The following is a 115,343-nucleotide window of genomic DNA, read 5'->3' on the forward strand; positions in this document are numbered from 1 at the left end:
TCGCTGGAGGCCGCACTCGCCACCGGCTGCCGTCGCGTCAACCTCGGCACCGCCGCCCTGGAGACCCCCGAGTGGGTCGCCAAGGTCATCGCCGAGCACGGCGACAAGATCGCCGTCGGCCTCGACGTCCGCGGCACCACCCTGCGCGGCCGCGGCTGGACCCGCGACGGCGGCGACCTCTACGAGACGCTGGCCCGCCTCGACGCCGAGGGCTGCGCACGGTACGTCGTCACCGACATCGCCAAGGACGGCACCCTGGAAGGCCCCAACCTGGGCCTTCTGCGGGACGTCTGCGCCGTCACCGACCGCCCGGTCGTCGCCTCCGGCGGAGTCTCGTCCCTGGACGACCTCCGCGCGATCTCCCTCCTCGTCCCCGAAGGCGTCGAGGGCGCGATCGTCGGCAAGGCGCTGTACGCCAAGGCGTTCACGCTGGAAGAAGCGCTCAAGGCGGTCGCCGCGTGACCGAATCCGCTTCCGCTGTACGCCGGATCTCCACCGGCGCCCCCTGGGAGGAGAAGTTCGGCTACTCGCGCGCCGTCGAGCTGCCGAACGGGCTCGTCCTGGTGGCCGGCTGCACCTCGGTCGTCAACGGCCAGATCTCCGCGGGCTCGCCGTACGAGCAGACCGTCACCGCCTTCGACGTCGCGTTCGCGGCGCTGGAGCAGGTGGGCCTGGGACGCGAGGACGTCGTCCGCACCCGGATGTACATCACGCACGCCCGGGACGTCGACGAGGTCGGCCGCGCCCACAAGGAGCTGTTCGACGCCGTGCGCCCCGCCGCCTCGATGATCATCGTGTCCGGATTCGTGGACCCGAGCCTGGTCGTCGAGGTCGAGGTCGAGGCCTACCGGGGAGGTGCGAAGTGACGCTCGCCGTACGGGTCATCCCCTGCCTCGACGTCGACAACGGCCGCGTCGTCAAGGGCGTCAACTTCCAGAACCTGCGCGACGCGGGCGACCCCGTCGAGATGGCCAAGCTGTACGACGCCGAGGGCGCCGACGAGCTGACCTTCCTCGACATCACCGCCTCCAGCGGCGACCGCGAGACGACGTACGACGTGGTCCGCCGCACCGCCGAGCAGGTCTTCATCCCGCTCACCGTCGGCGGCGGTGTCCGCACCCCGGAGGACGTCGACAAGCTGCTGCGCGCCGGGGCGGACAAGGTCGGCGTCAACACCGCCGCCATCGCCCGACCCGACCTCATCCGCGAGATCGCCGAACGCTTCGGACGCCAGGTCCTGGTGCTCTCGGTCGACGCCCGCCGCACCCCGGAGGGCACGTTCGAGGTCACCACGCACGGCGGCCGCAAGGGCACCGGCATCGACGCCGTCGAGTGGGCCCACCGGGCCGCCGAGCTGGGCGCGGGTGAGATCCTGCTCAACTCGATGGACGCCGACGGCACCAAGGACGGCTACGACACCGAGATGATCGAGGCGGTACGCAAGCACGTCACCGTGCCGGTCATCGCCTCCGGCGGCGCGGGCCGGCTCGCCGACTTCGCCCCGGCGATCGAGGCGGGCGCCGACGCGGTGCTCGCCGCGTCCGTCTTCCACTTCGGCGACCTGCGGATCTCCGAGGTCAAGGGCGCTCTGAGGGACGCGGGACACCCGGTCCGCTGAACCCGTTCGTGGTGCGAGGCGGTGTCACCGGTCAGCCGAGACCGGTGATACCGCCGATGCGTATCCACGGGGCGCGCCGTGAGAGTGGCGGACACCGGCGAACGACGCCGGCGGCCACGCGGTGTACCCGGAGAGCTCCCGGACGACGGGCTCATGGGTCTCGCGTGGTGTGGTTCCCCGCCACCACCGAGAGGATCCCCCCGTGCAGCAGCACCTCCCCTCCGGCACCATCCCCCCGCGCCCTTCCCGCCCGAGCCGCTCCGGTACGTTCACGGGTCGTTCCCGTACGCTGACGGGCCTGGTGACCGCAGCCGCGGCGACCGCCGGCCTCCTGCTGACGGGCCTGGCGCCCGGCGCCCAGGCCGCCGACAACCCCTACGAGCGCGGCCCGGCCCCCACCAACACCTCCATCGAGGCGAGCCGGGGTTCGTACGCCGTCTCCCAGACCTCCGTCTCCTCGCTCGTCGTGAGCGGATTCGGCGGCGGCACCATCTACTACCCGACCTCCACCGCGGACGGCACCTTCGGCGCGGTCGTCATCTCGCCCGGCTTCACCGCGTACGAGTCGTCGATCGCGTGGCTGGGACCGCGCCTGGCCTCCCAGGGCTTCGTCGTCTTCACCATCGACACCAACACCACGCTCGACCAGCCCGACAGCCGGGGCCGCCAACTCCTCGCCGCCCTGGACTACCTGACCCAGCGCAGCTCGGTACGGACCCGGGTCGACGCGACCCGGCTCGGCGTGATGGGCCACTCGATGGGCGGAGGGGGCTCCCTGGAAGCCGCCAAGAGCCGCCCGTCGTTGAAGGCGGCGATCCCGCTGACCGGCTGGAACACGGACAAGACCTGGCCCGAACTGCGCACGCCCACCCTCGTGGTGGGGGCGGACGGCGACACCATCGCCCCGGTCGCCACGCACTCCGAGCCGTTCTACGAGTCGCTGCCCGGCTCCCTGGACAAGGCGTACCTGGAGCTGCGCGGAGCCTCGCACTTCACGCCGAACACCTCCGACACGACGATCGCCAAGTACAGCATCTCCTGGCTGAAGCGATTCATCGACAACGACAGCCGCTACGAGCAGTTCCTCTGCCCGCTCCCGCGGCCGAGCCTGACCATCGCGGAGTACCGGGGCAACTGCCCGCACACGGCGTAGACCCGGCGTTCCGGACCCTGCCGCGCTGTGCTCCGGCACAGCGCGGCAGGGCTTCGGATGGGAGCCGGCACCGCACCGGACCGTTCCCCGGTGGCAGCCGGACGCGGCGCTTCCGCCCTCGCCGACGTCTACGTACCGTGCCGGTGTGACCCCATCGACGACCGTGCGCAGTCCGCTCCGGCTGTACGGCCGGCATGACGAACTCGCCACCCTCGAGAACCTGCTGACGCTGTTACGACGAGGCGACGGGGGTGCGCTGGTCCTGGCGGCGCCGCCCGGTCTGGGCCGTACGGCACTGCTGCGCGCGGCAGCCGAGACGCACCGGGACCGCGGCCCCGTGCTGTGGGCCACCGCCGCCTCCTCCGAGCGCGCTGTGCCCTACAGCGGACTGAGGGCCCTGCTCGGCTCGGACGTGGTCGGTTCCGGGGCTGCTGCCTCGGACGCGGGAGTCGCGACCGGTGCCCTGGCTCCCGGCATCGCGCGCGACGCCCTGGCCGGCCGGCTGCGGGAGTTCGCCGACGGCGGGCCGCTGCTGGTCTGCGTCGACGACGCGCACGCCTGGGACGCGGCGTCGCGGGCCGCCCTCACCTTCGAGGCCCGCAGGCCGGGTGCGGGCAGCCGGACCACCTTCCTGCTCTCGGCCGCCGACGGCACCGCCTTCGCCGGACTGCCCACTCTGCGTCTCGCGCCCCTGGACGACGCGGCGGCCTCGGCGCTCCTGGACCGGCTGACCACCGGCGCGGAAGGGCTCGACCCGGTCGTGCGCGCCGAAATCCTCCACGACGCGGGCGGAAACCCCCGCCTGCTGGCCGCGCTCGCCGGCCGGCTCACCCCGGACCAGCTCGCCGGACGCACCCCACTGCCCTGGCCCCTGCCCGGCGGCGAAGCGGTGCTGGCCGCCCACGCCGAACGCCTTGACGACCTCCCGGACCGGACCCGCACCCTGCTCCTGCTCGCAGCGGCGGCCCAGGAGCACGAGCCGGAGGGCGCCGGGGCCGACGCGCTGCTCCTGCTGCGCGCGGGCACCCGGGACGGACTGCCCCGGGGCTTCCTCGACCGGGCTCTGTTCGACGGGACCGGGGCCGGCGACCTCCTCCAACGGGCCGGCAGCCGCGTCCACTTCGCCCACCGCCTCACCGCCCGTGCGGTGCTCCACCACGCTCCCTGGGCCCGCCGCAGAGCCGCCCACGAACTGCTCGCCACCCTGTTGACGGAGACCGGCGACCGGGGCGGGGCGGACGATTCGCGGGTCCGGGACGTGCCGGGGCTTCCGGGCGACCCGGAGTCCCGCACCGCGCGCACCACCACCGCGCCGCCGGCCCTTCCGCTCGCCGCCCTCGTCCAGCGGGCCTGCGCCGCTCCCGGGCCGGACGCCGCGCTGGCGGCCGGGCTCGAAGCGGCCGCCGTCGCCCCCATCCCACACGCCGCGCGCTCCGCCGCCCTGGTCCGCGCCGCCCTGCTCTCCACCGGGCCGGCCCTCCGCGCGGCCCGGTTCGCCGCTGCGGCCGAGCAGGCGCGGCTGGCGGGCGACCCGGCCCTGGCCCGCGCTCTGCTGGCCAGAACCGGGCCCCGCCCGGCCGAGGGGTACCCGGCCGCCGGGCCCGGCACGGCCGGCGGGTCCGTCCGGTCCGGCGGGGCGGATCCGACCGCGGGCCCCGCCCCCGCGGATCCGGTGACCGCCTCCGTCCACGCGAGCGCGGTCACCGACCTCGCGCCGGGGCTCGCCCCCTACGTGCACGGCATGCTGGCCCTCCGCTCCGGGCCCGTGGCCGACGCCCACGAAGCCCTGCTCGCCGCAGCAGCCCTTCTCGCGCCGCACGATCACCGCCGGTCGCTCGACGCCCTGCTCGGCGCGGCCGAGGCCGCCTGGGCGGCGGGGGACGCCCTCGGCTACCTCGACGCCATGGGCCGCCTCGCCCGCATCCCGGCCGGCGAGGACCTGGAGGACTACCCGGCCGGCATGAGTGCCGTGCTCGAAGGCCGCACCGCCGAAGGGCACACCCGCCTCCGCCGTTGCCTCGCCCCCGGCGGGGACCCCGGTGACCCGGCCGCGCTGCTCCGGGCAGGTGTCGCGGCCCTGGTCCTCGGTGACATCGCCGCAGCCTGTCGCGCGGGCGCCCGCGCGCTCGCCGCCGTACGGACGGCAGGGCCCGACACGCTCCTGCCGCAGGCGCTCGAACACCTCGCCTACGCCGAGCTGCGGGCCGGGCGGCACGCCGGTGCGCGGGCTCACGCCCTGGAGGGCCTGCACGCCGCCCGGCGTACGGGGCAGCCGAACAGTTCCGCCCATCTGCACGCCGTGCTCGCCCTCGCCGCCTCCGTGGAAGGGCCGGCCGAGGTGTGCGCCGCGCACGGGGAGGCCGCGCTGGCCGGGGCGGCCCCGCACGGGCTGGCCCAGGCCGCTACCCTCGCCACCTGGGCCCGGGCCCGGGCGGACCTGGCCGCCGGGCGGCCGGGCGAGGCGGCCGCCCGGCTGGCCCCCCTGGTCAAGGCCGGGCCCGGCCGGGGCCACTTCGCCACCCGGACGCTCGCCGTGCCCTGCTGGGTCGAGGCCGCCGTGCTGGACGGACGGCTCTCGGAGGAGTCCCGCGCACTCCACGCCGCTGTCGACGAGTTCGCGTTCTGGGCCGCCCGGGCGGCCGACCCCGGCGCCCCCGCCCAACTGGCCCGCTGCCGTGCCCTCCTGGCCCCCGCCGACGAAGCCGATGCCCGCTACGCCGAGGCCCTGGCCCACCACGAAGAAGCCGGGGGCGACTTCGAACAGGCCCGTACCCACCTGCTGTACGGGCAGTGGCTGCGTCGCCGTCGGCGCACCCGCGAGGCCCGCGGTCCGCTGCGCGACGCCCTGGTCGGCTTCCAGCGCTGCTCGGCCCGCGCCTGGGCGGAGAGGGCGGCCGGAGAACTGCGGGCGGCGGGGGAGCCGGTCCCGGCTCCACGACGGGACACGGCCGGTGGACCGCTGGCGCGGCTCACGCCCCAGCAGCAGCGCATCGCCCGCTGCGTCGCCGAAGGGGCGACCAACCGCGAAGTGGCGTCGCGGCTCTCGCTCAGCCCGCGCACGGTCGACCACCACCTCCGCAACGTCTTCGCCGCCCTCGCCATCCGCTCCCGCACCGAACTGGCCCGGCTGTTGAACCCCTGACCTCCGTCATGGCCGTTCCACGGCCGGGAGGTTGCGAGACCGTGATGACGAGTTCCGCGCAGACCTCTAGGTACCGACTGGGCGGTATGTCATTCTGCGGGCGTCAGGATCGTCTCGCCGCGCTCGCGCCCCGCTCGGGGCCGGAGCGCCGGGCCCGCCGCTCGCGCGGCCGGCCGATTCCCGGTGGAGGCCGCCATGCCACAGGTCGTACGTTCGCGGATCGGGGCGCTGCACGGCCCCTCCCCGATACCGCCGTTGCCGCACCGCTTCCGGTCCCTGGCCGACCGCGAGTCCGTCGAGGTGCTGCACCGGGCCGCCCAGGTCCTCGTCGCCTCGCTGCCCGCCCTCACCGACCGGCTCGTCGAGGCCCTGTACGCCCAGGAGCCCGCATACCGGGCGGCGATCGACTCCGACCGGGCCGGGGTCTGGCAGGAGGTCCACCACTCCCTGCGGCACAACGTCGGCTCCCTGATCCAGCCCCGCGAGTTCCGGGAGCCGGCCCACCGCACCTCCCGCTGGATCGGCGAGGTCCGCGCGGAGCAGGGCGTGCCGCTCGACGCCGTCCTGCACGCCTTCCGGATGGGCGGCGCGATGGTCTGGCAGGACCTCGTGGACGAGACCGCCCGGCGCGACCCCGACGACATCCGGCTGCTCGTCCATGTCGCCGCCGACGTGTGGAACTTCGTCGACGAGCACTGCGGGGTCGTCGCGGACGCCTACCGGCAGGCCGAGCGGCGGCAGTCCTGGCGGCGCGAGAACCGCCAGCGGCTGATGGTCGCCGCCCTGCTCGACGGGACCGCCCGGATCGCCGACCTGGCCGAGGCGGCGGAGATGCTGGGGCTGCCGGAGCACGGGCGGTACGCGGTGCTGGCGGTGGCGGGGGGCATCGGCGCGGGCGGGGCAGGGCCCGGTGCCGGGGCGGGGTCCGCCGCCGCGAGCCGCGCAGGGGCCGCCCAGTACGGGCCGGGGGCCGCTGCCCGCCCGCCGGTGGCGCTGCCCGCAGGCGCGCCGGGAGCCACGGTGCTCTGGCACCCGGGCCCGGACGCCGAGTTCGCGATCCTGCCGCTGGCGGGCTCGTCCGGCGAGCTGAGCGCACTGGCCGCCGCGCTCGACGTACCGGCCGGGACCCGGGCCGGGATCGGCTCCGCCGTCGAGGGCCTGGCCGCCCTCGGTGACGCCCGGCGCCTGGCGGAGACCGCGCTGCGCACCTGCCCGGCCTCCGGGGGGACCGTCCTGCTCGACGAGCACCTCCCGGACGCCCTGGTCGTGTCGTCCCCGGCGCTCGCCGACGCGCTCGCCCACCGGGTGCTCGGCCCGCTGGACCGCCTGGACCCCGCCGACCGCGACGTCATCGTGGAGACCCTCACCGCCTGGCTGGACGCGGACGGCTCGGCGCAACGGGCGGGCGCGCGGCTCTACTGCCACCGCAACACCGTCCTCAACCGCCTCCGCCGCTTCGAACAGCTCACCGGCCGTTGTCTGACCCGCCCCCGGGACGCCGTGGAGGTCTCGCTCGCGCTGGCTGCCCGACGGCTGCTCGGCGGTACCTGAAAACTCCGCAACAAATATTGCGCAATTCTTCTTGCGCAACTTTTCCTGTGCATCTACGGTCGTGTCATGCCCAGTGAAGAACGACGCCGCATCGCCGACCTCGACACCCTCAAGGCGATCGGCCACCCCCTGCGCCTGAGGCTCTACCGCGCCCTGCACATCAAGCGCACCGCCACCGCCTCCCAGCTCGCCGAACAGGTCGACGAGGCGGTCTCCCTCGTCAGTTACCACCTGCGCAAGCTCGCCGACCACGGACTGATCGAACCGGCCGAGGGCCAGGGCACCGACGGCCGGGAACGCTGGTGGCAGCCTTCCTCCCGAGGGCTGACCTTCAGCGACGCGGACTTCGACGACGCGCCGGACAGGGCGGCCGTCTACGCCGCCGCCAACCGCATGTCCTTCGACCAGCACGTCGAGCTCTACCGCGCCCACCAGGAAGCACGGCACACCTGGGACGCGGAATGGCGCAGCGCCTCCTGGAGCTCGGAGAACCTCCTGAGGCTCACCGCCGCGGAACTGGCCGCCCTCAGTCAGGAGATGGGTGCGCTGATCGACCGATACGAGGAAGCGGGCCGCGCCCGCGACGACGCGGGCGACACGGAGGGCCGGGAGAGCGTCGCCCTGCACACGTACGGATTCCCCTTCCGCCCGTGAGCCCGCAGCCCCTTCCGGACCGCCTCGCCTTCTTGTTCTCAGGGACGAACCCATGACCGCCTCCGCAGTGGAAGCCACCGAACGCCCCGCGCACCGCGATCCGAACGTCCTGCGCTGGCTCGGCGCGTACACCGCGTCGATGATCGGCGACAGCATCTACTTCATGGCCCTCGCCTGGGCCGCCGCCCGCACCGGCAGCGCCTCCGGCACCGGCCTCGTCCTCGCCGCCGGCTCCCTACCCCGGGCGCTCCTGATGCTCGGCGGGGGAGTGCTCGCCGACCGTCTCGGCCCCCGCCGCGTCGTCATCAGCAGCGACGCCGTCCGCGCCGTCCTGGTCCTCGTCCTCGCCGCGACCCTGGTCCTCACCGCACCCACCGTGGGCGTCCTGGTGGTCGTCGCCCTGCTCTTCGGCGCGGTCGACGCCCTGTTCCTGCCCGCCGTCGGAGCGCTGCCGCCCCGGATCAGCACCCCGGGCCAGCTCGCCCGGATCCAGGGCCTGCGCGCACTGGCCGCGCGCGGCTCCTCGATCATCGGCGCGCCGATGGGCGGGGTCGCCGTGGCGACCGGCGGCCCCTCGCTCGCCTTCGCGGCCGCCGGAGTGCTCTTCGCCCTGTCCCTGCCGCTGCTCCTGAGCCTGCGGATCAGACCGCTCCCCGAGCCGGAGGCCTCCGGTGAGGCCTCGGACGCCGAGAAGACCCCCAACGCCTGGAACGACCTCGTCGGCGGGCTCCGGTACATCCGCCGCCACTCCCTGCTCGGCCCTCTGATGCTCGTCATAGCCCTCAGCGAGCTCGGCTTCGTCGGACCGCTCAACCTCGGCCTGATCCTGCTCTCCGAGCAGCGCGGCTGGGGCGCGGCCGGCATGGGCTGGATCGTCGCCGGATTCGCCGGCGGAGCGGCCGGGTCCGCCCTCCTGCTCGCCGTCCGGGGCCGGGTGCCACGTGCCGGACTGGTGATGTGCCTGATGGCGCTCGTCGGTGCCGTCGGCATCGCCTCCCTGCCCCAGGTCCCCACAGTGGCTCACGCCGCCGCGATCGCCGCGTTCGTCGGTCTCACCGCCGGTCTGGCCGGGGCGCTGTGCGGAGCCCTCGTCCAGACAGCCGCCGACCCGGCGTACCTGGGCCGGGTCACCTCCGTATCGACGTTCTTCACCTACGCCATCGCCCCGCTGAGCTACCCCGCCACCGGGGCCGCCGTCGCCCTCTGGGGAACCGGGCCGGTCTTCGTGGTCAGCGCGGCCGTGTGCGCCGCCGGCGCCGCGATGGGCCTCGCCCTCACCGCACTCCGCCGCGCCGAACTGCCCCGCTGACCCGGCGACCGCCCGACCGGGGGTGGCGGGCCCGGCAGAACCTCCGCCGGACCACCGGCCCCGCCACGCGGTCTACATCCCCAGTTCGGCCTTCCGTACCCGCTCCACCGCTGCCTGGTCGCCCTCCACCTGCACGTCCGCCGCGCTCTGCCGCCCGTACGCGAACAGCAGCAGTTCGGCCGGGTCGCCGGTCACCGTCACCACCGGGGTGCCCTTGTGGGCCACCGCCGTCCGGCCGTCGGGGCGGCGCAGCACCAGGCCGACGGGGGAGCGGCGGCCCACCAGCCGGGCGGTCTTCTCCACGTTCGACCAGAGCACATCGGCGAAGACCGGGTTCAGCTCGCGGCGCGACCAGTCGGGCTGGGCCCGCCGCACGTCCTCCGCGTGGACGAAGAACTCGACCGTGTTGGCCGCCTCGTCGACCTGCTTGAGGGCCATCGGGGAGAACCGGGGCGGGCCGGTACGGATCAGCTGGATCAGTTCCTCGTACGGCTTCGCCGCGAACTCCGCCTGCACCCGCTCCAGCCGGGCCTTCAGCGCACTCACCAGCAGCCCGCCCGCCGCGTCCGCGCGGCGTTCGCGGACCACCACGTGGGCGGCCAGGTCGCGGGTCTTCCAGCCGTCGCACAGGGTCAGGGCCTCGGGACCGGCCGCCTCCAACAGATCGGCGAGCAGAAGACGTTCACGCTTCGCATGGGTCGACATGCCCGCCAGCGTACGACCGTCACCCCGGGTCCGCCCAGTGGACATCCGGCCGGAAAGCACCCTGCGCCACGGCACAATGGCCCCATGACCAGCACGCCCGACCCCGCGCCGCCCGCCGGCAACCTCGACCCCGCCATCGCCGCCCGCCTCAAGCGCGGCGCCGACGGCCTGGTCCCGGCCATCGCCCAGCAGTACGACACCGGTGAGGTGCTGATGCTCGGCTGGATGGACGACGAGGCGCTGCACCGCACCCTCACCACGGGCCGCTGCACCTACTGGTCGCGCAGCCGCCAGGAGTACTGGGTCAAGGGCGACACCTCGGGCCACGTCCAGCACGTGAAGTCCGTCGCCCTCGACTGCGACGCCGACACCGTCCTCGTCAAGGTCGACCAGACCGGCGCCGCCTGCCACACCGGCGACCGCACCTGCTTCGACGCCGACGTCCTCCTCCTCGAACAGTAAGGTCAGCGGCCATGGATCTCGACACATTCCGCAAGCTGGCCGTCGACCGCCGCGTCGTCCCCGTGAGCCGCCGCCTCCTCGCGGACGGCGACACCCCGGTCGGCCTCTACCGCAAGCTCGCCGCCGAGCGCCCCGGCACCTTCCTGCTGGAGTCCGCCGAGAACGGCCGGACCTGGTCGCGCTACTCCTTCATCGGCGTACGCAGCGACGCCACCCTCACCGCCCGCGACGGCGAGGCCCACTGGCTCGGCACCCCGCCCGTCGGCGTCCCCGTGGCCGGGGACCCGCTGGACGCGCTGCGGGCCACCGTAGAGACCCTCCACACCCCGCGCGACCTGGTCGTGGACGAGGGCCTCCCGCCGTTCACCGGCGGCATGGTCGGCTACCTCGGCTACGACATCGTGCGCCGTCTGGAGAAGATCGGCGAGCACGGCGGCGACGACCTGAAGCTGCCCGAGCTGACCATGCTCCTCACCTCGGACCTCGCCGTCCTCGACCACCAGAACGGCACCGTCCTGCTGATCGCCAACGCGATCAACCACAACGATCTCGCCACCGGCGTCGACGAGGCCCACGCGGACGCCGTCGCCCGCCTCGACGCGATGGAGCGCGACCTGCGCCGCCCGGTCGAGAACGCTCCCGCGGTCCTGCCCCCGTCCGAGCTGCCCCCGTACACCGCCCTGTGGGGCGGCGAGGCCTACCAGGACGCCGTGGTCGACATCAAGGAGCGCATCCGGGCGGGCGAGGCCTTCCAGGTCGTCCCCTCCCAGCGCTTCGAGACCCCCTGCACCGCGAGCGCCCTGGACGTCTACCGGGTCCTGCGGGCCACCAACCCGTCCCCGTACATGTATCTCTTCCGCTTCGACGGGTTCGACGTCGTCGGCTCCAGCCCCGAGGCCCTCGTCAAGGTCGAGGGCGGCCGGGCCATGGTCCACCCGATCGCCGGAACCCGGCACCGCGGCACCACCCCGCAGGAGGACCAGGCGCTCGCCGAGGAACTGCTCGCCGACCCCAAGGAGCGCGCCGAGCACCTGATGCTCGTCGACCTCGGCCGCAACGACCTGGGCCGGGTCTGCGAACCGGGCAGCGTCGAGGTCGTCGACTTCATGTCGATCGAGCGCTACTCCCACGTGATGCACATCGTCTCCACCGTCACCGGCCGCGTCACTGAGGACCGCACCGCCTTCGACGTCCTCACCGCCTGCTTCCCCGCGGGCACCCTCTCCGGCGCGCCCAAGCCCCGCGCCATGCAGATCATCGAGGAGCTGGAGCCGAGCCGCCGCGGACTGTACGGGGGCTGCGTCGGCTACCTCGACTTCGCCGGGGACTCCGACACCGCCATCGCCATCCGCACCGCCCTGCTCCGCGACGGCACCGCTTACGTGCAGGCCGGGGCGGGTGTCGTCGCCGACTCCGACCCGGTCGCCGAGGACACCGAATGCCGCAACAAGGCGGCGGCCGTGCTCCGCGCCGTCCATACGGCCAACCGGCTCCACGACCGCTGAGGCCGTAAGGGATAGTGGAGGGCGTGAGTGCTGTCCCCGTACCCCAGCCCCGTGCCCGAACCGCCGACTCCGCGTCCGGCGCCGCGCCCGACTCCGCGGGGAGCCGGCGCTCCCTCGCGGCCGGTCTGCTCCTGGGCGCGGTGGGCGCGACCGTCGTTCTCCTCGCCTCCGGCCAGACCTGGGCCGAGGGCCGGGCGGCCACCGGCGGCGGCGCGCTGCCGCTGACCGCCGACGGCCGGGACGTCACGGGCGTCCCCGCCGCCCTCGCCATCGTCGGGCTCGCCGCCCTCGTCGCCGTCTTCGCCGTACGCGGCGCGGGCCGCCGGATCGTCGCCGCGCTGCTGGCCCTCAGCGGCCTCGGCGCCACCCTCGGCGCCTGGGCCGGCGCCTCCGACAGCACGGCCCTCGACGAGGAGGCGGCCAGGACCACCGGTGACGCGGCGGCCACCATCCACGCCCTCAGCCACACCGCCTGGCCCTACGTCACCGCCGCCGGCGGCCTGCTGATCCTGCTGGCCGGGCTCCTCGCCCTGCGCTACGGCAGCCGCTGGCCCGCCATGTCCGGAAAGTACGAGCGCGACGGCACCCCCCGCCCCGGCAAGGCGCCCCGCACGGCCCCCGACCCGGACCGGCCCGAGGACCTGTGGAAGGCCCTGGACCGCGGCGAGGACCCGACGCGCGAGGCGTGACCCCACGCTCACCCCCGGCGGCCCCGTACGGGACAATGGACCCGAGCCGTCCCCCGGGCGGTGGCCCCACCAACAGCGTCACCCACAGCGCAACACCAACGAGGAGCAACTCATGGCGGGCACGAGCCACGGACACACCCCGGCCGCCTGGACCGGTGCCATCATCACGTTGATCGGTTTCTGCGTCGCAGGCGTCTTCATGGTCGCGGCCAACCCGCTCGGTTTCTGGGTCGGCGTCGCCGTGATCTTCGGCGGCGGACTCGTGGGCCTCGCCATGCGGGCCGCCGGTCTCGGCGCGCAGAAGGAGTCGGCCGAGATGGCCGAGGCCAGGGCGCGCGCCGGGCAGGCGCAGATCTCCCACTGATCCGGCCGCCGGAGCGTCCCGGCGACCGACACGCAGACTGGCGCAGCCCCGGTGGGGCTGCGCCTTTTCGCGTCGTCGGGGGACAATCACCGGGTGGACGCCTCGCCTACCCCCCAGCCCCCGGACTCCGACCCCCAGGGCGTCGGCCCCTGGAACATGCCCCTGACGGTTTGCCCGACCCCGGACATGGCAGTGCCCGCCACCCAAGACCGTCCGGCGGACACCCCAGCCCGTCCGGCGATTGAGGACGGAACCCTCGGCGGGGAGAGCCCGGAGCCCAATGGCCCCTCGGGCGAAGGAACCTCGCAGGTGCACGGACCCCACGGCCACGGTTCCGTCCTCAAACGCCGGACGGGCTGGTTGGGCAGCCCGAGCGGCCCGGCCGGCCGCCGGACGGGCTGGAAAGGGCTCGGCACCCCCCTGGGCATTCTCGCCGCCGTCACCGGCGCCTTCGCCTACGTCGGCACGGTCGACCCCAACGAGCCCGGCCACTACCCCGTCTGCCCCCTGCTCAAGCTCACCGACGTGTTCTGCCCCGGCTGCGGCGGCCTCCGCAGCGCCCACGCCTTCATCACCGGCGACCTCGGCGCAGCGCTCGGAGCCAACGCGATCGCCACCGCCGGCTACTTCCTCTTCGCCGCCGTCTGGGTCCTCTGGCTGGTCCGGGCCTGGCGCGGAAAGCCCCTGCGGATCGGGCTGGCACCCGCCTGGTGGTGGGGTGTGGGCGCCGTCCTGCTGATCTTCACCGTCGTCCGGAATCTGCCATTCGGCTCGGCACTGGCGCCCTGAGAATGCCCAGGTAGTGGGACGCGGCGTGGCCGGATGCGGACCCCGGGCCCTCGTGCGGATACCATCGGTACGGCTGATCCTGTTCCCTCATCACCGTTCCGGAAGGGGGCCGCTCGCGTGAGTGTGCTCGACGAGATCATCGACGGCGTTCGCGCCGACCTCGCGGAGCGGCAGGCGCGCGTCAGCCTCGACGAGCTGAAGGAGCGCGCCGCCCGCGCCCCCCAGGCCAAGGACGGAGTCGCCGCCCTGCGCGGCGAGGGCGTCACCGTCATCTGCGAGGTCAAGCGCTCGTCCCCCTCCAAGGGGGCCCTGGCCGCCATCGCCGACCCGGCCGCGCTCGCCGCGGACTACGAGGCCGGCGGCGCGTCCGTCATCTCGGTCCTCACCGAGGAGCGCCGCTTCGGCGGCTCGCTCGCCGATCTGGAGGCCGTCCGCGCCAAGGTCGAAACGCCTATTCTGCGCAAGGACTTCATCGTCACCTCGTATCAGCTGTGGGAGGCCCGCGCCTACGGCGCCGACCTCGCCCTGCTGATCGTCGCCGCCCTCGACCAGGAGGCCCTGGTCTCCCTCATCGAGCGCGCCGAGTCGATCGGGCTCACCCCGCTCGTCGAGGTGCACGACGAGGAGGAGGTGGAGCGCGCGGTGGACGCCGGGGCCAAGATCATCGGGGTCAACGCGCGCAACCTGAAGGACCTCAAGGTCGACCGCTCCACCTTCGAGCGGGTCGCCCCCGAGATCCCCGACCACATCGTCAAGGTCGCCGAGTCCGGTGTCCGCGGCCCGCACGACCTGATCGCGTACGCCAACGCCGGAGCCGACGCCGTCCTGGTCGGCGAATCCCTGGTCACCGGCCGCGACCCGCGCGCCGCCGTCGCCGACCTGGTCGCCGCGGGCGCCCACCCGGCGCTCCGCCACGGCCGCGGCTGACCCGGGGACGACAGCGACCATGACCGGACGTCCCGTGCCCCACACCCGACCGGGCCGCGCCCCGGCCGGGGCCCCGGCCCGGGAACCGCACGCCCCGCCGGCGCGCGGCTGCCTCCCGCCCGTCTCCCACCACCACCCTCAACCGAGGCGCTGCGCGCCGCCCTTCTGGCACCGAGGCTGCCGCGCCCCCGCCCGGCGCGTGCACGGACGGCGTGTGCGGTACGTCATCGGGGACGAGCCCGGTCAGGTCAACGGCATGCGATGGCGCACGGGGTCCGCGCAGTAGCGAGCCCCGGCCGACGTACCGCAGCACTCCCGTACGTACGACCGCACCGCCCCGACCGCATGCCGGTCGCGGCGGCGCTCGCTCCTCCGCGCATACGGTGCATCCATCCGTTGCCATGCCAAGGAGCACGTCGCATGACGTCCGAATTCTTCATTCCGGACCCCGAGGGTCTGATCCCCAGCGCCGAGGGCTATTTCGGCGCGTACGGCGGCAAGTTCATCCCGGAGGCGCTCGTCGCCGCCGTGGACGAGGTCGCCGTCGAGTACGACAAGGCCAAGGCCGACCCGGCGTTCGCCGCCGAGCTCAACGAGCTGATGGTGAACTACACCGGCCGCCCCAGCGCCCTGACCGAGGTCCCGCGCTTCGCCGAGCACGCCGGCGGGGCCCGGATCTTCCTCAAGCGCGAGGACCTGAACCACACCGGCTCGCACAAGATCAACAACGTGCTGGGCCAGGCGCTCCTCACCAAGCGCATGGGCAAGACCCGCGTCATCGCCGAGACCGGGGCCGGTCAGCACGGCGTCGCCACCGCGACCGCCTGTGCCCTCTTCGGTCTCGACTGCACCATCTACATGGGCGAGATCGACACCCAGCGCCAGGCGCTGAACGTGGCCCGGATGCGGATGCTCGGCGCCGAGGTCGTCGCCGTGAAGTCCGGCTCGCGGACCCTGAAGGACGCCATCAACGAGGCGTTCCGCGACTGGGTCGCCAACGTGGACCGCACGCACTACCTCTTCGGTACGGTCGCGGGCCCGCACCCCTTCCCCGCGATGGTCCGCGACTTTCACCGGGTCATCGGCGTCGAGGCCCGCCGCCAGCTCCTGGAGCGCGCCGGGCGCCTCCCCGACGCGGCGGTCGCCTGTGTCGGCGGCGGCTCCAACGCCATCGGCCTCTTCCACGCCTTCATCCCCGACGAGGGCGTCCGCCTGGTCGGCTGCGAGCCCGCCGGGCACGGGGTGGAGACCGGCGAGCACGCGGCGACCCTGACGGCAGGGGAGCCGGGCATCCTGCACGGTTCGCGCTCCTACGTCCTCCAGGACGACGAGGGCCAGATCACCGAGCCGTACTCCATCTCGGCGGGGCTGGACTACCCGGGCATCGGCCCGGAGCACTCCTACCTCAAGGACGTCGGGCGCGGCGAGTACCGCGCGGTCACCGACGACGCGGCCATGCAGGCCCTGCGTCTGCTCTCCCGCACCGAGGGCATCATCCCGGCCATCGAGAGCGCCCACGCGCTCGCCGGGGCCCTGGAGCTGGGCAAGGAGCTGGGCAAGGACGGGCTGATCCTCGTCAACCTGTCCGGCCGCGGTGACAAGGACATGGACACCGCCGCCCGCTACTTCGGGCTCTACGACACCGACGCCGTCGTCGAGGCGGACGCCGACAGCGACCGCGCCGAGATCGAGGGGGACGCCAAGTGAGCGGCAACATCGAGCTGTTGAACACCACCCTGGCCGCCGCGAAGGCCGCGGACCGGGCGGCGCTCATCGCCTACCTCCCGGCGGGCTTCCCGACCGTCGACGGCGGCATCGAAGCGGTCAAGGCCGTCGTCGCGGGCGGCGCGGACGTCGTCGAGGTCGGGCTCCCGCACAGCGACCCGGTCCTCGACGGGCCGGTCATCCAGACCGCCGACGACATCGCCCTGCGCGGCGGCGTCCGGATCGCCGACGTGATGCGCACGGTCCGCGAGGCGTACGAGGCCACCGGCGTCCCGATCCTCGTCATGACGTACTGGAACCCCATCGACCGCTACGGTGTCGAGCGCTTCACCGCCGAGCTGGCCGAGGCGGGCGGCGCCGGGTGCATCCTGCCCGACCTGCCGGTCCAGGAGTCCGCGCTGTGGCGCGAGCACGCCGACAAGCACGGTCTCGCCACCGTGTTCGTCGTCGCCCCCAGCAGCCAGGACGCCCGTCTCGCCACCATCACGGCGGCCGGCAGCGGCTTCGTCTACGCCGCCTCGCTGATGGGCGTCACCGGCACCCGCGCCTCCGTCGGCGCCCAGGCCCAGGAGCTGGTGGGACGCACCCGCGCCACCACCGACCTGCCGGTCTGCGTCGGCCTCGGCGTCTCCAACGCGGCGCAGGCCGCCGAGGTCGCCGGGTTCGCCGACGGCGTGATCGTCGGCTCGGCCTTCGTCAAGGCCATGCTGGACGCCCCCGACGAGGCCGCCGGCCTCGCCGCCGTGCGCTCCCTGGCGGGCGAACTGGCCGAGGGTGTTCGAAAGCGCTGAGCATGTGAACCACCCGAATGGGTGGATTGTGGACCGGGGAGGCGCGCAGGTGCCTCCCCGGTTCGTTCCCCGGGTGTGAGCGACAAGATCCCTGAGGGAAACAGAAGCGCGCGTGAGCGCCTGGCCCAGCAGCGCGAGCGGGAGAAGGGGCGCGAGAAGCGCCGCCGGACGCTGATCGTCGCCTCGGCGGTGGTCGGGGTGCTCGGCCTGGCCGCCGTGGTCGGCCTGATCGCGGCCAACGCGGGCAAGGACGACGGCGGGGACTCCGCCGGGGGACCGGCCGTCGCCCCCTCGGGCGCGATCGGCGAGGCCGCCCTGACCCTGCCGGTCGGCGCGGCCGACGCCCCGTCCACCCTCACGATCTGGGAGGACTTCCGCTGCCCGGTCTGCGCCCAGTTCGAGACGGCTTTCCGGGACACGATCACCGAGCTCGCCGACGACGGCCAGATCCGGGTGGAGTACCACCTGGCCACGATCATCGACGGCAATCTCGGCGGTTCCGGGTCGCTGCGTGCCGCCAACGCCGCCGCCTGCGCCCAGGACGTCGGCAAGTTCGCCCCGTATCACGACGTCCTCTTCAGCAACCAGCCTCCCGAGCCGGACGACGCCTTCGCCAAGAACAGCCGGCTGATCGAGCTGGCCGGCGAGGTCGAGGGGCTCGACACGCCGGGCTTCCGCAGCTGTGTGGAGGACGGCGAGCACGACAGCTGGGTGAAGAAGTCCGACACGGCGTTCCGTGAGGGCGGTTTCCAGGGCACGCCGACGGTGCTGCTCAACGGGGAGTCCGTCTTCCCGGGCAAGGGCGACGAGCAGATCTCCCCGGAGAACCTGAAGAAGTGGGTCGCCGAGGCCAACAAGGGCAAGAAGCCGGGCACCGCCACCCCCGCCGAAGGGTCCGACGCCCCGTCCGCGACGGACGGCGGGTCCGCCCCGGCCGACGGATCCACCGGCCCGGCCGAAGGCGCCTCCACCCCGGCCGCCCCCTCGTCCGCCGCCGGTTCCTGACCGTGTTCCCCGGCAGCCCGTGACGCGGTCCCCGTTACCCAGACGTTGCCGGGTGGCTTGCCGTACCCACCGCCCGGCAAGGTAGCGTCGACCTCGCCATGAATCTTGCCTCCATTCCCAGTCCGTCGACCGGCGTGATCGAGCTCGGCCCGATCCCGCTCCGCGGCTACGCGTTCTGCATCATCATCGGTGTCTTCGTCGCCGTCTGGTTCGGCAACAAGCGCTGGATCGCCCGGGGCGGCAAAGCCGGCACGGTGGCCGACATCGCCGTCTGGGCGGTGCCCTTCGGCCTCGTCGGCGGACGGCTCTACCACGTGATCACCGACTACCAGCTGTACTTCAGCGAGGGTGAGAACTGGGTCGACGCCTTCAAGATCTGGGAGGGCGGCCTCGGCATCTGGGGCGCCATCGCGTTCGGCGCCGTCGGTGCGTGGATCGGCTGCCGCCGCCGGGGCATCCCGCTGCCCGCCTGGGCGGACGCGCTGGCCCCGGGCATCGCCTTCGCGCAGGCCATCGGCCGCTGGGGCAACTGGTTCAACCAGGAGCTGTACGGCAAGCCCACCGACCTCCCCTGGGCGGTGGAGATCAGCGAGGGCGCGAACCGGGTCGCCGGGACGTACCACCCGACCTTCCTGTACGAGTCGCTGTGGTGCATCGGTGTGGGGCTGCTGGTCATCTGGGCCGACCGTCGCTTCACGCTCGGCCACGGACGGGCGTTCGCGCTGTACGTCGCCGCCTACTGCGCCGGCCGTGCCTGGATCGAGTACATGCGCGTCGACGAGGCGCACCACATCCTGGGTCTCCGCCTGAACGTGTGGACCGCGATCATCGTCTTCGTCCTCGCCGTCGTCTACATCGTGGTCTCCGCGAAGCTGCGTCCGGGCCGCGAGGAGATCGTCGAGCCCGACCGGGACACCACCCCCGGGAAGGACGCCGACGCGAAGGACGCCGAGCAGGACGCCGACGCGGAGAAGGACCCGCTCAGCAAGGACGAGCCGGGCGAATCCGGCAAGGACCTCACCGCCGAGAGCACCGAAGCGGCGGCCGAGAAGGGCTGACCCCCCGCGCCCTCCCCGGGCGCACCCCGCACCACCTCCCGCTCGCCGGGCGGGCAGCCTCAGGCCCGCCCGGCGAGCGCGATCGTACGGCGGGCGGACGCCACCACCGCCGCGTCCACGAACCGCCCGTCCGGCAGCGCCAGCGCCCCCGCCTCCACCGCCGAGGCCGCGACGATCTGCTCGGCCGCCTCGACCTCCTCCGCCGTCGGCCGGAACGCCCGCTCGATCACCTCCAGCTGACGCGGATGGATCGCCGCCCGCCCCAGCATCCCGAGCGCCCGCCCCCGCCCGCACGAGGCCCACAGCCCGTCCAGGTCCCGTACGTCCGGGAACACCGACTGGACCGGTGGCGGCAGGGCCGCCGCCCGGGCAGCCACCACGACCCGGCTGCGCGGCCAGTCGAGACCGGTGTCCTCCCGTACGCCCAGATCGGCCCGGAGATCCGCCTCACCCAGGGCGATGCCCCGGACCGCGTGATGCGCCGAGGCGATCGAGTACGCGTGCTCGATGGCGAGTGCCGACTCCAGCAGCGGATACAGCGGTACGCCCGGGGCCACCGCCGCCACATGGTGCACCGAGACCGCATGGGTGATCTTCGGCAGCCGGAACGCGGCCAGCCCCGGCAGCCCCGCCAGCGCTCGGATGTCGTCCTCGCCGTGCACCCGGACATGGACCGGTACGGCGTCGGGGGCGGCGGTGACCTGGTCGCCGAGGAGTTCGGCGGTGGCGGAGCGGGCGTACTCCTTGCGGTCCGGGGCGACGGCGTCCTCCAGGTCGACGATCACCACGTCCGCCCCCGAGCCCAGGGCCTTGGCCACCACCTCCGGCCGGTCCCCGGGCACGTACAGCCAGGTCAGCGGCGGCCGGCAGGGATCGTCCCGCGGGTCCTCCGGCAGGGGAGGGAAGGGCGTTTCGCAGCCGGTCACAGCGCCCCCTGGTCCCGCAGCGCCGCGATCCGGGTCTCCGAGAGGCCGAGCCCGGCCAGGATCTCCTCGGTGTCCGCACCGTGCGGGCGGCCCGCCCACCGGATCCCGCCGGGGGTCTCCGACAGCCTGAAGAGGACGTTCTGCATCCGCAGCGGCCCCAGCTCCGGGTCGTCGACCTCGGCGATCGTGCCCAGCGCCCGGTACTGCGGGTCCTCCATCACCTCCCGTACGTCATGGATCGGCGCGACGGCCGCCTCCGCCTTCTCGAAACCGTTCAGCACCTCCTCGCGGCTGTGCCGGGAGATCCAGTGGCCGACCGCCCCGTCCAGCTCCTCGGTGTGCTCGGCCCGGGTGGTGCCCGCGCCGAACCAGGGCTCGTCGATCAGGTCCGGGCGGCCCACCAGGCGCATCACCCGCTCCGCGACGGACTGGGCGGAGGTGGAGACCGCGACCCAGTGGCCGTCGGCGGTGCGGTAGGTGTTGCGCGGGGCGTTGTTGCGGGAGCGGTTGCCGGTGCGCGGCTGGACGTAGCCGAGCTGGTCGTACCAGAGGGGCTGCGGGCCCAGCACGGTCAGGATCGGCTCGATGATCGCCAGGTCCACCACCTGCCCCTCGCCGGTCTTCTCGCGCCCGGCGAGCGCCGCCATCACCGCGTACGCCGTCGCCAGCGCCGCGATGGAGTCCGCAAGACCGAACGGCGGCAGCGTCGGCGGCCCGTCCGGCTCCCCGGTGATCGCCGCGAACCCGCTCATCGCCTCGGCGAGCGTCCCGAAGCCGGGACGGTGCGCGTACGGGCCGAACTGGCCGAAGCCGGTGACCCGGGCCAGGACGAGCCGCGGGTTGACGGCGTGCAGCTCCTCGGGGCCGAGCCCCCACCGCTCCAGTGTCCCGGGCCGGAAGTTCTCGACGATGACGTCGGTCTCGGCCGCCAGTCGCAGGAGCACGTCCCGGCCGCCGGGCGCCGACAGATCCAGCGTCAGGGTGCGCTTGTTGCGGCCGAGCAGCTTCCACCACAGGCCGACCCCGTCCTTGGCGGGCCCGTGCCCGCGCGAGGGGTCCGGCCTGCGGGGGTGCTCCACCTTGATCACATCGGCGCCGAAGTCCCCGAGCATCGTGGCGGCGAGGGGGCCGGCGAAGAGGGTGGCCAGGTCGATGACCTTCAGCCCGGTCAGGGGTCCCGCTGTCGTGCTGCTCATACGGCCTCGGCCTCGATCTCGCTGCGGTAGGGCATGGAAGTGGACGCGCCCGGCTTCTGGACGCAGAGCGCGGCGGCGGAGGACGCGAACGCCACGGCCTCGGCCACCGGCCGCCCCTCGCCGAGCGCCACGGCCAGCGTCCCGACGAACGTGTCCCCGGCACCGGTGGTGTCGACGGCGGTCACCGAAGGGGCCTCGAAGAGCACCGGCTCGCCGCCCCGGGCCGCGTACAGGCAGCCCTTCGCGCCGAGCGTGACGATGACCTCGGGCACCCGGCGCAGCAGGATCTGGGCGGCGGCGTGCGGTTCGTCCTGCCCGGACAGCTCGGCGGCCTCGTGCTCGTTGGGGACCAACAGGTCGATGTGGTCGAGGAGTTCGTCGGGCAGCGGCTGTACGGGAGCCGGGGTGAGGATGGTCCGCACGCCCTGCGCCCGGGCCGCGCGGGCGCCCTCGACGACGGCGGAGAGGGGGAGTTCGAGCTGCATGAGGAGGATCTCGGACGCGGCGATCGCCGCGATCTCCCCGGGGCCGAGCGTGGTGACGACGCCGTTCGCCCCCGGGACCACGACGATCGCGTTGGAGCCGGTGTCGTCGACGACGATGTGCGCGGTGCCGCTGGGGCCCTCGGCGGTGTGCAGGAGGTCGGTGTCGACTCCGGCGTGTTCGAGGCCCTCGCGCAGCCGTGTCCCGTACACGTCGTCGCCGACCGCGCCGATCATCATCACCTCGCCGCCCGCGCGGGCGGCGGCGACGGCCTGGTTGGCGCCCTTGCCGCCGGGGATCGTCCGGAACTCCCGTCCGGTGACCGTCTCGCCGCGTCCGGGGGCGCGTGCCGTGTAGGCGACGAGGTCCATATTGGTGCTGCCGAGCACCGCGATGCGGGTCATGGGCGCAGAGCCTCCTGGTGGGTCAGTGCGGCGAGGGCGTCGAAGCCGATCCCGTCGAATCCGGGTACGGAGGTGGCGAGCCGGTTCTTCAGCGGCGCGGTCCAGTGGTGGGGCAGGGCGTCCGGCGCGCCCGCGAGGAGTCCGGCGAGGGAGCCCGCGGTGGCCCCGTTGGAGTCGGTGTCCCAGCCGCCGGAGACCGCGTTGCCGATCGACCGGGTGAAGTCGCCGTCGGCGTGGGTGAGGGCGGCGGCCAGCAGCGCGGCGTTGGGCAGCACATGCACCCAGTGGTGCGTGTCGGCGTACGCGGCGTGCAGCCGGTCCACCACCGCGTCGAACTCCCCTTCCGTGCGGGCGGTTTCGATGCCGAGGCGGACCGCACGGGCGTACCGCGAGTGCGGCGGCACCACCCGCAGGCCGGCCGCCAGGCAGCCGTGCACATCGCTCTCGCCGCCCGCCGCCACGGCCAGCGCGGCGGCGGTGAACATCGCGCCGTACACCCCGTTGCCGGTGTGGGTGAGGACCGCGTCCCGGTGTGCCTGGGCGGCGGCCCCGGCCGGGTCTCCGGGGTGGGTCCAGCCGTGCACGTCGGCCCGGATCTGCGCGCCGATCCACTCCCGGAACGGGTTGCGGAAGCGGGCCGTCTCCGGGGGTTCGACGCCCGCCAGGAGATGGCCGTACGCGATGCGCTCGGCGGTGAAGGTACGCCCGGCCGGAAGCTCGTCCAGCCAGAGCCGGGCCAGGTCGGCGGTGGTGAAGGAGCGCCCGTGCCGCTGGAGCAACAGCAGGGTGAGCAGCGGGTAGTTGAGGTCGTCGTCCTCCGGCATGCCGTCGATGTTCTCGGCGAGCGAGGTGGGGGCCGAGCGGCGGTTCCAGGGGTGGGCGGCGAGCAGCTCGGCGGGTACGCCGCGCGCGGTGAACCAGGTGGTGAGGGGCCAGTTGCCGGCCGCGCGGGCCAGGGCGCGGATGCCGGCCAGCGGCAGCTTCTCGACCGGTTTGCCGAGGAGGCAGCCCGCCGCCCGGCCCAGCCAGGCGGCGTGCAGTCGGGAGGGGGTGGCGGAGGGCGTCCGGCCCCGGCCGGCGGTGGGCGGCCCGTCCCGGTCGGCGACGGCGGGCGCGGACTCGGGCGGCCCCGGCCAGTGCGGGCAGGCGGCCACGATCGCGTCCAGGTCGGTCGGCTCGTCGGCGGCCAACGGCGAATCCAGCGCGGCGAGTTCATCCAGCAGCTCACCGGCCAGCGCCCGTAGCCGGGGCGGGGCCGGCGGTTCGGAGGCGCCCGCGCGGTCGGGGGCGGGGGAGCCCCCGGCCGCGTACCACCGCTCCCCGATCTCCCGGGCGTCCCGGCCGTCCTGCGCGGCCTGCCTCAGCTCGTGCCCGACCAGGTCCTCGGGCTGCACCCAGGTGAGGCGGACGCGCGGATCCCGGGGCGGGACGGCGCTCACCGCTCACCGGCCAGCGCGGTGAACGCCTCCTCGTGGGCCGCGCGCCGCTCCAGGTCGCGGGCGAAGACCTCCCGGGCCACCTGCGCCAGCGCCCGGGCCGGGGTGTGCAGATCCAGGCGGCTCGCCTCCGCGACCGTCTCCGCCCAGTCGGCCGGGATCTCGCCGCCCAGCGCGCCCGCCAGCGCCCCGCTCATCGTCGCGATGGAGTCGCAGTCGCGGCCGTAGTTCACCGAACCCAGCACCGTACGCCGGTAGTCGCCGCCCCCGACCAGCAACATCCCCAGGGCGACGGGCAGTTCCTCGATGGCGTGCAGCCGGGAGGGGCGGCGGGCGCCGAGTGCGGGGGAGCGGTAGTCGGGGCCGACCGTGTCGAAGGGCTCCACGGCCGCCCGCATCGGAGCGAGTGCGGACTCGAAGTCGTCGTGGTGCGAAGCGACTTCGCAGACCTCCTCGATCGCGGAGCGGGTGCCGTCCTTCGCCAGCGCGAGCGCGGCGTCGACCACCGCGTCGGGGGTCGCGCCAGGGTGGCAGGCGGCGGCGACGGAGGCCGCGAAGACCCCGGCGGCCTCGCGCCCGTACGACGACTGGTGCGGGGCCGCGACCTCCAGCGCCTCGGCGTACGCGGCCTCCGGGTGACCGGCGTTGACCAGGCCGACCGGGGCCATGTACATCGCCGCCCCGCAGTTGACGATGTTGCCCGCCCCGGCCTCGCGCGGGTCCATGTGCCCGTAGTGCAGCCGGGCCACGATCCACTTCTCCGCCAGGAAGATCCGCTGGAGGGGGAGCGCCTCGGCCTCCAGCTCCGGGATCCAGCGGGGCGAGAGCAGATCCGGGACCAGATGGTCGGCGACGGCGTACGCGTCGAGGTGGTCGCGGACCTTCTCGTAGACCCGGATCAGGGCGTGGGTCATCAAGGTGTCGTCGGTGACGTGCCCGTCGCCCTTGTGGTACGGCGCGATGGGGCGGGCGGTGCGCCAGTCCTCGCCGTACCAGGGGCCGACGATCCCGGTCACCCGGCCGCCGTGGCGTTCGGCGATCTGCTCGGGGGTCCAGCCTTCGACCGGGCCGCCGAGCGCGTCCCCGACGGCCGCGCCGACGAGGGCCCGGGTGAAGCGGTCATCGAGTCCGGGGGTGGAGGGAGAGGTCTGCGGGGTCGAGGCGGCCGGAGCTGTGGCCGTTGTGGGCGTCATGCCGGAATTGTCCACCCAGGAGGGCCGGTTCCGTGGCTGCCAGGAGCCCGGCGAGTTCGATCAGATCCGTGCCCGCGAGCCGGGGCAGCGCGCAGCCCGCGAGCGTCCGGCAGGCCTCGCGCCAGCCCGCCGGTACGGCGGTGATCGAGCCGATCGCCCCGGTGAGCGCCCCGGCCAGGGCGGGCGCGGAGTCGGCGACCCGGGAGAGGCAGGCAGCGGCCGGGATCGCCTGGGCGATCTCGCCCCGGGCGGCGGTGGTCAGGGCGAGCGCGACGGGGACGGTCTCGGCCGCCGCGATCCCGTAGCTGTAGACGTGGTCCACGATCTGGTGCTCCAGGACCGGGACCAGGGCGAACGCCCCGGCCGGCTCGTCCGCGAACTCCCGGGCCAGGCGGACCGCGTGCACGGCGTTGCGGGCGATTTCGGTGCCGTCGGGGAGCCGGTCGAGGGCGGCGTTGACCACGGTGTCGACGTCCGCCCCGGCCAGCGCCACGGCGATCGCGGCGGCCACCGCCCGGGCGCCGTGCACCCCGTCGCCGTCCTGGGTGTAGCGGGCGTCGAACTCCGCGAGCGCCGCCGCCTCCGCCGGATCGCCCGGGTGGACCACGGCGAGCACGGCCGCCCGGACGCAGGCGGCGTCGTCGAAGTAGTGCGGGTTGTCGTGCCCGGTGGCGGGCGGCCTCAGCCCGGCGGCCAGGTTGCCGAGCCCGGCCCGTACCGAGATCCGGGCCCGCAGCGGAAGGACGGCCGCCTCGACCTCGGGGGCCCGGGCGCTGGCCGCGGCGACGGTGGCGGCCAGCGCGTTCCAGGCCCGGTCGACGGCGTCCCGCATCCGGCGCCCGGGGGCCAGCCCCACCGCGTCGTCGGCCGCCGCCAGCACCGTACGGGCGGCGAACGCGGCCCACTCGGCGTCGTCGGACGGTCCGAGCCGCAGTGGCTCGGGCGGCTGGTTGAGGGCGATGGGCACGGGCAGCGTGGTGGTGGCGTTCTGCTCGGCGAAGGTGTCCAGCTCCCGGGTGAGCCGCCGGGTCCACTCGGGCATCCGGGCCGCCCGGTGCCGCGCGGCGGGCCACCCGGCGGCGTCCCCGGCGGCCAGCCCGAGGAGCAGCCCCTCGATCCGGGCGCGGCGGGAGGGGGTGGGGAGCACCCCCTCCGGGCCGCCCGTCGTCGTCTCGCCCGTCGTCTCGCCTGTCGTCGTCTCGCCCGTCGTCGTCATCGTCCCTCCTCCCGTCCCGGCTCGAAAGACGCGGCCACCGACGCCATGTCCCGTACGGCCGAAGGTTCACGGCCGCCACCGCGCTCCGGCGTCGCCCCCGCGTCCGGGTCGTCCGGGGTCAGCAGTTCCGCGATGTCCAGCACGTGGTAGCCGCGCATCGAGGGCAGGCAGCTGCCCCGGACCGGGCCGATCGCGCTCGCCCAGTCCGGGGGGATGGCGCTCGCCCCGTGCAGCGCCCCGGCCAGTGACCCCGCCACCGCCGCCGTCGTATCCGCGTCCCGGCCCATGTTGACGGCCGTGAGCACCGCCGTCCGGAAGTCCCCGCGCGCCGCTGTGAACGCCCCGAACGCCAGGCCCACCGCCTCCGGCGCCAGGTCCGTCCACGGGTAGCCGGCGATCACCACCGCCGAGCGCACCGCCCGCTCCATCGTGAGCCGGTCGGGGTAGGGGCGCTGGGCCGCCGCCACCGCCCGGCGCAGCGAGCGGGCCGTCCAGGAGTCCATCGGGACCACCGAGAGCGCGGCCGCGATCACCGAGGCGAGGCCCGAGCCGACCATGGCCGCCGCGACCCCTGCCGCAACGGCCCGGCCCCCGTAGATCCCCTCGCCCTCGTGGCTGACCCGGCCGTCCACCGCGACCAGCCGGGCCGCCTCGGCCGGGCGGCCCGCCGCGAACACCCCGAAGGGCGCCGCCCGCATCGCGAGCCCATCGCTCCAGGCGTGCCGGTGCTGGGCCGAGATCGGTGCGGCCAGGCCCCGGCGCAGGTTCTCCAGCGTGCCGCGCTCACTGAACCCGGCCCCCCGGAACGGGCCCTCGTCGAGATCGGCGATCCAGTGGTGCCAGGCCCGCTCCACATGGGTGACGTCGAGCGCGGAGCCGTGCCGGGCCAGCAGCAGCCCGGAGAAGATCGCGTACTCCGTGTCGTCGGTGCCCGCCGGGTCGTCGCTCACGAACCCCTCGATCCGCCCCCAGCGGCTGCGGATCTCGGAGGGCCGCAGATTCTCCGCCGGGGCGCCGAGCGCGTCCCCGACCGCCAGTCCCAGCAGTGCGCCCCTGGCCCGGTCGTGGCCGATGGCCGTGTTCATCGCGTCGCCCTCCGCATCTCCGGCGGGTCCGAGCCGGAGTCGGACCGGGGCCTTCGACGGGCCCTGTCCGCATCTGTCCCACGCGGAGGGCGAAGGGAGGCGGGAAACGCCGGGAAATGGGCCGGGCGGATGACGGCCGAGGAAGCTGAGGCTGCCCTTTCTCCGCAGGTCAGAGGGGGTGTAGGGCAGCCTTGCCTTGCTGGCGGCGATCCCCCGGAAGGCGTACCTTGGACTTTGTCGAAAGTTGTACTCAGCAGGGGAGAAGTGAGTCGTGGCCCTCATCGTGACCGACGCCGTGGTGCACGAGGCGCACCGGGACAACCACACCCACCGGGATGTCAACGGTGGCTGGCTGCGTCCCGCCGTCTTCGGTGCGATGGACGGCCTGGTCTCCAACCTCGCCCTGATGACCGGCGTCGCCGGCGGGGCGGTCTCCCAGCAGACCATAGTGATCACCGGGCTCGCGGGTCTGGCCGCCGGGGCGTTCTCCATGGCGGCCGGCGAATACACCTCCGTCGCCTCCCAGCGTGAACTGGTCGAGGCCGAGCTGGACGTCGAGCGCCGCGAACTGCGTAAGCACCCCAAGGACGAGATGGCCGAGCTGGCCGCGCTCTACGAGTCCCGGGGCGTGGACGCCCCGCTGGCCCGCGAGGTCGCCCGGCAGCTGTCGCGCGACCCGGAGCAGGCGCTGGAGATCCACGCCCGCGAGGAGCTGGGCATCGACCCCGGCGATCTGCCCTCGCCGCTGGTCGCCGCCGTCTCGTCGTTCGGCGCGTTCGCGTTGGGCGCCCTGCTGCCCGTCCTGCCCTACCTCCTGGGTGCGAGTGCCCTGTGGCCCGCCGTGCTGCTCGCGCTCCTCGGCCTCTTCGCCTGCGGTGCGGTCGTGGCCCGGGTGACGGCCCGCAGCTGGTGGTTCAGCGGACTGCGCCAGCTCGCCCTCGGTGGTGCGGCGGCCGCGATGACGTACGGGCTCGGCACCCTGTTCGGTGTCGCCGTCGGATGACGTGCGCGGGCGGCCCGGTGAGGTGACTTCCCCAGGTGGCCCGGGTGAACGGCGTAACCGGGCCGCCCGAACGGCGCAACCGCTCCGCAACGCGTGTGACGTACGTCTTGGCGCCGCCCACTGGGCGTGACGGGCTCCACAGTCGTAAAATGAGATGCTATGCAGGGCTGCACATAAGTAGCCATTACTCGGTGGTTTCGTTTCCCGTGCCGCCGGGCAAGAGCCGTAAGCACCGCAGGCAACGACGCCTGCTCTCTGCGACTCCCCGGGCGCCGATCGTTCCGACAGCGACCCACCCCCTGGCAAGCCGGTCACCTCTGGTCACCCAGTCACTTCCGGTCACCACGGTGTCCGTATGTTGGAACAAGCCTTCCGCTTCTTGAGAAGCGCCCCATCATGTAACCTGCACGAAATTTCGCAGAGGGCCAACGTCGTCCCTCGGCACCGCAAATGCCACGACGACGACGGGAGAGCCGATGCGTATCGACGCCTGGTCGCCCATGGACGGTCGCCCCGCCCAGCAGGGGATGTACGACCCCCGTAACGAGCACGACGCCTGTGGCGTCGGGTTCGTGGCCACTCTGACCGGTGTGGCCAGCCATGAGCTGGTCGAGCAGGCGCTGACCGTACTGCGCAACCTCGAGCACCGCGGCGCCACCGGCTCCGAGCCCGACTCCGGCGACGGCGCCGGCATCCTCTGTCAGGTCCCGGACGCCTTCCTGCGCGCCGAGACCCCCTTCGAACTTCCCGAGGCCGGCTCGTATGCCGTGGGCATCGCCTTCCTCCCCGCCGACGACTCCACCGAGGCCGTCCGCACGATCGAGAAGATCGCGACCCAGGAGGGCCTGAAGGTCCTCGGCTGGCGCGACGTCCCGGTCACCCCCGAACTCCTCGGCAACGGCGCCCGCGCCACCATGCCCACCTTCCGCCAGGTCTTCGTCGCCGACGGCGAGTCCACCGGCATCGTCCTGGACCGCAAGGCGTTCGTCCTGCGCAAGCGTGCCGAGCGTGAGGCCGGGGTGTACTTCCCCTCGCTCTCCGCCCGCACCCTCGTCTACAAGGGCATGCTCACCACCGGGCAGCTGGAGCCGTTCTTCCCGGACCTCTCCGACCGCCGCTTCGCCTCCACGGTCGCCCTGGTCCACTCCCGGTTCTCCACCAACACCTTCCCGAGCTGGCCGCTGGCCCACCCTTACCGCTTCGTCGCGCACAACGGCGAGATCAACACGGTCAAGGGCAACCGCAACTGGATGAAGGCCCGCGAGTCCCAGCTGGCCTCCGAGCTCTTCGGCCAGGCGCAGCTCGACCGGATCTTCCCCGTCTGCACCCCCGACGCCTCCGACTCGGCCTCCTTCGACGAGGTCCTGGAGCTGCTCCACCTCGGCGGCCGCTCGCTGCCGCACGCCGTGCTGATGATGGTCCCCGAGGCGTGGGAGAACCACGACTCGATGGACCCGGCCCGCCGCGCCTTCTACCAGTACCACTCCGCGATGATGGAGCCCTGGGACGGCCCGGCCTGCGTCACCTTCACCGACGGCGTCCAGGTCGGCGCCGTCCTCGACCGCAACGGACTGCGCCCCGGCCGCTACTGGGTCACCGACGACGGCCTCGTCGTCCTCTCCTCCGAGGTCGGCGTCCTCGACATCGACCCGGCCAAGGTCGTCCGCAAGGGCCGCCTCCAGCCCGGCCGGATGTTCCTCGTCGACACCGCCGAGCACCGCATCATCGAGGACGACGAGATCAAGGCGTCCCTCGCCGCCGAGCAGCCCTACCAGGAGTGGCTGGAGACCGGCGAGATCGAGCTCAGCGACCTGCCCGAGCGTGAGCACATCGTGCACACCCACGCCTCGGTCACCCGCCGCCAGCAGACCTTCGGCTACACCGAGGAAGAGCTGCGCGTCATCCTCGCGCCGATGGCCCGCACCGCCGGCGAACCGCTCGGCTCCATGGGCACCGACTCGCCGATCGCCGCGCTCTCCGAGCGCCCGCGGCTGCTCTTCGACTACTTCACCCAGCTCTTCGCCCAGGTCACCAACCCGCCGCTGGACGCCATCCGCGAGGAGCTCGTCACCTCGCTGCGCTCCTCGCTCGGCCCCCAGGGCAACATCCTGGAGCCGACCGCCGCCGCGGCCCGCAGCGTCACGCTGCCCTTCCCGGTGATCGACAACGACGAGCTCGCCAAGCTGATACACATCAACGCCGACGGCGACATGCCGGGCATGCGGGCCGCCACCCTCTCCGGTCTCTACCGCGTCAGCGGCGGCGGCGACGCGCTCGCCGCGCGGCTCCAGGAGATCTGCGCCGAGGTCGACGCCGCCATAGAGGACGGCGCCCGCCTCATCGTCCTCTCCGACCGGCACTCCGACGCCGAGCACGCGCCGATCCCCTCGCTGCTGCTCACCTCCGCCGTCCACCACCACCTCATCCGCACCAAGCAGCGCACCCAGGTGGGCCTGCTCGTCGAGGCCGGGGACGTCCGCGAGGTCCACCACGTCGCGCTGCTCATCGGTTACGGCGCCGCCGCGGTCAACCCGTACCTCGCGATGGAGTCCGTCGAGGACCTGGTCCGCGCCGGGACGTTCATCGAGAACATCGAGGTCGAGCAGGCCATCCGGAACCTGATCTACGCGCTCGGCAAGGGCGTCCTCAAGGTCATGTCCAAGATGGGCATCTCCACCGTCGCCTCCTACCGCGGCGCCCAGGTCTTCGAGGCCGTCGGCCTCGACGAGGAGTTCGTCGCCACGTACTTCAACGGCACCGCCACCAAGATCGGCGGCGCCGGCCTGGACGTCATCGCCAAGGAGGTCGCCGCCCGGCACACCAAGGCGTACCCCGCCTCCGGCATCGCGGCCTCCCACCGCGCGCTGGAGATCGGCGGCGAGTACCAGTGGCGGCGCGAGGGCGAACCGCACCTGTTCGACCCGGAGACGGTCTTCCGCCTCCAGCACGCCACCCGCAACCGGCGCTACGACATCTTCAAGCAGTACACGGACCGGGTGAACGAGCAGTCCGAGCGCCTCATGACGCTCCGCGGCCTCTTCGGCTTCACCTCGGACCGGGCCCCGATCTCCGTCGACGAGGTCGAGCCCGCCTCCGAGATCGTCAAGCGCTTCTCCACCGGCGCCATGTCGTACGGCTCCATCTCCCGCGAGGCCCACGAGACCCTCGCCATCGCGATGAACCGGCTCGGCGGCAAGTCCAACACCGGCGAGGGCGGCGAGGATCCGGAGCGCCTGTACGACCCGGAGCGCCGCTCCTCCATCAAGCAGGTCGCCTCCGGCCGCTTCGGGGTGACCAGCGAATACCTGGTCAACGCGGACGACATCCAGATCAAGATGGCCCAGGGCGCCAAGCCCGGCGAGGGCGGCCAGCTGCCCGGCCACAAGGTCTACCCGTGGGTCGCCAAGACGCGTCACTCGACGCCCGGCGTCGGCCTCATCTCGCCGCCGCCGCACCACGACATCTACTCCATCGAAGACCTCGCGCAGCTCATCCACGACCTCAAGAACGCGAACCCGGTCGCCCGCATCCACGTGAAGCTGGTCTCCGAGGTCGGCGTCGGCACGGTCGCCGCCGGTGTCTCCAAGGCCCACGCGGACGTCGTCCTCATCTCCGGCCACGACGGCGGAACGGGCGCATCCCCGCTCACCTCCCTCAAGCACGCGGGCGGCCCCTGGGAGCTCGGCCTCGCCGAGACCCAGCAGACCCTGCTGCTCAACGGCCTGCGCGACCGCATCGTCGTGCAGACCGACGGCCAGCTCAAGACCGGCCGCGACGTCGTCATCGCCGCACTGCTCGGCGCCGAGGAGTTCGGTTTCGCGACCGCGCCGCTCGTCGTCTCCGGCTGCGTCATGATGCGCGTCTGCCACCTGGACACCTGCCCGGTCGGCATCGCCACCCAGAACCCGGTGCTCCGCGACCGGTTCTCCGGCAAGGCCGAGTACGTCGTCAACTTCTTCGAGTTCATCGCCGAAGAGGTCCGCGAGATCCTCGCCGAGCTGGGCTTCCGCTCCATCGAGGAGGCCGTCGGCCACGCCGAACTCCTCGACACCGACCGGGCCGTCTCCCACTGGAAGGCGCAGGGCCTCGACCTCGCCCCGCTCTTCCACGTGCCCGAGCTGCCCGAGGGCGCGGTCCGCCACCGGATCATCGAGCAGGACCACGGTCTGACGAAGGCGCTCGACAACCAGCTCATCAAGCTGGCCGCCGACGCGCTCGGCGCCGACAGCCCCGAGGCCGCCCGGCCGGTCCGCGCCCAGGTCGCCATCCGCAACATCAACCGGACCGTCGGCACGATGCTCGGCCACGAGGTGACCAAGAAGTTCGGCGGCCCGGGCCTGCCCGAGGACACCATCGACATCACCTTCACCGGCTCGGCCGGCCAGTCCTTCGGCGCGTTCGTGCCGCGCGGCATCACCCTGCGCCTGGAGGGCGACGCCAACGACTACGTCGGCAAGGGCCTCTCCGGCGGCCGGGTCATCGTCCGCCCGGACCGGGGCGCCGACCACCTCGCCGAGTACTCGACCATCGCCGGCAACACCATCGGCTACGGCGCGACCGGCGGCGAGATCTTCCTCCGCGGTCGCACCGGCGAACGCTTCTGCGTCCGCAACTCCGGGGCGCTCGTCGTCTCCGAAGGCGTCGGCGACCACGGCTGCGAGTACATGACCGGCGGCCACGCCGTCGTCCTCGGCGAGACCGGCCGCAACTTCGCCGCCGGTATGTCGGGCGGTGTCGCGTACGTCATCGACCTCGACCGCGACCAGGTCAACGTCGGCAACCTCGGCGCCGTCGAGGAACTGGACGACACCGACAGGCAGTGGCTGCACGACGTCGTGCGCCGCCACCACGAGGAGACCGGCTCCACCGTCGCCGAGAAGCTCCTCGCCGAGTGGGACACCGCCGTGACCCGCTTCAGCAAGATCATCCCGTCCACGTACAAGGCAGTGCTCGCCGCCAAGGACGCCGCTGAGCTCGCCGGTCTCTCCGAGCAGGAGACCACCGAGAAGATGATGGAGGCGGCGACCCATGGCTGACCCCAAGGGCTTCCTGACCACCGGACGCGAGGTCGCCAAGACCCGCCCCGTGGCCGAGCGCGTGAAGGACTGGAACGAGGTCTACGTTCCGGGCTCGCTGCTCCCGATCATCAGCAAGCAGGCCGGCCGCTGCATGGACTGCGGCATCCCGTTCTGCCACAACGGCTGCCCGCTCGGAAACCTCATCCCCGAGTGGAACGACTACGCCTACCGCGAGGACTGGACCGCCGCGTCCGAGCGGCTCCACGCCACGAACAACTTCCCGGAGTTCACCGGGCGGCTGTGCCCGGCGCCCTGCGAGTCGGCGTGCGTGCTCGGCATCAACCAGCCCGCCGTGACCATCAAGAACGTCGAGGTCTCCATCATCGACAAGGCGTGGGACAGCGGCGACGTCACCCCGCAGCCACCCGAGCGCCTCTCCGGCAAGACCGTCGCCGTCATCGGCTCGGGACCGGCGGGACTCGCCGCCGCCCAGCAGCTGACCCGGGCCGGCCACACCGTCGTCGTCTACGAGCGCGCGGACCGCATCGGGGGCCTCCTGCGCTACGGCATCCCCGAGTTCAAGATGGAGAAGTCGCACATCAACCGCCGCATCGAGCAGATGCGCCTGGAGGGCACCAAGTTCCGTACGGGGGTGGAGATCGGCCAGGACATCGACGCCGCCAAGCTCCGCCGCCGCTACGACGCGGTCGTCATCGCGGCCGGTGCCACCGTCTCCCGCGACCTGCCGGTCCCCGGCCGTGAGCTGAACGGCGTCCACTTCGCGATGGAGTACCTGCCGCTCGCCAACAAGGTGCAGGAGGGCGACCTGACCGTCGCCCCGATCCACGCGGGCGGCAAGCACGTCGTCGTCATCGGCGGCGGCGACACCGGTGCCGACTGCGTGGGCACCGCCCACCGCCAGGGCGCGGCCTCCGTCACCCAGCTGGAGATCATGCCGAAGCCGGGCGAGGACCGGAACGCCAACCAGCCGTGGCCGACCTTCCCGATGCTCTACAAGGTCACCTCCGCGCACGAGGAGGGCGGCGAGCGGGTCTACTCCGTCTCCACCACCCACTTCGAGGGCGACGAGGACGGAAATGTCCAGGCCCTCCACCTGGTCGAGGTCGAGTTCAAGGACGGTAAGCTGGAGCAGAAGCCCGGCACGGAGCGGCGCATCCCCGCGCAGCTCGTCACGCTGGCCATGGGCTTCACCGGAACCGACCAGTCCAACGGTCTGGTCCAGCAGTTCGGCCTGGAGCTCGACCAGCGTGGCAACGTCGCCCGCGACGAGAGCTACGCGACCAACGTCGACGGCGTCTTCGTCGCCGGTGACGCGGGACGCGGCCAGTCGCTGATCGTCTGGGCGATCGCCGAGGGCCGCTCCGCCGCCCGCGGAGTCGACCGCTTCCTGACCGGGACCAGCGCCCTGCCGGCCCCGATCCGCCCGACGGACCGGTCCCTGCTGGTCTGAGCACCACCAGGGTTCCCCCTGGGCCACGCGGCCCGGGGGAGCCCCCTTGATACGTCCCGTACAACGGCGTGCGGAACTGAACGCGGCGCCCGCCTGTCCCCGACCGGACTCAGTGGGCGCCGTGGCGCGTCCGGGGTCAGCTCCTTCGCCGGCCCGGACGCCTCGGCCGAAGGCGGCCTCAGCCGCCCGTCAGCGCCGAGGTCTGCACCGCCACCGCCACGGCGAACAGCCCCAGCAGCACCGCCCCGCCCGCCAGCTGGAGGGGCCCGGTCCGCAGCTTCGCCGGTGCGTAGGCCAGCCCGTACGTCACCAGCGCCCCGGTCAGCAGCCCGCCCAGGTGCCCCTGCCACGAGGTGAACAGCGCCGAGAGCACCATCCAGAGCAGGAACCCGGCCATGAACCGGTTGACGGCCGCCATGTCATGGCCGAGCCGCCGGTGGATGACCCAGTACGCGGCGGCCAGCCCGAAGACCGCACCGGAGGCGCCGACGGTCGAGGTGTCCGGGGCCAGCAGGTACACCAGCACCGAACCGCCCACCGCCGACAGCAGGTACAGCGCCAGATAGCGGGCCCGGCCGAGCTGCCCCTCCACCGCCCGGCCGATGTTCCACAGCGCGAACATGTTGAACAGCAGGTGCATCACCCCGAACGACGCGTCCGGCGGCAGGTGCAGGAACGCCCCGGTCACCAGCCGGTACCACTCGCCGTCCGCGATACCCGTCAGCTCGTAGCCCCGGAAGGTGTCGCCCCGGTAGTAGTACTGCTCGCCGTCCGGCCCGGTGAGCACCGCCCCGAGCACCGCGAACCGGTCCACGATCTCCGGCCGGACCACCTCGCCGAGGTAGACGAGCACGTTGAGCGCCATCAGGACGTACGTCACCACCGGCGCCGCCGCCCGGGACACCGCACCGCCGAAGACCGTACGGGGCTGCCGCACCGACCGCTGCCCCTCCTTCACGCACTCCACGCACTGGTGGCCGACCGAGGCCTCCCGCATGCAGTCCGGGCAGATGTGGCGGTCGCAACGGGTGCAGCGGACATACGCCTCGATGGACGGATGGCGATAACACGTGGTGGCGGCGGCCTCCATGGCCGGCTCCTTCACTGGGGGTGGGCAACGGGGCCGGTGGGGGCGACGGCGATCAAGATAGCGAACCGGGGTGACGGGCCGTGTGCCCGGGGCCCGGCCGTGGCCTAGGCTCGTCACTCCGCGGAACGCGGAACGCCGAGTGGGGGGAGCCGTCATGCGCGGTGTGGACACGGCCGTGGGCAGGAGCGGCCCGGCCATCAGCCTGACCAAGGTCCAGGAGACGGCTCCGGCCCTGGTCAGCCTGTACAAGAGCGCCGGGGTCTCGCTGGAGAAGCACGGTCTGGGCGGTCAACGCGCCGCCGTCTACCTCGTCATCGACTACTCCGGCTCGATGAAGCCCTACTACAAGGACGGCAGCGTCCAGGCGCTCGCCGACCGCGTCCTGGGCCTGTCGTCCCACCTCGACGACGACGGCACGGTCCCCGTCGTCTTCTTCTCCACCGACGTCGACGCGGTCACCGACATCGCTCTCGACAACCACCACGGCCGGATCGAGAAGATCGCGGCGGGCCTCGGCCATATGGGGAAGACGAGCTACCACCTGGCGATGGACGCCGTCATCGACCACTACCTCGACAGCGGCTCCACCGCGCCCGCCCTGGTCATCTTCCAGACGGACGGCGGGCCGATCAACAAGCTCGCCGCCGAACGCTATCTCTGCAAGGCCGCCAAGCTGCCCCTGTTCTGGCAGTTCGTCGGCTTCGGCGACACCCGCAGCAACCAGTTCGACTTCCTGCGCAAGCTCGACGAACTGGCCGTCCCCGCCAAGCGGCCCGTCGACAACGCCGGTTACTTCCACGCGGGCCTCGACCCCCGCAAGGTCCCGGACCGCAAGCTGTACGACCGGCTCGTCGCCGAGTTCCCGCTCTGGCTGGCCGCCGCCCGCGAGCAGGGGATCGTCCGTTGACCGTACGGATCCTGCGCGCCGCCGACCTGACCCCCACCCCCTGGAAGAACGGCGGCGGGCTCACCCGGGAGATCGCCACCGGCCCCGACGGCGCGGGGACCGACGCCTTCGACTGGCGCGTCAGCCTCGCGGACGTCACCGCCGACGGGCCGTTCTCCGCCTTCCCCGGCGTGGACCGCATCCTCACCGTGGTGGAGGGCGCGGGCATGGACCTCCTCGTCGGCGGCGAGCACCACATCGTGGACGAGCCCCTGTGGCCGCACGGATTCCCCGGCGACCTGCCCACCGAGGGCTTCCTGCTGGGCGGCCCCGTCGTCAATCTCAACGTCATGTACCGCAGGGACCGTACGCGGGCGGAGACCGCGGTCGTCTGCGGCACCGTCCGCCTGCTGCCGCCGGAGGGCGGCGCGGTGCTCGCCGTCTCCCTGGACGACGGCGCGGAGCTGGAGAGCGGGGACAGTGGCGGTGTCCGGCTGGACCGCCACGACGCCGTGCTGGCGGCCGGAGAGCCGCCCGGGGTGCTGCGGACGATGGGCCAGGCGGTGCTGATCACCTTCTCGGGCGGGTGAGCGTCCGGGAACAGCCGGGGATATCGGACAGAGGATGTCGGGTATCCCGTGTTCCATGGCGCCCATGACGTCTTCCCCACCCCTCTCCTGGGACGGTTTCGCCACCGCCGAACCCGACTTCGCCGACACCGTCCAGCGCCGCTTCCGCCTCTACAAGCACCACGTCCTCGCCACCCTGCGGAAGGACGGCTCACCCCGGGTCACCGGCCTGGAGGCCGACTTCCGCTTCGGCGAAATGCTGCTCGGCATGATGCCGGACTCGCTCAAGGCCCTGGACCTGCGCCGCGACCCGCGCTTCGCGCTCCACGCCAATCCAGGGCCCGACGCCGAGATGAACGACGGCGACGTCCGGGTCAGCGGCCGGGCCGTGGAGATCACCGACCCCGAGGTGATCGCCCGCTTCGTCGAGGAGGCCACTCCGCCCGAGCCCTTCCACCTCTTCCGGGCCGAGCTGACCGAGGTGGTCCGGATCGGTCTCGACGGCGACTTCCTGGTCATCCAGTCCTGGCGGCCGGGGCAACCGCTGCGCACCGCGCGCCGGAAGTGACCACGGCCCCTGCGGCCGGGTGCCCGGCCGCAGGGGTCCTCACCCCGCCAGCACCCGGGCCCGGCACGCCGACGGCGTCCCCCACGCGTCCCGCAGCGGCCGGGCCCGGCGCAGCCACCACGCCAGGTCCAGCTCCTCGGTGTAGCCGATCGCGCCGTGCAGTTGCAGCGCTGTGCGGGCCGCCGCGTACCCCGCCTCGCCCGCCGTCACCTTCGCCGCCGCGACCGCCGCCCCGGCCCCGGGCGACCCTTCGGCCGATCCCGCTCCTGCCCCGGGCGACCCTTCGGCCGATCCCGCTCCTGCCCCGGGCCGGGAGACCTCCGAGGCCAGCTCCACCGCCGCCCCGTAAAGCAGCGGGCGCGCGAACTCCAGGCCGAGCAGAGTGTCCGCGAGCCGGTGCTTGACCGCCTGGAAGGAGCCGACGGGCACGCCGAACTGGGTGCGCTGCTTCACGTAGGCCACGGTCGCCCGCAGCAGCTCCTCCCCGCAGCCGAGCGCCAGGGCCGCCGTGGCGAAGGCGGCCCAGTCGCCCGCCGCCCGTACCGCTGCCCGTATCGCCGGGCCCTTGGCGACCGGGGCGCCGCCCGGCTCGGGACGGAACAGCCGGCGCGCCGGGTCCGCCGAGGCCGACGGCTCTCCGGGGTCCGGGGCGAGCCGCAGTTCGTCGCCGGACACCGTGAACACCGCGTCCGCCGCGTCCGCGTCCGGGGCGTACGGGCCGTACCCCTCCAGGGTCAGCGAGACCACCGCGGCGCCCGATGCGATCCCCGGCAGCCACTCCTCGGCCACCGGCCCGCCCGCCCCGGCCAGCAGCACCCCGGCCGCCAGGGTCTCCGCGACCGGTCCCGGCACCGCGTGCCGACCCAGCTCGACGCAGGCGACGGCCGCCTCCACGGGCAGCGGCCCGACACCCCCGTACGCCTCCGGGACCGCCAGCGCGAACACCCCTGCGTCCGCGAGCCGCCCCCACAGGGCCCGCCCCGGACCGTGGTCCCCGGCCGCCCACGCCCGCAGGACCGCCGGGGTGTCCGCCGCCGTCAGCAGCGCGTCCAGGGACCGCCCGAACTCCCGCTGTTCGTCGGTGAGCAGAAAACGCATCAGCGCCGTCCCTTCGGCAGGCCGAGCAGCCGCTCGGCGATGATGTCGCGCTGGATCTCGTTCGTCCCGGCGTAGATCGGCCCGGCGAGCGCGAAGACGTACCCCTCCCCCCACGCGGTGTCCGCCACCTCCGCGTCCGGGCCCAGCAGGTCGAGCGCCGTCTCGTGCAGCGCGATGTCGTAACGCGACCAGAACACCTTGTTCAGGCTGGACTCCGGCCCGAGCGTCGCACCCGCCGCGAACCGCGCCGCCGAGACGGCCGTGAACAGCCGGTACGCCCGCGCCCCGATCACCGCGTCCGCCACCCGGTCCCGTAGCGCCGTGTCCGCCGGGTCGCCCGCTTCCCGCCACAGCTCGCGCAGCCGGTCGGCGGCGGCCAGGAAACGGCCGGGGGCGCGGAGGGTGAGCCCGCGCTCGTCGCCGGTCGCCGACATGGCGATGTGCCAGCCCTGCCCCGGCTCCCCGATGACGTCCTCGTCCGGTACGAAGACCTCGTCGAGGAAGATCTCGGCGAATGCGGGCTTCCCGTCCAGCCGCCCGATCGGACGGACCGTCACCCCGGTGTCCCGCAGCCCGAACATCAGATACGTCAGCCCCTGATGCGGCTTCGCGGCCCCCGGGTCCGTACGGAAGATCCCGAACGCCCGGTCCGCGAACGCCGCCCGTGAGGACCACGTCTTCTGTCCCGACAGCAGCCAGCCGCCCTCCGTCCGCACCGCCCGCGACCGCAGCGCCGCCAGGTCCGACCCGGCCTCCGGCTCCGACCAGGCCTGCGCCCAGACCACCTCGCCGCTCGCCATCGGTCCCAGCACCCTGGCCCGCTGCTCTGCCGTGCCGTGGGCGAGGAGGGTTGGGGCGAGCAGGCTGATTCCGTTCTGCGAGACCCGGCCCGGCGCGCCCGCCGCCCAGTACTCCTCCTCGAACGCCAGCCAGCCGAAGAGATCCGCGCCCCGGCCCCCGTACTCCTCGGGCCAGGAGACCGCCGACCACCGCCCGGAGTGCAGCAGCGCCTCCCACTCCCGGTGCGCGGCGAACCCCTCCTCGGTCTCCAGGGAGGGGAGCGGCCGGGCCGGTACGTGCTCCCGGAGCCAGGCGCGGGCCTCCGCCCGCAGCGCCCCGGTCCGTGCTGTCTGCTCCAGATCCATGAGGGTCTGCCTTCCGGTGCCGCACCGCCGACTGTTCCCTAACAAGTGTTTGGTAGGTTAACGTACGGCTCAAGCACCGTCGAGAAGTCATGCCGAGGAGCCAGGGGGACGGGCCGATGAGCGCACCGCCGTATCTGCCGGGACACGGACTGCTGGCCGGCCGCACCGCCGTCGTCACCGCCGCCGCCGGAGCCGGGATCGGCGGCGCCACCGCCCGCCGCTTCCTGGAGGAAGGCGCCCGCGTCGTCATCAGCGACGCCCACCCCCGGCGGCTGAAGGAGAGCGCCCACTCCCTCGCCGACGCCTTCGGCCCCGACAGCGTCTCCGCCCTGACCTGCGACGTCACCGACGAGGACCAGGTCGCCGCCCTCTTCGCACACACCGAGCGCACCCACGGCGGCCTCGACATCGTCGTCAACAACGCCGGACTCGGCGGCACCGCCGAACTCACCGAGATGACCGACGACCAGTGGACGAAGATCCTCGACGTCACCCTGAACGGCACCTTCCGCTGCACCCGCGCCGCCCTCCGCTCCCTCAGAACCGGCGGACGCGGCGGAGTCGTCGTCAACAACGCCTCCGTCGTCGGCTGGCGCGCCCAGCGCGGCCAGGCCCACTACGCCGCCGCCAAGGCCGGCGTCATGGCCCTCACCCGCTGCGCCGCCGTCGAGGCCGCCGACTACGGCGTACGCGTCAACGCCGTCGCCCCCAGCCTCGCCATGCACCCCCACCTCGCCAAGGTCACCTCCGCCGGACTCCTCGCCGAACTCACCGCGAAGGAGGCCTTCGGCCGGTACGCCGAACCCTGGGAGGTCGCCAACGTCATCGTCTTCCTCGCCAGCGGCTACTCCTCGTACATGACCGGCGAGGTCGTCCCCGTCAGCAGCCAGCATGCGTGAACACACAGGCCGTGGAAGGACAATGGCCGGGTGTCTACCAAGAAGAAGCCCCAGGTGACCCCCACGCCGGAGCGACGCCGGGAACTGCTCGCCACCGCCGCCGAGGTCTTCGCCGCCCAGGGATACAACGCCACCACCGTGCGCCGCATCGCCGACGAGGCCGGGATGCTCGCGGGCAGCCTCTACTACCACTTCGATTCCAAGGAATCGATGCTCGACGAGATCCTCTCCACCTTCCTCGACGAGCTCTGGCAGGGCTACGACGAGGTCCTGGCAGCCGGCCTCGGCCCCCGCGAGACCATCGAGGCCCTGGTCACCGAGTCCTTCCGGGAGATCGACCGGCACCGCCCCGCCGTCGCGATCTACCAGAAGGAGTCCAGGCACCTCGCCACCCAGCCGCGCTTCGCCTACCTCGCCGACTCGCAGACCAAGTTCGAGAAGGCCTGGCTCGGCACCCTGGAACGCGGCGTCACCGAAGGCGTCTTCCGCGACGACCTCGACATCCGCCTCACCTACCGCTTCGTCCGCGACACCGTCTGGGTCGCCGCCTCCTGGTACCGGCCCGGCGGACACCACAGCCCCGAGGAGATCGCCCGCCAGTACCTCTCGATGGTGCTGGACGGCATTGCTTTGCGCGCCTAGGGGGTCTTTTGCCCTCTCCTGACGACCGAGGAGCAGCAGCCATGACCGAGGCCTACATCGTCGAAGCCGTACGCACCCCCGTCGGACGGCGCGGAGGAGGCCTCGGGGCCGTCCACCCCGCCGACCTCGGCGCCCATGTGCTGCGCGAGCTGATCGCCCGCTCGGGCGTCGACCCGGCGGCCGTCGAGGACGTCGTCTTCGGCTGCCTCGACACCGTCGGACCGCAGGCCGGCGACATCGCCCGTACGTCATGGCTCGCCGCCGGACTGCCCGAGGAGGTCCCCGGCGTCACCGTCGACCGGCAGTGCGGATCCTCCCAGCAGGCCCTCCACTTCGCCGCCCAGGGAGTCCTCTCCGGCACCCAGGACCTCGTCGTCGCGGGCGGCACCCAGAACATGACCCAGATCCCCATCGCCTTCGCCGCCCGGCAGGCCGCCGAACCCCTCGGCCTCACCCAGGGGCCGTACGCGGGCAGCGAGGGCTGGCGCGCCCGCTACGGCGACGCCCCCGTCAACCAGTTCCACGGCGCCCAGCTCATCGCCGAGAAGTGGGGCATCAGCCGCCGCGACATGGAGGAGTTCGCCCTCGCCTCCCACCGGCGGGCCGTCCGCGCCCTCGACGAGGGCCGCTTCGCCCGCGAGACCGTCGCGTACGGGGACGTCACCGCCGACGAGGGGCCGCGCCGCGACACCACCCTGGAGAAAATGGCCGGTCTCCACCCCGTCGTCGAGGGCGGCACCATCACCGCCGCCTGCTCCTCCCAGGTCTCCGACGGGGCCGCCGCCCTGCTCATCGCCTCCGAACGGGCCGTCGCCGAACACGGCCTCACCCCCCGCGCCCGCATCCACCACCTGTCCGTACGGGGCGAGGACCCCATCCGGATGCTCTCGGCCCCCATCCCCGCCACGGCGTACGCCCTGAAGAAGACCGGCCTCACCCTCGACGCCATCGACCTCGTCGAGATCAACGAAGCGTTCGCCCCCGTCGTCCTCGCCTGGCTGAAAGAGACCGGCGCCGACCCCGAGCGGGTCAACGTCAACGGCGGGGCCATCGCCCTGGGCCACCCGCTCGGCGCCACCGGCGCCCGGCTCATGACGACCCTGCTCCACGAACTGGAACGCACCGGCGGCCGCTACGGGCTCCAGACCATGTGCGAGGGCGGCGGACAGGCCAACGTCACCATCGTCGAGCGGCTCTGAGCACCGGGCGCCGACCCGCGACGCCCCGCGGCGGCGTGTCAAGATCCACCGCCGCGGGGGAGGTCGTGCTAGGGTGGTCAGCGTTGCAGTTTTGGTACCCATGAACTTTATGTGCGCCTGACGGAAATGCTTCGTCAGGCGCTTTATTGTTTTCCGGCTTTCTCCGGATGGGGCTCAATGCGGCGACTTGGAATTCGTAAAGTGCGGATTTCCGGCACTGCACCTGTTTTAGGAGAATGACATGGCCACCGGCACCGTGAAGTGGTTCAACTCGGAAAAGGGCTTCGGCTTCATCGAGCAGGACGGCGGCGGCGCCGACGTCTTCGCCCACTACTCCAACATCAACGCCTCCGGCTTCCGTGAGCTGCAGGAGGGCCAGAAGGTCTCCTTCGACGTCACGCAGGGCCAGAAGGGCCCGCAGGCGGAGAACATCGTCCCGGCCTAATCGCCGGACGCGTACCTCGCTGACCGGGGCCCGCACCGTGAAGGTGCGGGCCCCGGTTTGTGCTGTCCGAGCAAACAAGCCGTTCTGTGCGCACATCCTGGGGGCGCACGGGGAACGGCTGGGCCGCACATCGCAGTAACCCATTCGGCAGTTGCCCAGGAATCCCCCCAGGAGGGCAATTCCGTATGACCAGCTCCGAACGCTCCGAACGCCAGGACCGCACCCCCCGCTCCCGACCGGCCCGTGGCCGGGGCCGCGGCCAGGGCGCCGGCTCCCAGGCCCCCGCGAACGGCCGGGGCGGCGCGCCCCGCTCCCGCAACCAGGGCGGCTCCAAGCCCGCGGCCCGCCGCAAGCCCGCCGTCGCGGCACCCGCCGAGTTCGCGCTGCCGGAGACCGTGACCCCCGTGCTGCCGTCCGTCGACGCCTTCGCGGACCTGGACATGCCCGCCGCGCTGCTGAAGACCCTCGCCGCGCAGGGCGTCACCGAGCCGTTCCCGATCCAGGGCGCGACCCTGCCGAACTCGCTGGCCGGCCGCGACATCCTCGGCCGGGGCCGCACCGGCTCCGGAAAGACCCTCGCCTTCGGCCTCGCCCTGCTGGCCCGGACCGCCGGCCGCCGCAGCGAGCCGCGCGCCCCGCTCGCCATGGTCCTCGTCCCGACCCGCGAGCTGGCCCAGCAGGTCACCGACGCGCTGACCCCGTACGCGACCGCCGTGAACCTGCGGCTCGCCACCGTCGTCGGCGGCATGTCGATCACCAAGCAGTCCGCCACCCTGCGGCGCGGCGCCGAAGTGCTCGTCGCCACCCCGGGCCGGCTCAAGGACCTCATCGAGCGCGGCGACTGCCGGTTGGACCAGGTCGCCATCACCGTCCTCGACGAGGCCGACCAGATGGCCGACATGGGCTTCATGCCGCAGGTCGTCGCCCTGCTCAAGCAGGTCGAGGCGGACGGCCAGCGGATGCTGTTCTCCGCGACCCTCGACAAGAACATCGACCGGCTCGTCAAGATGTTCCTCACCGACCCGGTCGTGCACTCCGTCGACCCGTCCGCCGGTGCGGTCACCACGATGGAGCACCACGTCCTCCACGTCCTGGACGAGACCGACAAGAAGGCCGTCGCCACGAAGATCGCCGCCCGCGACGGCCGGGTGATCATGTTCGTCGACACCAAGCGCGCCGCCGACCGCTTCGCCAAGCGGCTGCTCGCCAGCGGCGTCCGGGCGGCCGCCCTGCACGGCGGGCGCTCCCAGCCGCAGCGCAACCGGACGCTGGACCAGTTCAAGAACGGCCAGGTCACCGCGCTCGTCGCGACGAACGTCGCGGCCCGCGGCATCCACGTCGACGACCTCGACCTGGTCGTCAACGTGGACCCGCCGACCGACCACAAGGACTACCTGCACCGGGGTGGGCGCACGGCGCGCGCCGGGGAGTCCGGCAGCGTCGTCACGCTGGTGCTGCCCGACGAGAAGCGCGAGATGAACCGGCTGATGCAGGACGCGGGTATCGCGCCGCGGACGACCCGGGTCACGTCCAGCGACGAGGAACTGAGCCGGATCACGGGCGCCCGTGAGCCGTCGGGCGTCGCGATCGTGATCGAGGTCCCGCAGCCGACGCCGCCGAAGCAGCGGACCCGGTCGGGGTCGGGCTCCGGCTCCGGCGGGGGAGCGGTGCGCTCCGGGAGCCGGGGGCGGGGGCGGCGGGGATCGGGTACCGGTGCCGGTACCGGAGCGCAGGGCGGTGCGGCACGCTCCGGTGCGCCTGCCCGTTCCGGCGCCCCTGCGCGGCGCCGCCGGGCCGCGTAGGCGGCACTTCAAGCCGCCTGACGGTTGCGGACCGGGGGCACTTCAAGCCGTCCGGCGATTGAGGCCCGGGGTCCGGGGCAGAGCCCCGAAAGCCCCGGGACGGGGCTTTGTCCTCAATCGCCGGACGGGCTGGAATGTGGCCGCCCGGTCCTCGGCCCGGCTACAGACGTCCTCAATCGCCGGACGGGCTTGATGTGCCCCGGTCCGAGGCCTCGGGCAAAGGCGTCCTCAATCGCCGGACGGGCTTGAAGGGGTGGCCCGTGCCTCAAGCGGCGGGCGGGACATCACGCCCAGGGCCGCGCAAGTCGCCTCCGCGTCCGCCATCACCCGCTCCACCAGCCCCGCCACACTCGGCAGGTCCTCGATCAGGGCCGCCACCTGACCCGAGGCCATGATCCCGAGGTCCGTCCGGCCCTCCACCATCGCCGCCCTCAGCAGCATCGGCGTGTTCGCCGCCAGCAGCACCTGGCTCCAGCTCAGCTCCTTGCCGTGCCGCATCGCCAGCCCGTCCCGGACCATGTCCGGCCAGCTCAGGCCGGACAGCCTGCGGAAGCGGGACGCCCGCCGCACCGCCCCGTACAGGGAGCGCAGCCGGCCCGTGCCGCCCTCCAGTTCCGCCACCATCTCCGTACGGAGCATCCGGTGCGGCAGCCCGTCCACCGCCCGCGTCAGCGTGATGTCCTTCGCGGTCGCCGCCAGGTAGCGGGCCTTCACCGTGTCCGGGACCGTCGAGTCCGAGGTGAGGAGGAAGCGCGTCCCCATCGCGACCCCCGCCGCCCCGTACGCCAGCGCCGCCGCCAGGCCCCGGCCGTCGTGGAAGCCGCCCGCCGCGACCACCGGGATGTCCACCGCGTCCGCCACCTGCGGCAGCAGGACCGTGGTGGCGACCTCGCCCGTGTGGCCGCCGCCCTCCCCGCCCTGCACGATCACCGCGTCCGCACCCCACGCCGCGACCTTCTCCGCATGCCGCCGGGCCCCCACCGACGGGACGACGAGAACGCCCGCCTCCTTCAGCTCCGCGATCAGCTCCCTCGACGGGGCGAGCGCGAACGACGCCACCCGGACGCCCTCCTCGACGATGATCCGCACCCGCTCCCGGGCGTCCCCCGCGTCCGCCCGCAGGTTCACCCCGAACGGCGCATCGGTCCGGGACCTCACCTCCCGTACGGCGGAACGCAGTTGCTCCGGCGTCATGGTCGCCGAGGCCAGGATGCCGAGCGCCCCGGCCCGTGCGGTCGCGGTGACCAGGCGGGGGCCCGCCACCCAGCCCATCCCGGTCTGCACGATCGGATGCCGGACGCCGACGAGGTCGGTCAGGGCGGTGCGCATCAGGCCCTGACCTCCCGGTCCCGGGTGCGGGCCGGGTCGATGACCTCGCGGATCAGGGCGAGTTCGGCGGGGGAGGGGTCGCGGGTGCACGGAACGTCGGCGGGGACCGTGAGCGCGAAGCCCGTCGCCTCGCGGACCTGGTCGACCGTGACGCCGGGGTGGAGGGAGGCCAGCCGCATCGAACGGTCCGGCGTCGCGAAGTCGAAGACCCCGAGATCGCTCACGACCCGGGGGATGCGGTGGAAGCGGCCGGCCGACGGACCCGCCGCCCGCGCACTGTCGTACCCGACGCCGCAGATCATGTCGACGCGTTCCACGAAGACCCGGGGGGAGTGCCGGGGGATCCAGTAACTCACCGGGTTGTTAAGGGTGTTGACCGGTGCTCCGCGTACGCCCAGGAGCTGGCGGGCCGGCTGCTCCCAGTCGCCGATGCAGGAGATGTTCTGGTTGCCGAACCGGTCGATCTGGCTCGCGCCCATCATCACGTGCCGCCGTCCGCCCGTCACGAGGGCCAGATGCCTGCGGTAGGGCAGCCAGCCCTCCGGCTCGCCGTCCGGCCCGACGAGTGTCGCCTCACCGTCCGTGAGCAGCAGATCGGGGGCGAAGGCCAGCCGCGCCAGCCGGGCCCCGACCGACGGCACCGCGCCCATCGGACTGGCCAGGATCTCCCCGTCGCCCCGCCAGGCCTCCGCGCAGGCGATCACGCAGTACTCGGCACGGGTGACGCTCTCCACGGCGGACGCGTTCACTTCTGCTCCTCGTGCCAGATCCGGACGGCTTCCCGGTAGCTCTTCTCGTCCCCGTCCGGAGGCAGGAAGCGCGCCGCGAAATCCGCCCAGGCCACGGGGTCCGCCGCCGCGGCCGCGTACGCCTTCTGGAACGGCTCGTCGCGCGGATGGTCGGGTACGCAGGAGGTGAAGTGCGCCCCGCCGGGTGTTTCCACGACACCGGTGACGCAGTGCCGTTGGACGAGGAGGGTCGGCAGTGCCCCCGTATTCCCGGTCAACTCCCGCGTGTCCACCAGGCGTTCACAGGAGACGTACGCCGTGTCCGCCGCCTCGCAGAACAGGTCGTCGAAGTACGGGTCGGGGCCCAGGTACTGGCCGTTGCCGAGCCGGTCCGCCCGGTTGAGGTGGACCAGCGCCGCGTCCATCCGCAGGGCGGGCGCCGCGACGAACTCCTCCCCGTCCTCGTACGGCGAAGTCACCGTCCGCAGCTCCGGGTTGACCCGCATGACGTCAGATCCGAGCCCCGCTCGCACCGGCAGGAACGGCAGCCGGTTCGCCGCCGCGTGCAGCCCCCACATGAACATCGCCTCGTCGATCTCCGTCAGCGCGAACGCGCCGCGCTGCCGGGCCGCCCGGTAGTGCGGCTCCAGGGGGATGGAGTCGAGCGTCACGAACGCCGTGACCAGGCGGCGGATCCGCCCCGCCGCAGCGAGCAGACCGACGTCCGGGCCGCCGTAGGAGATCACCGTGAGGTCGGTGACCGATGACCGGAGCAGCGCCCTGACCAGGGCCATCGGCTTGCGGCGCGACCCCCAGCCGCCGATCCCGATCGTCATCCCGCTGCTCAGCCGGTCGACGACCTCCTCAAGCGTCATCGTCTTGTCGCGCGTGGGCGGGGCAGTGGTCACGGTTTCAGTCCTCCTTGCCGAAGGTGTCGCGGACCCGGGCGGCGGTCCCGGCGAGGTTCGCCTCGAAGGTGAACCCCTGCTCGAAGCGGTAGCTGCGCTGTACGTCGACGGGGTCGATGCCGTTGAGCGCGGCCTTGGCCAGCCGCAGCAGATGTCCGTCCTTGGCGGCGATCTCCGCCGCCAGCGCCAGCGCCGCGTCGTGGAGTTCGGCCGGCGGGACCACCCGCCAGACCGAGCCGTGAGCGTGCAGTTCGGCGGCCGTGACGGTCCGCGAGGTGTAGTACAGCGTGCGCATCAGGTGCTGCGGGACCAGCCGGGCGAGGTGCGTCGCGGCGCCGAGCGCTCCCCGGTCCAACTCCGGCAGGCCGAAGACCGCGTCCTCGCTCGCCACGATCGCGTCGGCGTTCCCCACGAGCCCGATGCCGCCGCCCAGGCAGAACCCCCGCACCGCCGCGACGACCGGCACCTCGCACGCGTACACCGCCGCGAACGCCTCGGCGCACCCCCGGTTGGCGCCGATCAGGGAACCGTGTCCCGGATCGCGCTGCAACTCCTTGATGTCCACGCCCGCGTTGAAACCGCGTCCCTCGGCGGCCAGGACGACGCAGCGCACCGCCGGATCGCGGCCCGCCGCGCGTACGGCATCGGCCAGGTCGTACCAGCCCTGTACGGGCAGCGCGTTGACGGGCGGATGGTCGACGGTGACGACGCGGACGCCGTCGGCCCGGGAGGGGGAGGAGGTGGAGACAGTCATCGGAGGATCAGCTACCTTTCCACCAAACATTTGTTAGGTGGACGGTAGCAGTTGCTCCTGCTCGTCAACCAGGCCTACTTCCACGGGAGATGTGATGACCGCACCCGCCGCACCCACCGCATCCCGCGCCGGACTCTGCGCGGACCGGGTCGTCGCCGTCACCGGGGCCGGGCGCGGGCTCGGCCGGGCCCACGCGCTGGCCTTCGCCGCCGAAGGGGCCCGGGTCGTCGTCAACGACCTCGGCGTCGGACCGGACGGAGGCGGAGGCGAGCGCTCCGGCGGGCCTGCTCGCGCGGTCGTCGACGAGATCGTGGCGGCGGGCGGCGAAGCCGTCGTCCACGGCGGCGACATCGCCACCGCCGAGGGCGCGTCCTCCCTGGTCGCCACCGCCCTGGACGCCTTCGGCCGCCTCGACACCCTGGTCAACAACGCGGGCTTCCTGCGCGACCGGATGCTGGTCAACCTGGACGAGGACGACTGGGACGCGGTGGTACGGGTCCACCTCAGGGGCCACTTCCTGCCCCTCAAGCACGCCGCCGCCCACTGGCGAGCCGAGACGAAGGCGGGCCGGGCGCCGGTCGCCCGGGTGATCAACACCAGCTCCGGCGCCGGACTCCTCGGCAGCGTCGGCCAGGGCAACTACGCGGCCGCCAAAGCCGGAATCGTCGCCCTGACGCTGGTCGCGGCGGCCGAGCTGGGCCGCTACGGGGTCCACGTCAACGCCCTCGCGCCCGCCGCCCGGACCCGGATGACCGAGCGGACCTTCGCCGAGGCGATGGCGGCCCCGGGGGAGGGGGAGTTCGACGCCATGGCCCCCGCCAACGTCTCGCCCCTCGTCGTCTGGCTCGGCTCCGCGGCGAGCGACGGTGTGACGGGCCGCGTCTTCGAGGCCGAGGCGGGCCGCATCACCGTCATGGAGGGCTGGCGCCCCGGCCCCACCGAGGACCGGGGCGCGCGCAGATCCCCGGCCGAGGCGGGCGAGACGGTGCGCCGGCTGCTGGCGGACGCGGAGAGACCGGGGCAGGTGTACGGGGCGTCGTAAGCGGTTCCTCAGCCTCAGCCGCAGTCTCCCAGGGGCTTCGGGGGAAAATCGTTTGCGCGGATGCCCGGGCTCCAGGTATCCAGCACAGGACACCCGAGGAGCGCACGATGACGCGGCACGGCCCCCTGAACGAGTTCTGCTGGATGGACCTCAAGACCCGCGACCCCTCCGGGACCGCCGCCTTCTTCTCCGCGGTGCTGGGCTGGGACTTCGCCGTGGACGAGGCGGACTGGCGCCGGGCCGTCAAGATCTCCGCCGGGGACCACCGGATCGGCGGCGTGAGCGACCTCGCGCAGCCCGTCTACCCGCCGGGCCTGCCCGCCCATGTCGCCTACTACCTGGCGGTCGACGACGTGGACCACCGCACGGCCGTGGCGGCGGAGAACGGCGCCCGAATCCTCGTACCGCCCTTCGACGCGGGGGACCAGGGCCGGATCGCCACCCTGATCGACCCCGTGGGCGCGGCCGTCTCCTTCTGGCGGCCGCGAGGGTTCGCGGGGTGGCCGGTATCGCCCCCGGACGAGGGCGGGGCGATCCCCGACCACATGGTCCTGGTCTGCGCGGACCCCGAGCGGGCCCGGCACTTCTACACCGGGACGACCGGCGCTCCGCTCGCCCGCGTCACGTTCCTGGAAGCAGCTCCCGAGGCCGCGCCGCACTGGGAGGTGTCCGTGGCCGTGGGCGATCCGGACCGTGTCGCCGCCCGGGCCCGCGAGCTCGGCGGCGAGCTCGTCACCCTCACCGGAGGCGCCGCGCGGCTGTCGAGCCCGGAGGGGCTGACCGTCCGCCTCGCCACCGCACCGCAGGCCTACCCTTCCTTCCTGGAGACCGACCGGCTCGTCCTGCGCCCCGCCACGGCCGCCGACGCCCCCGACCTGCTCGCCCTCGACAACGACCCGGCCGTCATGCGGTACATCAACGGCGGCCGGCCCACGAGCGCCGAGGACATCCGGGACCGTACCCTGCCGAGGCTCCTTCACGACCACCCGTGCACCGGAACCCGCGGCTACTGGATCGCGCGAGAGAAGGAGTCGGATGCGTTCCTCGGCTGGTTCGAACTCCGGCCGCTGACCGACCGCGACCCCGCCGTGGTCGAGCTCGGCTACCGGCTCAACCGGGCCGCCTGGGGCCGCGGATACGCCACCGAGGGCGCACGCGCCCTGGTCGACAAGGGGTTCACGGACCTCGGGGTCCAGCGGGTCACCGCCAACACCATGGCGGTCAACGCGGGGTCCCGGCGCGTGATGGAGAAGGCGGGGCTGACCTTCGTGCGGGCCTACACCGAGGACTGGCCGGAGGCCATCGAGGGCTCCGAACACGGTGAGGTGGAGTACGAGCTGACGCGGGAGACGTGGCAGCGCGGGCGGTGAGCGGACGGTGAGGGGTGGGCGCGCCCGGCTCAGGCCCGCCGGGCCCGCCCCGCTCAGCCCCGTCGGCCCCGCCCGGCTCAGCCCCGTCGGCCCCGCCCGGCCCGCGCCCGGCTCAGTCCCGGCTCAGGGCCCATCCCTCCAGCAGCGTCACGATCTCCGCGTGCCCCGTGTGCTGGTCCACGCCCGCCGTCGGCACCCCGTCCCGGAGCAGCTCCACCGCCACGGTCTCCTCGTCGTTCCGTCGCTCGCGGAACACCACCGTGTCGAGCCCGGGGCCGTACATCTCCTCCAGCCGCCGCAGCAGCTCCCGCTCCGGATCGAGTCCGGCGAGGCGCCGCGCCTCGGCCAGGGCGACCGCGACCGCGGATTCCTGTCCCTCTGCCGCCGCGCCGTGCGCGAGCAGCGCCCGTACCGTCCGCACCGAGCCGCGCTGCGCCGCCAGCACCAGCATCGCCTCGCCCTGCGGGCCCGGCAGCAGCGGGTCCGCGCCCGCGGCCAGCAGCGCCTCGACCGTCGGGGCGTGCCCCAGGCCGACCGCCCAGCGCAGTGCGGTGAAGCCGAACTCCTCGCGCAGATCCGGCTGCGCCCCGGCGGACAGCAGCGCCTCCACCACCTCGGTGTGCCCGCCGCACGCCGCCCCGCACAGCGGCAGATCACCGGCCTCCGGCCCGCTCGCCCGGTCGGGGTCGGCCCCGGCCGCGAGCAGCAGCCGCACCATCTCGGGGCGGTCCTGGACCGCCGCCGTGTAGAGCGCGGTCGTGCCCTCCTCGTCGCTCGCCTCGGCCCGCGCACCCGCGCGCAGTGCCCGTACGACCGTGTTCTCGTCCTCGTACAGCGCGTCGAACAGGCTTGGTTCGTCCCTGATCGGCTTGTTCGTCATCCTTCGACCCTACGGGGACTCCCGGACGACGCCCCAGGTCAGGTGTCGCACTCCAGGCGCGTACGGCACAGCCCGCACCGTGCGCTGACCCGGCCCCGGACGGGGAGCCGGATGCGCTGGTGGCAGGTGGGGCAGGGGAAGGAGACGCGCAGTCCCTGGGGGCCGGTCTCGAAGATGTACGGGACGTTCGGGTCCGGGCCGGCCTCGGGGTGGTCCTGGGCGTACCGCCGGTCCTTGGCGTAGCGGCGGCGGCCCGTCCAGCCGGCGGCGGTCAGCGGTGGTCTGCGCAGATCGTCCAGCGCGCGCTGACGCCCCTTGGTGTACGCGGTGTAGGCCTGGGGGCTGGTGAACCACGGGGAGGGGTCCTCGTCGAAGGCGAACGCCCGCTTGGCCAGGACGTACCCGAACTCCTCCCGGGTCAGATAGCCGAGCTTCTGACGCGACGTGGCGTCCTCCCGGAACGCGTCCAGCAGCAGCCAGCCCGTGCCGAGGTAGGCCGTCGTCGTGTCGGTCAGGATCTCGTTGGCGCGGGTGCCGGGGAACTCAAGGCCGAGCCGGTGCAGCAGGACATGGGTGATCTCGTGCGCGAGCGCCGCGCCGATGTCCCTGCGGTGGGTGCGGAACCGGTCGTTCAGCTCGATGAAGTACTCCGGGCCCGCCGTCAGTTCCACGCTCGCCGCGTGCTCCATCGCGCGGAAGCCGACGATCATCCGGGCGTCGGGGAGGCGCAGGTGCTGGACCAGGGAACGCGCCACCCGCTGGGCTCCCAGATGCAGATCGTCCTCGTCCCCGAACGCGGCGTCGACGGGCGCGAGGCTGGTGGCGTAGGTCCGGACTCCGTCCGCCGAGAGCCGCCGGTAGAGCGCGGTGATCGCGGAGCGGACCGTGTCCAGATGCGGAAAGCCATGGGCGACGGGTGCGCCCGGAGGACGGTTCGTCACGCCGGAATCCCCCATCCGCGACGGTTGACGGACCTCCACTGTATGCCGGGCGGGGAGAGGGGCCGGAAAGGCGGTGGGCCGGGCGGGGAGAGGGGCCGGAAAGCCGCCGGGTGATCTTGGCCGAAAACTGCACCTTGTGTCAGCGGTCACTCGGCACCGATAATCGGAGTGTTCTTGTCGGGTACATGACCAATTCGGCTCCGTGCCGGAGGCTGTCACCCGGCAGGGGCACGCGCGCCGGACCGCGCAGCCCACGGCAACAACCCACTGCACGTCAGCACTTCCGGCTCCACGTACAGGGACTCCTGCACGGCAACGCGGTACGGCAACCTCCCACAGCAACCCCCCACACGAAATCCCCCCACGAAAGCAGGCATCTGTGAAGCTTCTGAGTGCGCTGAAAAGGTGTTCCGTCGCCATAGCCGCCGTCGCCCTCGCGACCGTCAGCCTCCAGCCCGCCTCCGCCGCCCCCCAGCCGATCGTCGGCGGGGAACGCGCCGAACAGGGCGAATTCCCCTTCATGGTCCGGCTCTCCATGGGCTGCGGCGGTTCGCTCTACACCCAGGACATCGTCCTCACCGCCGCCCACTGCGTGGACGGTTCGGGCGACGACACCTCGATCACCGTCACCGGCGGTGTCGCCGACCTCGAGTCGCCCGACGCGATCACGGTCAACTCCACCAAGGTCCTCCAGGCCCCGGGCTACAACGGCACCGGCAAGGACTGGGCGCTGATCAAGCTCGACAAGCCGATCGACCAGCCCACCCTGAAGATCGCCACCGACGCCACCTACGACGAGGGCACCTTCACCGTCGCCGGCTGGGGCGCCGACAAGGAAGGCGGCAGCCAGCAGCGCCACCTCCTCAAGGCCGACGTCCCGTTCGTCTCCGACTCCGACTGCCAGGGCGCCTACAGCAACCTCGTCGCCGACGAGGAGCTGTGCGCCGGCCTCCTCGACACCGGCGGCGTCGACAGCTGCCAGGGCGACTCCGGTGGCCCGATGTTCCGCAAGGACGACTCCGACGAGTGGGTCCAGGTCGGCATCGTCAGCTGGGGCCAGGGCTGCGCCCGCCCGGACTACCCGGGCGTCTACACCCAGGTCTCGCACTTCGCGGCCGACATCGCCTCCGCCGCCGACTCGCTCTGACCCGGTCGGAGCGACCGGCCGGCTCAGGCCTGATCCACCCGATCGTCGGGCGCCGACCCGCTGATCACGGCTGAACCACCCCGGGGGTGCCCGTTCGTACGGGTGCCCCCGGGCCCAGTTCCACCCACGGCTCGCCCGCGTCCTCCAGCTCCAGCACCCACACCTCGTTGGCGCCCTCGCGGAGCACCGGACCCGGCACGTACAGGATCCGCTGCGGGCCCGCCGACCAGTACCGGCCCAGGCAGAAGCCGTTCACCCAGACGAACCCGCGCGTCCAGCCCGGCAGTTCGAGCCCCGCATGGCCGAGACCCGCCGCGCCCTTTACCGAGAACGCCCCCCGGAACAGCCCCGTTCGCCCCGCGTCGCCCGCCCCCGCGGCGGCCTCCACCGGCCCGAACGGGACCGCCGCCACCGCGCCCGGCACCTCGAAGGCGTCCAGCCGCAGCCCCCGGGCCCGTACCCCGTGCAGGTACTGCCGCTCGTGCAGCACCCCGCCCGTGACCCCCTTCGGCTCACCCAGCCGCGGCCCGTAGTTGACCCGGCCCAGCGACTCCGCCCACAGCTCGACCTCCGCGGGCCCCGCCACCGGCTCCGGCAGCGTGCCGGACTCCTCGGTCAGCACCCCGGCCCGCACCCCGTCCACGTACACCACCGCCCTGTCCCGCAGCCCCGACGCGCCCAGCGGATACGCCTGGCGCGGCCCCGGCACCGCCACCCGGTAACGCACCAGACCCCGGTCCACGCCCAGCTCCTCGAAGGTCGGCGGCACCCCCGACTCCGTCTCCGGATCGCCCAGCGCCTCCGTCACGTCCCCGAGCCCCGCCCACCCGGTCAACTCCGCCCGCACCGGCCCGGCGAGACCCCGCGGCTCCGGCGGCAGCGCGGGCAACGGCCCCTCCGCGTACTCCTGGAGAACCTTCCGGAACAGGTGGAACTTCTCCGTGGCCCGCCCGTACTCGTCGACCGGTGCGTCGTAGTCGTACGACGTCACCGTCGGCTGGAACTCTCCGTCCTGCAGGGGGCCACCCCGGTTCGCCCCCGCCCAGCCCGCGAAGTTCGACCCGCCGTGCGCCATGTAGATGTTCACCGACGCCCCGCACTCCAGGATCTCCCGCAGCGCCCCGGCCGCCTCCTCCGCGTCGCGCAGCACCGGTTCGGCACCCCAGTGGTCGAACCAGCCGCACCAGAGCTCCATACACATCAACGGACCCTTCGGCTGATGCCGGCGCAGCACCGCGAAACCCTCCCGCGCCCCCGAACCGAAGTTCGCCGTCGCTAGCAGCCCCGGCACCGAACCCCCGGTCAGCATGTGGTCCTCCGGCCCGTCCGACGTGAACAGCGGGACCGTCACCCCGCACTCCCGCAGCAGCCCCGCCAGCCACTCCAGATACACCGCGTCGGAGCCGAAACTCCCGTACTCGTTCTCCGCCTGGACGAGGATCACCGGACCGCCCCGCACCACCTGCCGCTCCACCACCTGCGGCAGCAGCTCCCGGAACCACCGTTCCACCACCGCCCGGAACTCCGCGTCCCGGGTCCGCACCCGCCGCCCGAACCGGCCCGTCACCCACACCGGAAGACCGCCGTTCTCCCACTCGGCGCAGATGTACGGACCCGGCCGCACGATCGCCCACAGCCCCGCCCGCTCCACCGCGTCCAGGAACCGGCCGAGCGCCCCGACGTCCCGGAGCTCGCCCTCGCGCGGCTCGTGCAGATTCCACGGCACATACGTCTCGACGCAGTTCAGGCCCATCGCGGCGAGCATCGCGAGCCGGTGCCCCCACTGCTCCTCGTGCACCCGGAAGTAGTGCAGGGCGCCCGACAGCAGCCGTACGGGCTTCCCGTCGAACCGGAAGCCCTCGTCGTCCACGGTGAAGTCGGTCATGGCGCAGTTACGCTCCTGTGCTCGGCCGCACCCGGCGGCCCCCGGTCGATTGGTCCGACCACTGTCACCTCTGGCGCGCACCGGGTCCATGGACAAAGATCGCTGTTGATTGGACGCAACGGACCGGCGGCCGGGACCCGCCGGGACCGGAACCGAACCGGAACCGGAACGGCAACCGACGGACCACCTGGGAGGGGAAGACCGTGACCTACCACACCTGGATGCGCTTCTTCACCCCGAGCCCGCTCCACCACCGGCTGGGCCTCGTCTGCCTCGGCGTCGGCCTCCAGCACGGGGCGCTGCCCACCGTCGGGCCCCGCACCCTCGACCACCACGTCGCCGTGATCGTCAACTCCGGCACCGGCTGGTTCAAGGGCCCCGACGGCCGCCGCACCCCCGTCACCGGCCCCAGCCTCATCTGGCTGACCCCCGGCACCCCCCACCACTACGGCGCCGACCCCGGCACCGGCTGGGACGAGAGCTTCGTCGACTTCACCGGCCCCGCCACCACCACGTACACCGAACTCGGCTACATCGAACCCGACCGCCCCCTCGTCCCGCTCGCCGACACCGCCGCCCCGCGCGCCGCCGTCGGACGCATCGTGCGCGCCGCCCGCCGCGGCAACCCCCTCCTGGAGGTCGAGACCGGGGCCGCCGTCCACGAACTCCTCGTCTCCCTGCGCCGCGCCCGCGCCGACATCGGCCCCGACGGCGGTCCGGTGCTCCAGGCGCTCGCCCGCGACGCCTACCAGCCGCTCACCGTCGCCCAGCACGCCTCCCGGCACGGCATGACCCCCGCCGAACTGCGCACCGCCGTACGGCGCGGCGCAGGGTGCAGCCCCAAGGACTACCTGCTCGGGATCCGCCTCGGCCGGGCCAAGGAACTCCTCGCCGCCACCGACCTCCCGGTCGCCGCCGTGGCCCGCCGCGTCGGCTACGACGACCCCGCCTACTTCTCCCGGCTCTTCGCCCGCCGGGTTGGCACGGCCCCCGTCCGCTTCCGCGAACAGCAGGGCCGCAGCGTGCCCGGCGGCTGGAGCGACCAGGTGCCCGACCCCGACGACCCGCCGACGATCGGGCCGTGAGGACGGACGTCTAAGCTCGCTGACCATGAGTACGAGCGAGATCGACGCGACCGTCCGGGCCGAGCTGAACCGGCTGCGCGAGAGCATCGACAACATCGACGCCGCCGTCGTCCACATGCTGGCCGAACGCTTCAAGGCCACCCAGCAGGTCGGCCGTCTGAAGGCCGACCACAAGCTGCCGCCCGCCGACCCCGCCCGCGAGACCCGCCAGATCGCCCGGCTCAGGGAACTGGCCCAGAGCGCCAACCTGGACCCGGCGTTCGCCGAGAAGCTGCTGAACTTCATCATCGCCGAGGTGATCCGCCACCACGAGCGCATCGCCGAGGAGGCGGAGAACGGCCAGGTGGAGAGCGGCGAGGCGGAGAACGGCGAGGTGGAGAGCGGCCAGGAGGAGAGCGGCCAGGAGGAGAACGGCCAGGCACGGAACGTCTGAGCCGCTACCGGGACGACGGCCGGCGGAGCCCGGTCCGCCCCGCGCACCACGCGCCGAGCACCGCCCCCACGGCCGGCCCGAGCACGTACACCCACAGCCGCCCCGTGTCCCCGGCCAGCAGCGCCGGGCCGAACTGCCGCGCCGGGTTCGCCGATCCGCCGCTCAGCGGGCCGAGCACCCCGATGACCAGGGCCGTCGTCAGCCCCACCGCGTACGGGAGCACCCGGCGCCCGCCCGGCGACGCGAGCAGCACGGCGAGCATCAGCGTCGACCCCGCCAGGACCCCCGCCTCGGCCGCCAGGACCACCGCGTCGCCCCACGCCGGATCGGCCCGCACCGAGGCGTGACGGACCGGCGGGCGCCCGGCCGCCGGACCCCACACCAGCCCCGCGCACCACACCCCGGACACCGACCCGGCCAACTGGGCCACGGCGTACGGCACGACCTCGCGACCGGGGAAGACCCCGAGCCGCCACAGGGCGACGGTGACGGCCGGGTTCAGATGGCCGCCCGAGCAGCGGCCGGGCGGGGACAGCATCAGCAGGGCGAGCAGGATCCCGACGACGCCGCCCAGCACCGCCGGACGGGCGGCCGCCGACCCCGGGTCCGGCCCGACGAGCCACCGCACCGCCGTCACGATCAGGAACAGCAGCAGCGCGGTCAGCGCCGCCTCGCAGACCGCCCGCGGCAGCAGGGGAGCGGGACCGGCATCAGGCCCGTGCGGGGACTCCGGAGCTCGGTGACCGACCGTGGTGGGCCGGATCTCCGGCCCGGGTCTCGGAACGACAGGTTCGGGCGCAGGCGTGAGCGTCATGAGGGACGTCCTCGGTATTCGGTGTGCCGCGCCGAGGAGATGGTAAGCGGCAACAGCCCCCCCGGGGTATCCACCCGCCACGATCACGCCACCTGCCCGCCCGTCCGCCCAGGGAGAACCCCGCTGCGCCCGCCGTCCCCCGTACGGCAGCATGGGGCCATGTCCGTACTGACGCGCGACGAAGCGCAGACCCGAGCCCAGATCCTCGACGTGGAGCGGTACACGATCGCCCTCGACCTCACCACCGGCGAGGAGACCTTCGACTCCGCCACCGCCATCCGGTTCACCGCCCGCGTGGCCGGAGACACCTTCGTCGAGGTCAAGCCCGCCACCCTGCGCTCGATCAGTCTCGACGGACAGCCCCTGGACCCCGCCCTCCTCGACGGCAACCGCTACCCCCTCCCCGGGCTCACCGCCGGCCCCCACGAACTGCGCGTCGACGCCGCGATGCACTACTCCCGCACCGGCGAGGGCATGCACCGCTTCACCGACCCCACCGACGGCGAGACCTACCTCTACACCCAGCTGTTCATGGATGACGTCCAGCGCGTCTTCGCCGCCTTCGACCAGCCCGACCTCAAGTCCGTCTTCGCCATCGACGTCACCGCCCCCGAAGGCTGGACCGTCCTCGGCAACTGCGTCGCCGAGCACACCGGACAGGGGCGCTGGACCATCGCCCCCACCCCCCTCATCTCCACCTACCTCGTCGCCATCGCCGCCGGACCCTGGCACTCGATCACCACCGAGCACGCCGGACTGCCCTTCGGTATCCACTGCCGCCGCTCCCTCGCCCCGTACCTGGACGCCGACGCCGACGAGATCCTCGACATCACCCGCGCCTGCTACGACCGCTACCACGAGAAGTTCGACGAGCCCTACCCGTTCGACTCCTACGACCAGGCCTTCGTCCCCGAGTTCAACGCCGGCGCCATGGAGAACCCCGGACTCGTCACCTTCCGCGACGAGTTCGTCTACCGCTCCGCCGTCACCGACACCGAGCGCCAGACCCGCGCCATGGTCATCGCCCACGAGATGGCCCACATGTGGTTCGGCGACCTCGTCACCCTCACCTGGTGGGACGACATCTGGCTGAACGAGTCCTTCGCCGAGTACATGGGCTACCAGACCCTCACCGAAGCCACCCGATTCACCGACACCTGGGTCGACTTCGGCGTCGCCCGCAAGGGCTGGGGCTACGACGCCGACCAGCGCCCCTCCACCCACCCCGTCGCCCCCGACCCCGACGCCGTCCCCGACACCGCCTCCGCCCTCCTCAACTTCGACGGCATCAGCTACGCCAAGGGCGCCTCCGCCCTGCGCCAACTCGTCGCCTGGCTCGGCGAGAAGGACTTCCTGGCCGGCATCAACGCCCACTTCGCCCGCCACAAGTTCGCCAACGCCACCCTCGCCGACTTCATCGACAACCTGGCCTCCGCCACCGACCGCGACGTCCACGCCTGGGCCGGACAGTGGCTGCGCACCACCGGCATCGACACCCTCACCGCCGAGACCGGCACCCCCGCCCCCACCGAACCCTCCGGCCCCCCGGCGAACGGCAACGGCCAGTCCTGGGCCCTCACCGTCACCCGCGACGGCTCCCGCCCCCACCGCATCACCGTCGGCGCCTACGACCACGCCCTGGGCACCCAGGCGGGCCCCGGCCGCCTCGCGCTGCGCGACCGCTTCGAGATCGACGTACCCGGCGACGGGACACCCACGATCCGCCCCGGCCGCCGCCCCGCCCTCGTCGTCCTCAACGACGGAGACCTCACCTACGCCAAGATCCGCCTGGACACCGCCTCCTGGGACACCGTCCTCACCGACCTCTCCGGCATCCCCGACGCCCTCACCCGGGCCGTCCTGTGGAACACCGCCCGCGACATGGTCCGCGACGGCGACCTCGCCCCCGCCACCTACCTCGCGACCGCCCGCACCCACCTCCCGTACGAGACGGACCTCGCCCTAGTCCAGGGCGTCCTGTCCTTCGCCGCCGGCCAGGTCGTCGACCGCTGCACCATCCCCGAGGACCTGCCCGCCGCCCGCGCCACCCTCACCGACCTCTGCCGCGACCTCATCCGCCGCACCGAGGACGGCTCACAACCGGGCCTGCGCCTCATCGCCGTACGCCACTTCATCGACGCCGCCACCCAGCCCGACACGCTCCGCAGCTGGCTCGACGAGGGCACCGTCCACGGCGGGCCCGAGCTCGACCCCGAACTGCGCTGGCGCATCCTCACCCGGCTCGCCGTCCTCGGCGCCACCGACGAGACCGCCATCGCCACCGAACTGGCGGCGGACCCCAGCGCCACCGGCCGGGAAGGCGCCGCCCGCTGCCGCGCCGCCCTCCCCACCGCCGAAGCCAAGGCCGCCGCCTGGGACGCCCTGTTCACCGACGACACCCTGTCCAACTACCTCTTCACCGCCACCGCCCAGGGCTTCTGGCAGCCCGGCCAGGAAGACGTGACCGGCGACTACGTGTCCCGCTTCTACCCGGACGCCATCGCGCTCGCCGCCCGCAGGGGACCCGCCATCGCCGAGGCCGCCGGACGCTACGCCTTCCCGGTGTACGCCGTCGACCCCGAGAGCCTCGGCACCGGCCTCCGCGCCCTGGAGGACCCGGCCCTCACCCCGGCCCTGCGCCGCAAGCTCGTCGACCAGCTCGACGACCTCCGCCGCGCCCTCGCCGTGCGCACGTCGGCCACGGGCTGACCTCTCCTGACCTCTACGGGGTGTCCTGACGGCCCGGGCGAGCATCGTCCGGGCCGTCGCCGTCCGACCGCAGATCGGCCAGCAGCTCCGCCTGACCCGCCAGCACCCCGGTCAGAATCGTCCGCGCCACCCGCAGCAGCTCCGCCACCCCCGGATCGGCCAGCGAGTAGTGGACCGCCGACCCCTCCCGCCGGGCCGTCACCAGACCGGCCCGGCGCAACACCGCCAACTGCTGCGAGAGATGCGCGGCCTCGACCCCCACCTCGTTGAGCATCTCCGAGACCGCGTGATCGCGTTCACTGAGCAGTTCGAGCACCCGGATCCGGACCGGGTGCCCCAGCGTCTTGAAGAACTCCGCCTTCAAGCGGTACAGCGGCGTGCTCACCTGCGGCACCCCGTTCCGTACGGCGGGAGCCCGCCGCACCACTGCTGACCTGAACTCTTCTCCATGGGCTCATCCTCGCGCCTCCGCACCCCGGACGTGTACCCGAGGGTCACCGGAAGCCGCGCCGCAGCGGCAGAGTGACCCAGATGCTCTTGCCGCCCTCGTCGGCATCGCCCCGCACCACCGCTCTGCCGCCCAGACCACGGGTCAGCTCCATCACGGTCGCCAGCCCCCGCCCCGGCGCGATCCCGGCGGACGCGAACAGCGCCGGACGGTACGGATGACGGTCGTGCACGCCGAACGCGAACGTGTCCGGCCCGCCCGCGAACACCACCGTCACCTGCGGGGAGAGCGCCGCCGCATGACGCACGCTGTTGGCCACCAGCTCGCTGAGGATCAGCAGCGCCGGATCACGGCACGGCTCCCACGCCGCCACCCCCACTCCTCCAGCACCTGCTCGGTGGTCTCCCGGGCGACGCGCACAGCCCGCCCCGTCGCGGGCAGCGTCAGCACATGCCGGTACGGCAACGGATCGGGCGGCGTGAACATCACGCGGGCTCCCTGTCAGGGCGGAACGACCCGTACAGCATGTAGTGAATTGCATAAAACTGCAATTAACTCATTGAGCAGGCGGCTCTGCCCCGAGCGCCCGTCCGGGGCCGCCCCAGCACACCGGTCCCGAAATCGCACACCCATACCACCCCCACCCACCCCGCCCCGGCCCCACCGACCGCCAGTACCCCTTTCGAGTTCGAATCGTTGGGCTCTTCGGCCGCGCCACCCCAAACCAGGGACAAGCTGGCATGTCCACCCCCGCACACCCGAAGGACCACCCCACCCATGCCCACCCCGCCCCTCGCCGGAGGCACCGCAGGCCCCACCGCACTGCGCCCCCTCCTCGACACCGTCCTCACCGCACTCCACGACGGCGCGGCCCTCCGCGGCGGCCCCCTCCCCGCCGGCGGACCCGACACCGTCACCCCCCGCACCCGCACCGCCACCCACCCCCTCATCCCCGACCACGGCACCGGCCCCCACCACGCCCTGCGCGCCCTCGTCACCGCCCTCGCCCAAGGCGCCGCCGACCCCGCCCACCCCCACTGCACCGCCCACCTGCACACCCCACCCCTCGCCCTGGCAGCCGCCGCCGACCTCGCCGCCGACGCCCTCAACCCCTCCATGGACTCCTGGGACCAGGCCCCCGCCGCCGCCGCCCTCGAAGCCGACCTCACCAGCGCACTCGCCACCGAGATCTACCCCCACGCCCCCTCACCCGACGCCGTCATCACCACCGGCGGCACCGAAGCCAACCAACTCGCCCTGCTCCTCGCCCGAGAACGCCACGGCCCCGTACAGACCGTCTGCGGCACCAACGCCCACCACAGCATCGCCCGCGCCGCCTGGCTCCTCGGCCTCCCCGAACCCGTCGTCGTACCCGCCCCCACCGGCACCCTCGACCTCGCCGCCCTGGACGACGCCCTCACCGAACTCCACCGACCCCTCCTCGTCATCGCCACCGCCGGCACCACCGACACCGGCGAGATCGACCCCCTCGACGCCATCGCCGACCTCTGCACCACCCACGACGCCGAACTCCACATCGACGCCGCCTACGGAGGACCACTCCTCCTCAGCCCCACCCACCACCCCCTCCTCCACGGCCTCGACCGCGCCCACAGCGTCACCCTCGACCTCCACAAACTCGGCTGGCAGCCCGCATCCGCCGGCCTCCTCGCCGTACCCGAACACCACCACCTCACCCCCCTCCACCACCACGCCCCCTACCTCAACGCCGACGACGACACCGAAGCCGGCCTCCCCGACCTCCTCGGCCGCTCGCTGCGCACCACCCGCCGCCCCGACGCCCTCAAGATCGCCGTCACCCTCCAGGCCCTCGGCCGCACCGGACTCGCCGACCTCATCGACCGCACCATCGCCACCGCCCACCACCTCGCCGACCTCATCACCAAAACCCCGACCCTCGACCTCTACGACCACCCCACCATCAGCACCGTCCTCTTCCGCCCCACCGACGCCGACGACCACACCGTCGCCACCGTCCGCCGCACCCTCCTCCAACGCGGCCACGCCGTCCTCGGCCGCGCCCACGCCGAAGGCCGCCTCTGGCTCAAGGCGACCCTCCTCAACCCCCACACCACCCCCGAAGACCTCCAGGCCCTCCTGGACCTGGTCACCGGCACCACCACCGACCTCCTCACCAGCCCACCGGCACCGGAGGCCACCCCACAGACACCACCCGCACCGGCATAACAGACCCACCCCACCCCACCCTCACCCCACGGAAGGCGACACCCCCACGATGACCGACCGACCCGCCCACGAACCCGACCAGCCACACGACCTCGTCGGCATCGGCATCGGCCCCTTCAACCTCTCCCTCGCCGCCCTCGCCCACACCATCCCCGCCACCCCCGGCGACCCCCGCCCCCTCGCCGCGACCTTCTACGAACAACGCCCCGCCTTCCACTGGCACCCCGGCCTCCTCCTCGACGGCGCCAGCCTCCAAGTCCCCTTCCTCGCCGACCTCGTCACCCTCGCCGACCCCACCAGCCCCTGGAGCTTCCTCAACTACCTCCGCACCCGCGACCGCCTCTTCCCCTTCTACTTCGCCGAGCGCTTCCACATCCAACGAGCCGAATACGACGCCTACTGCCGCTGGGTCACCGAACAACTCCCCGGACTCCACTTCGGCCACCAGGTCGACGCCGTCCGCTGGAACACCGACCGCGCCCTCTTCGAAGTCGACTTCACCCAACTCGACCGCGACGGCGAAGCCGAAGCACTCGGCCGCGCCTACACCCGCCACATCGCCCTCGGCATCGGCACCGAACCCTTCGTCCCCGAACCCCTCAAACCCCTCGCCGAAGCCGAAGCCGTCCCCGTACTCCACTCCGCCGACTACCTCCGCCACCGCGAACGGCTCCTCACCGCCGACCACATCACCGTCATCGGCTCCGGCCAGTCCGGCGCCGAGATCTTCCTCGACCTCCTGCGCGCCCGCCCCGAAGGCGCCGAGAAGATCCACTGGCTCGCCCGCACCCAGGCCTTCGCCCCCATGGAATATTCGAAGCTCGGCCTGGAACACTTCACCCCCGACTACAGCCGCTACTTCCACGCACTCCCCGAATCCGCCCGCGACGAACTCGTCCCCCGCCAATGGCAACTCCACAAAGGCATCGACGCCGACACCATCGCCGCCATCCACGACGAGCTCTACCGCCGCACCCTCCACGGCGGCTGGCCCGACGCCACCCTCACCCCCGGCGTCCACGTCCGCACCGCCGGCCGCCTCGCCGACACCCGCGTCGAACTCCACCTCGAACACACCCAGCAAGGCACCCGCACCCGCCTCACCACCGACGCCGTCATCCTCGCCACCGGCTACCGCGAACGCCCCCTCGACGCCCTCCTCGGCGGCCTCGACCCCTACCTCCGCCGCGACGCCTCCCACCGCCCCCGCATCGACGACCAATACCGCCTCGTCCTCGACCCCACCGTCACCGGACACGTCTACGTACAGAACGCCGAACGCCACACCCACGGAGTCGGCGCCCCCGACCTCGGCCTCGCCGCCTGGCGCAGCGCCACCATCCTCAACAACCTCACCGGCGCCAACCCCTACCCCCTCCCCGAACGCACCGCCTTCACCACCTTCGGCCTCACCCCCCACCCCCCGGGCATCCCCGCCCAGAGCCCCGCACTCGTCCCCCTGAGCCAGACCCTCTAGCCCCCCCGGGACAACGAACGGCCCGGGCCCCCACAGAGGGAGACCCGGGCCGAACCAACCAACCAGCGCTACGGGAAGACCGGCGCCCCCTCACGCGTCAGCCGCCACCCCACCGAGGCGAAAGCCGCCGGATCCACCGAACCCTTCTCCCGCACCCACCCGATGATCGTGTTCCGGATCTCGTCCGAATCCGCCCACAACTGCCGAGCACCCGGCACATGCGGGAAGTTCCCCCCACCGCTCGCCCGGTAGTTGTTCACCGCCAACACGAACCGCGCCGCCGGATCGATCGCCTTCCCCTCGAACGACAACCCCACGATCCGCGAACCCGCCGGCTTCGCGATGTCGACGTCGTACGTCACACCCGACACCGCGTCGTAGTTGTAGTCCGGAATCCCCTCCGCGTTCGTCAACTTCGCCGTATCCACCGGACCACCCGCCGCCGTCCGCACGTAATACCGCGCCGAATACTCCAGATAGTCCTTCAACTGAGCACCCGTGATCAGCCGCGCCTCCAGCGTGTTCTCGAACGGATACAACCCCGCAGCGTCCTTGATCGTCACATCACCGGCCGGAATCCCCGCCGTACGCGAGAAACACGACGCCTGCGACAGCACCGGCAGCGCCGCGTACTCCCCGCCCGCCAGCGCCGCCTTCACCGTCTCCGTCTGCACCTGGTTGATCAGATCGATGATCGGCTCGTCCTTCCACGGCGCGTCCGCCGTCGACATCGCCACCACCGACGTACCGATCACCTGGTTGACGTACTCCACCACCTTGCGGTGCTCACGGCGCAGCAACGACGTCACCTCCGGATCCTCCGGCACCGTGTTGGAGTTCAACACCCGGGAACCGGCCCTCTCCACCGCCCAACGGCCCTTCTCCCACACCACATCGAAGTCGAACAGCGTCAGCCGCTGCCCCCACTTCGCCGGCTCCGACAGCACCACCTGCTTGCCGGTCTCCTTGTTCGTCACGAAGTGCTCCGCGATCTCCATATGCGCGTGCCCCACCAGAATCGCGTCGATCCCCGGCACCTGCTCCGCCACCAGAGCCGCCGCGTTCTCCACGTACGGCAACTGGTCACCCCACGACGACGTCCCCGAAGAACCCGAATGCGCCGACACGATCACCACGTCCGCACCCATCGACCGCAGCTTCGGCACCCACTTCGCCGCCTGCTCCTCCAGACCCGGGAACACCATCTTCCCGCCCACATTCGCCTTGTCCCAGATCGCGATACCGGGATTCGTCAGCCCCAGCACCGCCACCCGCACATCACGCCCGCACGGCGTGCGCATCCGCCTGATCACATACGGGGCGAACGCCGGACGCAGCGTCTTCGCATCCAGCGCATTCGCCCCCAGCAGCGGGAAATCGCACTGCTCCTCGAATTTCCGCAGCACCGGAATCCCGTAATTGAACTCGTGGTTCCCGAGCGCCGCCGCGTCGTAACCGATCGCGTTCATCGCCCGCGCCATCGGATGCACCGGACCACGCCGCGCCGTGATCGGATCGACCTTCGCGTAGTAGTACGACAACTGCGTGCCCTGGATCGTGTCACCCGCGTCGATCAGCAGCGTGTTCCGCCGCCCCTTCTCCCGGCGCACCCGGTCCACCAGCGTCGAGATCTTCGCCAGACCGACATCGTTGTGGGCGGAGTCGTCGTACTCCTTGTCCGTGAAGTAGTCCCAGTTGAAGACGTTCCCGTGCAGGTCCGTCGTGCCCATCACCGTGAACGAGTACCGCTTCGCAGGCCGCCCATGACCATGCCCGTGCCCTTGCCCCGCAGCCTGCGCCGCACCGGCCGAGCCCACCACCGCACCGCCCGCCATCGCCACACCCGCACCCGCGGCGGCCGAACGGCCCAGAAACGTCCTACGGTTCAACGGCATCTCTTCACTCCTCGTTCAGTACGGCAACGCGCGTAGATTCTGGCCCAGCACCCCACACCCGCAACACCCCGCGCAGGTTTCGATCCGATGACCACCCGACACACCCCCCGAGGCACCACCCGCCGTGCCACAGTGAACACATGACCGACACCCCCACCCCCGCACCCCACCCCTCCCACGGCACCCCCACCGCCCCCCGCGCCACCGTCCGCGGCGAAGCCCACCTCGAAGTCGACCCCGAGATCGCCCGCATCACCGTCACCCTCACCGCTCGCAACACCGACCGCCGCACCACCCTCGACGACCTCAACCGCCGCAACACCACCACCCTCGACCTCATCAAGGGCTACGGCGACGCCGTCGAAAAACTCGAAACCGGCACCCTCACCATCCGCCCCGAACTCGCCCGCCACGGCCGCGGCGAACGCATCCGCGCCTACCACGGCAGCATCCAACTCACCGCCAACCTCGGCGACTTCACTGTCCTCGGCGAACTCGTCGCCCGCCTCGCCGACCAGGAACTCACCCGCATCGACGGCCCCTGGTGGGCCCTGCGCCCCACCTCCCCCCACCACGCCGCCGCCGGCCGCCAAGCAGTCCAGGAAGCCCTCCAACGCGCCCGCGAATACGCCGAAGCCCTCGACACCCGCATCGACGCCCTCCTCGAACTCAGCGACACCGGCACCGTCGGCGGACCCACCTTCGCCACCGCGGCCTACGGAGGCGCCGGCGTCATGCGCTCCGCCCGCGCGGAAGCCGCCACCGACGCGGCCCCCGTCGACCTCGAACCCGTACGCCAGAACGTCGACGCCCAGGTCGAAGCCGCCTTCACCCTCATCCCGCCGAACCTCGGATAAACGCTCATCAGAGCACCCCGCCGCACAATTCAACACTTGTCAATAACCCTTCACTCAAAGGTTGTTGAGGTGTCATACGGAGCCAAATACCTACCCGTAGGTAAGGTTTAGGCTCGACGTATGCGCCGAGCGAAAATCGTTTGTACCCTGGGACCCGCAACCGACTCATACGACCAGATCAAGGCCCTGGTCGAAGCGGGAATGGACATCGCCCGCTTCAACCTCAGCCACGGCAGCTACGCCGAACACGAAGAGCGCTACCACCACGTGCGCAAGGCGTCCGAGGAAACCGGCCGCAGCGTCGGCATCCTCGCCGACCTTCAAGGCCCGAAGATCCGCCTCGGACGCTTCCGCGAAGGCCCCGTACTCCTTGAACGCGGCGACACCTTCACCATCACCGTCGAACCCCTCGAAGACCAGGGCACCGGCGACATCTGCGGCACCACCTACGACGGACTCGCCGCCGACGTCACCACCGGCGAACGCATCCTCGTCGACGACGGCCGCGTCACCCTCGAAGTCACCGACGTCGACGGACCCCGCGTCCACACCACCGTCATCGAAGGCGGCATGGTCTCCGACAACAAGGGACTCAACCTCCCCGGCGTCGCCGTCTCCGTCCCCGCCCTCTCCGAGAAGGACATCGACGACCTCCGCTGGGCCCTGCGCACCGGCGCCGACATCATCGCCCTCTCCTTCGTCCGCACCGGACGCGACATCGACGACGTCCACCGCATCATGGACGAGGAAGGCCGCCGCCTCCCCGTCATCGCCAAGGTCGAGAAACCCCAGGCCGTCGACAACATCGACGACATCGTCGCCGCCTTCGACGGCATCATGGTCGCCCGCGGCGACCTCGGCGTCGAAATGCCCCTGGAACAAGTCCCGATCGTCCAGAAGCGAGCCATCAAACTCGCCAAGCGCAACGCCAAACCGGTCATCGTCGCCACCCAGATGCTCGACTCGATGATCGACAACTCCCGCCCCACCCGCGCCGAAGCCTCCGACGTCGCCAACGCGATCATCGACGGCACCGACGCGGTGATGCTCTCCGGCGAGACCAGCGTCGGCAAATACCCCATCGAGACCGTGCGGACCATGTCCCGCATCGTCGAGGCCGCCGAGGAAGACCTCCTCGCCAAGGGCCTCCCGCCCCTCACCGAACGCAACAAGCCCCGCACCCAGGGCGGCGCGGTGGCCCGGGCCGCCGCCGAGATGGGCGACTTCCTCGGCGCGAAGTTCCTCGTAGCCTTCACCCAGAGCGGCGACACGGTGAAACGCCTCTCCCGCTACCGCTCACCCATCCCGCTCCTCGCCTTCACCCCCGACGAAGCCACCCGCGCCCAGCTCAACCTCACGTGGGGCGTCGAGACCTTCCTCGGCCCGAAGGTCGACTCCACGGACGCGATGGTCGCCCAGGTCGACGAGCAGCTCCTCCGCATCGGCCGCTGCGCGAAGGGCGACGTGGTCGTGATCACGGCCGGCTCCCCGCCCGGCGTCCCCGGCTCGACGAACCTGGTCCGCGTGCACCACATCGGCGAGGACGACAGCCCGAAGTAGGGCGGCTCAGTATTTCGGCCCGACGTGCGCATCCATGAGGGCTACGGATGCCCGTCGGGCTACGGAGATGTTGTAGGGCTTGCCCGCGCGCGTGCAGTGCGTCCAGGTGACGCCGAGCGCGTCGAGGGTGTCGGTGTAGAGGCGGCGGATGTCGTCGGAGACGTTGGTGAAGTAGTACCGGGGGTACTCGTACCGCCTGCGTTCACCCTGGACGATCCGGGTTGTCCAGTTCATGTTCCGGCAGCCGTCGGAGTGGATGAGCCCGCGGATGAAGTGCCACGGCTGCGCGCTGACGATCTGCCGCTGCCACCCTTCGAGGGCGATCGGCCGCTCGTGCTTCTTGCCCGGCCCGTGCTGAGGGAAGGCGCAGGCCCAGTGTTTGCTGTACGACTTCACTTCGACGCAGTTGTTCCTCCGGCGCCGTCCGGTGCTCGGCATGGGCATCACCTTCCGCATGGCCGACTCGACCTCGTCGATCACGCCCGGCCAGACGGCGTCGCAGAAGATCGACAGGTGATGCTGCTTCGGCTTCGACGTGATGTGCCCGTCACCGAGGTACAGCCCCAGTAAGTAGGCGTAAGCGGGGTGATCGAACTCCCGGTCTGTACACACGGGGCAGTCAGTGGGCGGTTCATACTGCACGCCGCGTCGCTTGCGGTCCTCGTGCAGCCACCAGCCCACAGTTCCGCGCGGCACGTTGAGGTGTTCGGCCACTGCCCGATTGGTAGTTCCGCTGCGCAGGAGTGCGAGCGCTTCGTCGCGTTTCGAGGGACTGTGCTGCTCCATGCAGCGCAGTTTCCTGCGACTCTCGAAGGCGTATGTCTGAATCGAAGGTGCGTTCACCGGCAAGGGTGAAGATCATCAAAACCTTGCTCAACCTTGGAATCGAAGGAGAAGTGCCCCGAGTCGGATTCGAACCGACGCTGTATGGGTTTTGAATCCATGGCCTCTACCGCTGGGCTACCGGGGCCCCTTCGAAACGAAGGATACCGAAGACCCTCCGTGCCTCAAACATACCGTAACTAGGTAGGCTCTTGGGAGCTCACCCCTGTCTTTACCGAGGAGCCCCGTGACCACCCCCGAGTCGCCCCAGCCCGTAGACGCCGTCGACGACGACAAGTCGCACGTCCCGCCGCTGACGACCCGCGTCGTCATCGCCGAGGACGAGGCACTCATCCGCCTCGACCTCAAGGAGATGCTGGAGGAGGAGGGCTACTCCGTCGTCGGTGAGGCGGGCGACGGGCAGCAGGCCGTCGAGCTGGCCCGGGAGCACAAGCCCGACCTGGTCATCCTGGACGTGAAGATGCCGGTCCTCGACGGGATCTCCGCCGCCGAGAAGATCGCCGAGGAGTCCATCGCCCCGGTCCTCATGCTCACCGCCTTCTCGCAGCGCGACCTCGTCGAGCGGGCCCGGGACGCCGGGGCCATGGCGTACCTCGTGAAGCCGTTCAGCAAGAGCGACGTCGTGCCGGCCATCGAGATGGCCGTCTCCCGGTTCGCCGAGCTGAAGGCGCTGGAGAGTGAGATCGCGGACCTGTCCCAACGGCTGGAGACCCGGAAGCTGGTGGACCGGGCCAAGAGCATCCTGCAGACGGACTACGGGCTCTCCGAGCCGGCCGCGTTCCGGTGGATCCAGAAGACGTCGATGGACCGGCGGATGTCGATGCAGCAGCTCGCGGAGGCGTTGATCGAGGACGCCGAGGAGAAGAAGAAGTCGGCGGAGTAGCCGCGTACAGGCAGCGGACGTACGCGCGTACTCGTACGCGACGAGAGAGGCCCGCACCCGGAACGAACCGGGTGCGGGCCTCTTCCGTACGGCAGGGGCGTCAGTCCTCGCCGAGGTACGCCTTGCGGACGGAGTCGTCGTGGAGCAGGTCCTGTCCGGTACCGGAGAGGACGATGCTGCCGATCTCCATCACGTGCGCGTGGTTGGCGAGCGAGAGTGCCGCCTGGGCGTTCTGCTCGACGAGCAGGATGGTGGTGCCCTGTTCGCGCAGTTCGGTGATGGTCGCCATGATCTTCTGCATCATGATCGGGGAGAGACCCATGGAGGGCTCGTCGAGCATGAGCAGCTTGGGCTGGGACATGAGGGCACGTCCCATGGCGAGCATCTGCTGCTCACCGCCCGAGAGGGTGCCCGCGGCCTGCTTTCGGCGTTCCCCGAGGATGGGGAAGAGGTCGTAGGCGCGCTGGATGTCCTTGTTGATCCCGTCGCTGTCCTTGCGGAGGAACGCGCCGAGGCGCAGGTTGTCCTCGATGGTCATGCGGGGGAAGATGTGGCGGCCTTCGGGGGAGTGGGCGAGTCCGAGCGAGACGACCTGGTGGGCCGGGACTCGGCGGAGGGACTTGCCGTTGAACTTGATCTGGCCGGCGAGCGGCTTGATCAGTCCGGAGAGGGTGCGGAGCGTGGTGGTCTTGCCGGCGCCGTTGGTGCCGATGAGGGTGACGACTTCGCCTTCTTCGACCTTGAACGAGATTCCCTTGACGGCCTCGATCTTGCCGTAGGCGACGCGCAGGTCCTCGACTTCGAGAAGTGCGGTCATCGGTCGGTCTCCTTGCTGGTGCTGTCGCCGTCGGTGGCCGCCGCCGGGGTGGCCGGGGTGGCCGCGGTGGTGTCCGATGCGGCGGCTTCGGCGGCTTCGACCTCGGCGACTTCGGCTGCGCCCGGGTCGCCCTCGAAGGGTTCGCCGAGGTAGGCGGCGACGACGCGTTCGTCGCCCTGGACCTCGGCGGCGGTGCCTTCGACGAGCTTTTCGCCCTGGACGAGACAGGCGACGCGGTCGCAGAGGTTGAAGATGAAGCGCATGTCGTGCTCGATGACGAGGACGGCGATGCCCTTGTCGCGGATGGCGAAGATGAGTTCTTCGGCCGCGCGGGTTTCCTGCGGGTTCATGCCTGCGGTGGGCTCGTCCAGGAGGAGGAGGCCGGGTTCGCTGGCGAGGGCGCGGGCGATCTCCAGCTTGCGCTGTTCGCCGTAGGGGAGGTTGCGGGAGAGGTGTTCGGCTTTGTTCTCGAGGCCGACGAATTCCAGCAGTTCCATGGCGCGGGCCTTGGACTCGGCTTCGGCGCGGTGGAAGCCGGGGCCGCGCAGGAGGGCGGACCAGAGGCCTTCCTTGGTGCGGGTGTGGCGTCCGACGAGCACGTTCTCCAGGACGGTCATGTTGGAGAAGAGCCGGATGTTCTGGAAGGTGCGGGCGATGCCGGTCGCCGTGATCTTGAAGGACTTGGCGGGAAGGACCGTGCCCTTGTAGCGGACCTCGCCCTCGGTGGGGATGTAGAGGCCGGTGAGGCAGTTGAAGAAGGTGGTTTTTCCCGCGCCGTTGGGGCCGATGAGGCCGACGATCTCTCCGGAGTTGACGGTGAGGTCGACCGACCGGACGGCGGTGAGGCCGCCGAACCGCATGGTGACGCCGCGGGCGTCGAGGACGGTCTCGCCGGGGGTGCTCACGGGGGTGGGCTCGGCGGTGGTGGTGTCGGTGGTCATCGTCAGGCCCCTGCCTTGGTGAGAGTGGCGGGTGCTTCTTCCTTCTCGTGGAACTCCAGCTGTTGGCGCCGGTTGGCGATGAGGCCTTCGGGGCGGAAGCGCATGAGGAGGACCAGGGCGAGCCCGAAGGCGAAGAGCTGGTAGTCGCTCATGAACTGGAGCTTGGCCGGGATGAGGAAGAGGAGGGCGCCGCCGACGAGCGGTCCGCTGATGGTGCCCATGCCGCCGAGGACGACCGCCGCGAGGAGGAAGGCCGAGTTGGGCGGGACTGCGTGGGCGAACTGGTACTGCTCGGGTGTCACGGTGTAGGTGACGTGGGCCTGGACGGCTCCGGCGAGTCCGGCGAGGGTGGCGCCGAGGGCGAAGGCGATGAGCTTGGTGCGGAAGCCGTTGATGCCCATGGCCTCGGCGGCGGTCTCGTCCTCGCGGATGGCGACCCAGGCGCGGCCGATGCGGGATTCGGCGCTGCGGCGGAAGACGACGACCACGATGAGCGTGACGAGCAGCATCAGGAAGAAGTAGTTGGCGAAGCGGCCGATGGTGAATCCGGCGATGCTGTGGGTGGCGCCGAAGTCGAACCCGAACAGGTTGAGGTTCGGGATGGAGGAGATGCCGTTGGAGCCGTTGGTGACGTCGGGGCCGGAGGTGCCGTCGAGGTTGAGGACGCCGATGCGGAAGATCTCTCCGAAGCCGAGGGTGACGATGGCGAGGTAGTCGCCGCGGAGTCGGAGGGTGGGGGCGCCGATGAGGACACCGAAGATCATCGAGGCGACGGCGCCGACGAGGATGGCCTGCCAGAAGGGCAGGTGGATCCCGAAGGGCGAGGTGGGGGAGCCGGAGACCAGGGCGGCGGCGTAGGCGCCGACGCCGAGGAAGGCGACGTAGCCGAGGTCGAGGAGTCCGGCGAGGCCGACGACGATGTTGAGGCCGAGGGCGACGGTGGCGAAGATCAGGATGTTGACGCCGATGGTTGCGTACTGGTCGTCGGACTGGGTGAACGGGAAGGCCGCGGCGGCGGCGAAGGCGCCGGCGAGGGTCACGTTGCGGTGGCGCGCGGTGAGGGTGGAGACGCGCTGGATGAGTCCGGCTTTGCCGATGGCGCCGAAGCCGAAGCCGGCCGTGATGAGGAAGCCGATGAACAGCTCGTCGTACTCGGTGGTGATGCCGTAGGTGAAGACGACCAGGCCGAGGGCGAGGACTACGACGACGATCAGGATCTCGGCGTAGGAGGGGAGCTTTTTGGCGGGGCGCGCGGGGCTGGTGGCGAAGGCGCCCTTGTAGACGCTCCAGTGGTTGCCGAGGGTGTGCTTGAACCGGCCGAAGGCGCTGTCCTCGGGGTCGGCGGGGGTGGTTTCGGGGCGCTCGTAGGGGAGTGAGCGGGTCCCGAGCCAGCCGATGAGGGTGGCCACGAGGGCGACGTAGGCGCCGGGTTCGAGGTTGGCGAAGCCGCCCAGCTGGACGCTGATGGCGATCATCGTGAACCAGGCGGTGGCGAGCCCGGCGTAGGCGGCGAGCCGCATCGCTGCGTCGGCGCCCTGCGGGGTGAGCCAGGTGAGGCCTTTGATCCCGTAGGAGGAGAGGCTGAAGAGGGTGAGGAGGGCTCCGCTGACGAGGACGAGCCACTGGAGGCCGCCGGGGTAGCCGTAGACGGTGAGGTCGCCGGGGAAGGCGGCGGTCCAGGTCCATGCGAGGAAGGCGGAGACGACGGTGAGTGCGCCGCCGGCGACGGCGGTGGGCCGTGCGGCGGTGGTGGGGAGGGTGAGGGGGCGGCGGGGTGAGGGGGTGGCCTGCGCCGGGGTGGTGGCCGTGGTGGTGTTCTGTGTGGTGGTCATGGTGGTCACGCCCTGTCCGCGACGCGCTCGCCCAGGATGCCTTGGGGCCGGAAGAGGAGCACGAGGATGAGGAGTACGAAGGCCCAGGCGTTGGCCCAGGACTGGCCGCCGAGCTGTTCGAGGCCGGGGACTTCGGAGATGTAGGCGGCGGCCATGGTTTCGGCGACGCCGAGGGTGAGGCCGCCGATCATGGCTCCGTAGATGTTGCCGATGCCGCCGAGGACGGCTGCGGTGAAGGCCTTGAGGCCGAGGAGGAAGCCCATGCGGAACTGGACTTCGCCGTACTTGAGGCCGTAGGCGACGGCGCCGATGGCGGCGAACGCGGCGCCGAGGGCGAACGCGACCACGATGATGCGGTCGGTGTTGATGCCCATGAGCTTGGCGGTGTCCGGGTCCTGTGCGGTGGCCTGCATGCCGCGGCCGGTGCGGGTCTTCATGACGAAGTAGCCGAGGAAGGCCATGGACAGGGGTGCGGCGATGAGCAGGAAGACGTCACCGGTCTGGATGGTGACCGGGCCGAGCTCGAAGGGGCCGCCGGGGATCTCGGGGAAGGTGCGGGCGGACTTCGCGCCGGGGTACCAGGCCCAGACGGCCTGCTGGAGAGCCAGCGAGAGGCCGATGGCCGTGATGAGCGGTGCGAGGCGTGGGCCGCCGCGTAGCGGACGGTAGGCGAATCGTTCCGCTCCGACCGCGATGGTGGTGGCGACGATGATCGCGCCGATGATCATGAGGGGGAGTGCGAGCAGCACGTTGGTGCCGCTGGGAAGTATGAGCCAGACCGTGAGGGCCCCGAAGCCGCCGGTCATGAAGATCTCGCCGTGGGCGAAGTTGATGAGCTGGACAATGCCATAGACCATCGTGTAGCCGATGGCGACGAGCCCGTACATCGATCCGAGTAGCAGGCCGTTGACCAGCTGTTGCGGCAGTTCGTTCACCGCGGGTCCTCCGTGTCTTTCGCCGGATATAGAGCGGCGCGGGGCGCTTGGTGCGGCGCCCCGCGCTGCTGGTGGTGGTTCAGGCTGGTGGGTTCAGCTGGTCAGCTGGTGAGCTCGCCGGACTTGACGGCGGCCCAGTTGCCGTCCTTGTACTCGTAGACGGTGAGCTGCTTGTTGGTGGTGTCACCGAACTCGTCGAAGGAGACCTTGCCGGTCACGCCTTCGAAGTCGACCTTGCCGGTGGCCTCGGCGACCTTCTCGCGGGCGTCGCTCGGGAGCTTGCCGTCGTTGGCCTCGACGACGGCCTTGACGGCCTCGATGACGGCCCAGGCGGCGTCGTAGGAGTAGCCGCCGTACGCCTCGAAGGGCTCCTTGTAGCCGGCCTTCTTGTAGTTCTCGACGAACTCCTTGGCGGACGGCAGGGTGTCGATCGGGGCGCCGACGGAGGTGGCGAGGTCGCCCACGCCCTCCGCGCCGGAGAGCTTGATGTACTCGCCGCTGTAGATGCCGTCGCCGCCGACGAGCGGGATCTTGGCTCCGGCCTTCTTGATCTGCTTGCTGAGCGGGCCGGCCGCGGGGTACTCGCCGCCGTAGTAGACGACGTCGGCGCCGGCGCTCTTGACCTTGGTGGCGACCGAGGAGAAGTCCTTGGTCTCGGGGTCGATGTGCTCGGTGCCGACGACCTTGCCGCCGAGCTTCTCGAACTCGGCCTTGAAGGTGCCGGCGAGGCCGGCGCCGTAGGTCTTCTTGTCGTCGATGACGAAGACCTTCTTCTTCTTGGCGTCGTTGAAGAGGTACTGCGCGGCGAACGGGCCCTGGACGGCGTCGGTGGTCGCGGTGCGGAAGTAGGAGGCGAACGGACGGACCTTCTCGCCGCCGTTCCAGTTCTGGCCCTGGGTGAGGGAGGGCGAGGTGTTGGCGGGGGAGACCTGGACGAGCTTCGCGTCGGCCAGGACCTTCTGCATGGACTCGCCGACGGAGGAGTTCAGCGGGCCGACGACACCGAGGACTTCCTTGTTGGCGACGAACTTGCTCGCGTTCTGCTGGCCGGAGGAGGGCTGCGCCTGGTCGTCGAGGGCTTCCACCTTGAAGGTGATGCCGTCGACGTGCTTGGTGGCGTTGGCCTGCTTGGCGGCGAGGTCGGCGGAGTTCTTGATGCCGAGGCCGAGGGCGGAGAGGTCGCCGGTCAGCGGGGCGTCGATGCCGATGACGACGGTCTGCGTGCCGCCGCCGGTACCGCTGTCGCCGCTGTTCTTGTCGTCGCGCGACCCGCAGGCGGTGAGCGTCAGTGCTCCGGTGGTGAGCACTGCGGTGAGTATGAGCAAAGAACGGTGTCGCACGAGAGGGTCCTTTCCCTGGCGCGGCGCTCCTCGGGCATGAGGTGCCGTGATCATCGCCGGGCCGTACTGGGTTTGGTACAGGGCCGTGCAGCAGACGCGCCCGGCGGCGCGGTGACTGGCCGTGACTCTAAGCGCAGGCGAGGGCCATAGGGATGGGTCGGCTGTGGATGTGACTCTCTTGTTATGCCCTTGAGGAAGGCTTGAGGTTCCTGTGAGGGGATGTGCGGGTTTCGCCTGGACTGAGCATTGCCCACATGGTGAGAACACGCAGCTCTGCTAAGGGGCTTGGGGTGATCTTGGTGCTGTCGCGCGGGTCGGGGCGCGAAGGGGGCGGGGGGAGGTCGGCCGGGGGTGCGAGGGGTGGGGGTGCCGGATTTTTCGTGTATTGCGCAAACGTTACGCAGTGTTACATGTGTGGGATATGTGTGCTGCGTCGCCGGGTCGGTGTCGTCGTTGAAGCAGGTCATGGAACGGGTGTCGCCGTCAAGGGTGTTGACCGCGTGTTTCCATCAACTTCCGGTGGCTGCTTCGGATATGGGGACGCGCGGTCCGGAATTCGGTGCGCCGGTGGCGGGGGGTGCGCCGGAGTCGTGGCGCGGTTGCGGAGGGTGGTCGGCGGGCGGCGGGGCCGGTGGCGTACGGGGTGCGAGGGTCGCCGGTACGGCGAACGGCCTGCCGACGTGGGTCGGCAGGCCGTTCTGTGTGCTTGTGGCGGGTCAGCTGTGTGCTTGTGGCGGGTCAGCCCGCTTCGGGCTTGGGGGCGTCGCGCAGCAGGCAGGTGAGGCGTGCGGTGCAGACCCGCTTGTCCTGGTCGTCGGTGATGACGATCTCGTACGTGGCGGTGGAGCGGCCCCGGTGTACGGGGGTGGCGACGCCGGTGACGAGGCCGTTGCGGACGCCCCGGTGGTGGGTGCAGTTGAGGTCGACGCCGACGGCGATCTTGTTCGCGCCGCCGTGGAGCATGGAGCCGATGGAGCCGAGGGTCTCGGCGAGGACGGCGGAGGCGCCGCCGTGCAGGAGGCCGTAGGGCTGGGTGTTGCCCTCGACGGGCATGGTGCCGACGACGCGGTCGGCGGCGGCCTCGACGATGGTGACGCCCATGCGTTCGCCGAGGTGGCCGGCGGAGAAAAGGGCGGGCAGGTCGATGCCGAGTGCCGCGTACTCGTCGATGACCTCCTGCGGGAAGAGGGGTGCGGTGTGCTCGCCCATGGATCCTGCTCCGTTCGTCTGCTGCGCCGGCTCGTTGCTGTCTGCACTGTTCTTATCAGACGGCTGAGCGTGCGCTTAGGGGGTGGCGGTTCTCAGTCGCTGTCGGAGGTGCTCCGGGGCTCCTCGAAGCGGATGACGACGGACTTGCTGGCCGGGGTGTTGCTGGTGTCGGCCGTGGAGTCGAGGGGGACCAGGACGTTGGTCTCCGGGTAGTAGGCGGCGGCGCAGCCCCGGGCGGTGGGGTAGTGGACGATGCGGAAGCCTTCCGCGCGGCGTTCCACGCCGTCCTTCCACTCGCTGACGAGGTCGGTGTACGCGCCGTCGGTGAGGCCGAGGGCGGCGGCGTCCTCGGGGTTGACCATGACGATGCGGCGGCCGCCCTTGATGCCCCGGTAGCGGTCGTCGAGGCCGTAGATGGTGGTGTTGTACTGGTCGTGGGAGCGCAGGGTCTGCAACAGGAGCCTGCCGTCGGGGAGTTCGGGGTACTCGACGGGGGCGGAGGTGAAGTTGGCGCGGCCCGTGGCGGTGGGGAAGCGGCGCTCGTCGCGGGGGGCGTGCGGGAGGGCGAAGCCGCCGGGGTGGGCGGCGATGCGGGTGTTGAAGTCCTGGAAGCCGGGGACGACGCGGGAGATGCGGTCCCGGATCGTGGAGTAGTCCCGCTCGAAGGTCTCCCACGGTGTGCGGGAGCCGGTGCCGAGGACCGCGCGGGCGAGGCGGGCGACGATGGCCGGCTCGGAGAGCAGGTGGGGGCTCGCGGGGGTGAGGTTGCCGCGAGAGGCGTGGACCATGCCCATGGAGTCCTCGACGGTGACGAACTGCTTGCCGGACGCCTGTACGTCCTTGTCGGTGCGGCCCAGTGTCGGGAGGATCAGGGCGCGGGCGCCGGTGACGGCGTGGCTGCGGTTGAGCTTGGTCGAGACGTGGACGGTGAGGCGGGCGCGGCGCATCGCGGCCTCGGTGACGGTGGTGTCGGGGGTGGCCGCGACGAAGTTGCCGCCCATGGCGAAGAAGACCTTCGCCTCGCCGTCGCGGAGCGCCTGGATGGAGCGCACCACGTCCATGCCGTGGTGGCGGGGCGAGGTGATGCCGAACTCCTTGTCGAGGGCGTCGAGGAAGGCCGGTGCGGGCCGTTCGAAGATGCCCATGGTGCGGTCGCCCTGGACGTTGGAGTGGCCGCGCACGGGGCAGACCCCGGCGCCGGGGCGGCCGATGTTGCCGCGCAGCAGAAGGAAGTTGACCACTTCGCGGATGGTGGGCACGGAGTGCTTGTGCTGGGTGAGTCCCATGGCCCAGCAGACGATGGTGCGCTCCGATGCGAGGACCAGGGTGAGCGCCTGCTCGATCTCGGCGCGGGTGAGGCCGGTGGCCTTCAGTGTCTCGTCCCAGTCGGCGGCTTCGGCGGCCTTGGCGAACTGCTCGTGGCCGTGGGTGTGTTCGGCGACGAACGCGGTGTCGACGGCGCCCTCGGTGGCCAGGATCAGCTTGTTGAGGAGGCGGAAGAGGGCCTGGTCGCCGCCGATGCGGATCTGCAGGAAGAGGTCGTTGAGCGGGGTCCCCTTGATCATGCCCTGCGGGGTCTGGGGGTTCTTGAACCGCTCCATGCCGGCCTCGGGCAGCGGATTCACCGAGATGATCTTCGCCCCGGACTGCTTGGCCTTCTCCAGGGCGGACAGCATCCGGGGGTGGTTGGTGCCGGGGTTCTGGCCGGCGACGATGATCAGGTCGGCCTGGTGAAGGTCCTCCAGGGAGACGCTGCCCTTGCCGATGCCGATGGTCTCGGTGAGCGCCGAGCCGGACGACTCGTGGCACATGTTGGAGCAGTCCGGCAGATTGTTGGTGCCGAACTCGCGGGCGAAGAGCTGGAGGAGGAACGCGGCCTCGTTGCTGGTGCGGCCGGAGGTGTAGAAGAGGGCCTCGTCGGGGGAGCCGAGCGCGGTCAGCTCCTCGGCGATGATCGCGAACGCCCGGTCCCAGGTGATCGCCTCGTAGCGGTCGGCGCCCTCGGGGAGGTACACCGGCTGGGTGATCCTGCCCTGCTGGCCCAGCCAGTAGCCGCTGCGCTCCGCGAGGTCGGCGACCGGGTGCGCGGCGAAGAAGCCGGGGGTGACGCGGCGCAGCGTCGCCTCCTCCGCGACGGCCTTCGCGCCGTTCTCGCAGAATTCGGCGGTGTGCCGCTTGTCGCCCTCGGGCCAGGCGCAGCCGGGGCAGTCGAAGCCGTCCTTCTGGTTGACCTTGAGGAGGGTCTGCGCGGTGCGGCGCACGCCCATCTGCTGCCTCGCGATGCGCAGGGAGTGGGCGACGGCGGGCAGCCCGGCGGCGGCGTGCGGGGCCGCTTCGACCTGTGGGGCGTCCTGGACCGGGTCACCGGTCGGCGGCTTGGTGGCCATGATGCTGCTCCCCTTCGAGCGCTCTTCCACGTGGCGGCGTACTCATGTTCATGTCCTCACCATCGATCCTGTCACGGCCCCGCGGAAGTCGTGCCGGTCCGGATTGTCAGTGGTCCGTGGCAGGATCGGGGGCGTGGCTGAGACGGCATCGAAGAAGACGGCAGACAACCGACCGCGCCTGCTCCTCATGGACGGGCACTCCCTGGCGTACCGGGCGTTCTTCGCCCTGCCCGCGGAGAATTTCACGACGGCGGTGGGGCAGCCGACGAACGCCGTGTACGGCTTCATGTCGATGCTGGCGAACACCCTGCGTGACGAGGCCCCTACGCACTTCGCGGTCGCGTTCGACGTGTCCCGCAAGACCTGGCGGGCGCAGGAGTTCCCGGAGTACAAGGCGAACCGCTCCAAGACCCCCGACGAGTTCAAGGGGCAGGTCGAGCTGATCGGCGAGCTGCTGGACGCGATGCACGCGGACCGGTTCGCGGTGGACGGGTTCGAGGCGGACGACGTCATCGCGACGCTGGCGACCCAGGCCGAGGCGGCCGGGTTCGAGGTCCTGATCGTCACCGGCGACCGCGACTCCTTCCAGCTGATCACGGACAACGTGACCGTGCTGTACCCCACCAAGGGGGTCTCCGAGCTGACCCGGTTCACCCCGGAGAAGGTCGTCGAGAAGTACGGGCTCACCCCGCAGCAGTATCCGGACTTCGCCGCCCTGCGCGGCGACCCGTCGGACAACCTCCCGGGCATCCCCGGCGTCGGTGAGAAGACGGCCGCGAAGTGGATCAACCAGTTCGGTTCGTTCGCCGAGCTCGTCGAGCGGGCCGAGGAGGTCAAGGGCAAGGCCGGTCAGAATTTCCGCGACCACCTGGACGCGGTGAAGATGAACCGGGTGCTGACCGAGATGGTCCGGGACGTGGAGCTGCCCAAGACCCCGGCCGAGCTGGAGCGCGCCCCGTACGACCGCACGGCGGTCACCGGCGTCCTGGACATACTGGAGATCCGCAACCCGAGCCTGCGTGAGCGGCTCCTCGCCGTCGACCCGGGGGCGGCCGAGGCCGAGCCGCCCGCGCCCGCCGCCGGGATCGAGCTGGACGGGGCCGTGCTCGGCTCCGGCGAGGTCGCCGGCTGGCTGGAGGCGCACGGTGCGCAGCCGCTCGGCGTCATGACGGTCGACACCTGGTCGCTCGGGGCCGGCACGGTCACCGAGATCGCGCTCGCCGCCGCCGACGGGGCCGCCGCCTGGCTGGACCCGACACAGCTGGAGGAGGCCGACGAGCGGGCGTTCGCCGCCTGGGTGTCGGACCCGGCGCGCCCGAAGGTCCTGCACAACGCGAAGAACGTCATGCGGGTCCTCCCCGAGCACGGCTGGCAGCTCGAAGGCGTCACCATGGACACCGCGCTCGCCGCGTATCTGGTGAAGCCGGGCCGCCGGTCCTTCGCCCTGGACGCGCTGGCCGTGGAGTATCTGGGCCGCGAGCTGGCCCCGGCCGCCGCCTCCGACGGACAGCTCGCCTTCGGCGCCGACGACCGGGCCGAGCAGGACGCCCTGATGGCCCAGGCCCGCGCCGTCCTCGACCTGGGCGACGCGTTCACCACCCGGCTCAAGGAGGTCGGCGCGGCGGAGCTGCTCCACGACATGGAGCTGCCGACCTCCATCCTCCTGGCCCGCCTGGAGCGCCACGGCATCGCCGCTGACCGGGCCCATCTGGAAGGCATGGAGCAGCAGTTCGCCGGGACCGTGCAGCAGGCGGTGAAGGAGGCGCACGCGGCGGTCGGCCGCGAGTTCAACCTCGGATCGCCCAAGCAGCTCCAGGAGATCCTCTTCAACGAGCTGGGCCTGCCGAAGACGAAGAAGACCAAGACGGGATACACCACCGACGCGGACGCGCTGGCCTGGCTGGCCGCGCAGACCGAGCACGAGCTGCCGGTCCTGATGCTCCGCCACCGCGAGCAGGCCAAGCTGCGGGTCACCGTCGAGGGCCTGATCAAGACGATCGCCGCCGACGGCCGGATCCACACCACGTTCAACCAGACGGTCGCGGCGACCGGCCGGCTCTCCTCCACCGACCCGAACCTGCAGAACATCCCCGTCCGCACCGACGAGGGCCGGGCGATCCGCCGGGGCTTCGTCGTCGGCGACGGCTTCGAGACGCTGATGACGGCGGACTACAGCCAGATCGAACTGCGGGTCATGGCGCACCTCTCCGAGGACGCCGGTCTCATCGAGGCGTTCACCTCCGGCGAGGACCTGCACACCACGGTCGCCTCGCAGGTCTTCGGCGTCGAGAAGGACGCGGTCGACGCGGAGATGCGCCGCAAGATCAAGGCCATGTCCTACGGGCTGGCCTACGGCCTCTCCGCGTTCGGCCTCTCGCAGCAGCTGAACATCGACCCCGCCGAGGCCCGGGTGCTGATGGACACCTACTTCGAGCGGTTCGGCGGGGTACGGGACTATCTCCACCGGGTCGTCGAGGAGGCCAGGGCCACCGGCTACACGGAGACGATCCTCGGCCGCCGCCGCTACCTCCCCGACCTCAACAGCGACAACCGCCAGCGCCGGGAGGCCGCCGAGCGCATGGCGCTCAACGCCCCGATCCAGGGCACCGCCGCGGACATCGTGAAGGTCGCGATGCTCCGCGTGGACAAGGCGCTGACCGAGGCCGGGCTGACCTCCCGGATGCTGCTCCAGGTCCACGACGAAATCGTCCTGGAGATCGCGAAGGGCGAGCGGAAGCAGGTCGAGGAGATCCTGCGCCACGAGATGGCGAACGCCGTCGAGCTGCGCGCCCCGCTCGACGTCTCCGTCGGCGTCGGCAAGGACTGGGAGTCCGCCGCGCACTGAGTTACGGACACCAGGGGCGGGCCCGGAACCATGGTTCCGGGCCCGCCCCTTGCTCTCTGCCGCTAACCCCGGCCGGCCGGTGCCTCTGTACGGGGTTCCTCCGGTACGGACACGGGCCCGCCGGGTCCCCGCGTCCTCCGCCGCAGCAGCATCCACACCCCGTACAGCAGCAGTCCGGCCGCCAGCCCCGCGCCCGCGCCGAAGCAGGCCGTGGGGATGATGTCGAGGGGGCTCTCCACCCGGCCGAAGTGCGCGTACCAGCGGGCGCACCGGTGGACGACACCGGCCAGTACGCACAGCGCCAGCAGACCGAGCGCCCCGCGCCGCTCGCGGCGGCCGAGCACCGGCACCTCCACGGGCACGGGGGCGGTCGTGGTCCGGCGCAGCCCGGTGGCGACGAACCAGCCGATGACCACGAGGGCCAGCGCCGAACTCCCGTACTGCACGAACTGGAACACCGGGAAGCCGCCGACGCTCCGGTTCAGGAACGGCAGCAGCTCCGTGCCCCACCGGCTGTGGTGGGTGAACGCGTCCCACACCACATGCGTGGCCGCGCCCAGCGCACCCGAGACGGCGAACCACAGCCAGGCGGAAGGACCGAACGAGGCCCGCGTCCACCGCTGCCCCCGGACGAACGCGTGCACCCGGCCCCGTACCCGTACGGGCAGCAGCGCCACCAGCGGCTCCCGCAGCAGCGCCCACACCGCGACCAGCACGGCGGCTATGGCCACGTTCACCGTGAGGACCCCGGCGAAGGTGTGCGTGAACGACCCGAACTCCATCGCCCCGGGGACCACCGTGTCCGCGAAATAGGTGATGTCGGGCGCGAACGAACCGGCGACGAGGGCCGAGGGGAACAGCGGCCACCGGCCGGTCCCGTTCCGGCGGATCGCCGGGAGCACGGCGGCTGCATGACTGAGCGTGAACGGCATGGCGGCAAGTATGCGGGACCGCCGGGGCACCCTTCCGTGGCCCGCCGGACAACGTGCGCCACCACGTGCGCCCGCGAACGTGAAAAAACAGTAAGAAGCGGTCAGCCCTCGGTGCCTGGGCGACAGAAGGTGCCGTAGGGTCGCTGGAGTCGTTGCGCTGGGGAGCGCGAGCAGCCTTCGAGGGGGAGGGACCGGAACGTATGGCAGCGCACATGCGCCGACGTCTGCGCAAGGGAGCCACGACCACCGCGATAGCGGCGGCCGCCGTTGCGGCACTCGCGGCCTCGCAGGCGCCCGCGGCGACCCTGGCCGACGGATCCGCGGGCAGCGGCGATCCGAAGGCGGCGGGCGAGGACACCGCGAGCGGCGAGACCGATGGCGCCGCCACCGGCAACTCGCCCTACTACACGGACCTTCCGCCCCTGGTCACACCCGACCGGCCCGGTTCGTCCAGCGGCCTTCCGGCGGCAGGCAGTGCGGAAGCGGGCATTCCCGCCTCGGTCCTCGCCGCCTACAAGCAGGCCGAGCGGACCGTCGCGACCACCGACCCCTCCTGCCGGCTGCCCTGGCAACTCCTCGCCGCGATCGGCAAGGTCGAGTCCGGCCAGGCCCGCGGCGGCCGCGTCGACGCGAACGGCACCGCCAGCCCCCGCATCCTCGGCCCGGCCCTCAACGGCCAGGGCTTCGCGCTGATCAAGGACACCGACGGCGGGGCGTACGACGGCGACGCGGTCCACGACCGCGCGGTCGGCCCGATGCAGTTCATCCCCTCGACCTGGGCCTCCTGGGGTCAGGACGCCAACGGCGACGGCCGCAAGGACCCCAACAACATCTACGACGCGGCGCTCGCCGCCGGCCGCTACCTCTGCGCCAACGACCGGGATCTGGCCCTGGCCGCCGACCTCGACCAGGCCGTACTGAGCTACAACCGGTCGACGGAGTACCTGCGCACGGTCCGCTCCTGGTACTCCTACTACCAGCGCGGTACGCACGAGATCCCCGACGGCACCGGCACGCTCCCCAGCACCCCGAGCACGCCCACCCCGAGCCCGCGTCCGGGCACCGGTTCGGGCCCGAGCGCCACCCCGAGCCCGTCTCCCTCCCCGTCCAAGCCCGGCGGCAAGCCGAGCCCGGACCCCACGAAGCCCGGTGGCGGAGGCTCCACCAGCCCGACGCCGAAGCCGCCGACCCCCAAGCCCACGCCGCCGTCCGAGACCTTCGGCTCCCTGGAGAACGCGGGCACAGGCCCGCTGCGCGCCACCGCGGGCCAGGCGTTCGACGAGCGGGTCTCCGTCCGCGCCCGCAACGCGCTCGGCGCCCCGCTCGCCAAGGTGCCCGTCACCTTCACCGTCACCGGCGGCACCGGCACCCTCTTCGCCGGCGGCAAGAAGACCGTCATGGTACGGACCGGGGCCGACGGCACCGCCACCGCGCCCGAGCTCCAGGCCGGCGAGAAGGCCGGGGAGTTCACCGTGACCGCCGTCGCGGGCACCGGCCGGCCGCGCACCCTGACGTACGCGGCGACCGTCACCGCCCGCCAGGCCGACGCGATCGCCCGTACCGACGAGAAGGCGCTCGTCGCCGCCCCCGGTGAGAAGTTCGCGGACGCCGTCACGGTCGAGGCGACCTACAAGGACGTCGCGGCGGCCGGAGTGGCCGTCACCGCCACCATGGTCAAGGACCGCCTGGGCGTCATCGACAACGACAAGGGCCCCTACTTCAAGGACGCGGACGGCGAGCCGGTCCGCACCCTCACCGGCCTGACGACGGACGACGAGGGGCAGCTGCGGCTCCCGGAGATCTTCGCCGACGACAACGAGGGCACGTACCTGCTGCGCCTCACCACCGAGGGCGGCGCCTCGGTCGTCATCGAACTCACGGTCAAGGCCACGGAGGAGACGACTCCGGAAGAGCCGGCACCGGGCGGGACGACCGCTCCGGAACCGGCCGAGACCCCCGACGCGACGGAGCCCCCCGCGGCCATCAAGCCCTGACGCCGCCCCACCGCACGACCACCGCACAGCCCCTCGGCCCGGCCGAGGGGCTGTCCGCTTCTGTTCTCATCTCGCGCCCCGGTTGCTACGGTGCCCCAGCCCTGACGGCCCATCAGGCCGCCGTCGCCGGACCACCGCCCCGGGAGGCCGAGCATGCGTGCCCTCGTCGCCGCCGCCATCGGACTGGCCGCCGCCCTCGCGCTCGTGTTCACCGTCTCCGCCGTCGGTTCCCCGGCCGGGGAGACCTCGCCGAAACCCCTGCTGACCACCGTCCCGGGACCGAAGAGATAGCCGCCGCAGAGGGAAGAGGTCACCACCATGCGCCGCCGAGCCGGTCTCGTACTCCTGGCCTTCGCCGTGTTCTTCGCCGCCCTGTCACCCCTGCTGCGCTGGTACGCCTTCCCGCGCCTGGCCAAGATCCCGCCGAGCCAGTACCAGGAAGTCGTCCTGGAGGCGAAGCCCGCCGTCCTCCTCGACTACTCCACCCTCAAGGCGAAGAAGGTCGAGAAGGTCACCATCGTCCAGACGCTCAAGGGCAATGTGGAGGAGTCCGAGAAGATCGAACGCAGCGCCGGACGCGACGTCGTCGTCTGGGACGCGCTCTCCTACATCGAGGGCCCCGACGGCAAGACGGTCTCCGCCATCCCCGAACGCTACATCTTCGACGCCCACACCCAGGCCCCCGTCAACGCCACCGGCGAGATGGTCGACGGCGACCCGGTCCGCCGCGAGGGCATCGAGTTCAAGTGGCCCTTCCTCACCGAGAAACGGGACTACCAGTACTTCGACGCCCAGACCCGCACCACCGCCCCCATCCACTACAAGGGCACCCGCACCTTCCGCGGCCTGGAGGTCTACTACTTCGAGCAGACCATCCCGTGGACCAAGGTCCCCATGCCGAAGAAGATGCCCATCGAGGGCATCACCGCCGAGCAGATCGCGCAGACCGGCATGACCCGCTGGTACACCACCAAGCGGATGTTCTGGGTCGACCCGGTCACCGGAGCCCCCGTCAACGGCGAGGAGATCCACCGGGAAGAGCTGCGCGACGCCAAGAAGATGGGCATGTCCGAGGACACCGTCACCGCGTTCTCCGGCCATGTGAAGATGCGCGAGGACTACATCGTGGACACCGTCGACCTGGTGAAGTCCCAGCGCGTCCTGGTCCTCCTCCTCACCTCGTACCTGCCCTGGGGCTTCCTGGGACTCGGCATCGGACTGGCCGCACTCGCCCTCTGGCTGGAGGCGCGGTCCCGGCGGCCGGAGAGTCCTACGAACGCTTGAGCCTCGCCGTGGTGTACCGCGTCGCCGGTACGGTCGCGGGGTCCTCCGGCCACGGATGCTTCGGGTAGCGGCCGCGCAGCTCCGCCCGCACCGCCTTGTAGCCCTCCCGCCAGAACGACGCCAGGTCCGCGGTGACGGCCGCGGGGCGTCCGGCGGGGGAGAGGAGGTGCACCAGGACCGGGACCCCGGCCACCCGGGGCGTCTCGGCCAGCCCGAACAACTCCTGGAGCTTCACGGCAAGCACGGGCTGCTCCCCGCCGTACTCCACGCGGATCCGGGACCCGCTCGGCACCTCGATCCGCTCCGGCGCCAGCTCGTCCAGCCGGGCCGCATCGCCGGTCGCCCAGGGCAGCAGCCGGCGCAGCGCCTGACCCGCGTCGATCCGGCCCAGATCGGAGCGCCGCCGGGCCCGTGACAGCTCGGGCTCCAGCCATGCGTCCGGGTCCGACAGCAACGCCCCGTCCGACACGTCCGGCCACGGCGCCCCCAGCACCCGGTGCAGGAACGCCAGGCGCGACCGCAGCTGCTCGGTGTCCCGGTTCCAGCGCAGGAGCCTGGGCCCCTCGCGCCGCAACCCCTCCACCAGGGCCCCGCGCACCAGCTCCGGATCGGGCTGCTTCAGCGGCCGTACCGCCAGCTCCACCGCCCCCAGCCGGTCCACGGACCGGGCCACGACCTCGCCGTCCACCCAGCGGACCTCCTCGCCCCGCACCCGCAGATGCCCGGCGGCCGCCAGCGCGGTGTCCTCGTCGAGCACCGCCGCCAGCCGCACCCGGGCCGAGGCCGCGTGGGCGGGCCGGTCCGCGACCGCCACGGCCAGCCAGGGCGAGCGGCGCAGCGGCGACCCCTCCCGCAGCTCCGCGCCCGTGCCCGACGCCATCAGGAACGCCCCGTCACCCCGGGCCCGCGCCACCCGCTCGGGGAATGCCAGAGCGGCGACGAGCCCGACGACGGCATCGTCGGAGCGACCCTCGCCGGAGCCGGAGCCGGAGCCGGAGCCGGAGCCGGAGCCGGAGCCGGAGCCAGAACCGGAACCGGAACCGGAGCCTGGCGCGGCCCCGGAGCCCGGCGATCTCCCGGAGCCGGAGCCGTCCACCTGACCCGACAGCCGCCGCACCTCCTGCTTCCAGCGCGCCGCGTACCCGTCCTGGCCCCGGCGGGCGGCCCGCAGCGCCGCCGCGAGATCGTCCCCGTACTCCCTCGGCGGCTCCTCGCTCAGCAGCGCCACCACCTCAGCCGCCCGCCGTGCCCCCACCTCCGCGGCCCCGTCCAGCAGCGCCCGCGCCAGCCGGGGGTGCAGCCCGAGCCGGGACATCCGTACGCCGCGCTCGGTGACCCGGCCGCCGCCGTCCACCGCGCCGATCGCCCCCAGCACCTCCCGGGCCGCGCCCATCGCCCCGGCCGGCGGCGGGTCCAGCAGGGCGAGCGAGGAGGCGTCCGGATCGCCCCAGCACGCCGCCTGGAGCGCGAACGCCGCGAGGTCGGCCACCTTGATCTCCGGGGCCGGGAAGCGCGCGAGCCGCCCGTCCTCGGCCTGGTCCCAGCACCGGTACACCGCCCCCGGAGCCTCCCGCCCCGCCCGCCCGGCGCGCTGCCGGCCGGCCGCCTGGGACGCCCGTACGGTCGTCAGGGCGCTCAGCCCCCGGGCATGGTCGGTCCGGGGTTCGCGCGCGAGGCCCGAGTCGACGACGATCCGCACGCCCGGCACCGTCAGCGAGGACTCCGCCACCGAGGTCGCCAGCACCACCCGTCGTACGCCGGACGACCCGGCCAGCACCGCGTCCTGCACGGCGGCCGGGGCCCGCCCGTGCACCTGGAGCACCTCCGCGTCCACTCCGGCGAGCTGCCCCGCCACCCGGCCGATCTCCCCGACGCCGGGCAGGAAGCAGAGCACGTCCCCCTCCCGCTCGGTCAGCGCCCGCCGAACGGTCGCCGCCACATGTGTCAGCAGCGCCGGATCGACCCTCATCCCGTGCGGTGGCTTCACCGGCCGCGCGGGCGGCGCCCAGAGGACCTCCACCGGGTACGCGACCCCCTCGGCCTCGACGACCGGGGCATCGCCCAGCAGCCGCGCCCAGCCCTCCGCGTCCGTCGTCGCGGACGCCGCCACCAGCCGCAGATCCGGCCGGATCGCCTCCCGTACGTCCAGGAGGAAGGCCGCGACCGTGTCCGCGTCCAGGTGCCGCTCGTGGCACTCGTCGATGATCACCACGTCGATCCCGGGCAACTCCTGGTCGCGCTGGAGCCGCTGGAGGAGCACCCCGGTGGTCACGACCTCCACCACCGTCTCCCGCCCCACCACGCGCTCGCCGCGCACCGTGAAGCCGACCCGTTCGCCCGGCCGCTCGCCCAGCAGCCAGGCCATCCGCCGCGCCGCCGCCCGTGCGGCGATCCGGCGCGGCTCGGCGACCAGGACCCGGCGTACCGGCCCGTTGCCGGTCAGCCCGGCCAGCACCAGCGGGACGAGCGTCGTCTTGCCGGTGCCGGGCGGGGCGCACAGGACGGCGACGCCCCGGTCGTCGAGTGCCCGCTCCAGGGCGGGCACGGCGGTGCGGACGGGCAGGCGGTCCAGGGCTTCGGTACGGATCACGCCCCCAGTGTCGTACGGGGCGGACGCGGTCCGGACGGTCAGTCCCGCTCGCACACGAAGATCGCCGTGCCAGGGATCAGGTTGCCCCGCAGCGGGGACCAGCCGCCCCACTCCTGGTTGTTCCAGGCGGGCCATTCCGGTTCGACCAGGTCGACCAGTCGGAAACCGCCCGCGACCACGTCCCGGACCCGGTCGCCGAGCGTGCGGTGGTGTTCCACATAGACGGCGTTGCCCGCCTCGTCCTGCTCGACGTAGGGGACGCGGTCGAAGTAGGAGGCGGCGACGGAGAGCCCTTCGGGCCCGGGCTCGTCCGGGAACGCCCAGCGGATCGGGTGCGTCACCGAGAACACCCACCGCCCGCCGGGCCGCAGCACCCGGTGGACCTCGCGGAAGACCCGCACGGGGTCGGCGACGAACGGCACCGCCCCGTACGCGGAGCAGGCCAGGTCGAAGGAGCCGCCCCGGAACGGCAGCCGGCCCGCGTCCGCCTCCACCAGGGGCAGGCCCTCGCCGATGCGCAGGGCGTGCTGGAGCTGGCGGTGGGAGAGGTCCAGCGCCACCGGGCGGGCGCCCCGGGCGGCCAGCCAGCGCGAGCACTGGGCGGCCCCGGCCCCGATCTCCAGGACGTCCAGCCCCTTGAGGGACGCCGCGGGCCCCAGCAGACCCGCCTCGGCCTCGTCGAGCCCCTCCGGGCCCCAGACGAAGCGGTCGTCCCCCAGGAAGCCGCCGTGGTCGCTCTGGTACTCGTCGGCGTTGCGGTCCCACCAGCCGCGGCTGGCCCGGCTGCTCTCGGCCTCGTCCGCCGCGCGGCGTGTGGCCTCCGGCTCCGGAGACCCTGTGGGCTCTGCGGGTTCTCCGGGTTCCGAGGAGTAGGTCCCGTGGATCTCTTGGCTCATCGTGCCCGTCGTTGTAGTTTGCCTTCACCCGCCGCGTGCGGTCCGTACCAGGGGGCGTACCTCCCGGAGGTACGGACGCGTCCTGTGGCGCCGTGCCGTGGTGTTCTCGGGCCCATGTGGCCTCGGAGAACACGAGTTGCGCCGGGAATGGGGCGATGTGCCCCGGGTGTGCGCCTTCGCGCATTGACCCTGTCCGGCTGCCCCCGTATGCTACAAGTTGCGCTGCGAGCCTGCGCGCCTCAGACCTAGCAGGCCGCGCTCGCGTCTGTTGCATGTCCCCTCGGTTGTCGAGGCGCCTCTCCGGAAACGGATTGCGCGCTTTCCAGGCTGTCCGGCTTCTGCAGATGGCGATACGGGCTTTCGGCGTAGCAGTACCTACGACTCTCTGTCCGTACCGGAGCCCTTTCCCACATGACGAGCAGCACCGAGACCACCGCCACCACTCCGCAGGTTGCGGTCAACGACATCGGCGACGCGGACGCGTTCCTCGCGGCGATCGACGAGACGATCAAGTACTTCAACGACGGCGATATCGTTGACGGTGTCATCGTCAAGGTTGACCGGGACGAGGTTCTCCTCGACATCGGTTACAAGACCGAAGGTGTCATCCCGAGCCGCGAGCTCTCGATCAAGCACGACGTCGACCCGAACGAGGTCGTCAAGGTCGGCGACGAGATCGAGGCCCTGGTTCTCCAGAAGGAGGACAAGGAAGGCCGCCTGATCCTCTCGAAGAAGCGCGCTCAGTACGAGCGTGCCTGGGGCACCATCGAGAAGATCAAGGAAGAGGACGGCATCGTCACCGGTACCGTCATCGAGGTCGTCAAGGGTGGTCTCATCCTCGACATCGGCCTCCGCGGCTTCCTCCCGGCGTCGCTCGTCGAGATGCGTCGTGTCCGCGACCTCCAGCCCTACGTGGGCAAGGAGCTCGAGGCGAAGATCATCGAGCTGGACAAGAACCGCAACAACGTGGTCCTGTCCCGCCGTGCCTGGCTCGAGCAGACCCAGTCCGAGGTTCGCCAGACGTTCCTCACCACCCTGCAGAAGGGTCAGGTCCGCTCCGGCGTCGTCTCCTCGATCGTCAACTTCGGTGCCTTCGTGGACCTGGGTGGCGTCGACGGTCTCGTGCACGTCTCCGAGCTGTCCTGGAAGCACATCGACCACCCCTCCGAGGTTGTCGAGGTCGGCCAGGAAGTCACCGTCGAGGTCCTCGACGTCGACATGGACCGCGAGCGCGTCTCCCTGTCGCTCAAGGCGACGCAGGAAGACCCGTGGCAGCAGTTCGCCCGTACGCACCAGATCGGTCAGGTCGTCCCGGGTAAGGTCACCAAGCTCGTTCCGTTCGGTGCGTTCGTCCGCGTCGACGAGGGCATCGAGGGTCTGGTCCACATCTCCGAGCTGGCCGAGCGCCACGTGGAGATCCCGGAGCAGGTCGTCCAGGTCAACGACGAGATCTTCGTCAAGGTCATCGACATCGACCTCGAGCGTCGTCGCATCAGCCTCTCGCTGAAGCAGGCCAACGAGTCCTTCGGTGGCGACCCGGCCTCGGTCGAGTTCGACCCGACGCTGTACGGCATGGCCGCGTCGTACGACGACCAGGGCAACTACATCTACCCCGAGGGCTTCGACCCCGAGACCAACGACTGGCTCGAGGGCTTCGAGGCGCAGCGCGAGGTCTGGGAGACCCAGTACGCCGAGGCGCAGCAGCGCTTCGAGCAGCACCAGGCCCAGGTCATCAAGTCCCGCGAGGCCGACGAGGCCGCTGCGGCCGAGGGTGCTGCCGCCCCGGCCGGCGCTGCTCCGGCCGCCTCCGGCGGCAGCGGTGGCGGCGGTTCGTACTCCTCGGAGTCGGCGGACAACTCCGGCGCCCTGGCGTCGGACGAGGCCCTTGCCGCGCTGCGCGAGAAGCTCGCGGGCGGCCAGAGCTGACGCTCCGGACCCCGGCGGCTCATCGGCTGCGGTAGCTGCAGAGAGCGGTGAGTGAGGCCCGCCCCCTTCGGGGGGCGGGCCTCACTCGCGTGTTCAGATCTTCATGGTGTGACGGCGATGTTGGTCAGACCCTTGCCGCCGGTGACGGTATTGCTCGCGTAGACGGTGGTGCGGCAACTGGAGCTGTTGTTGGTCACGTTGATGGCGAGCTGCCTGTCGCCGGTGGCCCCGGTCAGGTTCGAGGAGTTGTTCCGGAAGACGGTGCCGCAGCCCCAGCCGCTCTGCTGAGTGTGCGTCTCGTAGCCGTTGTTGGTGGTGCGGGACCCCTTGTTGCCCTCGACCAGGACGTTGTTGCCCTTCACATCGACCCAGGAGTCGTCGTAGTTGGCGCCGGTCAGGCCGCGGCCGTCGAAGGTGTTGCCGATGATCCGCGCACCGGTCGTTCCCTCCTTGATGTCGATGGACTCGCCGCCGACGTCCGGCCCGATGGTGTTGTTCAGGATCTGCGCGTTGTCGCTCCGGTCGGAGAGATCGCCGGCCGAACCGACGTACACGCCCTCGCCCATGCCGCGCCCGTTCTGCCCGGTGTCGTAGATCCGGGAGTTCTTCAGTACGCCGTCGCCCGAGGACTTACGGAAGTGGACGCCCTCCATGTCGAGGTCGTGCACGGTTACCGAGTCGATCACGACACCGTTCGCCGTGTCGGCCATGATGCCCTTCTGTCCGCCCTTGATCGTGACCCCGTGGACCGTCCAGTACGAGGCGCCGTTCAGGTGCAGCCCGTAGCCGCCACCCGCGGTGAGGACCGCCCTGCTGGAGCCGGTGAGGATGATCCGCGCGCCGGAGGTGCCGGGCCGGGTCGCCTTGAAGTTGCCGGTGTACGTGCCGTCGGCGAGCCGGATCGTGTCGCCGGGGGAGACGGTGGTGAGCGCCGACTTGAGCTGGGCGGCGGTGCTCACGTCGATGACCGCGGCGTTCGCCGGCCCGGCGCCGGCCAGGGTGAGACCACCGGCGGCCAGGGCGGCGGCGAGCAGGACGGCGAGGGGGGAGCGGGTGCGCATGGGGGGTGCCTTCCCGTCGAAGGGGTCCAGGTGTTCTCGTACATGAATGCGGGATGTGTGTCTGAACGTGCTGCCCAGTGACGGTAGGGACGGCGGCGGGGCGCGTCAAGGTCTGGACCAGGATCGGCGGGGGCGGTGCCGGAAGCGATGAAGCGGCTTCGCCCCACCGGCAACTGACGTGCCGTGACCCGCTGCCGCAGGGGAAAGATCAGCGCGCGGGGAATGCCCGTGCCGCCGGTCGTGTTCTTGTCTAGGAACACGAGGAGGAGCGGTAACCGTGCCTGATCCGCAGAGTTTGTACGAATGGGAGCCGAAGGGCCTGGCCGTCGTCGACATGGCGTTGGCGCAGGAGTCGGCCGGCCTGGTCATGCTCTACCACTTCGACGGCTACATCGACGCGGGTGAGACCGGCGAGCAGATCGTCGACGGCCTGCTGGAGACGCTGCCGCACCAGGTCGTGGCACGTTTCGACCACGACCGGCTCGTCGACTACCGCGCACGGCGCCCCCTGCTCACCTTCCGGCGCGACCGCTGGGCGTCCTTCGAGGCTCCCGCCCTGGAGGTCCGGGTCGTCCAGGACGCCACCGGAGCGCCCTTCCTGCTGCTCTCGGGCCCGGAGCCGGACGTGGAGTGGGAGCGGTTCGCCGCCGCCGTCGAGCAGATCGTCGAGCGCCTCGGCGTCCGGCTCGCGGTGAACTTCCACGGCATCCCCATGGGCGTCCCGCACACCCGCCCCGTCGGCATCACCCCGCACGGCAACCGCACCGACCTGATGCCCGGCCACCGCAGCCCCTTCGACGAGGCCCAGGTGCCCGGCTCCGCCGAGGCCCTCGTGGAGTACCGGCTGATGGAGGCCGGTCACGACGTTCTCGGGGTCGCCACCCACGTACCGCACTACGTGGCCCGCTCCGCCTACCCGGACGCCGCGCTCACCGCACTGGAGGCGATCACCGCCGCGACCGGTCTGGTGCTGCCCGCCCTCGCACACTCCCTGCGCACCGAGGCGCACCGCACCCAGACCGAGATCGACCGGCAGATCGGCCAGGGCGACGAGGAGCTCGTCTCGCTCGTCGAGGGCCTTGAGCACCAGTACGACGCCGTCGCCGGCTCCGAGACGCGCGGCAACCTCGTCGCCGAGCCGGTCGACCTGCCGTCCGCCGACGAGATCGGCCGCGAGTTCGAGCGGTTCCTCGCCGAGCGGGAGGGCGAGGGCTGAGGGCCCGGGACGGGCCCGTAGGCTGCGGCCCATGCTGAAAGTGGGCCTGACCGGCGGTATCGGCGCCGGCAAGAGCGAAGTGTCGCGGCTGCTCGTCTCGTACGGTGCCGTCCTCATCGACTCCGACCTGATCGCCCGCGAGGTCGTCGAGCCCGGAACGCCCGGACTCGCGGCCGTCGTCGAGGAGTTCGGGCCGGGCGTCCTGACCGCCGAAGGCACCCTGGACCGCCCGGCGCTCGGTGCGCTCGTCTTCGCCGACGACGAGCGGCGGGCCGCCCTCAACGCGATCGTTCACCCCCTGGTGGGTGCCCGCGCGGCCGAACTGGAACGGGCGGCTCCCAAGGACGCCGTCGTCGTCCACGACGTCCCCCTCCTCACCGAGAACGGGCTCGCCTCCTTCTACGACCTGGTCGTGGTCGTCGACGCCTCCGCCGAGACCCAGCTCCACCGGCTGGTGACGCTGCGCGGAATGACCGAGTCCGACGCCCGTGCCAGGATGGCCGCCCAGGCCACCCGGGAGGAGCGCCGGGCCGTCGCCGACCTGATCGTGGACAACGACGGGCCACGGGAGGCGCTGGAGACCCGGGTCCGCGAGGTCTGGGACGAACTGGTCCGCAGGGCCGCCACCGCCCGCTGAGCGAGGCCGGCGGGAGCGCTCCGGCCGGAATAGCGCAGCCGGGGCGGACGGTTGACACGCGCGAGGCGATCGCCAGGCGATCGCGAGGAGAGGGAAGGACGCGACCGTGCCCGAGAGGAACCCGGAGACCGACGTCATCGACTTCCGGGCGGCCGAGCACCTGCTCGACGCCCGGGACCCCCGGGGTGCCGTCAAGCTCCTCGACTCGGTGATCGCCGCCCACCCGGAGAACACCGCCGCCCGGCTGCTGAGGGCCCGCGCCTTCTTCGCCGCCGCCCAACTGCGCCCCGCCGAGCTGGAATTCGAGCTGGTCCTGGAGCGCGAGCCGGACAACGCGTTCGCCCACTTCGCCCTGGCCCGCACCTTCGAACGGTCCGGGAACCCGGAGCGGGCGACCCGCCACTTCCGCCTGGCGGCGGCGCTGGACCCGAAGCCGGAGTACCTGCGGGCGGCGAAGTTCGACGAGCGGGACTGACGGGACGACGGCCCGCATCCCGGACGGGGTGACGGCCCGAACCCTTCGGGAGCAGCCTGCCCCGACTCCGTACGGTCAGCCGGTCGCCAGGGCGGCCGATGTGTCGATCAGGGCGAGCTGACCGGGCCCGGCCCCGCGGGGCCGGGCCTCCGCCACGAATCGGGCCAGCTCGGCGCGGAGCGTGGCGGAGTCGAGGAGTCTGATCGTGGGCAGGGCGGCGTCCACGATCCGGCACGCGTCGTCGAGCCGGTCGATGCCGGCCAGGGCTGTCGCCTGCCGTACCGCGAAGCGCGCCCTGGAGTTGCTGTCCGACGGAACGGCCGGTCCGGACGCGGACGCGAAGAGATCGGCGGCCGGGCCGAAGCGGCGCAGGCCGAGCAGGCAGGAGGCTTCGAGCAGATGTGAGCTGCCGTTCCCGATGCGCGGGCCCCAGTGCGGCGGGGTGCCGCCGGCGTCCTCGGCGGCGTGGCTCCGGAACCGCTCCAACGCGGCCCGGCAGGCTCCGACGTCACCGCGGCTTGCATGACCCAGAGCCGCGCGCCGTGCGGCGTGGGCGCGGATCACCGGGTCCGCCGCCGGGTGCCGGGCCGCCTGATCCGCGAATCCGATCGCCGCACCGGGGTCGCCGCGGTGCTGGGCGATGAACGCCTTGCGGGTCAGGGCGTACGCGGCGACCGTCTCGTCCCCGCCGTCCGCACCCCAGCGGACCGCGAGATTCGTCCAGCGCAAGGCCTCCGCGGAGTTTCCCGCCTCCTGCGCCATCCACCCCGTGTACTCGGCGAACCTCGACGCCAGCAACCAGATCTCGGCACGCTGCTCGCCGACGGCGCGCTGTCCGGTGTCCGTCAGAATGCGGATGATCGATGTGATCGAAGCGGTGACGAACCTCGGTCCGGTCGACCTGCCGATGCCCTTCAACTCTTCGAGAACCCGCTCGTACCCGGCGATCACCGGGCCGGAGTCGACGACGCTGTCGTCCCGGGTGCCGCGGCGCCCGGACCCGGCCAGCTCGACCAGTTCCCCGTCGGCGCCGAAGGCCGCGTCGCAGGCCGCCGCCACGGCGGGCGAAGGGTTGCGGAGTCCGCTCTCCAGATTGCAGATCTGCCCCTCGGACACGTTCGCCCGGCGGGCGACCTCACGCACACTCCAGCCGCGACGTGCCCGAAGCGTGGCCAGGACGACGCCGAAGTCGCCCGGCGGTAGCCGCGTGCCACCGGATGCCCCCGCCGAGACCGTCCCCGCTGCGCGCTCCACCGCATCCATACCCGCCAGCGTACGGAGACGTACGGCAGCTATTCAATCCTCGGTGAATAGCTGCCCGGGGATTGCTCCGCCCCTAGGGTGAGCACGATCCCCGCAGTCAACTCCTGCTGAAGAGAGGGAAATTGTGCCGCGCGTATTCCTCAGCTTTCGTAAACGGGATTCCCGGTGGATGCGGGAGCGCGTCTATCGCGCGCTGTCCGACCGCCTGGGGGCCGAGGAGATCTTCAAGTCGAGCGAGTCGATTCCGCCCGGTGCCGATTTCGCCGAGGTCCTGGGGAGCCAGGCTGCCGCATGCAAGCTCATGTGCGTCCTGATCGGGCCGGAGTGGCTCGACGCGCGGAACGAGGACGGTGTGCGGCTCCTGGACCGGGATCATGACTGGGTCCGTCTGGAGATCGCGACGGCTCTGCGGGCGGGAAACCGTGTGGTCCCGGTGCTCCTGGGCGACGCGACCATGCTGCCCGACGCTTCGGAACTGCCGGCCGAGATCGCGGAGCTGGGGCGCCTGCAGTTCCTCCGGGTCCCGGACACCCATCTGCCGGACGGCCTGGAGCAGTTGGGCGACGCGCTGGCGGCTCTCCTGCCCGGTGCCGCCGCCGACCCGGGGCCCGGTGCGGCGCCGACCGAGGAACCCGGCCGGCCCACGACCATGACGGCCCACGTGTCCGGCGGCGGCAACGCCTACCAGGCGGCCCGTGACCAGACGATCAACCTGACGTGAGGGGCTGACGATGGAGGTTCCAGGAGCCGGGCGGAATCGTCGGATCGGGCCGTACGCGCTGCTCGGAAGCGGGCGCACGGTCGGCGGCGGCGAACTCTTCGCGGCCCGCACGGACGAGGGGCTGCTGGTCACGGTCACGGTCGTGGGGCCCGAACCGGCCGCGAACCCGGAGTTCCGGGACCGGTTACGAGCCGCCGTCGAGGCAGCACGGAGACTGTCCGGAGCCTTCCTCGTACCGGTGGTGGATGCCGACGCCGACGCCCCGGTTCCCTGGGTGGCGACCCGGTTCACCGCCGGACTGCCGCTCCGGCACGCGGTGGACCGGCACGGCGCCCTGGGAGAACCGGCTCTGCGCGTGCTCGCCGACGGCCTGGCCCGGGCCCTGGCCGTACTCCACGGGGCAGGAACAGTCCACGGTGAGGTGGATCCGGACTCGGTGCTGCTGACCATGGACGGCCCCCGCATCGGCACCCTGGGGCTGGTGGGAGCCACCGCGAGTCCGCCACCGTCGCCCACGGACGACATGTTCGGCCTCGGATCGACCGTGCTGTACGCCGCTTCCGGAGGTGAGCAGGACACGGACGCCCTGCCCGCGTCGCTGCGCGAGGTCATCGGCGGCTGCCTGTACCGGGAACCGTCGGACCGCCCCACGGCCGAGCAGCTCGTCGACTACCTGGAGCATCAGGGGCTGCCCGCACCGGAAGGCGGATGGCTGGCACCGGCGGTGACCGCCGACATGGCGGCGGCGGCCGCGGCGGTCGGCTCCGCCCGTGCCGTCCAGGTCCCCGTTCCGCCACGGCCGGTCCGCGCCCCCGGGACAGGTGTCAGCCGCCGCAACCTGATCATCTCGCTGGCCGGGGGCGCGGCGCTGCTCGGTGGAGGGGCGGCGGCACTGGCGTTCTCCGGCGACTCGTCCCCGCCTCCCGAGGGCCGGGCGGGCGGACCCGGGACCACCGCGCGGCCCACCCGCCCGTCGGGTGCGCGCACCACGTCCGCCCCCTCCCCGTCGAGGTCATCGGCGGACGGGCCGGAACCGGTCGTGCTGGCCGGGCCCGACGCCGTCAAGGCCTGGTCACGGACCGGGAAGCGCGCCCCCACCTGTCTGGAGGCCTCCGACAAGGTGGTCATGGTGGTCACGGACAAGGCCACCTCGTTCTTGGAGGCCGCGAGCGGAGACCGCGCGTTCGAAGCGCTCAACGCGAGGAAGACCTTCGGTGCGAACTCGAGCCACCACCCCACGGCCTACGCGGACGGAGTGTTCTACCTGTTCTGCGAGACGCCGGGGCAGTTCGACCTGCTGGCGGCGTTCGACGCCGCCGACGGGAAGGTGAAGTGGGCGGTCAGCCTCGCCGCGAGCGACCCGGGCGGGGCCAAGATCGTGTCGAACTACGGCAGGCAGTACCTGGCGGCTTCGGGCGGCACCGTCTACGTATGCGGCTTGGTGCGCGACGGGAAGTTCTCGGTCGAGGCCCCGAAGACCGGCTACATCCGGGCGTTGTCCGCCACCACCGGGAAGAAGCTGTGGCAGGTGCAGGGCACGGACATCAACAACGTGCTCGTGCCGCCCTCCGGTTCCCGTCTGCTGGCCGCCTCGGCCGTCCCGGCGAAGCAGCCCGGCCGGGTCCAGATGATCGACGCCGCCAGGAAGGGCGCCCGCGGCTGGAAGGTGCCCCTGCGCTATCCCTCGGACTACTTCGGCAGCGGCTGGCCGCTGACCAGTTACGCGGACGGGAACTTCCTCTTCGCCGGCGGCAAGGGCGACACGCTCTCCGTCGTCGACGCGGCCACGGGAACCGAGAAGTGGCATCAGCGCTTCGAGGCGAGGAACGGGGACCGGGTCAGCGTGGGAGCGCCGTTCTCCAGCCTGGACGGCGCGACCGTCTACGTACCGGTCGGCAGCGAACTGGTGGCCCTGGCCACGGCCGATGGCACGCCCCGGTGGATCGCGACGCTCGACGGCGCCAGTGACTCGGGCGGTGCCAACCTCTTCAAGGCATCCCTCGGGCTGGGCGGCAGAGAGGCGCAGTGTTCGGCCGACACCGTCTTCGCCACGGACAGCGCCAAGACGTTGTGGGCCATCGACGCGGCCACCGGCAGGGCCAGATGGAAGTACAGCGACCCGAGCCAGCCCGACGTGGGCTTCCGGTGGACGGTGGGCGGCGACCGGGTGTTCATCGCCTCCCACCTGACGATGACCGCGATCGCGGCTGATGGGCGCTGAGAGCGGCTGATGGGCGTTGAGACGGCCGGCGCGCGTTGAGAGCGCCGACGCGCGCTGAGGAACAGGGAGAAGAAGAGGACATGGACACGAGCGTCACCAGGGGCGGCCGGCCGTGACGGAGAACAGCACCGGCGCCCCGCCGCCCCCCGCCAGGCCGCCCCGCTGGCAGCCGAGGAATCAGCAGGGGAGTGTGACCGGCGGCGGCAGCCTCTACCAGGCGGGCCGGGACCTCCACGTCCGCCACGGTGACGAGGGACGCAGAACCGTGCCCGGTCCGGGTGCCGACCGGGTGCAGTGCCCGTATCCGGGCTTGGCCCCGTTCAGCGCCGAGCACCGGCAGTGGTTCCACGGCCGCGAACGCATGGTCCACCTCGTGTGCGAGCGGATGGACGCCCGCATGCGGGAGGGCGGGCCCCTGGTGCTGATCGGCCCTTCGGGGGCCGGCAAGTCGTCCCTGCTCGCGGCCGGGGTGCTGCCGGCCCTCGACGAGGGCCGGCTTCCGGTGGCGGGTTCCAGCACCTGGCCCCGGCTGCTGCTCACCCCGACGGCCTCCCCGGCCCAGGCGGTGGCGGCCGCCGCCGGGCTCGACGCCGAGACCGCCCGGCGGACCGTGCCGACGTGGCGGGCCGACCCCGCACGGTGTGTGGCCGAACTGCGAGAGATCACCGCGGCCGAAGAGACGGCCGAAGAGACGGTGTCCACCGACCGGACCCCTTCCACGGGTCTGGTCGTCGTGGTCGACCAGTTCGAGGAGGTCTTCACGGCCTGCGGCGACGAGACCGAACGGGAATGGCTCATCGACGTGCTCGACCGTCTCGCCCGGCCCGAGGGCGGTGCGGTCGTGGTGCTGGGGGTACGCGCGGACTTCTACGCCGCCTGTACAGCTCATCCGCAGCTCCGGGCGGCGCTCCGGGCCGGACCGGTCCTGCTGGAGCCGATGACGCAGGCCGAACTCAAGGACGCGATCCGGCGCCCCGCCGCCGATGTCGGACTCGACGTCGAGGACGGCCTGGTGGAGGTACTGCTGGCGGACCTGGGCGCGGTGGACGGGCCGGCCGGTACGGGCGGCACGGGACGGCTGCCCCTGCTCGCGCACGCGCTGCGCGCCACCTGGCAGCAGCGTCACGGTCACACACTCACCGTGGACGGATACCGGGTGACCGGCGGCATCCAGGGCGCCATCGCCACCACGGCGAACCGGCTCTACGACACTCTGCCGCCGCCCTGCCACGAGGCCGCACGGTGGGTGTTCCTGCGCCTCGTGATCGTCGGGCGGGACGCCGACGACAGCCGCCGCCGTGTCCGGGACGACGAACTGCTGCGTAACGCACCGGACCCGGAGGCCGCCGCCAGAGTCCTGGACGACTTCACCCGGGGCCGGTTGCTGACACGGGACCGGGACACGGTCGTGATGACGCATGAGGTGCTCATCCGCGCCTGGCCCCGGCTGCGGGGCTGGATCGAGCACGACCGCAACGGGAACCTCGTACGACAGGAGGTGGAGGAGGCGGCCGCGGCCTGGGAACAGGCCGGCCGGGAGGCCGCCGCGCTGTATCGCGGAAACCGGCTGGCGGCCGCCCTGGCCTGGTCGGAGACGCGTGGTACGGAACTCAGCGGCTCCGCACGGGCGTTCCTGGCGGCCGCCCACCGCCACCAGCGGCGTGGGCAGCACATGCGGCGCGCGGCGGTCGCCACCATCACCGCCCTGGCCGTCATCGCCTCGGCGGTTGCGGTGTTCGCCTTCCGGCAGGAGTCCCAGGCCAGGGCCGCCACCGCACGAGCCGAGGAGGACCGCGACAAGGCCATCAACGCCGCGGTCACCTCCGCGTCCGTACAGCTGGCGCCGACCGACCCCTCGCTGTCCGCCCAACTCGCGCTGACCTCCTACCGCATGGAGCCGACGGCGGACGCGGCGTCCCGGCTCATCACGACCGTGAACACACCCTTGGCCACCCGGCTTCCCGGCCCACCGGACTGGGTGCAAACCGTGGCCTACAGCCCCGACGGGCACATGCTGGCGGCCGGGAACCTCCGCCAGAACCTCGTCCGGCTGTGGGACGTCTCCGATCCCGGACGCCCGGTCGCGCTGGACCGGCCCGTGCCGGTGGACCGTTCCGTGACGTCGATCCGGTCGCTCGCGTTCAGCCCGGACGGCCGGGTGCTGGCCATCGCCGGCCACACCACCGACCACGGCGACGGCGGTTCCGGAGGATTCACCGAACTGTGGAGCCTGACCAGCCCCAGCCACCCCGTCCTGCTCGGACGGCTGAAGAGTCCTGGCGTCGAGGGCTTCGACGCCGCGACGTCCGTCGAGTCGCTGGCGTTCAGCCCCGACGGCCGGACGCTGGCGGCCGGATGGCACGCGGGCCTGGTCAGCCTGTGGGACGTCACCCGCCCCGACGACGCCCGCCCCGTGGGGAAGCCGGTGAACCTCCATTGCCCCGATGTCTTCTCCCGCTGGATCGCCTTCAGTCCCGCCGGACACACCTTGGCCGCGGCATGCGGCGACGAAGACGGCACGATCGGCCTGTGGGACCTCACCGCCCCGGACCGTCCCGACCGCGGCGGAACTGTGAAGGCCGGGAGTCCCGTCAACGCTCTCGCGTTCAGTCCCGACGGCCGGACCTTGGCCGCCGGGGCGAGGGACAGCGCGGTCCACCTGTGGAAGGGGGCCGACACCGACCGCCCCACCCGCCTGGGCAACCCGTTGAAAGGCCCCACTCAGCCCTTCATATCGGTGGCGTTCAGCCCCGACGGAACCACCCTCGCGGCGGGCAGCGCCGACCACAGCATCCACCTGTGGAACGTCACCCACCCCAAGACCATCACCCTCCTGGGCCGACCGCTGACCGGCCCGGGTTCCCAGGTCACCGACGTGGTGTTCAGCCCGGACAGCCGGACTCTCGCCGCCGGCAACTCCGACGGCAACGTCGACCTGTGGAGCCTGCCGCCGACCCGGATCCCCGGCGCGGGAGGGAACGTGGCGTCCGTGGCGTTCAGCCCGGACGGACGCACCCTGGCCGCGGCGAACCAGAACGCGACCGTCTCCCTGTGGAACACCGCCGACCCGAACAACCCGGTTCCGCGCGGCGAGCCGCTCGTGGGCCGGAAGGAACCGGTCAACGCCGTGGCCTTCAGCCCGGACGGACGTACCTTGGCGGCAGGCGACAGCGGTGGCAACGTCACCCTGTGGAACATGGCCGACCCCGGCCGTCCCGTCCGGCTGTCCGAACCCCTCACCGGAGCGGACGGGCTGATCCTCGCCGTCGCGTTCAGCCCCGACGGCAACACGCTGGCCGCTGCCGGGGACCACAAGAACGGCAGAATCGCCCTGTGGGACGTCAGCGATCCCGCACACCCCGTCTCCGCGTCCGGCGTTTCCGGCTCGGGCGGGAAGTCCGTCCTGTCCCTGGCCTTCAGCCCCGACGGATCGGTCCTGGCGGCCGGCGGCGACGGAAGCAACGGCACCGTCGGACTGTGGAGCACCGAGCAACCCGGAGCCCGCATCGGGAAGAAGATCGAGCAGCCGGCCGCCACCAGCACCTGGGTGGCGTTCAGCCCGGACGGGCGTACCCTCGCCACCGGGAACAGCCGCGGCGTCATCACCCTCTGGGACTCCACCGACCCCCACCACCTCAAGAAGCGCAGGGGCAAGCCGTTGATCGTCCCCGGCGGCAGCCTGTGGTCCGTGGAGTTCAGCCCGGACGGGAAGACGCTCGCGGCGGGCGGCCACACCGACAACGGAACCATCCACCGGTGGAACGTCACCGATCCGGACCATCCCGCCCCCATCGGACAGCCGCTGACCGTGGAGACCGGGTTCGTCGCCGTTCTGGCGTTCAGCCCCGACAGCCGCACCCTGGCGGCCACCACCGACGACGGCGTGGCCACCCTCTGGGACCTCGATGTCGAGTCCTCCATCAACCGTATCTGCGCCGCGAGTTCGGGTGCGCTGGGCCAGGAGGAATGGCAGCGGTACGTCGGCCGGCCGCCCTACGATCCGCCCTGCGAGAAGTCCTAGGGGGCTCCGGTGCCGGTCCGTCCTCCGCCGTCGGCGGCTCCGGGGCCCGGCCCGTGCGGGCGGCCGTCGCCGTGGTCCGGTTCGTACGGTGGGACGTCACGGCCCGGCTGGTAGTGCGGGCCCTGGCGCATCCGGTACGTGATCACGCCGAGGTCCACCACCGCGAGCAGCAGCACCACCGCGCAGGCCGCCGCCCAGCCCGGCCGCCCGTTCATCGAGAAGGCCACCAGGCCGAAGAGGGCCCAGACCGTTCCCCACAGGCTCAGCCAGAGCCGCATCCGGAGAGGACTGCGGGCGGTCACGGGTTCACTGCCCGTACGCATGGCGATCACCTCACTCTCCAGCATGGACCCACCCGGCGGCGGAACGAAGAGCGGCGGACGGAACGGGAGGAGCGGCGGACGGAACGGTGAGGGAGGCGGGGAACCGCGCCCGGTGGCGGCTCGTTCCTCCTCCATGGGCGAATCACTGGTCCGTGAGGGGTACGCGGGGACGGGTCCCGGAGCCATCACGCCGGACGGATGCGCGGTGGAGCTGTATCGCCGGCTGGCCGTCGGCGAGGAGCCGGACGTGATCGCGGGTGCGACCCCCGAGGGGGCGAGCATTCTCGAACTGGGCTGCGGGGCGGGCCGGGTGACCCACCCGCTGGTGGAGCGCGGGTTCCGGGTAACGGCGGTGGACGAGTCGCCGGAGATGCTGGCGGAGATCGTCGGGGCACGTACGGTGCGCAGTCCCATCGAGTCGCTGGACCTGGGGGACGAGCGGTTCGATGTGGTGCTGCTCGGCTCGTTCCTGGTCCACGCGGGCGAGCACCGGGTGCGCGACGGGATGCTGCGCGTCTGCCGCGCCCATGTGCGGGACGGCGGGATCGTCCTCGTCCAGCGCGAGGGCGTGGCGCACCGCTCGGAGCTGCCGTGGGAGCGGACCGACCCGTCCGGGTGCCTGGTCCGGATCGTCGCCGCGGAGCCGGTGGGTGACGGGGTGCGCTCGGTGCGCGCCGAGTATCACTTCGACGACGCGCGGTGGACGCAGACCTTCCTGTCGCGGGAGCTGTCCGACGAGGACCTCGCCGGGCACCTCGCGGCGGCCGGGCTCGCGGTGGACCGCACCCTCACCGACGACGGCACCTGGCTGCTGGCCCGCCCGGCGCTCTGACCGGGCAGGTCTTCGGTTCGCGGGGTCAGTGCACGAAGCTGTAGCTGCGCCACGGGCCGCTGCCCGGCGCCGTGACGTCGCTGAAGCGGGTCGGCACATAGGTCGTCCCCCGGCCCGTGCAGTCACGGGTGCGGTAGAGGATCACGTCGACCAGCGTCCCGTTCTCCACCTCGTGGGCTCCCGCAGGGGCGATCCGGTGGCAGCCGCGTACCGACGGGCTGTTCACCTGGATCACCGCTTCGCGCTCCGTCGTGTACGTCACCGGGCCCACCGCGGTGCGGCCGAGCCCGGAGCAGCCCGTGGCGGCGAGGGCGAGCAGCGAGACTCCGGCGGCGAGGGCGAGGCGGCGTCGGCGGGGAACGGTAGCGGTCACGGACATGGGCGGGTCCTCGTCTGCTCGTCCGGTGCTCGTCCGGTGAAGTCGGTACGTCGGAAAAGACGTGCTGGCGCTGGCCACCCTGCCCGGCCCGGCGGCCCCCGGCATCCCGAGCGCGGCCGACCGGGCGAGCCGGGGAGGACGGGGGTCCGTCGGGCCCAGCCCCGCGGCCCTCACCGAGCGTGGCGGTCCGCTCCCGGAGCCGGGCGCGTACGGACGTACTCCCGGCCGGTCGATCGACCAGTCGATGCGCCGCTGAGCTGCGGTGATGCGGCGGGCGTCCGCAGTGTCAGACCTCCCGCCTAGACTCGCTGAGTCAGCACAATCCGTGCCGACGGAGACCGGGGATCGAGTGGGAGGGGGAGTGGACATGACGGAACAGACCCGTGAGGGCGAGGCGCGGACCGCCGATGTCGCCCGCCTGCTGCGCCACCCCGCGGTCTTCCTGCCGGGACCGGTGCCCAGGGAAGGCCGCATCGCCTTCTGGGACCCCCACTCCGACGGTGGCCCCCGAGGCGACGGCGACCCGTGGCGCGCCGACCCCCCGCCGGAGCGGACCGGGGTGCCCTTCGCGTACGCGGACGCGCTCGCACGCCCCGACACCGTTCCGTACACCTCCGCCCGGCTCACGGTCGTCCGGCCGGACGGCGCCGCGGGCCCCGGGAGCGTCCGCACGACCGAGGTGCCCGCCGCCCTGCTGTCCGTGGCCGACGCGCTGCCCCTGCTCGTCCGGGCCCGGCAGCAGGCGTCCGCCCACCCCGCCACGCGCTGCTGGGGCGCGGCCGCCCTGCACGGCCTCCACCTCGTCGCCCGCGGTCGGCTCCTGCCCGGGCTCACGGCGGACGGCCACGACGCCTGGCGGGCCGGTCCTTCGGACGCCGAGGACGTCGCGCATCTGCGGGCGGTCGCCGCCGCCCTGCCGCCCGAGGGGCACGCGGTGCCGGTCCCCGGTTCCGCGCCGCCCCGGCTGCCCGCCCCCGAGGCGCTGACCGGCGCCTTCCTGGACGCCGTCGCCGACACACTGCCGCGCACGCCCGCCGCCGCGTTCGCGATGGGCGCGCCGTTCGCCGCCCGCGAGCCCCAGCATCTGCCCCGGGCCGCCGCCTGGGCCGTCGAGGTGGCCTCGGGCCTCGACGCGGGTGTGCGGGTCTCGCTGCGCCTGGACCTCTCCGCGTACGAACTGTTCGACACCGCCGACACCTACGCCCTCACCGCCGACCGCGAGGAGGCGGAGACCGCCGGCGGTCCCGCCCGGCCGGAGCACGCGGACGATCCGGCGGTCCGCCCCGCCGCGGCGGCGATCGTGCAGGTCCACAGCCTCGCCGACCCGACGTACGTGGTGGACGCGGCGGCCCTGTGGAACGGCGGGGCGGGCGAGCCCTTCGGGCCGCGCTCCCAGGTCGACGCGGTGCTGGCCCTGCGCCGCGCCGCCCGGGTCTGGGCCCCGCTGGAACGCCTCCTGGGACAGCCCGTCCCCGATGTGCTCGCGATCACCGAGGACGAGCTGTACGAGCTGCTGAGCGACGCCGGAGCCCGGCTGGCCACCGCCGGGGTCGAGGTGCGCTGGCCGCGCGAGCTGGCCCGTTCGCTCACCGCCGCCGCCGTCGTGCGGCCCGCGCCCGGATCCGCCACCGACGGCACGTCCTTCTTCGACGCCGAACACCTCTTCGCCTTCGACTGGCAGCTGTCCCTGGGCGACGAGCGGCTGACCGAGGCCGAGATGGACCTCCTGGCCGAGGCGCACCGCCCGGTGGTGCGGCTGCGCGACCAGTGGGTGGTCGTCGATCCAGCCCTCGTACGCAAGGCGCGCAAGCGGGAGTTGGGGCTCCTGGATCCGGTGGACGCGCTGGCCGTGGCCCTCACCGGCAGCGCCGAGGTGGACGGCGAACGGGTCGACGCCGTCCCGGCCGGGGCCCTCGCCGCGCTCCGGACCCGTCTCCTCACCGACGACACGACGATCGCACCGCCGCCCGGACTCGACGCGACGCTGCGCGACTACCAACTGCGCGGTCTGGCCTGGCTGGACCGGATGACCTCGCTCGGGCTCGGCGGCTGCCTCGCCGACGACATGGGCCTCGGCAAGACGATCACCCTCATCGCCCTCCATCTGCACCGGGCGCACCCCTCGCCCACCCTTGTGGTCTGCCCCGCATCCCTCCTCGGCAACTGGCACCGCGAGATCAACCGCTTCGCCCCCGGCGTGCCCGTGCGCCGCTTCCACGGCACGGACCGGAGCCTGAGCGATCCGGACGGCGGGTTCGTCCTCACCACCTACGGCACCATGCGCTCCAGTGCTGTCCAGCTCGCCGAGCAGAGCTGGGGCCTGGTCGTCGCCGACGAGGCGCAGCACGTCAAGAATCCGCACTCCTCCACCGCCAAGGCGCTGCGCACCATCCCCGCCCCGGCCAGGGTCGCCCTCACCGGCACCCCCGTCGAGAACAACCTCTCCGAGCTGTGGGCGCTCCTCGACTGGACGACCCCCGGACTGCTCGGCACGCTCAAGGCGTTCCGGGCCCGGCACGCCCGGATCGTGGAGAACACGGACACGGCCGCCGGTCTCGGCAACGAGGAAGCGGTCGAGCGGCTGTCCCGGCTGGTGCGCCCCTTCCTCCTGCGGCGCAAGAAGTCCGACCCCGGCATCGCCCCCGAGCTGCCGCCCAAGACCGAGACCGACCACCCCGTGTCCCTCACCCGTGAACAGGCCACGCTCTACGAGGCGGCCGTCCGCGAGACGATGGCGCAGATCGAGGGGGCGGAGGGCATCGCCCGCCGGGGCCTGATCATGAAGCTGCTGACCTCGCTCAAGCAGATCTGCAACCACCCCGCCCAGTATCTGAAGGAGGAGCCCACCCGGCTCACGGGCCGCTCCGGCAAGCTCGCCCTCCTCGACGAACTGCTCGACACCATCCTGTCCGAGGACGGCTCGGTCCTGATCTTCACCCAGTACGTGTCGATGGCGCGGCTCCTCTCCGCGCACCTCGCCTCCCGCGCGATCCCCTCCCAACTCCTGCACGGAGGTACGCCGGTGCCCGAACGGGAGCGGATGGTGGACCGCTTCCAGTCCGCCGAGGTGCCCGTCTTCCTGCTCTCCCTCAAGGCGGCCGGCACCGGGCTGAACCTCACCCGGGCCGCCCACGTCGTCCACTTCGACCGCTGGTGGAACCCGGCCGTGGAGGAGCAGGCCACCGACCGGGCGTACCGCATCGGCCAGACCCAGCCCGTCCAGGTCCACCGGATCATCACCGAGGGCACGGTGGAGGACCGGATCGCCGAGCTGCTGGAGTCCAAGCGGGCCCTGGCGGACGCGGTGCTCGGCAGCGGGGAGAGCGCGCTGACCGAGCTGAGCGACCGTGACCTCGCCGACCTCGTGTCCCTGCGGAGGCCCGGATGAGCCCGCGCATGAGCCCCCGCCCGACCACCGGCCCGGCCGCCCGCAGATCCGCCCCGCGCGCCCGGATCGGCCCGGACGATCTGCGGCGCACCTTCGAAGCGGTGCCCGCCCGCACCTCCGCCGAGGGCGAACCCTTCGCGGCCAGCTGGTGGGGCCGGGCCTGGGTGGACGCGCTGGAGACACTGTCGATGGACGAGGCCCGCCTCGCCCGCGGCCGGGCGTACGCCGACGACGGCCAGGTCGCCGCGATCACCGTCACCCCGGGCCGCGTCGTCGCCTATGTGCACGGCAGCCGGGCCCGCCCCTACCGCGCCGAGCTGCGCCTGCGCACCTTCGCCGACCCGGGCTGGGAGGCCCTGCTCGACGCGGTCGCCGCCCGGCCCGGCCATCTGTCCGCGCTGCTGGCCAAGGAGATGCCGCACTCTCTGGCCCGTACGGCCGAGGAAGCCGGTGTCCGGCTGCTGCCCGCCGCCGACGACCTCGACCCCAGCTGCACCTGCCCCGACCACGGGCGGCCCTGCAAGCACGTCGCCGCTCTCTGCTTCCAGACGGCGCTGCTGCTCGACAGCGACCCGTTCGTCCTGCTGCTGATGCGGGGCCGGGGCGAACGCGAGCTGCTGGACGCGCTCGCCCGGCGCAACGCCGAACACTCCGCCCGGGAGCGCCCCGCCGCCCCGGCCATGCCCTCGGTCGCGGCGGGCGACGCCTTCGCCGCCCGCTTCCTGCCGCCGCTCCCGGCGCCCCGCCCCGCCCCACCGCACCCCGGCCAGCCGCCGTCGTACCCGGACCTGCCCGGCGCCCGCGACCCGCTGGGCCTGGACGCCCTCGCCACCGACGCCGTCGCCCGCGCCCACGCCCTGCTGACCACCGGCCGCGATCCGCTGGCCGGGCTCACCGAGTGGCAGGACGCCGTCCGCCTCGCCGCCGCGCGCCCGACCGCCGGACTCACGGCCACCACCCGCGCGCTCTACCGCGAGCTGGCGTACGCCACCGGCCGCACCACCACCGACCTGGCCCGCGCCGTCGCCGCCTGGCGCCAGGGCGAGGCGGAGGGCCTGGCCGCCCTGGAAACACCCTGGGACCCGCCGGCCGGCCCCTTCGACCGGGCCAGGCCCGCGCTCGCCGCCGCCGGGTTCCCGCGCTTCACACCCTGGCGCAACCACCTCACCCACCCGGCCGGTTCGCTCCAGCTCCGCTTCGGCCAGGACCTGCGCTGGTACGGCTACGAGTCCGACCCCGGAGCCGACGACTGGTGGCCGCGCGCCGCCCCGGACCCCGACCCGGTCTCCGCCCTCGAAGCCCTGCTCGCCGGCGACTCCGTCCCGGACACGGCCGGGGACGACGACCCCCACTACGTACGGTAAAACCCTTGGCCACCAGGGCGTTGACCCTGTTAGCGTCCTCGACGTGGCGAAACTCAATCAGATCATCGCAGTGGAGAAGGGCGTCAAGTCCAAGGCGCACCAGGACCTGACGGCGGCCCATCACGGCCTCCAGAAGGCCGCGTTGCTGGCCGGGATCTCCCGTACCTACCAGCCCAAGGACGAGGAGGGCGAACAGCTTCCGCCCGAGTCGACGCTGGTCCAGGTCAAGGCCGAGGATGTGCTGCGGGAGACCGCGACGACGCTGACCCGCCTCTTCGATGTGACCGCCACGAAGGACTGGGCGAACTGCTCGGCCCGGGCCGATGTGAAGGTCGAAGGCCGGGTGCTGGTGAGCGAGGTGCCGGTGGCGTATCTCCTCTTCCTGGAGAAGCAGCTGACCGACCTCAACACCTTCGTCCGCAAGCTGCCCGTCCTGGACGCGGCCGAGGCCTGGGTGCAGGACCCGTCGACCGACTCCTGGAAGACCGAGCCGGTCCGTACGCTCCGCACCAAGAAGGTCCCCCGCAACCATGTGAAGGCGGAGGCCACCGAGAAGCACCCGGCGCAGGTCGAGGTGTACTACGAGGACATCCCGGTCGGGTACTGGACGACCGTCAAGTTCTCCGGGGCCCTGCCCGCGCGGCGCGTCAACGAACTGCTGGACCGGATCGAGAAGCTCCAGCAGGCCGTGAAGTTCGCCCGCGAGGAGGCCAACGGCGCGGAGGTCACCGACCAGCGGGTGGGTGATGCGGTATTCGGTTACCTCTTCGGGTGACCGACCATGGATTCCCCGGCCGCCGATCAAGGGGGCCGGGGTGCGCGAGGAGCGCAAGCTGAAACTGAAGCTTGTCGTGAAGGCGCGGTCCCAGTGGAGGTTCAACTCCTCCCTCCGGCACGGGCCGGAGTAGCCCAAGCAGGCAGAGGCAGACCGCCGTCAATCTCAGACTCTTGCTCCAGACTCAGCATTCGCCGCCGATCGCCGGATCGAACGGGCCCGGGCCCGCGCGCGTCGAGATGCCGGTTCAAGTCCGGCCCGCAGAGCTCCGATCTGCGGTGGTCCAAAGGCAGGACGCGACGACATCATGACTGACCCGGACCCTTAAACGTGCCGGCGTGCCAGATGGGTGGCATTCACAGGGCCCGGAGGCCGGCTACGCCTCCGGGCCCGCTCCCGTTTCCGATGCCTCCGCTGCTCCCAGCGAGACGCCCCGGCCCGCGAAGAACCGCTCGAACTCCGTCAGCGGCAGCACGGCCGCCCGCGTCCCGGCATCCGTCCCCGACGGATTGTGGAAGTGGACGCCCGCCCCGTCCGCCGTGCGCGCGGTCACCAGCACCAGATGCCCGCCCCGCCCCGGAGCCGGCCGCTCCGGATGCCGGATCCCGTAGTGGACGGAGGCCAGCACGGTCCGGCCCGCGTCCAGCAACCCGGGGAGCTCGGCCACGTCCAGGTGCCGGTGCACCGTGGCCTCGCGCCCGTACACCTCGCTGACGTACTCCGCGAAGGGCGCGTAGACCAGGCCCCGGATCGTGCCGTCCACGTCCTCCGTGTACGCCCCGTACTTCAGCGCCCCGTCCCGCAGCGCGAACAGCGAGGGGGCGTCGCCGCCGAGCGCCATGCGCAGACAGGTCATACCGCACAGATGACCTGCCCAGCGCGCGTACTCGGCGGGCGAACCGGCCCCCGAACCGGCCCAGCCGGGGTCCTCGGCCGGATCGAGCCCGCCCTCCACGATCGCCCCCACCAGCTCCGGCGTGGCGAACTGGGTATGGACGGGGACGGAGCAGAGGGCACAGGTCACTGGCGATATCCGTTCAGGAAGCGGCCGATGCGGCTGATCGCCGCGTCGAGGTCATCAGCGTACGGAAGGGTCAGGATGCGGAAGTGGTCCGGGCGCGGCCAGCTGAAGCCGGTGCCCTGCACCACCTGGATCTTCTCCCGCAGCAGCAGGTCCAGCACGAACTTCTCGTCGTCCACGATTCTGTGGACCTTCGGATCGATGCGCGGGAAGGCGTACAGCGCGCCCTTCGGCTTCACGCACGAGACGCCGGGGATCTCGTTCAGCCGCTCCCACGCCCGGTCGCGCTGCTCGTGCAGCCTGCCGCCCGGGGCGACCAGCTCCTTGATGGACTGCCGGCCCCCGAGCGCGGCCTGAATGGCGTACTGCGCGGGCGCGTTGGGGCACAGCCGCATGGAGGCCAGCATCGTCAGGCCCTCCAGGTAGTTGCGGGCGTGCTGGTGCGGACCGGACACCACCATCCAGCCGGAACGGAACCCGGCCACCCGGTACGTCTTCGACAGGCCGCTGAAGGTCAGGCAGACCAGGTCCGGGGCGAGGACGGCCGCACTGTGGTGCTCGGCCCCGTCGTACAGGATCTGGTCGTAGATCTCGTCGGCGAAGACCATCAGCCCGTGCCGCCGGGCCAGGTCGAGGATGCCTTCCAGGATCTCGCGCGGATAGACCGCGCCGGTGGGGTTGTTCGGGTTGATGATCACGACGGCCTTGGTCCGGTCGGTGATCTTCGACGCCATGTCGGCGAGATCCGGGTTCCAGTCGGACTCCTCGTCGCAGACGTAGTGCACCGCCTTGCCGCCCGCGAGCGTGGTCACCGCCGTCCACAGCGGGAAGTCCGGGGCCGGGATCAGCACCTCGTCGCCGTCCTCCAGCAGCGCCTGCACGGCCATCGAGATCAGCTCGGAGACCCCGTTGCCGAGGAACACGTCGTCCACGCCGACCTCGGTCAGCCCCATCGACTGGTAGCGCTGGGCCACCGCCCGCCGGGCCGAGAGGATGCCGCGCGAATCGGTGTAGCCATGGGCCTGCGGCAGCATCCGGATCATGTCCTGGACGATCTCCTCGGGCGCCTCGAAGCCGAAGAGCGCGGGGTTGCCCGTGTTGAGCCGGAGCACGCTGTGGCCCGCCTCCTCCAGGGCGTTGGCGTGCTCGATGACCGGGCCCCGGATCTCGTAGCAGACCTCGTTGAGCTTGCTGGACTGCCGGAACTCCATGCGCTGCCTCCCGAGCCGAATTGCGATACTTGGTTTTACCAAGCTTGAGCTTGGAAAGTCCAACAACATGTCTAGACTGCGTCGCATGCCACGTCAGCAGCAGCCAGCAGCACGTCCAGCAGCACGCCCCGTCCGCCGCCGGAGCTACGACCAGTTCGACGCCACCGCCCGCGCCCTCGACTCCGTCGGCGACCGGTGGACCCTGCTGATCGTCCGTGAACTGCTGGGCGGGCCGCGCCGGTACACGGACCTGCACGCCGACCTGCCCGGCGTCAGCACGGACGTGCTGGCCTCCCGGCTGAAGGACATGGAGCAGTCCGGGCTGGCCCTGCGCCGCAAGCTGCCGCCCCCGTCGGCCGCGTCGGTCTACGAGCTGACCGAGCGAGGCCTCGGCCTGCTGCCCGTGCTCACCGCCCTCGCCGAGTGGGGCGCGCCCGCCCTCGCCGAGCGCCGCCCGACCGACGCGGTGCGGGCCCACTGGTCCGCCCTGCCGCTGCTCGGCGCTCTCACCGGACTCACCCGGGAGGGCGTCCTCGAAGTCCGCCTCGACGAGGGGGAGTTCCACCTCCGTGTCGGTGGCCGAGCGGGGGCCGCGCTGCCGGGCGCGGAGGCGTACGGGGCGGTGTACGGCTACGGTCCCGCAGACCGCCCCGACGCCCGGATCGTCCTCGGCGCTGAGGTCTGCCTGGAGCTGGCGCGGGGCGGGGCGACCCTCGCGGAGGCGGTGAAGGACGGCCGCGTCGAGGTGCTGGGCGACAGCCCGCTCGCGGCGGAGCTGCGCGGGGAGTGAACCGCCCGTCCGGGGCGCTCTCCCGCCGGTACGGCGATGATGGGACCGTGCGACTCGAAGCGATCACCTGGGAACGGCTGGCCGGCGAACTGGCCCGGTACGGCGACGGGCTGTCCGCCGCCGACGGCGGGCCCTGGCTCGCCCTCGGGATCGACGGCGCACCGGCCGCCCGCACCGGCGAGAGGGCCGAACGTCTCGCCGACGAGCTGCGGCTGCTCGGCCGTTCGGTCCTGGTGGTCCCCACCGAGGGGTTCCTGCGCCCGGCGAGTCTCCGCTTCGAGTACGGGAAGCAGGACGCGG

General features: G+C 72.3%; 97 protein-coding genes, 1 tRNA gene and 2 pseudogenes (2 of these 100 cut by a window edge). 60 read left to right on the forward strand and 40 right to left on the reverse strand.

Translation table 11 applies throughout. The features are described 5' to 3' along the window. The 8 genes from priA to IE140_RS09020 form a co-directional block, all read left to right on the forward strand. On the forward strand, window positions 1–462 hold the 3' portion of the coding sequence (priA, locus tag IE140_RS08985; RefSeq protein ID WP_010064537.1) for a bifunctional 1-(5-phosphoribosyl)-5-((5-phosphoribosylamino)methylideneamino)imidazole-4-carboxamide isomerase/phosphoribosylanthranilate isomerase PriA. The gene continues 264 nt to the left of window position 1, outside the view; 462 of the gene's 726 nt are visible here — the last part of the coding sequence; its start codon lies beyond the left edge, outside the window; the stop codon is at window positions 460–462. After that, on the forward strand, window positions 459–866 hold the full coding sequence (locus IE140_RS08990) for a RidA family protein (RefSeq protein WP_093439021.1): 408 nt from the start codon (window positions 459–461) through the stop codon (window positions 864–866). Before priA ends, IE140_RS08990 begins: the two co-directional genes overlap by 4 nt. Continuing rightward, entirely contained in the window at window positions 863–1,618 is a 756-nt protein-coding gene (hisF, locus tag IE140_RS08995) for an imidazole glycerol phosphate synthase subunit HisF (RefSeq protein ID WP_006123807.1), read from the forward strand. The genes IE140_RS08990 and hisF overlap by 4 nt, the downstream gene beginning before the upstream one ends. A 202-nt stretch (window positions 1,619–1,820) precedes the next feature. Next, window positions 1,821–2,771: a bis(hydroxyethyl) terephthalate hydrolase gene (gene bdeA / locus IE140_RS09000; RefSeq protein WP_093439018.1), complete on the forward strand. Its 951-nt coding sequence runs from the start codon at window positions 1,821–1,823 to the stop codon at window positions 2,769–2,771. A 145-nt stretch (window positions 2,772–2,916) separates the two neighbouring features. Beyond that, a complete protein-coding gene (locus IE140_RS09005) occupies window positions 2,917–5,913 on the forward strand; it encodes a helix-turn-helix transcriptional regulator (protein WP_229826731.1) in 2,997 nt (998 codons plus the stop codon). Window positions 5,914–6,108: 195 nt separating this feature from the next. Beyond that, a complete protein-coding gene (locus IE140_RS09010; RefSeq protein WP_189460254.1) occupies window positions 6,109–7,464 on the forward strand; it encodes a PucR family transcriptional regulator in 1,356 nt (451 codons plus the stop codon). Between the two features lie 66 nt (window positions 7,465–7,530). After that, complete coding sequence (locus IE140_RS09015; protein ID WP_150197739.1) at window positions 7,531–8,118, forward strand: ArsR/SmtB family transcription factor; 588 nt, start codon at window positions 7,531–7,533, stop codon at window positions 8,116–8,118. Between the two features lie 52 nt (window positions 8,119–8,170). Next, window positions 8,171–9,427 (forward strand): MFS transporter, encoded by a 1,257-nt coding sequence (locus tag IE140_RS09020; RefSeq protein WP_150197738.1) that lies wholly within the window; start codon window positions 8,171–8,173, stop codon window positions 9,425–9,427. A 72-nt stretch (window positions 9,428–9,499) separates the two neighbouring features. On the opposite strand, the gene IE140_RS09025 is transcribed toward IE140_RS09020, so the two are convergent. Then, the gene (locus IE140_RS09025; RefSeq protein WP_093442609.1) at window positions 9,500–10,132 is read right to left on the reverse strand and encodes a TIGR03085 family metal-binding protein; all 633 of its coding nucleotides are present in this window, start codon (window positions 10,130–10,132) and stop codon (window positions 9,500–9,502) included. 84 nt (window positions 10,133–10,216) lie between these two features. Here IE140_RS09025 and hisI point away from each other — a divergent pair, with 84 nt between their 5' ends. From hisI to lgt, 11 genes are all read left to right on the forward strand, one after another. Beyond that, entirely contained in the window at window positions 10,217–10,594 is a 378-nt protein-coding gene (gene hisI, locus IE140_RS09030) for a phosphoribosyl-AMP cyclohydrolase (RefSeq protein ID WP_093442607.1), read from the forward strand. A gap of 11 nt (window positions 10,595–10,605) precedes the next feature. Beyond that, the gene (locus IE140_RS09035) at window positions 10,606–12,099 is read left to right on the forward strand and encodes an anthranilate synthase component I (protein WP_093442604.1); all 1,494 of its coding nucleotides are present in this window, start codon (window positions 10,606–10,608) and stop codon (window positions 12,097–12,099) included. A gap of 14 nt (window positions 12,100–12,113) precedes the next feature. Next, entirely contained in the window at window positions 12,114–12,788 is a 675-nt protein-coding gene (locus IE140_RS09040) for a TIGR02234 family membrane protein (RefSeq protein WP_032761558.1), read from the forward strand. A gap of 112 nt (window positions 12,789–12,900) precedes the next feature. Continuing rightward, window positions 12,901–13,152, forward strand: a complete 252-nt coding sequence (locus IE140_RS09045) for an HGxxPAAW family protein (RefSeq protein WP_032761557.1) — start codon at window positions 12,901–12,903, stop codon at window positions 13,150–13,152. A 309-nt stretch (window positions 13,153–13,461) separates the two neighbouring features. Further along, window positions 13,462–13,941 carry a DUF2752 domain-containing protein gene (locus IE140_RS09050; RefSeq protein ID WP_229826732.1) on the forward strand — a complete coding sequence of 160 codons (480 nt, stop codon included), beginning with the start codon at window positions 13,462–13,464 and terminating at the stop codon, window positions 13,939–13,941. A 117-nt stretch (window positions 13,942–14,058) separates the two neighbouring features. Continuing rightward, window positions 14,059–14,868, forward strand: a complete 810-nt coding sequence (trpC, locus tag IE140_RS09055; protein ID WP_107411027.1) for an indole-3-glycerol phosphate synthase TrpC — start codon at window positions 14,059–14,061, stop codon at window positions 14,866–14,868. Window positions 14,869–14,887: 19 nt separating this feature from the next. Next, window positions 14,888–15,154, forward strand: a complete 267-nt coding sequence (gene trpM, locus IE140_RS35885) for a tryptophan biosynthesis modulator TrpM (protein ID WP_150198100.1) — start codon at window positions 14,888–14,890, stop codon at window positions 15,152–15,154. A 134-nt stretch (window positions 15,155–15,288) separates the two neighbouring features. Further along, window positions 15,289–16,575, forward strand: coding sequence for a tryptophan synthase subunit beta (gene trpB / locus IE140_RS09060; RefSeq protein ID WP_032761552.1), 1,287 nt, complete (start codon window positions 15,289–15,291; stop codon window positions 16,573–16,575). After that, window positions 16,572–17,384: a tryptophan synthase subunit alpha gene (gene trpA / locus IE140_RS09065; RefSeq protein ID WP_032780390.1), complete on the forward strand. Its 813-nt coding sequence runs from the start codon at window positions 16,572–16,574 to the stop codon at window positions 17,382–17,384. Before trpB ends, trpA begins: the two co-directional genes overlap by 4 nt. Before the next feature lie 75 nt (window positions 17,385–17,459). Then, the gene (locus IE140_RS09070; RefSeq protein ID WP_093442593.1) at window positions 17,460–18,389 is read left to right on the forward strand and encodes a DsbA family protein; all 930 of its coding nucleotides are present in this window, start codon (window positions 17,460–17,462) and stop codon (window positions 18,387–18,389) included. Window positions 18,390–18,487: 98 nt separating this feature from the next. After that, entirely contained in the window at window positions 18,488–19,447 is a 960-nt protein-coding gene (gene lgt / locus IE140_RS09075) for a prolipoprotein diacylglyceryl transferase (RefSeq protein WP_150198102.1), read from the forward strand. Window positions 19,448–19,506: 59 nt separating this feature from the next. Here lgt and IE140_RS09080 read toward each other — a convergent pair whose 3' ends face one another. From IE140_RS09080 to IE140_RS09110, 7 genes are read right to left on the reverse strand one after another with little or no spacing between them, the layout of a single operon-like run. Continuing rightward, entirely contained in the window at window positions 19,507–20,373 is an 867-nt protein-coding gene (locus IE140_RS09080) for an HpcH/HpaI aldolase/citrate lyase family protein (RefSeq protein ID WP_032780395.1), read from the reverse strand. Continuing rightward, window positions 20,370–21,569: a CaiB/BaiF CoA transferase family protein gene (locus tag IE140_RS09085; RefSeq protein WP_109178198.1), complete on the reverse strand. Its 1,200-nt coding sequence runs from the start codon at window positions 21,567–21,569 to the stop codon at window positions 20,370–20,372. The genes IE140_RS09080 and IE140_RS09085 overlap by 4 nt, the downstream gene beginning before the upstream one ends. Further along, window positions 21,566–22,456: a ribokinase gene (rbsK, locus tag IE140_RS09090; protein ID WP_093442584.1), complete on the reverse strand. Its 891-nt coding sequence runs from the start codon at window positions 22,454–22,456 to the stop codon at window positions 21,566–21,568. Before rbsK ends, IE140_RS09085 begins: the two co-directional genes overlap by 4 nt. Beyond that, window positions 22,453–23,895, reverse strand: a complete 1,443-nt coding sequence (locus IE140_RS09095; RefSeq protein WP_150196318.1) for an ADP-ribosylglycohydrolase family protein — start codon at window positions 23,893–23,895, stop codon at window positions 22,453–22,455. Before IE140_RS09095 ends, rbsK begins: the two co-directional genes overlap by 4 nt. Beyond that, window positions 23,892–25,085: an ADP-ribosylglycohydrolase family protein gene (locus IE140_RS09100; protein ID WP_093442578.1), complete on the reverse strand. Its 1,194-nt coding sequence runs from the start codon at window positions 25,083–25,085 to the stop codon at window positions 23,892–23,894. Before IE140_RS09100 ends, IE140_RS09095 begins: the two co-directional genes overlap by 4 nt. Beyond that, window positions 25,012–26,301, reverse strand: coding sequence for an ADP-ribosylglycohydrolase family protein (locus tag IE140_RS09105; RefSeq protein ID WP_150196319.1), 1,290 nt, complete (start codon window positions 26,299–26,301; stop codon window positions 25,012–25,014). The genes IE140_RS09100 and IE140_RS09105 overlap by 74 nt, the downstream gene beginning before the upstream one ends. Beyond that, complete coding sequence (locus IE140_RS09110) at window positions 26,298–27,386, reverse strand: ADP-ribosylglycohydrolase family protein (protein WP_150196320.1); 1,089 nt, start codon at window positions 27,384–27,386, stop codon at window positions 26,298–26,300. The genes IE140_RS09105 and IE140_RS09110 overlap by 4 nt, the downstream gene beginning before the upstream one ends. 271 nt (window positions 27,387–27,657) lie before the next feature. Here IE140_RS09110 and IE140_RS09115 point away from each other — a divergent pair, with 271 nt between their 5' ends. The 3 genes from IE140_RS09115 to IE140_RS09125 all read left to right on the forward strand — a co-directional run bounded on the left by IE140_RS09115 (window position 27,658) and on the right by IE140_RS09125 (window position 34,878). Continuing rightward, window positions 27,658–28,389, forward strand: a complete 732-nt coding sequence (locus IE140_RS09115) for a VIT1/CCC1 transporter family protein (RefSeq protein ID WP_032780404.1) — start codon at window positions 27,658–27,660, stop codon at window positions 28,387–28,389. A gap of 476 nt (window positions 28,390–28,865) precedes the next feature. Next, window positions 28,866–33,425, forward strand: coding sequence for a glutamate synthase large subunit (gene gltB, locus IE140_RS09120; protein ID WP_093442573.1), 4,560 nt, complete (start codon window positions 28,866–28,868; stop codon window positions 33,423–33,425). Further along, window positions 33,418–34,878 (forward strand): glutamate synthase subunit beta, encoded by a 1,461-nt coding sequence (locus IE140_RS09125; protein WP_006123778.1) that lies wholly within the window; start codon window positions 33,418–33,420, stop codon window positions 34,876–34,878. Before gltB ends, IE140_RS09125 begins: the two co-directional genes overlap by 8 nt. 178 nt (window positions 34,879–35,056) lie before the next feature. Here IE140_RS09125 and IE140_RS09130 read toward each other — a convergent pair whose 3' ends face one another. Continuing rightward, a complete protein-coding gene (locus tag IE140_RS09130) occupies window positions 35,057–35,968 on the reverse strand; it encodes a rhomboid family intramembrane serine protease (RefSeq protein WP_150196321.1) in 912 nt (303 codons plus the stop codon). Between the two features lie 154 nt (window positions 35,969–36,122). On the opposite strand from IE140_RS09130, the gene IE140_RS09135 reads away from it, so the two are divergent. The 3 genes from IE140_RS09135 to IE140_RS09145 are packed head-to-tail and all read left to right on the forward strand — an operon-like array spanning window position 36,123 to window position 37,991. Further along, the gene (locus IE140_RS09135) at window positions 36,123–36,875 is read left to right on the forward strand and encodes a vWA domain-containing protein (protein ID WP_093442568.1); all 753 of its coding nucleotides are present in this window, start codon (window positions 36,123–36,125) and stop codon (window positions 36,873–36,875) included. Next, complete coding sequence (locus IE140_RS09140) at window positions 36,872–37,444, forward strand: HutD/Ves family protein (protein WP_150196322.1); 573 nt, start codon at window positions 36,872–36,874, stop codon at window positions 37,442–37,444. Before IE140_RS09135 ends, IE140_RS09140 begins: the two co-directional genes overlap by 4 nt. Window positions 37,445–37,499: 55 nt before the next feature. Beyond that, a complete protein-coding gene (locus IE140_RS09145) occupies window positions 37,500–37,991 on the forward strand; it encodes a pyridoxamine 5'-phosphate oxidase family protein (RefSeq protein ID WP_150196323.1) in 492 nt (163 codons plus the stop codon). A gap of 39 nt (window positions 37,992–38,030) precedes the next feature. On the opposite strand, the gene IE140_RS09150 is transcribed toward IE140_RS09145, so the two are convergent. Beyond that, complete coding sequence (locus IE140_RS09150; protein WP_150196324.1) at window positions 38,031–39,089, reverse strand: acyl-CoA dehydrogenase family protein; 1,059 nt, start codon at window positions 39,087–39,089, stop codon at window positions 38,031–38,033. Then, window positions 39,089–40,234: an acyl-CoA dehydrogenase family protein gene (locus tag IE140_RS09155; RefSeq protein WP_150196325.1), complete on the reverse strand. Its 1,146-nt coding sequence runs from the start codon at window positions 40,232–40,234 to the stop codon at window positions 39,089–39,091. The genes IE140_RS09150 and IE140_RS09155 overlap by 1 nt, the downstream gene beginning before the upstream one ends. Before the next feature lie 116 nt (window positions 40,235–40,350). On the opposite strand from IE140_RS09155, the gene IE140_RS09160 reads away from it, so the two are divergent. The 5 genes from IE140_RS09160 to IE140_RS09180 all read left to right on the forward strand — a co-directional run bounded on the left by IE140_RS09160 (window position 40,351) and on the right by IE140_RS09180 (window position 45,221). Next, window positions 40,351–41,133 carry an SDR family oxidoreductase gene (locus tag IE140_RS09160; protein WP_150196326.1) on the forward strand — a complete coding sequence of 261 codons (783 nt, stop codon included), beginning with the start codon at window positions 40,351–40,353 and terminating at the stop codon, window positions 41,131–41,133. Window positions 41,134–41,163: 30 nt separating this feature from the next. Next, window positions 41,164–41,775, forward strand: coding sequence for a TetR/AcrR family transcriptional regulator (locus IE140_RS09165; protein ID WP_189460256.1), 612 nt, complete (start codon window positions 41,164–41,166; stop codon window positions 41,773–41,775). Between the two features lie 41 nt (window positions 41,776–41,816). Next, a complete protein-coding gene (locus tag IE140_RS09170; RefSeq protein WP_150196327.1) occupies window positions 41,817–42,974 on the forward strand; it encodes an acetyl-CoA C-acetyltransferase in 1,158 nt (385 codons plus the stop codon). Window positions 42,975–43,215: 241 nt separating this feature from the next. Next, a complete protein-coding gene (locus tag IE140_RS09175) occupies window positions 43,216–43,419 on the forward strand; it encodes a cold-shock protein (RefSeq protein ID WP_006123767.1) in 204 nt (67 codons plus the stop codon). A gap of 185 nt (window positions 43,420–43,604) precedes the next feature. Then, the gene (locus IE140_RS09180; protein WP_189460258.1) at window positions 43,605–45,221 is read left to right on the forward strand and encodes a DEAD/DEAH box helicase; all 1,617 of its coding nucleotides are present in this window, start codon (window positions 43,605–43,607) and stop codon (window positions 45,219–45,221) included. A gap of 228 nt (window positions 45,222–45,449) precedes the next feature. Here IE140_RS09180 and IE140_RS09185 read toward each other — a convergent pair whose 3' ends face one another. From IE140_RS09185 to IE140_RS09200, 4 genes are read right to left on the reverse strand one after another with little or no spacing between them, the layout of a single operon-like run. After that, on the reverse strand, window positions 45,450–46,550 hold the full coding sequence (locus tag IE140_RS09185) for an NAD(P)H-dependent flavin oxidoreductase (protein WP_150197826.1): 1,101 nt from the start codon (window positions 46,548–46,550) through the stop codon (window positions 45,450–45,452). Then, window positions 46,550–47,299 (reverse strand): CoA-transferase subunit beta, encoded by a 750-nt coding sequence (locus tag IE140_RS09190; protein WP_093440023.1) that lies wholly within the window; start codon window positions 47,297–47,299, stop codon window positions 46,550–46,552. The genes IE140_RS09185 and IE140_RS09190 overlap by 1 nt, the downstream gene beginning before the upstream one ends. Continuing rightward, window positions 47,296–48,153, reverse strand: coding sequence for a CoA transferase subunit A (locus tag IE140_RS09195; protein ID WP_176741729.1), 858 nt, complete (start codon window positions 48,151–48,153; stop codon window positions 47,296–47,298). Before IE140_RS09195 ends, IE140_RS09190 begins: the two co-directional genes overlap by 4 nt. Before the next feature lie 37 nt (window positions 48,154–48,190). After that, window positions 48,191–48,940 carry an enoyl-CoA hydratase family protein gene (locus tag IE140_RS09200; protein ID WP_093440018.1) on the reverse strand — a complete coding sequence of 250 codons (750 nt, stop codon included), beginning with the start codon at window positions 48,938–48,940 and terminating at the stop codon, window positions 48,191–48,193. Window positions 48,941–49,034: 94 nt separating this feature from the next. Between IE140_RS09200 and IE140_RS09205 the strand changes: the two genes are divergently transcribed. From IE140_RS09205 to IE140_RS35895, 3 genes and pseudogenes are all read left to right on the forward strand, one after another. Beyond that, complete coding sequence (locus IE140_RS09205; RefSeq protein ID WP_150197824.1) at window positions 49,035–49,982, forward strand: SDR family oxidoreductase; 948 nt, start codon at window positions 49,035–49,037, stop codon at window positions 49,980–49,982. 143 nt (window positions 49,983–50,125) lie between these two features. Continuing rightward, a pseudogene (locus IE140_RS35890) lies at window positions 50,126–50,392 on the forward strand (VOC family protein); the annotation flags it as partial. Between the two features lie 348 nt (window positions 50,393–50,740). Then, window positions 50,741–51,352 (forward strand): GNAT family N-acetyltransferase, encoded by a 612-nt coding sequence (locus tag IE140_RS35895; protein ID WP_373296154.1) that lies wholly within the window; start codon window positions 50,741–50,743, stop codon window positions 51,350–51,352. A 112-nt stretch (window positions 51,353–51,464) separates the two neighbouring features. On the opposite strand, the gene IE140_RS09215 is transcribed toward IE140_RS35895, so the two are convergent. After that, entirely contained in the window at window positions 51,465–52,232 is a 768-nt protein-coding gene (locus IE140_RS09215) for an ankyrin repeat domain-containing protein (RefSeq protein ID WP_150197822.1), read from the reverse strand. A 38-nt stretch (window positions 52,233–52,270) separates the two neighbouring features. Further along, entirely contained in the window at window positions 52,271–53,188 is a 918-nt protein-coding gene (locus IE140_RS09220; RefSeq protein WP_150197820.1) for a hypothetical protein, read from the reverse strand. A gap of 364 nt (window positions 53,189–53,552) precedes the next feature. Between IE140_RS09220 and IE140_RS09225 the strand changes: the two genes are divergently transcribed. Beyond that, window positions 53,553–54,320 carry a S1 family peptidase gene (locus tag IE140_RS09225; RefSeq protein WP_150197818.1) on the forward strand — a complete coding sequence of 256 codons (768 nt, stop codon included), beginning with the start codon at window positions 53,553–53,555 and terminating at the stop codon, window positions 54,318–54,320. A 64-nt stretch (window positions 54,321–54,384) separates the two neighbouring features. Here the strand turns inward: IE140_RS09225 and IE140_RS09230 are convergent, their stop codons facing one another. Further along, window positions 54,385–56,205: a glycoside hydrolase family 35 protein gene (locus IE140_RS09230; protein ID WP_189460260.1), complete on the reverse strand. Its 1,821-nt coding sequence runs from the start codon at window positions 56,203–56,205 to the stop codon at window positions 54,385–54,387. Window positions 56,206–56,426: 221 nt separating this feature from the next. On the opposite strand from IE140_RS09230, the gene IE140_RS09235 reads away from it, so the two are divergent. Both IE140_RS09235 and IE140_RS09240 read left to right on the forward strand, forming a co-directional pair. After that, window positions 56,427–57,290: an AraC family transcriptional regulator gene (locus tag IE140_RS09235; protein WP_150197660.1), complete on the forward strand. Its 864-nt coding sequence runs from the start codon at window positions 56,427–56,429 to the stop codon at window positions 57,288–57,290. Window positions 57,291–57,315: 25 nt separating this feature from the next. After that, entirely contained in the window at window positions 57,316–57,723 is a 408-nt protein-coding gene (locus tag IE140_RS09240; RefSeq protein WP_150197654.1) for a chorismate mutase, read from the forward strand. Between the two features lie 4 nt (window positions 57,724–57,727). Here IE140_RS09240 and IE140_RS09245 read toward each other — a convergent pair whose 3' ends face one another. Beyond that, window positions 57,728–58,537, reverse strand: a complete 810-nt coding sequence (locus IE140_RS09245; RefSeq protein ID WP_150197653.1) for an MIP/aquaporin family protein — start codon at window positions 58,535–58,537, stop codon at window positions 57,728–57,730. A 159-nt stretch (window positions 58,538–58,696) separates the two neighbouring features. Between IE140_RS09245 and pepN the strand changes: the two genes are divergently transcribed. Further along, window positions 58,697–61,246 carry an aminopeptidase N gene (gene pepN, locus IE140_RS09250; RefSeq protein WP_189460262.1) on the forward strand — a complete coding sequence of 850 codons (2,550 nt, stop codon included), beginning with the start codon at window positions 58,697–58,699 and terminating at the stop codon, window positions 61,244–61,246. 13 nt (window positions 61,247–61,259) lie between these two features. Here pepN and IE140_RS09255 read toward each other — a convergent pair whose 3' ends face one another. Together IE140_RS09255 and IE140_RS09260 are read right to left on the reverse strand one after the other, a co-directional pair. Then, window positions 61,260–61,631 (reverse strand): ArsR/SmtB family transcription factor, encoded by a 372-nt coding sequence (locus tag IE140_RS09255; RefSeq protein ID WP_093440039.1) that lies wholly within the window; start codon window positions 61,629–61,631, stop codon window positions 61,260–61,262. 109 nt (window positions 61,632–61,740) lie between these two features. Then, a pseudogene (locus IE140_RS09260) lies at window positions 61,741–62,180 on the reverse strand (ATP-binding protein). Between the two features lie 291 nt (window positions 62,181–62,471). Here IE140_RS09260 and IE140_RS09265 point away from each other — a divergent pair. Together IE140_RS09265 and IE140_RS09270 are read left to right on the forward strand one after the other, a co-directional pair. Continuing rightward, window positions 62,472–63,902: a pyridoxal phosphate-dependent decarboxylase family protein gene (locus IE140_RS09265; protein WP_189460264.1), complete on the forward strand. Its 1,431-nt coding sequence runs from the start codon at window positions 62,472–62,474 to the stop codon at window positions 63,900–63,902. 49 nt (window positions 63,903–63,951) lie between these two features. Continuing rightward, window positions 63,952–65,379: a lysine N(6)-hydroxylase/L-ornithine N(5)-oxygenase family protein gene (locus IE140_RS09270; protein ID WP_093439991.1), complete on the forward strand. Its 1,428-nt coding sequence runs from the start codon at window positions 63,952–63,954 to the stop codon at window positions 65,377–65,379. A 68-nt stretch (window positions 65,380–65,447) separates the two neighbouring features. Here the strand turns inward: IE140_RS09270 and IE140_RS09275 are convergent, their stop codons facing one another. Beyond that, window positions 65,448–67,274 (reverse strand): bifunctional metallophosphatase/5'-nucleotidase, encoded by a 1,827-nt coding sequence (locus IE140_RS09275; RefSeq protein WP_150196436.1) that lies wholly within the window; start codon window positions 67,272–67,274, stop codon window positions 65,448–65,450. A gap of 140 nt (window positions 67,275–67,414) precedes the next feature. Here IE140_RS09275 and IE140_RS09280 point away from each other — a divergent pair, with 140 nt between their 5' ends. Further along, entirely contained in the window at window positions 67,415–68,131 is a 717-nt protein-coding gene (locus IE140_RS09280) for an SIMPL domain-containing protein (protein ID WP_189460266.1), read from the forward strand. A gap of 120 nt (window positions 68,132–68,251) precedes the next feature. Further along, window positions 68,252–69,691: a pyruvate kinase gene (gene pyk, locus IE140_RS09285; protein ID WP_006123743.1), complete on the forward strand. Its 1,440-nt coding sequence runs from the start codon at window positions 68,252–68,254 to the stop codon at window positions 69,689–69,691. 6 nt (window positions 69,692–69,697) lie between these two features. Here the strand turns inward: pyk and IE140_RS09290 are convergent, their stop codons facing one another. Then, entirely contained in the window at window positions 69,698–70,477 is a 780-nt protein-coding gene (locus tag IE140_RS09290) for a helix-turn-helix domain-containing protein (RefSeq protein WP_150198047.1), read from the reverse strand. Between the two features lie 111 nt (window positions 70,478–70,588). Continuing rightward, window positions 70,589–70,661: transfer RNA gene (locus tag IE140_RS09295), tRNA-Leu, on the reverse strand. A gap of 99 nt (window positions 70,662–70,760) precedes the next feature. Between IE140_RS09295 and IE140_RS09300 the strand changes: the two genes are divergently transcribed. Further along, a complete protein-coding gene (locus tag IE140_RS09300) occupies window positions 70,761–71,417 on the forward strand; it encodes an ANTAR domain-containing response regulator (RefSeq protein ID WP_003969810.1) in 657 nt (218 codons plus the stop codon). A gap of 100 nt (window positions 71,418–71,517) precedes the next feature. On the opposite strand, the gene IE140_RS09305 is transcribed toward IE140_RS09300, so the two are convergent. From IE140_RS09305 to IE140_RS09335, 7 genes are all read right to left on the reverse strand, one after another. After that, complete coding sequence (locus tag IE140_RS09305; protein ID WP_032778298.1) at window positions 71,518–72,234, reverse strand: ABC transporter ATP-binding protein; 717 nt, start codon at window positions 72,232–72,234, stop codon at window positions 71,518–71,520. Beyond that, on the reverse strand, window positions 72,231–73,175 hold the full coding sequence (locus IE140_RS09310) for an ABC transporter ATP-binding protein (RefSeq protein WP_150198043.1): 945 nt from the start codon (window positions 73,173–73,175) through the stop codon (window positions 72,231–72,233). Before IE140_RS09310 ends, IE140_RS09305 begins: the two co-directional genes overlap by 4 nt. Window positions 73,176–73,177: 2 nt before the next feature. Then, window positions 73,178–75,016, reverse strand: a complete 1,839-nt coding sequence (locus IE140_RS09315; RefSeq protein WP_189460268.1) for a branched-chain amino acid ABC transporter permease — start codon at window positions 75,014–75,016, stop codon at window positions 73,178–73,180. Further along, window positions 75,013–75,942 carry a branched-chain amino acid ABC transporter permease gene (locus tag IE140_RS09320; protein WP_006123737.1) on the reverse strand — a complete coding sequence of 310 codons (930 nt, stop codon included), beginning with the start codon at window positions 75,940–75,942 and terminating at the stop codon, window positions 75,013–75,015. The genes IE140_RS09315 and IE140_RS09320 overlap by 4 nt, the downstream gene beginning before the upstream one ends. 101 nt (window positions 75,943–76,043) lie before the next feature. Further along, the gene (locus tag IE140_RS09325) at window positions 76,044–77,282 is read right to left on the reverse strand and encodes a branched-chain amino acid ABC transporter substrate-binding protein (RefSeq protein ID WP_167533583.1); all 1,239 of its coding nucleotides are present in this window, start codon (window positions 77,280–77,282) and stop codon (window positions 76,044–76,046) included. A 738-nt stretch (window positions 77,283–78,020) separates the two neighbouring features. Then, entirely contained in the window at window positions 78,021–78,491 is a 471-nt protein-coding gene (locus IE140_RS09330) for a PaaI family thioesterase (RefSeq protein WP_032761500.1), read from the reverse strand. Between the two features lie 92 nt (window positions 78,492–78,583). Beyond that, window positions 78,584–80,878, reverse strand: a complete 2,295-nt coding sequence (locus IE140_RS09335; protein ID WP_189460270.1) for an FdhF/YdeP family oxidoreductase — start codon at window positions 80,876–80,878, stop codon at window positions 78,584–78,586. Between the two features lie 133 nt (window positions 80,879–81,011). Between IE140_RS09335 and polA the strand changes: the two genes are divergently transcribed. Continuing rightward, window positions 81,012–83,723: a DNA polymerase I gene (gene polA / locus IE140_RS09340; protein ID WP_150194413.1), complete on the forward strand. Its 2,712-nt coding sequence runs from the start codon at window positions 81,012–81,014 to the stop codon at window positions 83,721–83,723. 62 nt (window positions 83,724–83,785) lie between these two features. Here polA and IE140_RS09345 read toward each other — a convergent pair whose 3' ends face one another. Next, window positions 83,786–84,655 (reverse strand): DUF4184 family protein, encoded by an 870-nt coding sequence (locus IE140_RS09345; protein ID WP_093439973.1) that lies wholly within the window; start codon window positions 84,653–84,655, stop codon window positions 83,786–83,788. 200 nt (window positions 84,656–84,855) lie between these two features. On the opposite strand from IE140_RS09345, the gene IE140_RS09350 reads away from it, so the two are divergent. The 3 genes from IE140_RS09350 (at window position 84,856) to pgfA (ending at window position 87,933) form a co-directional block, all read left to right on the forward strand. Further along, window positions 84,856–86,649, forward strand: a complete 1,794-nt coding sequence (locus IE140_RS09350; RefSeq protein WP_150194411.1) for a lytic transglycosylase domain-containing protein — start codon at window positions 84,856–84,858, stop codon at window positions 86,647–86,649. 153 nt (window positions 86,650–86,802) lie between these two features. After that, complete coding sequence (locus IE140_RS09355) at window positions 86,803–86,940, forward strand: SPW_0924 family protein (protein ID WP_106969524.1); 138 nt, start codon at window positions 86,803–86,805, stop codon at window positions 86,938–86,940. 27 nt (window positions 86,941–86,967) lie between these two features. Then, the gene (pgfA, locus tag IE140_RS09360) at window positions 86,968–87,933 is read left to right on the forward strand and encodes a cell envelope lipid trafficking protein PgfA (RefSeq protein WP_093439969.1); all 966 of its coding nucleotides are present in this window, start codon (window positions 86,968–86,970) and stop codon (window positions 87,931–87,933) included. Here the strand turns inward: pgfA and hrpB are convergent. Both hrpB and IE140_RS09370 read right to left on the reverse strand, forming a co-directional pair. After that, entirely contained in the window at window positions 87,920–90,523 is a 2,604-nt protein-coding gene (gene hrpB, locus IE140_RS09365) for an ATP-dependent helicase HrpB (protein WP_189460272.1), read from the reverse strand. The two genes, pgfA and hrpB, sit on opposite strands and share 14 nt — an antisense overlap. A 38-nt stretch (window positions 90,524–90,561) precedes the next feature. Further along, a complete protein-coding gene (locus IE140_RS09370) occupies window positions 90,562–91,419 on the reverse strand; it encodes a class I SAM-dependent methyltransferase (RefSeq protein ID WP_189460273.1) in 858 nt (285 codons plus the stop codon). Window positions 91,420–91,830: 411 nt separating this feature from the next. Between IE140_RS09370 and rpsA the strand changes: the two genes are divergently transcribed. Next, window positions 91,831–93,345, forward strand: coding sequence for a 30S ribosomal protein S1 (rpsA, locus tag IE140_RS09375; RefSeq protein WP_006123726.1), 1,515 nt, complete (start codon window positions 91,831–91,833; stop codon window positions 93,343–93,345). Window positions 93,346–93,446: 101 nt separating this feature from the next. Here the strand turns inward: rpsA and IE140_RS09380 are convergent, their stop codons facing one another. Beyond that, window positions 93,447–94,406, reverse strand: a complete 960-nt coding sequence (locus IE140_RS09380; RefSeq protein ID WP_150196721.1) for a right-handed parallel beta-helix repeat-containing protein — start codon at window positions 94,404–94,406, stop codon at window positions 93,447–93,449. A gap of 277 nt (window positions 94,407–94,683) precedes the next feature. Between IE140_RS09380 and IE140_RS09385 the strand changes: the two genes are divergently transcribed. The 3 genes from IE140_RS09385 (at window position 94,684) to IE140_RS09395 (ending at window position 96,734) form a co-directional block, all read left to right on the forward strand. Next, on the forward strand, window positions 94,684–95,622 hold the full coding sequence (locus IE140_RS09385; protein WP_006123724.1) for a PAC2 family protein: 939 nt from the start codon (window positions 94,684–94,686) through the stop codon (window positions 95,620–95,622). Between the two features lie 31 nt (window positions 95,623–95,653). Further along, entirely contained in the window at window positions 95,654–96,259 is a 606-nt protein-coding gene (gene coaE / locus IE140_RS09390; protein WP_109178157.1) for a dephospho-CoA kinase, read from the forward strand. 106 nt (window positions 96,260–96,365) lie between these two features. Beyond that, window positions 96,366–96,734 carry a tetratricopeptide repeat protein gene (locus tag IE140_RS09395; RefSeq protein WP_006123722.1) on the forward strand — a complete coding sequence of 123 codons (369 nt, stop codon included), beginning with the start codon at window positions 96,366–96,368 and terminating at the stop codon, window positions 96,732–96,734. Between the two features lie 75 nt (window positions 96,735–96,809). Here the strand turns inward: IE140_RS09395 and IE140_RS09400 are convergent, their stop codons facing one another. Next, window positions 96,810–97,997, reverse strand: a complete 1,188-nt coding sequence (locus tag IE140_RS09400) for a helix-turn-helix domain-containing protein (protein WP_150196720.1) — start codon at window positions 97,995–97,997, stop codon at window positions 96,810–96,812. A gap of 124 nt (window positions 97,998–98,121) precedes the next feature. Here IE140_RS09400 and IE140_RS09405 point away from each other — a divergent pair, with 124 nt between their 5' ends. From IE140_RS09405 to IE140_RS09415, 3 genes are all read left to right on the forward strand, one after another. Continuing rightward, a complete protein-coding gene (locus tag IE140_RS09405; protein ID WP_150196719.1) occupies window positions 98,122–98,718 on the forward strand; it encodes a toll/interleukin-1 receptor domain-containing protein in 597 nt (198 codons plus the stop codon). 10 nt (window positions 98,719–98,728) lie between these two features. Then, a complete protein-coding gene (locus IE140_RS09410) occupies window positions 98,729–100,939 on the forward strand; it encodes an outer membrane protein assembly factor BamB family protein (RefSeq protein WP_150196718.1) in 2,211 nt (736 codons plus the stop codon). 112 nt (window positions 100,940–101,051) lie between these two features. Further along, the gene (locus IE140_RS09415; protein WP_150196717.1) at window positions 101,052–104,960 is read left to right on the forward strand and encodes an nSTAND1 domain-containing NTPase; all 3,909 of its coding nucleotides are present in this window, start codon (window positions 101,052–101,054) and stop codon (window positions 104,958–104,960) included. Here the strand turns inward: IE140_RS09415 and IE140_RS09420 are convergent. Beyond that, window positions 104,957–105,307: a DUF6343 family protein gene (locus IE140_RS09420; protein ID WP_150196716.1), complete on the reverse strand. Its 351-nt coding sequence runs from the start codon at window positions 105,305–105,307 to the stop codon at window positions 104,957–104,959. The two genes, IE140_RS09415 and IE140_RS09420, sit on opposite strands and share 4 nt — an antisense overlap. A gap of 109 nt (window positions 105,308–105,416) precedes the next feature. On the opposite strand from IE140_RS09420, the gene IE140_RS09425 reads away from it, so the two are divergent. Continuing rightward, on the forward strand, window positions 105,417–106,115 hold the full coding sequence (locus tag IE140_RS09425; protein ID WP_150196723.1) for a class I SAM-dependent methyltransferase: 699 nt from the start codon (window positions 105,417–105,419) through the stop codon (window positions 106,113–106,115). 25 nt (window positions 106,116–106,140) lie between these two features. Here the strand turns inward: IE140_RS09425 and IE140_RS09430 are convergent, their stop codons facing one another. Beyond that, the gene (locus tag IE140_RS09430; protein WP_032778320.1) at window positions 106,141–106,494 is read right to left on the reverse strand and encodes a hypothetical protein; all 354 of its coding nucleotides are present in this window, start codon (window positions 106,492–106,494) and stop codon (window positions 106,141–106,143) included. A gap of 61 nt (window positions 106,495–106,555) precedes the next feature. Between IE140_RS09430 and IE140_RS09435 the strand changes: the two genes are divergently transcribed. The 4 genes from IE140_RS09435 (at window position 106,556) to IE140_RS09450 (ending at window position 112,021) form a co-directional block, all read left to right on the forward strand. Next, window positions 106,556–106,750, forward strand: coding sequence for a hypothetical protein (locus tag IE140_RS09435; protein WP_150196715.1), 195 nt, complete (start codon window positions 106,556–106,558; stop codon window positions 106,748–106,750). Window positions 106,751–106,861: 111 nt separating this feature from the next. After that, a complete protein-coding gene (locus IE140_RS09440; protein WP_150196714.1) occupies window positions 106,862–109,882 on the forward strand; it encodes an SCO1167/SCO6262 family helicase in 3,021 nt (1,006 codons plus the stop codon). A gap of 8 nt (window positions 109,883–109,890) precedes the next feature. Further along, window positions 109,891–111,246, forward strand: coding sequence for an SWIM zinc finger family protein (locus tag IE140_RS09445; protein WP_189460275.1), 1,356 nt, complete (start codon window positions 109,891–109,893; stop codon window positions 111,244–111,246). A gap of 43 nt (window positions 111,247–111,289) precedes the next feature. Continuing rightward, the gene (locus tag IE140_RS09450) at window positions 111,290–112,021 is read left to right on the forward strand and encodes a DUF7873 family protein (RefSeq protein WP_032761482.1); all 732 of its coding nucleotides are present in this window, start codon (window positions 111,290–111,292) and stop codon (window positions 112,019–112,021) included. 376 nt (window positions 112,022–112,397) lie between these two features. Here IE140_RS09450 and IE140_RS09455 read toward each other — a convergent pair whose 3' ends face one another. Together IE140_RS09455 and IE140_RS09460 are read right to left on the reverse strand one after the other, a co-directional pair. Next, window positions 112,398–113,045 (reverse strand): cysteine peptidase family C39 domain-containing protein, encoded by a 648-nt coding sequence (locus IE140_RS09455; RefSeq protein ID WP_093442764.1) that lies wholly within the window; start codon window positions 113,043–113,045, stop codon window positions 112,398–112,400. Then, window positions 113,042–114,253 (reverse strand): pyridoxal phosphate-dependent aminotransferase, encoded by a 1,212-nt coding sequence (locus tag IE140_RS09460; RefSeq protein WP_032761480.1) that lies wholly within the window; start codon window positions 114,251–114,253, stop codon window positions 113,042–113,044. Before IE140_RS09460 ends, IE140_RS09455 begins: the two co-directional genes overlap by 4 nt. An 85-nt stretch (window positions 114,254–114,338) precedes the next feature. On the opposite strand from IE140_RS09460, the gene IE140_RS09465 reads away from it, so the two are divergent. Continuing rightward, complete coding sequence (locus tag IE140_RS09465; RefSeq protein WP_229826735.1) at window positions 114,339–115,043, forward strand: winged helix-turn-helix transcriptional regulator; 705 nt, start codon at window positions 114,339–114,341, stop codon at window positions 115,041–115,043. Between the two features lie 47 nt (window positions 115,044–115,090). Next, window positions 115,091–115,343, forward strand: the beginning of a protein-coding gene (locus tag IE140_RS09470) for a nucleoside/nucleotide kinase family protein (protein WP_032778463.1). Its footprint extends 395 nt past the window's final position; only the first 253 of its 648 coding nucleotides appear in the window; the start codon lies at window positions 115,091–115,093; its stop codon lies off the right edge, out of view.

It is taken from the genome of Streptomyces parvus (assembly GCF_014648875.1).
GTDB classification, from domain to species: Bacteria; Actinomycetota; Actinomycetes; order Streptomycetales; family Streptomycetaceae; genus Streptomyces; species Streptomyces parvus.

What these genes read in the sequence shown, in the direction of transcription:
- IE140_RS09010 (WP_189460254.1), top strand. Translation starts at nt 6,109, where the DNA reads ATGCCACAGGTCGTACGTTCGCGGATCGGGGCGCTGCACGGCCCCTCC.
- IE140_RS09015 (WP_150197739.1), top strand. Translation starts at nt 7,531, where the DNA reads ATGCCCAGTGAAGAACGACGCCGCATCGCCGACCTCGACACCCTCAAG.
- IE140_RS09020 (WP_150197738.1), top strand. Translation starts at nt 8,171, where the DNA reads ATGACCGCCTCCGCAGTGGAAGCCACCGAACGCCCCGCGCACCGCGAT.
- IE140_RS09025 (WP_093442609.1), bottom strand. Translation starts at nt 10,132, where the DNA reads ATGTCGACCCATGCGAAGCGTGAACGTCTTCTGCTCGCCGATCTGTTG.
- hisI (WP_093442607.1), top strand. Translation starts at nt 10,217, where the DNA reads ATGACCAGCACGCCCGACCCCGCGCCGCCCGCCGGCAACCTCGACCCC.
- IE140_RS09035 (WP_093442604.1), top strand. Translation starts at nt 10,606, where the DNA reads ATGGATCTCGACACATTCCGCAAGCTGGCCGTCGACCGCCGCGTCGTC.
- IE140_RS09045 (WP_032761557.1), top strand. Translation starts at nt 12,901, where the DNA reads ATGGCGGGCACGAGCCACGGACACACCCCGGCCGCCTGGACCGGTGCC.
- trpM (WP_150198100.1), top strand. Translation starts at nt 14,888, where the DNA reads ATGACCGGACGTCCCGTGCCCCACACCCGACCGGGCCGCGCCCCGGCC.
- trpB (WP_032761552.1), top strand. Translation starts at nt 15,289, where the DNA reads ATGACGTCCGAATTCTTCATTCCGGACCCCGAGGGTCTGATCCCCAGC.
- lgt (WP_150198102.1), top strand. Translation starts at nt 18,488, where the DNA reads ATGAATCTTGCCTCCATTCCCAGTCCGTCGACCGGCGTGATCGAGCTC.
- IE140_RS09085 (WP_109178198.1), bottom strand. Translation starts at nt 21,569, where the DNA reads ATGAGCAGCACGACAGCGGGACCCCTGACCGGGCTGAAGGTCATCGAC.
- rbsK (WP_093442584.1), bottom strand. Translation starts at nt 22,456, where the DNA reads ATGACCCGCATCGCGGTGCTCGGCAGCACCAATATGGACCTCGTCGCC.
- IE140_RS09100 (WP_093442578.1), bottom strand. Translation starts at nt 25,085, where the DNA reads ATGACGCCCACAACGGCCACAGCTCCGGCCGCCTCGACCCCGCAGACC.
- IE140_RS09105 (WP_150196319.1), bottom strand. Translation starts at nt 26,301, where the DNA reads ATGACGACGACGGGCGAGACGACGACAGGCGAGACGACGGGCGAGACG.
- IE140_RS09110 (WP_150196320.1), bottom strand. Translation starts at nt 27,386, where the DNA reads ATGAACACGGCCATCGGCCACGACCGGGCCAGGGGCGCACTGCTGGGA.
- gltB (WP_093442573.1), top strand. Translation starts at nt 28,866, where the DNA reads ATGCGTATCGACGCCTGGTCGCCCATGGACGGTCGCCCCGCCCAGCAG.
- IE140_RS09125 (WP_006123778.1), top strand. Translation starts at nt 33,418, where the DNA reads ATGGCTGACCCCAAGGGCTTCCTGACCACCGGACGCGAGGTCGCCAAG.
- IE140_RS09130 (WP_150196321.1), bottom strand. Translation starts at nt 35,968, where the DNA reads ATGGAGGCCGCCGCCACCACGTGTTATCGCCATCCGTCCATCGAGGCG.
- IE140_RS09135 (WP_093442568.1), top strand. Translation starts at nt 36,123, where the DNA reads ATGCGCGGTGTGGACACGGCCGTGGGCAGGAGCGGCCCGGCCATCAGC.
- IE140_RS09145 (WP_150196323.1), top strand. Translation starts at nt 37,500, where the DNA reads ATGGCGCCCATGACGTCTTCCCCACCCCTCTCCTGGGACGGTTTCGCC.
- IE140_RS09150 (WP_150196324.1), bottom strand. Translation starts at nt 39,089, where the DNA reads ATGCGTTTTCTGCTCACCGACGAACAGCGGGAGTTCGGGCGGTCCCTG.
- IE140_RS09155 (WP_150196325.1), bottom strand. Translation starts at nt 40,234, where the DNA reads ATGGATCTGGAGCAGACAGCACGGACCGGGGCGCTGCGGGCGGAGGCC.
- IE140_RS09160 (WP_150196326.1), top strand. Translation starts at nt 40,351, where the DNA reads ATGAGCGCACCGCCGTATCTGCCGGGACACGGACTGCTGGCCGGCCGC.
- IE140_RS09170 (WP_150196327.1), top strand. Translation starts at nt 41,817, where the DNA reads ATGACCGAGGCCTACATCGTCGAAGCCGTACGCACCCCCGTCGGACGG.
- IE140_RS09175 (WP_006123767.1), top strand. Translation starts at nt 43,216, where the DNA reads ATGGCCACCGGCACCGTGAAGTGGTTCAACTCGGAAAAGGGCTTCGGC.
- IE140_RS09180 (WP_189460258.1), top strand. Translation starts at nt 43,605, where the DNA reads ATGACCAGCTCCGAACGCTCCGAACGCCAGGACCGCACCCCCCGCTCC.
- IE140_RS09185 (WP_150197826.1), bottom strand. Translation starts at nt 46,550, where the DNA reads ATGCGCACCGCCCTGACCGACCTCGTCGGCGTCCGGCATCCGATCGTG.
- IE140_RS09195 (WP_176741729.1), bottom strand. Translation starts at nt 48,153, where the DNA reads ATGACGCTTGAGGAGGTCGTCGACCGGCTGAGCAGCGGGATGACGATC.
- IE140_RS09200 (WP_093440018.1), bottom strand. Translation starts at nt 48,940, where the DNA reads ATGACTGTCTCCACCTCCTCCCCCTCCCGGGCCGACGGCGTCCGCGTC.
- IE140_RS09205 (WP_150197824.1), top strand. Translation starts at nt 49,035, where the DNA reads ATGACCGCACCCGCCGCACCCACCGCATCCCGCGCCGGACTCTGCGCG.
- IE140_RS09215 (WP_150197822.1), bottom strand. Translation starts at nt 52,232, where the DNA reads ATGACGAACAAGCCGATCAGGGACGAACCAAGCCTGTTCGACGCGCTG.
- IE140_RS09220 (WP_150197820.1), bottom strand. Translation starts at nt 53,188, where the DNA reads ATGGGGGATTCCGGCGTGACGAACCGTCCTCCGGGCGCACCCGTCGCC.
- IE140_RS09230 (WP_189460260.1), bottom strand. Translation starts at nt 56,205, where the DNA reads ATGACCGACTTCACCGTGGACGACGAGGGCTTCCGGTTCGACGGGAAG.
- IE140_RS09235 (WP_150197660.1), top strand. Translation starts at nt 56,427, where the DNA reads ATGCGCTTCTTCACCCCGAGCCCGCTCCACCACCGGCTGGGCCTCGTC.
- IE140_RS09240 (WP_150197654.1), top strand. Translation starts at nt 57,316, where the DNA reads ATGAGTACGAGCGAGATCGACGCGACCGTCCGGGCCGAGCTGAACCGG.
- IE140_RS09245 (WP_150197653.1), bottom strand. Translation starts at nt 58,537, where the DNA reads ATGACGCTCACGCCTGCGCCCGAACCTGTCGTTCCGAGACCCGGGCCG.
- pepN (WP_189460262.1), top strand. Translation starts at nt 58,697, where the DNA reads ATGTCCGTACTGACGCGCGACGAAGCGCAGACCCGAGCCCAGATCCTC.
- IE140_RS09265 (WP_189460264.1), top strand. Translation starts at nt 62,472, where the DNA reads ATGCCCACCCCGCCCCTCGCCGGAGGCACCGCAGGCCCCACCGCACTG.
- IE140_RS09270 (WP_093439991.1), top strand. Translation starts at nt 63,952, where the DNA reads ATGACCGACCGACCCGCCCACGAACCCGACCAGCCACACGACCTCGTC.
- IE140_RS09275 (WP_150196436.1), bottom strand. Translation starts at nt 67,274, where the DNA reads ATGCCGTTGAACCGTAGGACGTTTCTGGGCCGTTCGGCCGCCGCGGGT.
- IE140_RS09280 (WP_189460266.1), top strand. Translation starts at nt 67,415, where the DNA reads ATGACCGACACCCCCACCCCCGCACCCCACCCCTCCCACGGCACCCCC.
- pyk (WP_006123743.1), top strand. Translation starts at nt 68,252, where the DNA reads ATGCGCCGAGCGAAAATCGTTTGTACCCTGGGACCCGCAACCGACTCA.
- IE140_RS09290 (WP_150198047.1), bottom strand. Translation starts at nt 70,477, where the DNA reads ATGGAGCAGCACAGTCCCTCGAAACGCGACGAAGCGCTCGCACTCCTG.
- IE140_RS09305 (WP_032778298.1), bottom strand. Translation starts at nt 72,234, where the DNA reads ATGACCGCACTTCTCGAAGTCGAGGACCTGCGCGTCGCCTACGGCAAG.
- IE140_RS09310 (WP_150198043.1), bottom strand. Translation starts at nt 73,175, where the DNA reads ATGACCACCGACACCACCACCGCCGAGCCCACCCCCGTGAGCACCCCC.
- IE140_RS09330 (WP_032761500.1), bottom strand. Translation starts at nt 78,491, where the DNA reads ATGGGCGAGCACACCGCACCCCTCTTCCCGCAGGAGGTCATCGACGAG.
- IE140_RS09335 (WP_189460270.1), bottom strand. Translation starts at nt 80,878, where the DNA reads ATGGCCACCAAGCCGCCGACCGGTGACCCGGTCCAGGACGCCCCACAG.
- IE140_RS09345 (WP_093439973.1), bottom strand. Translation starts at nt 84,655, where the DNA reads ATGCCGTTCACGCTCAGTCATGCAGCCGCCGTGCTCCCGGCGATCCGC.
- IE140_RS09350 (WP_150194411.1), top strand. Translation starts at nt 84,856, where the DNA reads ATGGCAGCGCACATGCGCCGACGTCTGCGCAAGGGAGCCACGACCACC.
- IE140_RS09355 (WP_106969524.1), top strand. Translation starts at nt 86,803, where the DNA reads ATGCGTGCCCTCGTCGCCGCCGCCATCGGACTGGCCGCCGCCCTCGCG.
- pgfA (WP_093439969.1), top strand. Translation starts at nt 86,968, where the DNA reads ATGCGCCGCCGAGCCGGTCTCGTACTCCTGGCCTTCGCCGTGTTCTTC.
- IE140_RS09370 (WP_189460273.1), bottom strand. Translation starts at nt 91,419, where the DNA reads ATGAGCCAAGAGATCCACGGGACCTACTCCTCGGAACCCGGAGAACCC.
- rpsA (WP_006123726.1), top strand. Translation starts at nt 91,831, where the DNA reads ATGACGAGCAGCACCGAGACCACCGCCACCACTCCGCAGGTTGCGGTC.
- IE140_RS09380 (WP_150196721.1), bottom strand. Translation starts at nt 94,406, where the DNA reads ATGCGCACCCGCTCCCCCCTCGCCGTCCTGCTCGCCGCCGCCCTGGCC.
- coaE (WP_109178157.1), top strand. Translation starts at nt 95,654, where the DNA reads ATGCTGAAAGTGGGCCTGACCGGCGGTATCGGCGCCGGCAAGAGCGAA.
- IE140_RS09400 (WP_150196720.1), bottom strand. Translation starts at nt 97,997, where the DNA reads ATGGATGCGGTGGAGCGCGCAGCGGGGACGGTCTCGGCGGGGGCATCC.
- IE140_RS09410 (WP_150196718.1), top strand. Translation starts at nt 98,729, where the DNA reads ATGGAGGTTCCAGGAGCCGGGCGGAATCGTCGGATCGGGCCGTACGCG.
- IE140_RS09420 (WP_150196716.1), bottom strand. Translation starts at nt 105,307, where the DNA reads ATGCTGGAGAGTGAGGTGATCGCCATGCGTACGGGCAGTGAACCCGTG.
- IE140_RS09425 (WP_150196723.1), top strand. Translation starts at nt 105,417, where the DNA reads ATGGGCGAATCACTGGTCCGTGAGGGGTACGCGGGGACGGGTCCCGGA.
- IE140_RS09430 (WP_032778320.1), bottom strand. Translation starts at nt 106,494, where the DNA reads ATGTCCGTGACCGCTACCGTTCCCCGCCGACGCCGCCTCGCCCTCGCC.
- IE140_RS09440 (WP_150196714.1), top strand. Translation starts at nt 106,862, where the DNA reads ATGACGGAACAGACCCGTGAGGGCGAGGCGCGGACCGCCGATGTCGCC.
- IE140_RS09445 (WP_189460275.1), top strand. Translation starts at nt 109,891, where the DNA reads ATGAGCCCCCGCCCGACCACCGGCCCGGCCGCCCGCAGATCCGCCCCG.
- IE140_RS09460 (WP_032761480.1), bottom strand. Translation starts at nt 114,253, where the DNA reads ATGGAGTTCCGGCAGTCCAGCAAGCTCAACGAGGTCTGCTACGAGATC.
- IE140_RS09465 (WP_229826735.1), top strand. Translation starts at nt 114,339, where the DNA reads ATGCCACGTCAGCAGCAGCCAGCAGCACGTCCAGCAGCACGCCCCGTC.